108 protein-coding genes and 1 tRNA gene (2 of these 109 running past the window's edge) are annotated in these 114,234 nt (G+C 59.6%); 59 read left to right on the top strand and 50 right to left on the bottom strand.

The genetic code is table 11. From position 1 onward, the window contains the following. Positions 1-222, top strand: the final stretch of a protein-coding gene (gene olsB / locus BLW66_RS04775) for an L-ornithine N(alpha)-acyltransferase (RefSeq protein ID WP_089945500.1). The gene continues 570 nt to the left of window position 1, outside the view; the window shows 222 of its 792 coding nt (coding positions 571-792); its start codon lies off the left edge, out of view; it ends in the stop codon at positions 220-222. Next, on the top strand, positions 219-1,073 hold the full coding sequence (olsA, locus tag BLW66_RS04765) for a lyso-ornithine lipid O-acyltransferase (protein ID WP_089945498.1): 855 nt from the start codon (positions 219-221) through the stop codon (positions 1,071-1,073). The genes olsB and olsA overlap by 4 nt, the downstream gene beginning before the upstream one ends. On the opposite strand, the gene BLW66_RS04760 is transcribed toward olsA, so the two are convergent. Next, on the bottom strand, positions 1,033-1,674 hold the full coding sequence (locus BLW66_RS04760; protein WP_089945698.1) for a thiamine phosphate synthase: 642 nt from the start codon (positions 1,672-1,674) through the stop codon (positions 1,033-1,035). The genes olsA and BLW66_RS04760 overlap by 41 nt on opposite strands. Before the next feature lie 115 nt (positions 1,675-1,789). Here BLW66_RS04760 and BLW66_RS04755 point away from each other — a divergent pair, with 115 nt between their 5' ends. Genes BLW66_RS04755 through BLW66_RS04745 form a run of 3 tightly spaced genes read left to right on the top strand, consistent with a single transcriptional unit; the run spans position 1,790 to position 5,228 of the window. Then, complete coding sequence (locus tag BLW66_RS04755; RefSeq protein ID WP_089945496.1) at positions 1,790-2,563, top strand: RNA methyltransferase; 774 nt, start codon at positions 1,790-1,792, stop codon at positions 2,561-2,563. A 54-nt stretch (positions 2,564-2,617) separates the two neighbouring features. Next, complete coding sequence (gene ctaA, locus BLW66_RS04750; protein ID WP_089945494.1) at positions 2,618-3,754, top strand: heme A synthase; 1,137 nt, start codon at positions 2,618-2,620, stop codon at positions 3,752-3,754. 4 nt (positions 3,755-3,758) lie between these two features. Beyond that, on the top strand, positions 3,759-5,228 hold the full coding sequence (locus tag BLW66_RS04745; RefSeq protein WP_089945492.1) for a carboxypeptidase M32: 1,470 nt from the start codon (positions 3,759-3,761) through the stop codon (positions 5,226-5,228). 71 nt (positions 5,229-5,299) lie between these two features. On the opposite strand, the gene BLW66_RS04740 is transcribed toward BLW66_RS04745, so the two are convergent. The 6 genes from BLW66_RS04740 to miaA form a co-directional block, all read right to left on the bottom strand. Then, positions 5,300-7,384, bottom strand: coding sequence for a dipeptide ABC transporter ATP-binding protein (locus BLW66_RS04740; RefSeq protein WP_425283320.1), 2,085 nt, complete (start codon positions 7,382-7,384; stop codon positions 5,300-5,302). A gap of 4 nt (positions 7,385-7,388) precedes the next feature. Beyond that, a complete protein-coding gene (locus BLW66_RS04735) occupies positions 7,389-8,846 on the bottom strand; it encodes an ABC transporter permease (RefSeq protein WP_089945489.1) in 1,458 nt (485 codons plus the stop codon). Further along, the gene (locus tag BLW66_RS04730; RefSeq protein ID WP_089945487.1) at positions 8,846-9,895 is read right to left on the bottom strand and encodes an ABC transporter permease; all 1,050 of its coding nucleotides are present in this window, start codon (positions 9,893-9,895) and stop codon (positions 8,846-8,848) included. The genes BLW66_RS04735 and BLW66_RS04730 overlap by 1 nt, the downstream gene beginning before the upstream one ends. A gap of 134 nt (positions 9,896-10,029) precedes the next feature. Further along, positions 10,030-11,703 (bottom strand): ABC transporter substrate-binding protein, encoded by a 1,674-nt coding sequence (locus BLW66_RS04725; protein WP_089945485.1) that lies wholly within the window; start codon positions 11,701-11,703, stop codon positions 10,030-10,032. 280 nt (positions 11,704-11,983) lie between these two features. Beyond that, positions 11,984-12,766, bottom strand: a complete 783-nt coding sequence (locus BLW66_RS04720; RefSeq protein WP_089945482.1) for an AraC family transcriptional regulator — start codon at positions 12,764-12,766, stop codon at positions 11,984-11,986. Positions 12,767-12,871: 105 nt separating this feature from the next. Beyond that, a complete protein-coding gene (gene miaA / locus BLW66_RS04715) occupies positions 12,872-13,750 on the bottom strand; it encodes a tRNA (adenosine(37)-N6)-dimethylallyltransferase MiaA (RefSeq protein WP_089945480.1) in 879 nt (292 codons plus the stop codon). 134 nt (positions 13,751-13,884) lie between these two features. Here miaA and pyrH point away from each other — a divergent pair, with 134 nt between their 5' ends. The 4 genes from pyrH to BLW66_RS04695 all read left to right on the top strand — a co-directional run bounded on the left by pyrH (position 13,885) and on the right by BLW66_RS04695 (position 16,483). Then, on the top strand, positions 13,885-14,610 hold the full coding sequence (gene pyrH, locus BLW66_RS04710) for a UMP kinase (protein ID WP_089945478.1): 726 nt from the start codon (positions 13,885-13,887) through the stop codon (positions 14,608-14,610). Positions 14,611-14,874: 264 nt separating this feature from the next. Beyond that, positions 14,875-15,036 (top strand): hypothetical protein, encoded by a 162-nt coding sequence (locus tag BLW66_RS17850; protein ID WP_170833390.1) that lies wholly within the window; start codon positions 14,875-14,877, stop codon positions 15,034-15,036. Positions 15,037-15,169: 133 nt separating this feature from the next. Continuing rightward, the gene (locus BLW66_RS04705; protein ID WP_170833389.1) at positions 15,170-15,757 is read left to right on the top strand and encodes a Tox-REase-5 domain-containing protein; all 588 of its coding nucleotides are present in this window, start codon (positions 15,170-15,172) and stop codon (positions 15,755-15,757) included. A gap of 315 nt (positions 15,758-16,072) precedes the next feature. After that, positions 16,073-16,483 carry a hypothetical protein gene (locus BLW66_RS04695; protein ID WP_089945472.1) on the top strand — a complete coding sequence of 137 codons (411 nt, stop codon included), beginning with the start codon at positions 16,073-16,075 and terminating at the stop codon, positions 16,481-16,483. A 17-nt stretch (positions 16,484-16,500) separates the two neighbouring features. On the opposite strand, the gene BLW66_RS04690 is transcribed toward BLW66_RS04695, so the two are convergent. Continuing rightward, positions 16,501-17,565 (bottom strand): Hint domain-containing protein, encoded by a 1,065-nt coding sequence (locus tag BLW66_RS04690; RefSeq protein ID WP_089945470.1) that lies wholly within the window; start codon positions 17,563-17,565, stop codon positions 16,501-16,503. Positions 17,566-17,783: 218 nt separating this feature from the next. On the opposite strand from BLW66_RS04690, the gene frr reads away from it, so the two are divergent. The 12 genes from frr to lpxB all read left to right on the top strand — a co-directional run bounded on the left by frr (position 17,784) and on the right by lpxB (position 29,175). Further along, complete coding sequence (frr, locus tag BLW66_RS04685) at positions 17,784-18,347, top strand: ribosome recycling factor (protein WP_089945468.1); 564 nt, start codon at positions 17,784-17,786, stop codon at positions 18,345-18,347. Positions 18,348-18,432: 85 nt separating this feature from the next. Beyond that, positions 18,433-19,158 carry a polyprenyl diphosphate synthase gene (uppS, locus tag BLW66_RS04680; protein ID WP_089945466.1) on the top strand — a complete coding sequence of 242 codons (726 nt, stop codon included), beginning with the start codon at positions 18,433-18,435 and terminating at the stop codon, positions 19,156-19,158. 33 nt (positions 19,159-19,191) lie between these two features. Further along, positions 19,192-19,980: a phosphatidate cytidylyltransferase gene (locus BLW66_RS04675; protein ID WP_089945464.1), complete on the top strand. Its 789-nt coding sequence runs from the start codon at positions 19,192-19,194 to the stop codon at positions 19,978-19,980. Continuing rightward, positions 19,980-21,155: a 1-deoxy-D-xylulose-5-phosphate reductoisomerase gene (gene dxr, locus BLW66_RS04670; protein ID WP_089945462.1), complete on the top strand. Its 1,176-nt coding sequence runs from the start codon at positions 19,980-19,982 to the stop codon at positions 21,153-21,155. The genes BLW66_RS04675 and dxr overlap by 1 nt, the downstream gene beginning before the upstream one ends. Before the next feature lie 30 nt (positions 21,156-21,185). Beyond that, a complete protein-coding gene (rseP, locus tag BLW66_RS04665) occupies positions 21,186-22,520 on the top strand; it encodes an RIP metalloprotease RseP (protein ID WP_089945460.1) in 1,335 nt (444 codons plus the stop codon). Between the two features lie 66 nt (positions 22,521-22,586). Then, positions 22,587-22,712, top strand: a complete 126-nt coding sequence (locus BLW66_RS18175; protein ID WP_280140665.1) for a hypothetical protein — start codon at positions 22,587-22,589, stop codon at positions 22,710-22,712. Between the two features lie 139 nt (positions 22,713-22,851). Continuing rightward, a complete protein-coding gene (gene bamA / locus BLW66_RS04660) occupies positions 22,852-25,197 on the top strand; it encodes an outer membrane protein assembly factor BamA (RefSeq protein ID WP_089945457.1) in 2,346 nt (781 codons plus the stop codon). Between the two features lie 2 nt (positions 25,198-25,199). Beyond that, positions 25,200-25,832, top strand: coding sequence for an OmpH/Skp family outer membrane protein (locus BLW66_RS04655; protein ID WP_089945455.1), 633 nt, complete (start codon positions 25,200-25,202; stop codon positions 25,830-25,832). A 67-nt stretch (positions 25,833-25,899) separates the two neighbouring features. Next, positions 25,900-26,355 (top strand): 3-hydroxyacyl-ACP dehydratase FabZ, encoded by a 456-nt coding sequence (gene fabZ, locus BLW66_RS04650; protein ID WP_089945453.1) that lies wholly within the window; start codon positions 25,900-25,902, stop codon positions 26,353-26,355. Next, positions 26,352-27,137 carry an acyl-ACP--UDP-N-acetylglucosamine O-acyltransferase gene (gene lpxA / locus BLW66_RS04645; RefSeq protein ID WP_089945451.1) on the top strand — a complete coding sequence of 262 codons (786 nt, stop codon included), beginning with the start codon at positions 26,352-26,354 and terminating at the stop codon, positions 27,135-27,137. The genes fabZ and lpxA overlap by 4 nt, the downstream gene beginning before the upstream one ends. Beyond that, positions 27,137-28,000: an LpxI family protein gene (locus BLW66_RS04640; RefSeq protein ID WP_089945449.1), complete on the top strand. Its 864-nt coding sequence runs from the start codon at positions 27,137-27,139 to the stop codon at positions 27,998-28,000. Before lpxA ends, BLW66_RS04640 begins: the two co-directional genes overlap by 1 nt. Next, a complete protein-coding gene (lpxB, locus tag BLW66_RS04635; RefSeq protein WP_089945447.1) occupies positions 27,997-29,175 on the top strand; it encodes a lipid-A-disaccharide synthase in 1,179 nt (392 codons plus the stop codon). Before BLW66_RS04640 ends, lpxB begins: the two co-directional genes overlap by 4 nt. Here the strand turns inward: lpxB and BLW66_RS04630 are convergent. Then, entirely contained in the window at positions 29,172-29,642 is a 471-nt protein-coding gene (locus tag BLW66_RS04630; protein ID WP_089945445.1) for a YbaK/EbsC family protein, read from the bottom strand. The genes lpxB and BLW66_RS04630 overlap by 4 nt on opposite strands. Positions 29,643-29,720: 78 nt before the next feature. Between BLW66_RS04630 and BLW66_RS04625 the strand changes: the two genes are divergently transcribed. Next, positions 29,721-32,495, top strand: coding sequence for a bifunctional [glutamate--ammonia ligase]-adenylyl-L-tyrosine phosphorylase/[glutamate--ammonia-ligase] adenylyltransferase (locus tag BLW66_RS04625; protein WP_089945443.1), 2,775 nt, complete (start codon positions 29,721-29,723; stop codon positions 32,493-32,495). A gap of 54 nt (positions 32,496-32,549) precedes the next feature. Then, on the top strand, positions 32,550-32,828 hold the full coding sequence (locus tag BLW66_RS04620) for a hypothetical protein (protein ID WP_089945441.1): 279 nt from the start codon (positions 32,550-32,552) through the stop codon (positions 32,826-32,828). Between the two features lie 65 nt (positions 32,829-32,893). Here BLW66_RS04620 and BLW66_RS04615 read toward each other — a convergent pair whose 3' ends face one another. After that, positions 32,894-33,580 carry an invasion associated locus B family protein gene (locus BLW66_RS04615; RefSeq protein WP_089945440.1) on the bottom strand — a complete coding sequence of 229 codons (687 nt, stop codon included), beginning with the start codon at positions 33,578-33,580 and terminating at the stop codon, positions 32,894-32,896. A gap of 426 nt (positions 33,581-34,006) precedes the next feature. Between BLW66_RS04615 and BLW66_RS04610 the strand changes: the two genes are divergently transcribed. Next, positions 34,007-35,563 carry a helicase HerA-like domain-containing protein gene (locus BLW66_RS04610; RefSeq protein ID WP_089945438.1) on the top strand — a complete coding sequence of 519 codons (1,557 nt, stop codon included), beginning with the start codon at positions 34,007-34,009 and terminating at the stop codon, positions 35,561-35,563. On the opposite strand, the gene mazG is transcribed toward BLW66_RS04610, so the two are convergent. After that, positions 35,560-36,372: a nucleoside triphosphate pyrophosphohydrolase gene (gene mazG, locus BLW66_RS04605; RefSeq protein WP_089945696.1), complete on the bottom strand. Its 813-nt coding sequence runs from the start codon at positions 36,370-36,372 to the stop codon at positions 35,560-35,562. The two genes, BLW66_RS04610 and mazG, sit on opposite strands and share 4 nt — an antisense overlap. Before the next feature lie 58 nt (positions 36,373-36,430). Here mazG and BLW66_RS04600 point away from each other — a divergent pair, with 58 nt between their 5' ends. Further along, positions 36,431-37,591 carry a M20 aminoacylase family protein gene (locus tag BLW66_RS04600; RefSeq protein ID WP_089945436.1) on the top strand — a complete coding sequence of 387 codons (1,161 nt, stop codon included), beginning with the start codon at positions 36,431-36,433 and terminating at the stop codon, positions 37,589-37,591. On the opposite strand, the gene BLW66_RS04595 is transcribed toward BLW66_RS04600, so the two are convergent. Next, a complete protein-coding gene (locus tag BLW66_RS04595) occupies positions 37,588-38,091 on the bottom strand; it encodes a flavin reductase family protein (protein ID WP_089945694.1) in 504 nt (167 codons plus the stop codon). The genes BLW66_RS04600 and BLW66_RS04595 overlap by 4 nt on opposite strands. Positions 38,092-38,253: 162 nt before the next feature. Between BLW66_RS04595 and speB the strand changes: the two genes are divergently transcribed. The 7 genes from speB (at position 38,254) to BLW66_RS04560 (ending at position 43,651) form a co-directional block, all read left to right on the top strand. Further along, a complete protein-coding gene (gene speB, locus BLW66_RS04590; protein ID WP_089945434.1) occupies positions 38,254-39,195 on the top strand; it encodes an agmatinase in 942 nt (313 codons plus the stop codon). A gap of 118 nt (positions 39,196-39,313) precedes the next feature. Next, positions 39,314-40,126, top strand: a complete 813-nt coding sequence (locus BLW66_RS04585) for a glutamate racemase (protein ID WP_089945432.1) — start codon at positions 39,314-39,316, stop codon at positions 40,124-40,126. A 54-nt stretch (positions 40,127-40,180) separates the two neighbouring features. Continuing rightward, positions 40,181-41,209, top strand: coding sequence for an N-acetyl-gamma-glutamyl-phosphate reductase (gene argC, locus BLW66_RS04580; RefSeq protein ID WP_089945430.1), 1,029 nt, complete (start codon positions 40,181-40,183; stop codon positions 41,207-41,209). 12 nt (positions 41,210-41,221) lie between these two features. Beyond that, a complete protein-coding gene (gene ccmE, locus BLW66_RS04575) occupies positions 41,222-41,668 on the top strand; it encodes a cytochrome c maturation protein CcmE (protein WP_089945429.1) in 447 nt (148 codons plus the stop codon). A 58-nt stretch (positions 41,669-41,726) separates the two neighbouring features. Further along, positions 41,727-42,338 (top strand): holin-associated N-acetylmuramidase, encoded by a 612-nt coding sequence (locus BLW66_RS04570; RefSeq protein WP_089945427.1) that lies wholly within the window; start codon positions 41,727-41,729, stop codon positions 42,336-42,338. Beyond that, the gene (locus tag BLW66_RS04565; protein ID WP_089945425.1) at positions 42,329-42,793 is read left to right on the top strand and encodes a holin family protein; all 465 of its coding nucleotides are present in this window, start codon (positions 42,329-42,331) and stop codon (positions 42,791-42,793) included. The genes BLW66_RS04570 and BLW66_RS04565 overlap by 10 nt, the downstream gene beginning before the upstream one ends. Positions 42,794-42,874: 81 nt before the next feature. Further along, positions 42,875-43,651 (top strand): enoyl-CoA hydratase-related protein, encoded by a 777-nt coding sequence (locus BLW66_RS04560; RefSeq protein WP_089945423.1) that lies wholly within the window; start codon positions 42,875-42,877, stop codon positions 43,649-43,651. Positions 43,652-43,706: 55 nt separating this feature from the next. Here the strand turns inward: BLW66_RS04560 and BLW66_RS04555 are convergent, their stop codons facing one another. Together BLW66_RS04555 and gltX are read right to left on the bottom strand one after the other, a co-directional pair. Next, on the bottom strand, positions 43,707-44,996 hold the full coding sequence (locus BLW66_RS04555) for a citrate synthase (RefSeq protein WP_089945420.1): 1,290 nt from the start codon (positions 44,994-44,996) through the stop codon (positions 43,707-43,709). 113 nt (positions 44,997-45,109) lie between these two features. Further along, on the bottom strand, positions 45,110-46,516 hold the full coding sequence (gene gltX, locus BLW66_RS04550; protein ID WP_089945691.1) for a glutamate--tRNA ligase: 1,407 nt from the start codon (positions 46,514-46,516) through the stop codon (positions 45,110-45,112). A gap of 103 nt (positions 46,517-46,619) precedes the next feature. Between gltX and BLW66_RS04545 the strand changes: the two genes are divergently transcribed. Then, on the top strand, positions 46,620-48,734 hold the full coding sequence (locus tag BLW66_RS04545) for a ComEC/Rec2 family competence protein (protein ID WP_089945419.1): 2,115 nt from the start codon (positions 46,620-46,622) through the stop codon (positions 48,732-48,734). Here the strand turns inward: BLW66_RS04545 and lexA are convergent. From lexA to BLW66_RS04515, 6 genes are all read right to left on the bottom strand, one after another. Then, complete coding sequence (gene lexA, locus BLW66_RS04540; protein ID WP_089945417.1) at positions 48,728-49,414, bottom strand: transcriptional repressor LexA; 687 nt, start codon at positions 49,412-49,414, stop codon at positions 48,728-48,730. The two genes, BLW66_RS04545 and lexA, sit on opposite strands and share 7 nt — an antisense overlap. 83 nt (positions 49,415-49,497) lie before the next feature. Next, complete coding sequence (locus BLW66_RS04535) at positions 49,498-50,670, bottom strand: molybdopterin molybdotransferase MoeA (protein WP_089945415.1); 1,173 nt, start codon at positions 50,668-50,670, stop codon at positions 49,498-49,500. Further along, positions 50,667-51,149 carry a cyclic pyranopterin monophosphate synthase MoaC gene (moaC, locus tag BLW66_RS04530; RefSeq protein ID WP_089945412.1) on the bottom strand — a complete coding sequence of 161 codons (483 nt, stop codon included), beginning with the start codon at positions 51,147-51,149 and terminating at the stop codon, positions 50,667-50,669. The genes BLW66_RS04535 and moaC overlap by 4 nt, the downstream gene beginning before the upstream one ends. After that, the gene (gene trpC, locus BLW66_RS04525; RefSeq protein WP_089945410.1) at positions 51,150-51,965 is read right to left on the bottom strand and encodes an indole-3-glycerol phosphate synthase TrpC; all 816 of its coding nucleotides are present in this window, start codon (positions 51,963-51,965) and stop codon (positions 51,150-51,152) included. Continuing rightward, positions 51,962-52,981 carry an anthranilate phosphoribosyltransferase gene (trpD, locus tag BLW66_RS04520; RefSeq protein WP_089945408.1) on the bottom strand — a complete coding sequence of 340 codons (1,020 nt, stop codon included), beginning with the start codon at positions 52,979-52,981 and terminating at the stop codon, positions 51,962-51,964. The genes trpC and trpD overlap by 4 nt, the downstream gene beginning before the upstream one ends. Beyond that, complete coding sequence (locus BLW66_RS04515; RefSeq protein WP_089945407.1) at positions 52,981-53,571, bottom strand: anthranilate synthase component II; 591 nt, start codon at positions 53,569-53,571, stop codon at positions 52,981-52,983. The genes trpD and BLW66_RS04515 overlap by 1 nt, the downstream gene beginning before the upstream one ends. Positions 53,572-53,755: 184 nt before the next feature. On the opposite strand from BLW66_RS04515, the gene BLW66_RS04510 reads away from it, so the two are divergent. Then, the gene (locus BLW66_RS04510; protein WP_170833388.1) at positions 53,756-55,240 is read left to right on the top strand and encodes a divergent polysaccharide deacetylase family protein; all 1,485 of its coding nucleotides are present in this window, start codon (positions 53,756-53,758) and stop codon (positions 55,238-55,240) included. A gap of 21 nt (positions 55,241-55,261) precedes the next feature. Here the strand turns inward: BLW66_RS04510 and trpE are convergent, their stop codons facing one another. From trpE to fabI, 6 genes are all read right to left on the bottom strand, one after another. Continuing rightward, a complete protein-coding gene (gene trpE, locus BLW66_RS04505) occupies positions 55,262-56,773 on the bottom strand; it encodes an anthranilate synthase component I (protein ID WP_089945403.1) in 1,512 nt (503 codons plus the stop codon). Between the two features lie 4 nt (positions 56,774-56,777). Beyond that, the gene (locus tag BLW66_RS04500) at positions 56,778-58,634 is read right to left on the bottom strand and encodes a peptidylprolyl isomerase (protein ID WP_089945401.1); all 1,857 of its coding nucleotides are present in this window, start codon (positions 58,632-58,634) and stop codon (positions 56,778-56,780) included. A 67-nt stretch (positions 58,635-58,701) separates the two neighbouring features. After that, complete coding sequence (locus BLW66_RS04495) at positions 58,702-59,856, bottom strand: aminotransferase (RefSeq protein WP_244508546.1); 1,155 nt, start codon at positions 59,854-59,856, stop codon at positions 58,702-58,704. A 58-nt stretch (positions 59,857-59,914) separates the two neighbouring features. After that, positions 59,915-60,415, bottom strand: a complete 501-nt coding sequence (gene gpt, locus BLW66_RS04490; RefSeq protein WP_089945398.1) for a xanthine phosphoribosyltransferase — start codon at positions 60,413-60,415, stop codon at positions 59,915-59,917. An 11-nt stretch (positions 60,416-60,426) separates the two neighbouring features. After that, complete coding sequence (locus BLW66_RS04485; RefSeq protein WP_089945396.1) at positions 60,427-61,041, bottom strand: LysE family translocator; 615 nt, start codon at positions 61,039-61,041, stop codon at positions 60,427-60,429. A 7-nt stretch (positions 61,042-61,048) separates the two neighbouring features. Continuing rightward, entirely contained in the window at positions 61,049-61,852 is an 804-nt protein-coding gene (fabI, locus tag BLW66_RS04480; protein WP_089945394.1) for an enoyl-ACP reductase FabI, read from the bottom strand. Positions 61,853-62,075: 223 nt separating this feature from the next. Here fabI and pdxH point away from each other — a divergent pair, with 223 nt between their 5' ends. The 6 genes from pdxH (at position 62,076) to BLW66_RS04450 (ending at position 68,975) form a co-directional block, all read left to right on the top strand. Then, entirely contained in the window at positions 62,076-62,681 is a 606-nt protein-coding gene (pdxH, locus tag BLW66_RS04475) for a pyridoxamine 5'-phosphate oxidase (RefSeq protein ID WP_089945392.1), read from the top strand. Positions 62,682-62,841: 160 nt separating this feature from the next. Further along, on the top strand, positions 62,842-63,372 hold the full coding sequence (locus tag BLW66_RS04470; protein WP_089945688.1) for a cold-shock protein: 531 nt from the start codon (positions 62,842-62,844) through the stop codon (positions 63,370-63,372). After that, entirely contained in the window at positions 63,353-63,838 is a 486-nt protein-coding gene (locus BLW66_RS18170; protein ID WP_089945390.1) for a DUF192 domain-containing protein, read from the top strand. Before BLW66_RS04470 ends, BLW66_RS18170 begins: the two co-directional genes overlap by 20 nt. 46 nt (positions 63,839-63,884) lie before the next feature. Next, positions 63,885-63,961 (top strand) — tRNA-Pro (locus BLW66_RS04460). A gap of 641 nt (positions 63,962-64,602) precedes the next feature. Continuing rightward, positions 64,603-68,289, top strand: a complete 3,687-nt coding sequence (locus tag BLW66_RS04455; protein ID WP_089945389.1) for a vitamin B12-dependent ribonucleotide reductase — start codon at positions 64,603-64,605, stop codon at positions 68,287-68,289. A 446-nt stretch (positions 68,290-68,735) separates the two neighbouring features. Continuing rightward, entirely contained in the window at positions 68,736-68,975 is a 240-nt protein-coding gene (locus tag BLW66_RS04450; protein WP_089945386.1) for an EF-hand domain-containing protein, read from the top strand. A gap of 95 nt (positions 68,976-69,070) precedes the next feature. On the opposite strand, the gene ilvN is transcribed toward BLW66_RS04450, so the two are convergent. Genes ilvN through BLW66_RS04430 form a run of 4 tightly spaced genes read right to left on the bottom strand, consistent with a single transcriptional unit; the run spans position 69,071 to position 72,159 of the window. After that, the gene (ilvN, locus tag BLW66_RS04445; RefSeq protein WP_089945384.1) at positions 69,071-69,634 is read right to left on the bottom strand and encodes an acetolactate synthase small subunit; all 564 of its coding nucleotides are present in this window, start codon (positions 69,632-69,634) and stop codon (positions 69,071-69,073) included. Positions 69,635-69,654: 20 nt separating this feature from the next. Then, positions 69,655-70,002 (bottom strand): hypothetical protein, encoded by a 348-nt coding sequence (locus BLW66_RS04440; RefSeq protein ID WP_089945382.1) that lies wholly within the window; start codon positions 70,000-70,002, stop codon positions 69,655-69,657. Continuing rightward, entirely contained in the window at positions 70,002-70,394 is a 393-nt protein-coding gene (locus BLW66_RS04435) for a hypothetical protein (RefSeq protein ID WP_089945380.1), read from the bottom strand. The genes BLW66_RS04440 and BLW66_RS04435 overlap by 1 nt, the downstream gene beginning before the upstream one ends. Positions 70,395-70,398: 4 nt before the next feature. Beyond that, positions 70,399-72,159: an acetolactate synthase 3 large subunit gene (locus tag BLW66_RS04430; RefSeq protein ID WP_089945379.1), complete on the bottom strand. Its 1,761-nt coding sequence runs from the start codon at positions 72,157-72,159 to the stop codon at positions 70,399-70,401. 415 nt (positions 72,160-72,574) lie between these two features. Here BLW66_RS04430 and BLW66_RS04425 point away from each other — a divergent pair, with 415 nt between their 5' ends. Genes BLW66_RS04425 through BLW66_RS04415 form a run of 3 tightly spaced genes read left to right on the top strand, consistent with a single transcriptional unit; the run spans position 72,575 to position 73,866 of the window. Next, entirely contained in the window at positions 72,575-72,922 is a 348-nt protein-coding gene (locus BLW66_RS04425) for a Lin0512 family protein (RefSeq protein ID WP_089945377.1), read from the top strand. After that, a complete protein-coding gene (locus BLW66_RS04420) occupies positions 72,919-73,290 on the top strand; it encodes a Lin0512 family protein (RefSeq protein WP_089945376.1) in 372 nt (123 codons plus the stop codon). The genes BLW66_RS04425 and BLW66_RS04420 overlap by 4 nt, the downstream gene beginning before the upstream one ends. Positions 73,291-73,347: 57 nt before the next feature. After that, the gene (locus BLW66_RS04415) at positions 73,348-73,866 is read left to right on the top strand and encodes a redoxin domain-containing protein (protein ID WP_089945374.1); all 519 of its coding nucleotides are present in this window, start codon (positions 73,348-73,350) and stop codon (positions 73,864-73,866) included. 65 nt (positions 73,867-73,931) lie between these two features. On the opposite strand, the gene BLW66_RS04410 is transcribed toward BLW66_RS04415, so the two are convergent. From BLW66_RS04410 to BLW66_RS04395, 4 genes are all read right to left on the bottom strand, one after another. Further along, on the bottom strand, positions 73,932-75,320 hold the full coding sequence (locus BLW66_RS04410) for a PepSY-associated TM helix domain-containing protein (RefSeq protein ID WP_089945372.1): 1,389 nt from the start codon (positions 75,318-75,320) through the stop codon (positions 73,932-73,934). A 72-nt stretch (positions 75,321-75,392) separates the two neighbouring features. Then, positions 75,393-75,758 carry a hypothetical protein gene (locus tag BLW66_RS04405; RefSeq protein WP_089945370.1) on the bottom strand — a complete coding sequence of 122 codons (366 nt, stop codon included), beginning with the start codon at positions 75,756-75,758 and terminating at the stop codon, positions 75,393-75,395. A 47-nt stretch (positions 75,759-75,805) separates the two neighbouring features. Beyond that, positions 75,806-76,450: a response regulator transcription factor gene (locus tag BLW66_RS04400; RefSeq protein WP_089945367.1), complete on the bottom strand. Its 645-nt coding sequence runs from the start codon at positions 76,448-76,450 to the stop codon at positions 75,806-75,808. Further along, positions 76,447-77,892, bottom strand: a complete 1,446-nt coding sequence (locus BLW66_RS04395) for a cache domain-containing protein (protein WP_089945365.1) — start codon at positions 77,890-77,892, stop codon at positions 76,447-76,449. Before BLW66_RS04395 ends, BLW66_RS04400 begins: the two co-directional genes overlap by 4 nt. A gap of 230 nt (positions 77,893-78,122) precedes the next feature. Between BLW66_RS04395 and BLW66_RS04390 the strand changes: the two genes are divergently transcribed. The 4 genes from BLW66_RS04390 (at position 78,123) to BLW66_RS04375 (ending at position 83,558) form a co-directional block, all read left to right on the top strand. Further along, positions 78,123-79,208, top strand: a complete 1,086-nt coding sequence (locus tag BLW66_RS04390; protein WP_089945363.1) for a TRAP transporter substrate-binding protein — start codon at positions 78,123-78,125, stop codon at positions 79,206-79,208. Between the two features lie 129 nt (positions 79,209-79,337). Continuing rightward, positions 79,338-80,264 (top strand): TRAP transporter small permease subunit, encoded by a 927-nt coding sequence (locus tag BLW66_RS04385; RefSeq protein WP_089945362.1) that lies wholly within the window; start codon positions 79,338-79,340, stop codon positions 80,262-80,264. 12 nt (positions 80,265-80,276) lie between these two features. Then, the gene (locus BLW66_RS04380; RefSeq protein ID WP_089945361.1) at positions 80,277-82,631 is read left to right on the top strand and encodes a TRAP transporter large permease; all 2,355 of its coding nucleotides are present in this window, start codon (positions 80,277-80,279) and stop codon (positions 82,629-82,631) included. Positions 82,632-82,853: 222 nt separating this feature from the next. Next, positions 82,854-83,558 (top strand): Crp/Fnr family transcriptional regulator, encoded by a 705-nt coding sequence (locus tag BLW66_RS04375; RefSeq protein ID WP_139254523.1) that lies wholly within the window; start codon positions 82,854-82,856, stop codon positions 83,556-83,558. Here the strand turns inward: BLW66_RS04375 and BLW66_RS04370 are convergent. The 8 genes from BLW66_RS04370 to BLW66_RS04335 all read right to left on the bottom strand — a co-directional run bounded on the left by BLW66_RS04370 (position 83,547) and on the right by BLW66_RS04335 (position 89,407). Beyond that, positions 83,547-83,939 (bottom strand): VOC family protein, encoded by a 393-nt coding sequence (locus tag BLW66_RS04370; protein ID WP_089945357.1) that lies wholly within the window; start codon positions 83,937-83,939, stop codon positions 83,547-83,549. The genes BLW66_RS04375 and BLW66_RS04370 overlap by 12 nt on opposite strands. Further along, positions 83,936-84,763 (bottom strand): arginyltransferase, encoded by an 828-nt coding sequence (locus tag BLW66_RS04365; RefSeq protein WP_089945355.1) that lies wholly within the window; start codon positions 84,761-84,763, stop codon positions 83,936-83,938. The genes BLW66_RS04370 and BLW66_RS04365 overlap by 4 nt, the downstream gene beginning before the upstream one ends. A 119-nt stretch (positions 84,764-84,882) precedes the next feature. Next, positions 84,883-85,332: an RDD family protein gene (locus BLW66_RS04360; RefSeq protein WP_244508545.1), complete on the bottom strand. Its 450-nt coding sequence runs from the start codon at positions 85,330-85,332 to the stop codon at positions 84,883-84,885. Positions 85,333-85,417: 85 nt separating this feature from the next. Next, positions 85,418-85,831, bottom strand: a complete 414-nt coding sequence (locus tag BLW66_RS04355) for a DUF2852 domain-containing protein (protein WP_089945352.1) — start codon at positions 85,829-85,831, stop codon at positions 85,418-85,420. Positions 85,832-85,971: 140 nt separating this feature from the next. After that, complete coding sequence (locus BLW66_RS04350) at positions 85,972-87,153, bottom strand: ammonium transporter (protein WP_089945350.1); 1,182 nt, start codon at positions 87,151-87,153, stop codon at positions 85,972-85,974. Positions 87,154-87,311: 158 nt separating this feature from the next. After that, a complete protein-coding gene (locus BLW66_RS04345; RefSeq protein WP_089945348.1) occupies positions 87,312-87,782 on the bottom strand; it encodes a CinA family protein in 471 nt (156 codons plus the stop codon). Continuing rightward, complete coding sequence (locus BLW66_RS04340) at positions 87,775-88,263, bottom strand: phosphatidylglycerophosphatase A family protein (RefSeq protein ID WP_089945347.1); 489 nt, start codon at positions 88,261-88,263, stop codon at positions 87,775-87,777. The genes BLW66_RS04345 and BLW66_RS04340 overlap by 8 nt, the downstream gene beginning before the upstream one ends. 4 nt (positions 88,264-88,267) lie before the next feature. Continuing rightward, complete coding sequence (locus tag BLW66_RS04335) at positions 88,268-89,407, bottom strand: bifunctional 2-C-methyl-D-erythritol 4-phosphate cytidylyltransferase/2-C-methyl-D-erythritol 2,4-cyclodiphosphate synthase (RefSeq protein ID WP_089945345.1); 1,140 nt, start codon at positions 89,405-89,407, stop codon at positions 88,268-88,270. Between the two features lie 171 nt (positions 89,408-89,578). On the opposite strand from BLW66_RS04335, the gene dusB reads away from it, so the two are divergent. The 9 genes from dusB to hflX all read left to right on the top strand — a co-directional run bounded on the left by dusB (position 89,579) and on the right by hflX (position 101,543). After that, positions 89,579-90,556, top strand: coding sequence for a tRNA dihydrouridine synthase DusB (gene dusB, locus BLW66_RS04330; RefSeq protein WP_244508544.1), 978 nt, complete (start codon positions 89,579-89,581; stop codon positions 90,554-90,556). Beyond that, positions 90,553-91,629, top strand: coding sequence for a two-component system sensor histidine kinase NtrB (locus tag BLW66_RS04325; RefSeq protein ID WP_089945343.1), 1,077 nt, complete (start codon positions 90,553-90,555; stop codon positions 91,627-91,629). Before dusB ends, BLW66_RS04325 begins: the two co-directional genes overlap by 4 nt. A gap of 26 nt (positions 91,630-91,655) precedes the next feature. Next, the gene (locus tag BLW66_RS04320) at positions 91,656-93,026 is read left to right on the top strand and encodes a response regulator (protein ID WP_089945341.1); all 1,371 of its coding nucleotides are present in this window, start codon (positions 91,656-91,658) and stop codon (positions 93,024-93,026) included. An 86-nt stretch (positions 93,027-93,112) separates the two neighbouring features. Beyond that, a complete protein-coding gene (locus BLW66_RS04315; protein ID WP_089945339.1) occupies positions 93,113-95,371 on the top strand; it encodes a sensor histidine kinase NtrY-like in 2,259 nt (752 codons plus the stop codon). A gap of 24 nt (positions 95,372-95,395) precedes the next feature. Beyond that, positions 95,396-96,817 carry a nitrogen assimilation response regulator NtrX gene (gene ntrX / locus BLW66_RS04310; protein WP_089945337.1) on the top strand — a complete coding sequence of 474 codons (1,422 nt, stop codon included), beginning with the start codon at positions 95,396-95,398 and terminating at the stop codon, positions 96,815-96,817. A gap of 126 nt (positions 96,818-96,943) precedes the next feature. Further along, positions 96,944-98,320 (top strand): Trk system potassium transporter TrkA, encoded by a 1,377-nt coding sequence (gene trkA, locus BLW66_RS04305; RefSeq protein WP_089945335.1) that lies wholly within the window; start codon positions 96,944-96,946, stop codon positions 98,318-98,320. Positions 98,321-98,322: 2 nt separating this feature from the next. Next, entirely contained in the window at positions 98,323-99,870 is a 1,548-nt protein-coding gene (locus BLW66_RS04300; protein WP_089945333.1) for a TrkH family potassium uptake protein, read from the top strand. 163 nt (positions 99,871-100,033) lie between these two features. Then, positions 100,034-100,273: an RNA chaperone Hfq gene (hfq, locus tag BLW66_RS04295; RefSeq protein WP_021100213.1), complete on the top strand. Its 240-nt coding sequence runs from the start codon at positions 100,034-100,036 to the stop codon at positions 100,271-100,273. Next, on the top strand, positions 100,257-101,543 hold the full coding sequence (gene hflX, locus BLW66_RS04290) for a GTPase HflX (protein ID WP_244508543.1): 1,287 nt from the start codon (positions 100,257-100,259) through the stop codon (positions 101,541-101,543). The genes hfq and hflX overlap by 17 nt, the downstream gene beginning before the upstream one ends. Positions 101,544-101,569: 26 nt before the next feature. Here hflX and BLW66_RS04285 read toward each other — a convergent pair whose 3' ends face one another. After that, on the bottom strand, positions 101,570-104,038 hold the full coding sequence (locus BLW66_RS04285; RefSeq protein ID WP_089945329.1) for a penicillin acylase family protein: 2,469 nt from the start codon (positions 104,036-104,038) through the stop codon (positions 101,570-101,572). 103 nt (positions 104,039-104,141) lie between these two features. Between BLW66_RS04285 and BLW66_RS04280 the strand changes: the two genes are divergently transcribed. Further along, positions 104,142-105,017, top strand: a complete 876-nt coding sequence (locus BLW66_RS04280; RefSeq protein ID WP_089945327.1) for an NAD(P)-dependent oxidoreductase — start codon at positions 104,142-104,144, stop codon at positions 105,015-105,017. Between the two features lie 128 nt (positions 105,018-105,145). On the opposite strand, the gene BLW66_RS04275 is transcribed toward BLW66_RS04280, so the two are convergent. The 3 genes from BLW66_RS04275 to hemB form a co-directional block, all read right to left on the bottom strand. After that, positions 105,146-105,703: a lipid-binding SYLF domain-containing protein gene (locus BLW66_RS04275; RefSeq protein WP_089945326.1), complete on the bottom strand. Its 558-nt coding sequence runs from the start codon at positions 105,701-105,703 to the stop codon at positions 105,146-105,148. A gap of 119 nt (positions 105,704-105,822) precedes the next feature. Further along, a complete protein-coding gene (locus BLW66_RS04270; protein ID WP_089945324.1) occupies positions 105,823-106,218 on the bottom strand; it encodes a hypothetical protein in 396 nt (131 codons plus the stop codon). Next, positions 106,215-107,219 carry a porphobilinogen synthase gene (gene hemB / locus BLW66_RS04265; RefSeq protein ID WP_089945321.1) on the bottom strand — a complete coding sequence of 335 codons (1,005 nt, stop codon included), beginning with the start codon at positions 107,217-107,219 and terminating at the stop codon, positions 106,215-106,217. Before hemB ends, BLW66_RS04270 begins: the two co-directional genes overlap by 4 nt. 143 nt (positions 107,220-107,362) lie before the next feature. On the opposite strand from hemB, the gene BLW66_RS04260 reads away from it, so the two are divergent. After that, positions 107,363-107,899, top strand: a complete 537-nt coding sequence (locus BLW66_RS04260) for a component of SufBCD complex (RefSeq protein WP_244508542.1) — start codon at positions 107,363-107,365, stop codon at positions 107,897-107,899. Positions 107,900-107,930: 31 nt separating this feature from the next. Then, positions 107,931-111,374, top strand: a complete 3,444-nt coding sequence (gene mfd / locus BLW66_RS04255; RefSeq protein WP_089945320.1) for a transcription-repair coupling factor — start codon at positions 107,931-107,933, stop codon at positions 111,372-111,374. A 7-nt stretch (positions 111,375-111,381) separates the two neighbouring features. Here the strand turns inward: mfd and BLW66_RS04250 are convergent, their stop codons facing one another. The 4 genes in view from BLW66_RS04250 to BLW66_RS04235 are tightly spaced (each overlapping or abutting the next) and all read right to left on the bottom strand, a layout consistent with a single transcriptional unit that may run on beyond the window. Continuing rightward, entirely contained in the window at positions 111,382-112,569 is a 1,188-nt protein-coding gene (locus BLW66_RS04250) for a multidrug effflux MFS transporter (RefSeq protein ID WP_089945318.1), read from the bottom strand. Next, the gene (locus tag BLW66_RS04245) at positions 112,566-113,042 is read right to left on the bottom strand and encodes a metal-dependent hydrolase (RefSeq protein ID WP_089945317.1); all 477 of its coding nucleotides are present in this window, start codon (positions 113,040-113,042) and stop codon (positions 112,566-112,568) included. Before BLW66_RS04245 ends, BLW66_RS04250 begins: the two co-directional genes overlap by 4 nt. Then, the gene (locus BLW66_RS04240; RefSeq protein ID WP_089945315.1) at positions 113,039-113,683 is read right to left on the bottom strand and encodes a DsbA family oxidoreductase; all 645 of its coding nucleotides are present in this window, start codon (positions 113,681-113,683) and stop codon (positions 113,039-113,041) included. Before BLW66_RS04240 ends, BLW66_RS04245 begins: the two co-directional genes overlap by 4 nt. Beyond that, positions 113,676-114,234, bottom strand: the final stretch of a protein-coding gene (locus BLW66_RS04235) for a class I adenylate-forming enzyme family protein (RefSeq protein ID WP_089945682.1). 929 nt of this gene lie beyond the right edge of the window; only the last 559 of its 1,488 coding nucleotides appear in the window; the start codon falls outside the window, past its right edge; the stop codon is at positions 113,676-113,678. Before BLW66_RS04235 ends, BLW66_RS04240 begins: the two co-directional genes overlap by 8 nt.

The following is a 114,234-nucleotide window of genomic DNA, read 5'->3' as shown; positions in this document are numbered from 1 at the left end:
CCCGCCAGCGACGTTGATCGCGTTATGGCCATGAAAAACACGCCCGCCTTGATCAAAGCGTATCTGCGCCTTGGGGGGATGGTTGGGGACGGGGCGTTCATCGACACGGAGTTCAACACGATTGACGTGTGTTTAGTGATGGACACCGCGCGCATGTCGCAAAAGCACAAAGACATCTATTCGCGCGCCCGCAAGGGGCACACACTGCAGGGCACCGAATGAGCGCCACGTGGAACACCAAGGATGCGCCGCCGGAGATGAAGATGGGCCCGCTGGCGTGGCTGCGCGTGGTGTTACGCGGCCTGCCACTCGCGTTGCTTGTGTTCGGCGGCCTGCTGATCCTGCTTGCTGTCCGGTTGGTGGAGCGCCCGTTGCACGGCATAGACCGCCCGTGGACGCCCCATATCACGCGTTTTGTGTGCCGTGCGTCTTTCGTCATACTTGGGATCAAGTTCAGCGCCACAGGCACGCCGATGCGGCATCGTGGGGCAGTGGTCTCAAACCACTGTAGCTGGCTCGACATCTTTTCGTTGAACGCGCGCAAACGGGTCTACTTCGTGTCCAAATCGGAAGTGGCGAACTGGCCCGGCATCGGCTGGCTGGCCCGCGCCACAGGTACGGTGTTTATTGACCGCGATCCGAAACAGGCCCGCGCCCAAAAAGAGGTGTTCGAGGGGCGGTTGCTGGCTGGGCACAAGCTGTTGTTTTTTCCAGAAGGGACTAGCTCTGATGGAATTAGGCTTTTACCTTTTAAATCAACGCTTTTCGCTGCGTTCTTCACGCCAGAATTGCGCAACATCCTTTACGTGCAGCCCGTCACGCTGAGCTACGCCGCGCCAGACGGTGCTGATCCGCGATTTTACGGCTGGTGGGGCGACATGGATTTTGCGCCGCACTTGCTACAAACTTTAGCGGCCCCCCGCCAAGGTCAGATTACGGTGACCTACCATCATCCGCTAAAAGTATCAGAATTCGCAAGCCGCAAGGAATTAGCTGCGGCCTGCGAGAAGGTTATACGGTCCGGTCTGAAACTCAGCCCAGCGGCGCAAGCAATGCTTTCAAAGCAGCGCTAGGGTTATCGGTGCCCCAAATTTCCTCGCCGATGGCAAAGAAGTCGGTGTAGGGGGCCAGACGCTCAATGGCTTGTGGGTTTACCGCGCCTTCGGCGACAATGGGCAGCTCGATCATCTGTGACCACCATTCGAAGGCTTCTGTTTCGGCCACTTGGCCGTCACCCAACGTGGTCTCGCCCACAGGGCCTAAGGCCACATAATCCGCGCCGCCTTCACCAGCACTCATGCCGTCGTGGCGCGAGGGGCCGCAGAACGCGCCGATCACGGCGTCTGGGCCGATTTCTTTGCGCACATACCGCACGGAGCGCGCACCATCGAGCAGGTGAACCCCGTCTAGGCCCAGCTTTTCCACCAGAAGGAAATGGCTGTCGATGACCAGCGGAATGTCACGCGCATGCGCTTCTTCGCGGATCAAGTCGGCGGCGCGGGCGATTTTGTCCTCATCCTTGGTGGCAAGGCTTAGGCGCAGGCAGGCGACGTCCACGTCGTCCAGCACGCGGGCCAGTTGCGCGGGGTAAGTCGATAGCTCGAATTCGGGCGGTGTGATCAGGTATACCTGTGGGGTTTCTGGACCCTCTTGGGTGGTGTCGTTCTGGGCCATATCGGTCTCCCCGTTGTTTTGCCCGTCATAGCGGGGCGCGCGCGCGCTCACAAGGGTGTTGCGGGGCGGGTCATGCAGGCCTAAACCGTGCATCACCTTATAAGATAGAGGCACTATGTCCGGCACTGACCATCAATCCCAAGCCCCATGGGGCGGCGCACAACCCACAGTTGTTCTTATTGCCCCGCAAATGGGGGAGAACATCGGCTCTGCGGCGCGCGCCATGTGGAATTTCGAGTTGCAGCGCATGCGCCTTGTCTCCCCGCGCGACGGGTGGCCAAACCCCGCCGCTGTGGCCACGGCGTCCGGCGCGTCGCGGGTGCTGGATCATGTGCGGGTGTTCGACAGCACGGCGGACGCTTTGGGCGACATGGACTATGTGTTTGCGACCACCGCGCGGTCGCGCGACTTGACCAAGCCCGTGATGACGCCGGAGCGTGCGATGGAGCATGCCCGCGCGATGACCAAGGCTGGCAAACAGGTCGGCATCATGTTCGGCCCGGAACGTGCGGGCTTGGAAAACGTCGACATCGCGCAGGCCAACGCGCTGATCTCGGTGCCGGTGAATCCAGGCTTTGCATCGCTGAACCTTGCGCAATGCGTGTTGCTGGTGGCCTACGAATGGCGCCGCCAGTCGGGCGACGACGCGCCGGAAGTTGTGGAGATGGCAGGCACGGAATTCGCCACGCAGGTGGAGGTCGAGAAGCTGTTCGAGCATTTCGTGCAACGCTTGGACGCGGCGAAGTTTTTCTACCCCGATCACAAAGCGGATTCGATGCGCCTGAACCTGCGCAACATGCTGTCCCGTCTGCCGATGACGCAGGCGGACATCCAGACATTTCACGGCATGCTGCGACAGTTTGTACGGTGGAAAGAACGCGGCGATTGACTTGCCGGGCTGGGGCACGCGCCCTAGGTTGATGGCGAACAAATGAGGCACGACATGGCAGGCAAACGCAGCATTTTCGAAGAGGTCGATACGGCCGAGAAACCCATCGCCCAACCGGGTGCGATTGATCGCGCGGCCAGTCGTGGCAACAGACGCGGCGTGCGCGCATGGTTAATGGTATTGTTCGCTTTGGTTGTGGTGATGATCGTTGTCGGCGGGCTGACCCGCCTGACCGATAGCGGGTTGTCTATTACGGAATGGAAACCCGTGACCGGCGCGCTGCCGCCCATGTCAGAAGCCGCGTGGGAGGTAGAGCTGGAGAAGTACCGCACCATCCCCGAATACCAGTTGCAAAACAAAGGCATGAGCCTGTCTGAATTCAAAACCATCTATTGGTGGGAATGGGGGCATCGTCAGCTTGGCCGTGTGATCGGGCTTGTCTGGGCCGTCGGTTTCTTATGGTTTCTTATGCGCAAGCAAATCCCGACGGGCTGGACAGGCCGTCTGATCGCCGTAGGCGCGCTTGGCGGGCTGCAAGGTGCTATTGGCTGGTGGATGGTGTCGTCCGGCCTGACGGGAGAAATGCTCGACGTGGCGTCCTACCGGCTGGCAACGCACCTTGGCTTGGCCTTCGTTATCTTGGGCTTGATCGCGTGGTACGTCTTCACGCTGGGCCGCACGGAGGCGGAGCTTTTACAAGCGCGGCGCTTAGGCTCGCCGAAGTTGGCGACGCTGACCGGCTGGCTGATTGCGGTCGCGTATTTGCAGGTCGTGGTGGGGGCGCTCGTTGCGGGTATCGACGCGGGGCGCACCTATACGGACTGGCCGTTGATGGCGGGGGATTTCTTCCCGACATTGGCGTTTGAATACAGCCCCGCGTGGCGCAACTTCTTTGAAAGTGAGGCCTTGGTTCAATTCAATCACCGTATGCTGGGCTACGCACTGTTCCTGTTCGGGATGTTCGTGTGGTGGCGCGCGCGGGGCGCGGCAAGCCGCGCGGTAAAGCAGGCCTTTGATTGGGTAGCCGTGATGATGTTCGGGCAGATGGTTTTGGGAATCGGTACGGTTCTTTACGCGGCCCCGTGGCATCTGGCCATCGTTCACCAGCTGGGCGCGGTTGTGCTGGTTTGCCTGATCCTGCGCGCTCGTTTCACCAGCATTTATCCACCCGTTCAATCTGTAAGGAACTAAAGCGATGTCAGCATATGAAGATCTGATGGCCTTTGACCGCACAACACAAGCGCTGGCCTCGGTGGCGGGGCGCACGGGGTGGGATCAGGAAACTGTGATGCCCGAGGGCGCAGCCGAATTGCGCTCGGAGGAGATGGCGGCATTAGAGGCGGTGCTTCACGCGCGGCGCACTGATGGCCGCATCGGCGACTGGCTGGCCAAGGCCGAAGCGCCCGACGAAACAGGTGCTGCGATCCTGCGAGAGCTAAAACGCTCCTATACGCGCAACACCAAAGTGCCCGAAAAGCTGGCCACTGATATTGCCCGCCATACCTCTGCGGGGCAGGGCATTTGGGCTAAGGCGCGGGCCGAGGATGATTTCGCAAGCTTCGCGCCGGTATTGACCCGTATGATCGATCTTAAGCGTGAGGAGGCGGCTTGCTTGGCGGCGGGCGGCGATCTTTACGATGCGTTGCTTGACGATTACGAGCCGGGGATGGCTGGGGCTGAGCTGCAAGGTCTTTTTGACCGGATGCGCCCGCGTTTGGTGGACTTGCGCGCCCGAGTGTTGGCCGCAGAGGCGCCCGATGCTTTGGACCGCGAGTTTGACGAGGCGGGGCAGATGGCGCTGACCGCGAAACTGGCGCAAACCTTTGGCTACGACTTGACGCGCGGGCGTATCGACAAGGCGGTGCATCCGTTCTCCAGCGGGTCGGGCACCGACGTGCGGATCACCACCCGCACCAGCCCGCGTGACCCGTTCAACTGCTTTTACTCGACCATCCACGAGGTAGGTCATGCCTGCTACGAGCAGGGCGTGCGCGCAGAATATGCGCTGACGCCGCTGGGTGCGGGGGTGTCGATGGGCGTCCACGAGAGCCAGTCGCGTATTTACGAGAACCAGCTTGGGCGGTCCCGCGCGTTCACCGGATGGCTGTATGGGCAGATGCGTGACCAGTTCGGCGATTTCGGTGTCGCGGATGAGGACGTATTTTACAAAGTCGTGAACCGCGTCGGATCGGGCTTCATTCGGACAGAAGCGGACGAGGTGCATTACAACCTGCACGTGATGCTGCGGTTCGATCTGGAGCGCCAGTTGATATCCGGTGACTTGGAGGTCGCAGATCTGGAGGACGCTTGGAATGCACGCTTCGAGGCGGATTTCGGGGTCACGGTCGATAAGCCATCAAACGGTGTCTTGCAGGACGTGCATTGGTCGTTTGGTCTGTTCGGCTATTTCCCGACTTACGCGTTGGGCAACGTCTATGCTGGATGCTTATATCAATCCCTGCGCATGGCGGTGCCCGGGTTGGACACAGATCTGTCGCGCGGTGACACGTCGGCGGCGACGGGATGGCTGCGGGAGAACTTGCAGCAATATGGCGGGCTTCGTGCGCCCAAAGACACCATCGCACACGCCTGCGGGTTTGAACCGTCCGAAGGGCCGTTGCTGGCGTATCTTGATGACAAATTCGGCGCTCTTTACGGCGTCTGACGGACCCTCCGGGGGAGGTATTTTTGAAGAAATGATAGGGGGCGTCGCGCCATGAAGGGGGCGTGGCGTTTTTATTCGGCGGCCATTTTCATCACGGGTTCCATGCGGGCAAGGATGTCATCTGCGAGGTGGCATTTGATCTGGTGGCCATTCTCTAGGGTGCGGAGGGGCGGAACGTCCTTGTCGCACAGCCCGTCTGCGACCTGATTTTTCCAACCGCAGCGGGTTTGAAACGGACAGCCGGAGGGCGGGTTCATCGCGGAGGGGATATCGCCTTCCAACACGATGTGTTTTTTGTCGATTGATGTGTCCGCGATGGGAACGGCGGATAAGAGCGCCTCTGTATAGGGGTGGTAGGGCGGCTGGAAGACCTGATCGGTTGTCCCGAGTTCAACCACGTGACCAAGATACATTACCATAACGCGATCAGATAGATAGCGCACGATACTAAGGTCGTGCGAGATGAACAAAAGTGTGGTGTCATTCTCGCGCTGGATTTCCATCAGAAGATCCGTCACAGCGGCTTGCACGGAGACGTCCAACGCCGACACCGGTTCATCTGCGACGACGATTTTTGCGTCGCCGGCAAAGGCACGCGCGATGCCGACGCGCTGCTTTTGCCCGCCAGAGAGCTGGCGCGGCATGCGCTTTGCAAATTCGCGTGGCAGCTTTACCAGATCAAGCAGTTCCAACATGCGCGCGTTGCGCGCGGCCTCAGTATTGCCAATCCCGAAAATTTCCAGCGCGCGGATGATCTGGCGGCCCACGGTCATGGAAGGGTTGAGCGTATCGAACGGGTTTTGAAACACCATCTGCACATCCGAGATCGTTTTCAAATCGCGGTCTTCTATGGGGATGTGCTGGATGTTTTTGCCACGCAGAGATATCTCGCCCGCGGTAGCGGTCTCTAGCCCCATCAGGACCTTGGCAAAGGTCGATTTCCCACAGCCAGACTCGCCCACGATGGCCAAAGTTTCCGACTGGCGTGCCTCAAAACTTAGGGCTTCGTTGGCTTTCACCACCTTCTTGTTGGCCCCGCTGAAGAGAGCCGAGGCGGCGACTTCGTAGTACTTCTTGAGCGCGTTGATTTTGAGAACCACCTCACCGGGGGCTGGTTTTTCAGTTTGAGCGCCAATCTCGATCGGGGCGTTCCAGTCGATCTCCTCGATGCGCAGGCAGCGCGAGCCGTGGCGGTCGTTGCCTTTGATCTTTTGCATCCGGATGTCGCCTTGATCGCACAGGCCAGCCTGAAAGTAGTCGCAGCGGGGGCCGAAGTTGCACCCCTGAGGGCGCTCGTGTGGCAGGGGGAAGTTGCCGGGGATGGCTATCAATGGGCGGGCGTTCTTGTCCGCGCCGGGTAAGGGGATAGAGCGGAACAGGGCCTGCGTGTAGGGGTGCTGCATATCGTCGAAAACGTCCTCGATGGAGCCGGTCTCCACCGCCTCGCCGGAGTACATCACGCAGATGCGGTCGCAAGTTTCCAAAACCAACCCGAGGTTGTGCGAGATGAACAGCATCGACGTGCCGTATTTCTTGCCGAGGTCTTTCACCAGCTCCACCACCGCGGCCTCTACCGTGACGTCCAAGGCCGTGGTGGGTTCGTCCAAGATCAACAGAGACGGCTTGGACATCAAGGCCATGGCAATGACGATCCGCTGTTGTTGACCGCCGGACAGCTGATGCGGGAAGGCGTTCAAGATGCGTTCGGGGTCGGGGAGTTTCACATCCGTCACCACCTCTAAAGCGCGGGCGTAGGCCTCTTTTTGCGACGTGCCGAAGTGGATCATCGGCACTTCCATGAGCTGTTTACCGATGCGCATGGCAGGATTGAGGGAGGCCATGGGCTCTTGGTAGATCATGGCTATTTCCGATCCGCGAATGTCGCGCAATTCCTCCGCGCTCATCTGGCCTAGGTCACGGCCTTTGAATTTGATGGAGCCGCCGACGACCCGCCCGTTGACGCCCAGATCCTGCATCACCCCCAGGGCCACGGTGGATTTGCCGCAGCCGGATTCGCCCACGAGGCCCATCGCCTCGCCGGGTTGAATGGTGCACGAAAAATCCATGACCGCCGGGATCTCCCGAAGGCGCGTGAAGAAGGAGATGGACAGCTGGTCGATCTCTAGGATCGGGCCGGTGTATGTATCGTCTGACATGGGCTTAATCCTTCAGGCTTTCTTCGCGCAGACCATCTGCGAGCAGGTTCAGCCCTAAAACGAGACTCATCAAGGCGATGGCAGGGACGATTGCGGGGTGGGGGTAGATGCTAAGCAACCGGCGGCCTGCGTTGATCGTGGTGCCCCAGTCGGGGCTCTCGGATGACAGGCCAAGGCCGAAAAACCCGAGCGTCCCCAACAGGATCGTGGTGTAGCCGATGCGCAGGCAGAAATCGACGATCAACGGCCCGCGCGCATTGGGCAGAATTTCCCACAGCATGATGTACCACGGCCCCTCGCCACGGGTTTGGCCCGCGGCGACGTAGTCGCGGGTTTTGATGTCAAGGACCAAGCCGCGCACGATCCTGAACACGGTGGGGGAGTTCACGAAGACCACCGAGACGAACACGATCAAGACCCCGCCGTCTATTGAGATGAGGTCGAAGGGATCCGCATCCCACGCAAGCCCAAGGTAGATGTAGCCGCCAATGAGCACCGTTAGCCCGACGTAGAGGTTTCGTTTGGCTGGTTGAGTGAAATAACGCGAGTCGAAGAGCACCACGAGGAACACCAGCGGAAACAAGAACAGGATTGAGGCGAGGATCGTGGGCACGGTCCAGATGTATCCGGTGCCTGGTATCTGGATGCCTGCTGCGCGAATTTCCGGTGTCACCAACAAGAAGAACAGTAAAATGACCGGAAATGCCAAAACCAAATTGGCCATGAAGCTGATCACCGTGTCGAGTTTCCCGCCGAAGTATCCGGCTGGCAGGCCGAGTGTGATACCGACCATGAACGCGAAAAGCGTGGCCGCAGGCGCGATTACCAATACCACCTGAGAGCCTTTGACCATGCGCGAGAACACGTCGCGTGCGAGGTTGTCGCCGCCCAGCAGGTAGTGGGTGTAGTCGCCTTCTGCCGCGCCGCGCAGCGGGGTGCCGGGGAGCTTGTTCTTCATGCCGGAAACCTGACCGAGCGGATCATGGGTGATCACCATATCCATGGACACGAAGATGGCGGTGAAGACCCAAAACATCACGATGGCAAAGCCAACCATGCCGATGGGGCTGTCGAACAGCTTGCCGTAAAGACCCAGCTTGCGCTTGTAGGTAAGCGACAGGAAGAAGGTCACGGCGAGGGCGATCCAGACGGGGAGGAAGCGAACGCCCAGCTCCCCGATGATGCCTGCGGTGCCGTAGGGTGTCACGATGCCTGCCAAAAGGTACACCATCCCCAAGAGTGCCGTGATGGCCGATAATGGAAAGATGAAGTCCGCTAGAGCTTCGGAATGGGGTGCGGGGCCTTGCCGGTTCTGTGGGCCGGTGGTGAAAACGGCCTTCGTGTTCTCAACCGCGCTGAGCAGAAGGTAGCTGGCGACAGTCAGGATCAATCCCAACACAGCCAGCGTGAAGACGGGGTTCAAATAGGCGCCGAGCGCACCTGTCCAAGTGAGCGGCTCCATCATGAAATCCTAATGCGTGGGTTGAGGAACACGTAGCCGACGTCCGAAATCAGCTGCGTTACGAGAACGACGATCACCGCGACGACGGAGCCGCCGAGCAGAAGGTCGATATCGTTGTTCGAGGCGGCCTGAACGAGCATCCAGCCGAAGCCTTTGTAGTTGAACAAGGTTTCGGTGATGACAACGCCGGTCAGCAGGTACGGGAATTGCAGCATGATGACGGTAAACGGTGCGATCAGCGCGTTTCGCAGCGCGTGTTTCACCACGATGTTGCCAAAGCTGACGCCTTTGAGGCGGGCGGTGCGGATGTACTGCGCGGTCATGACCTCCGCCATGGACGCGCGGGTCATCCGTGCGATGTAACCCACGCCGTAGAGCGCGATCGTGGCGACAGGGAGGGTGATGTTGGCCCACGTAAAATCCTCCATCGCGGATGTCGCGGAGCCTTTGAACCACTTCAGACCGAAGGCGGAGGAGGTGAAGACCGCGATGAAGATCACACCGGATACATATTCCGGCGTGGCGGATGAGGCGATGGAGAAGGTGGAGAGCGTTCTGTCCATCCGGCTGCCCTCGCGCATGCCTGCCAGAACGCCGATAATCAGCGCGGCGGGGATCATCACCGCGAAGGCCAGCAGCGCCAGCCACCCTGTCAGCCCCAGTCGCTTGGCGATGATTGAACCTGCGTCATCCTTGAATACCGATGAATAGCCCCATTCGCCTTGCAAGACGCCACAATAGCGCGGCGCGGTCTCGGCGGTGTTGACGCCCTCGCGGATACATTTTCCGGTGGTCTTGCCGTCTTGATCGGTGAACACATGGTTCGGCAACACGCCAAGCCACCGCCCGTATTTGACGGGCAGGGGGGCCATGTAGCCCTCTCGGGTCAGGTAGCTGACGACAGCCTCATCCGACATGCGAAAGTTGCCTTGGGTTTTGGCAAGCTTTTCCAGATTTGGATACAGGTTCGTCATGAAAAACACGATGAACGTCAGGCACAGGGCCGTGAGCAGCATCACGCCTACACGCCGTAGGATGAACAGTCCCATACGATCGGGGTTCCTATATGTTGGCCGCGACGGGTGCGCCCTTTAGGGCGTCTGGAGCCAAAGTCGAGTTGGCCGCGCGGTTATAAAGAAAGAAAGGGCCGCACCCAGTGATGCGGCCCTGATCCTGCGTCAGCCTAGGCGGCGACGCCCCACTTATAGAGCTGCGGCAGATAGGCGATGTGCATATCCAGCCCCACAAAACCCGCTGCGTTGTGGCGGTAGAGGGAGCGCCAGTACGGCTGTAGCGTCACGCCCTCGTCGCGCATGATGGTCTGCAACTTCTCCATCACCACACGGCGCTTGTCGTTGTCGGCGATGGAATTTGCCTCCGCCAGTGCCGCGTCAAACTCTGCGTTAGAGAAAGCGGATTCGTTCCATGCCTCGCCGGAGCGATAGGCCAAGCCAAGTGTTTGCACGCCAAGCGGGCGGTGGTTCCAGTTGGTGGAGGAGAATCCGTATTTCGTCCAATCGTTCCAGAACGTCGTGCCCGGAATGATCGTGCGCTTGATGTTGAACCCTGCGTCGCGCAGCTGCGCGCCAACGGCGTCAGTGGTGTTCTTGCGCCAGTCATCGTCGATGGAGATCAACTCGAACTCGTAGTCGGCCATTCCAGCCTCGTCGAGCAGGGCTTTTGCGCCAGCCGGATCATGCTCCAGCCCCGGCACGTCCGCGTATTCGGGGTGCATCGGGCCGACGTGGGTGTTCTCACCGACTTGGCCTTGGCCTGCGTAGCCAAGTTCCAGACAGACCGCACGGTCGACCGCCATGGCGATTGCGCGGCGGACCCGAACATCTGCGTAGGGCTTCACGCCGTCAGCATCCTCTGCCTCTTGGTTGGGGCGGATCGCGATGGTCGCACCAGAGGCCACCTCGGTTTTCTCCCAGCCCAAGCCGTCCATGACATCAACGAATTCGCCGACGGTCTCGTAGAAGCAATCGACCTCTTCCGCGTCGGCGGCGGCGACCCAAGCGGCGGGATCGGTGCCGTAGTCAATATATTCGATACGGTCCAGATACGCGCCTTTGCCAGCGGCATAGCCCCACCAGTCGAACCCTTCGTTGCGCACGATGACGGCTTTCACGCCGACTTCCAGCATCTCGGGTTTATAGGGGCCTGTGCCAATCGGGTTGGCCACCATGTCTTCGGGCGTGCCTGTGGCGGAGCTGTGATACACAGCTGCCGGATAATCGGACATGCCAGCGATCAGCGTGATATCAGGTGCGGGCAGTGCCAGCTTGACGGTGTGGCTGTCCACGACGCTGATCGCGCCTTCGATTGCATTGTCGGTGTCAGGGTCGATCAGGATGGCGAAGCGGCCCGCCATAGAATTGCCCTCAACGCTTTTGTCGCACCAAGCCGTGACCATGCGTGCCACGTCATCTGCAGTAAAATCGTCGCCGTTATTCCATTTCACGCCCTTGCGGACGTTCAGTGTGTACTCGGTCGCGTCGTCGTTGATTTCCCACGACTCCAGCAGCATCGGCTCAAAGGAGCCATCGGAGTTGTATTCAACCATGTATTCCAGCCAACCGGCGGTGAAATAGGCCATCTGGGTCCAGTCAAACGTGCGTGGATCCTTCAGTGCGCGGACCTCCATCTGCATGCGCAGGGTGCCGCCCTGTTGGGCGTGTCCGGCGGCTTTGGCGGGTGTCGCGCCGATCATGCCATAAGCGGCAGTGGCGGTGACGCCCATCATTGTTGCACGTGTCAGAAACTCGCGGCGGTCCATCAGGCCTGCTTTGTGCTCTGCCGCGTACATGTCCACTGCGCGGTGAACTGGTCCGCCGTTGAAGGTTTGTTTTGTCATCTGTGTCTCCCTGAAGACTTCGCTTTGCACTGGCTACCTTCAACCGTGTCCCGTGTCGGTCAAGTCACCCTTGGTACGAGTTGAGGGAGCTCTTTCGGCCCTTCTCAACGCGCAGAATGCCATTGCGCACCAATCGATTGGCGACGTCAACGGCTTGAACCGTCAGGGTGACGCACAAAAACGACAATCGCAACGTCGAAAAACGACATCTTTGCTTTACGCTAGGTTATCTTTTATGCCGCCTCGGCCGATGCTGTTCCGCTGGATAACGCAAACTGGCTTATTTGGCTTTTCGGAAGGCCGACGGGTTTTTTCCGGTGTGCGCCTGAAACGCCCGCGTGAAATATGCGGGGCTGGAGAAGCCCAGCTTTTCCGCGATGTCTTGGACGGGGCGGTCCGTGTGCAAAAGCGCCTCACAAGCGGCTTGAATGACGCGTTCTTGCAGCAGCGCGGAGGCCGGTTTTCCCACCGCTGTCTGTGTCAGCCGCGTCAAATGGGTGGGGGTCACTTGCAGGTCGGCTGCGAATTCGCCCAGTGATTTGCCATCACGGTGCCCGATGCTGACCACATGGCTAAACTTGCGCAGCATCCGGTCAGACTTTCCCAGCTCACTTTGGGGTTGCTCTGCCAGCGCGCGGTCCAGCCAGACGCCCAGCATCATTGCATAGGCCATCACGGCGCGGCGCTGACCCGTGCGCAGCTCCCCCAATTCACGCGACAGCGCGTCGATGAGACCGGAAATCTCGCTTTGCGATTGAATGGTGGTGGCCTTCAGCAGTGCAGGGCGGCGGGGCAGGCCAGCGGTGTCGTCGCGGGGCAGGGAGACGACCATACCCTGCGGACTGGCGAACATCTCATAGCTGAACAGGGTGTTCGGCGGAATGAAGACAGCCGTGTTCGGCCCAATGCCGCGCATCCGGCAATCCACCATAACGCGGCCTTGGCCACGGGTGATCCAGAACAAAATCGGGTGGTCGAGTGATTGGGCTGCGTCGGTGCGCCAAGCCTCGGATCGCTGGTGGGTCGCAAGCGTTTCAACGTAGGGTAGAGTGTGGCGGGTCATGAAATGTCCTGCGATTACGGGTGTGCTGATGGGTAAGTGTAGACGAACAAATTAGTAATTGGCGCGGCTTGAAACTGTCAAATGCGCAATTGCGGCAATAATGTGTCAGTGCGTCAACGCATCGGCGGATACCTGCGTCCAGTCCTTCATACGGCCCTTGAACCACGTGCGTTGGCGCTTGGCATATTGGCGTGAAGCGATGATTGAGCGGGTCCGCGCCTCCCCAAGCGAAATTTCGCCGTTTAGATGCGCCATAAGCTCAGGTCCGCCGATTGCCTTGGCGGAGGGGCGCTGGATGTCCCAGTCGTCTTGCAACGCGCGGACCTCCTCAAGTGCGCCCTGCGCCAACATTTGGTCAAACCGCCGCGTGATGCGGTCGTCCAGCCACGGCACGGGGGCGTTCATCACGAAGGCGGCGCAGTCCTCGCGGCGCAGCGTTGGTGGCGGGGTCTCGGCCTGCCACGCCGTTATGGAGCGCCCCGTTGCGCGCAGAACTTCCCACGCGCGTTGTACCCGCGCGCGGTTCAGGACGTCGATGCGTGCGGTGGTCTCTGGATCCAGTGTGGCAAGCATGTCTTCGCGCGACAGTTTCTCGGCCTCCGCGCGCACAGCGTCAGGAATCATTGGGATATCGGCCAATCCTTGGGTCAGCGCCGTGAAGTTCAAACCGGTGCCGCCGACGATGATCGGGCGCGAAACCCTACCCAGCAGCGCCGTGACGTCGCGCAGCCAGTGTCCGGTCGAGTAAGCCTCGCGGTAGGGCACGTGCCCGTAGAGTGCGTGCGGTGCCATCGCCAGCTCCGACGCGTCAGGGCGCGCGGACAACAACTGCCAGCAGTCGAACACCTGCAACGCATCCGCGTTAATCACTGTGCCGCCCAAGGTGGTGGCGATGTGCAACGCCAAAGACGACTTGCCGGACGCCGTTGGGCCCGCGATCAGGACAGGCTGATCCGACCCTATGGTTTTGAGCAATGACTGCATAGCTTGGCGGGTTTCCAGTAATTAACCGATTAAAGCGGGTGGCCGTCGCTTGGCCGTTGAATCTTGCTGGGTTTTCCGACATTTTGCCACCACTTTGCAACTGCTCAAGCAGCACCCAGAAAAGGCCGCCCCAGATGACTGATGCCCCCAAAAGCACGTACAATCGCGTAATGTTGAAAATTTCGGGGGAGGCCCTGATGGGGGATCAGGGATTCGGGCTTCACCCGCCAACCGTGGAGCGGATCGCCCGTGAGGTGCAGCGGGTGCACGAAATGGGCGTCGAGATTTGCATGGTCATCGGCGGCGGTAACATCTTTCGCGGGTTGCAAGGCTCCGCCCAAGGGATGGAGCGCACGACCGCCGACTACATGGGTATGCTCGCCACGGTAATGAACGCTTTGGCGATGCAGGGTGCGCTGGAAAGCTTGGGCATCCACACGCGGGTGATCTCTGCGATCACCATGAACGAGGTCGCGGAGCCCTACATCCGCCGCCGCGCCGTGCGCCACCTTGAGAAAAAGCGCGTGTGCATTTTCGCGGCGGGCACAGGCAACCCGTATTTCACGACCGACACCGCGGCGACCCTGCGTGCCAACGAGATGTCATGCGAGGCCATCTTCAAAGGCACCAAGGTGGACGGCGTCTACGACAAAGACCCAGCCAAGTTCGACGACGCGGTGCGCTACGACAAAGTCAGCTTCGACGATGTGCTGCAAAAGCGCCTCGGCGTTATGGACGCGTCTGCCATCGCGCTGGCGCGTGACAACGACCTGCCGATCATCGTGTTCTCCTTGGACGAGCCGGGCGGTTTCAAGGGCATTCTCGCAGGCGAGGGGACGTATACACTCGTCGAGGATTGACAGTTGGATCGCACTCGCCAAGCATCGCGGTATTGAATTAAGAGATTTTCCGCGATGCTGACTTTGACTTCTGAGATGAAGCGCGCCTTTAACGAATAGGCGTACAAAAACCAAGACCATCAATTTGCCCTGCGTCTGAGAGCATGGCGGCCATCCCGTTTCAACGCGGTGGAAGACGCCGACCTGACGGAGACGGTCGGATACGCCCGCAGGAATGCGGTGTCCTTCGGATTGAAGTCTCCAACTTTGAGGGCGCGGTGGGTCATGATTCACAGCGGCCTTGCGCCGGACTTCTGGCGGAACGCGGCGATCTACGAGACCCTGACCGCGAAAACGGGTACGGCCGACATTCGGTTTGGCGACGTATGCGCATGTATCAAGCTGATGCTGACCGACGCGGATCGCGGTTCTGAGGTCTGGTGGTGAAATGGCGGGACTTGCAGCTGCACGATGTGTTTAAGTCCCGCTTCCCGGCGCGGTCCTAGAAATTTGTGTAGGTCCGCCGGCTCCCGACCTTCCGCCCCTAGAAATTCCCGATATCGGGCCAGACTTGCCGTCCGTGGATTTGCCAGATGTGGATGCGGGGCCGGATACTGGGGCGAATATCGAGGCTGATGTGCAAACAGATACAAAAGATGACGTTTGCACCGAAGGATGTCATGATTGTGGCGCCGCAAATACAGGGTCTTCAGAGCCCGTTTCCTACCAAAATGATCAGGACAGGCCGGTGCGTGGCACCGCGGAACGCGGGTATGCATATCAGCAATTCGTCTGCGGTCTCGGACATTTTCCTGACCAACGTCGCATCAACGAGTGGCAATTTGCGGCGTACAGTTGGGACGGGATCGAGCCGGGCCCCTGCGTAATGCTGGAGGCAAAATTCGGATATGATGAGTTTTTGGAAGATGATTGGGGTGGAGATCGTCCGAGAATGAAGGATTGGGCTATCAGAGCGGGAGTTAATACGTTTACTCGCTTCGTAACTCAGTCGAGTGAGCAAGTCGGCAGGCTTTTGCCTTTTCAGCCGGACGTTGGATTGAAGTGGGTATTTAGTCATCAATGGCCGATGATTTATGCGCTTTCATTGATGAATGATGCACGGGTTGTGGGCGTTGAGACAGAGTGGCGACCGATGGTGAGGGGTTAGTGTGCGGTTGAATTTTTTAATGTCTCCGAGCTCCGCGGGCTTTGATGAGGGTATGAAAGCGTTTCTTGAGCTATTACTTGAACTCAGTCGGCTGCGCCTGTTCTATGGAGGTTGGAAGTTCGCAGAGCAGACCATCGGAGATGATCGAAGCGGCTTTATTAAGCGAACGAAACAGCAAAACTTAGAAAAAGGCCCTTCTGCGCTCGACCGTACAGATCTGACGTTTTTTAGTGCAAGCGCGTACAATGAGCCCAGCTCGAGTTCCGACATCTTATGCGCCTTAACTCACCGTTGGGGTCGGTCGGACACTTGGTCATGAACTTGTTGTTGGAATTCCGTGGCCCCCATCCCACTTACGGAACGGATATTTCGCTTTTTCGAGAGACTATCGCCGCCGTTATTGCGTGGCAGCGCCCGCAGCATGTCTCGATGGCATGGCCGGTTTATAGGGATGAGCATCATCCGCTGGATAAGCAGCGCTCCGGTATCGGATGGTTGGGCTGGGTGCCGTTCGACCTCGCGCCGTCGCAAGTGCCGGAAGCAGCGGTTTGTGAGCCGATGGCGGGTGGGACGTTTTTAGCCTCGCAGCTAGATTTCTGGTTTGCGGCTGGGCCAAATAAGGACGCGGACGCAATCGCCCGTGCGCAAGCGCTCGACTTGCGGCTGAACGCGCTTGGCGTGTTGCCGACGACGGTGGAATTGCAGCGCGGTGATTGGGGGCGCTAGGTATTTCCAAGAGTGGGCTAAGGCGCGGCCACCTGCACTGGCACGTTGTTTTTCGCATGTCGCGCAAGCAAGGTGCGTTGCTGGCGCCCTCGCGGAGATGGTCTCGCGAGTATCTTGTTCGGGGTGTCAAACTCGGCGTTAAACAAATCGTCCAGCGCGCTCTGCGGGAGTGCTTTTAACGCCTGCGGACCTGGGTAGAAGGTTTCCGCAGGGGTGCCATTCGCGAAGATGATTTCATGGGCGTCACAGGCGAAGTGGTGATAGGTGACGGGCATAAAGCGCGCTCCGCGGTAGACGCCCGGCAGCGTTAACAGCGTCTTGGCGCTCACAAATACCTCGTCCTTGCCAAACATGCGCTTGGCTATGCGCGACCGCAACAAAACACGGTGTTGCGGCGAGAGGGCGATGGGGCGCGTGGGCACCGATGGGGCCAAAACACCCGCGTTAAAGATGATCGGGGCGTGCTTTCCCGCGTAGGGTAGCGTGCGGCTGTGGACCCATCTGATCGGCTGTAAGCCATGGTCCATCGTGTGGACCAGATCACCGGACCGCAGGTCCTCCACGGGAACTGATCCGGTCAATGTGGCGATTTCTACGCCCGTCGCAAAACAAACGACGGCGGTGTTGCTGAGGTTCTCCGATGTGTTGAACCCCGCGCCATTTGCATAGGATACGCTGTCGAGTGATATGGATTGGATGGAGAGGTTATCCAGTTGAGTTCCGCCCAATTCCTCACGGATGAACGTGTCGCCGTTGGCGGCCTGAATGACGACGAAATCCCCGACTATTGTGGAGCCGTCCCCCAACGTGATCGTGGCGGTGTAAAGCACACTACTGTCGACATATTGCGCCGTTGCGCCTGCGCCTGCATCGTAGGAAATGTAATCATTGCCTGGATTGTATTCATCGTCGTAAATCGCGCCGTCATGATCACCGTCGCTTTGTGTGACGGACGTCATGACCAAGTCAGAATATGTGCCAAGAATGGCGCTGGCGTTTTCAGTTAGGTAATCAGCCTCGTTGATGTCGGTTTCTACGAGATTGCCGACAAATATCATGTTGGCAGACGTAATGATTGCCATGATGGTGCCCCCGCTTCGCAAACAGGGGTGTTAGATGTGAAATTCGTTAAGCAATCTTGCGCTTAGCCATCCGTACTCTCCGCAATTTAATTGAAACGCATTGGTACATGGTGCAAATCAAACAGCGCTGCGGCAGCGGCTTTGCGCCACTAGCCACAGGCGCCAGCTTGCTTTAGACAAGCGCTCAACGATCAATATCAAGCAAGATGAGACCGCAAATGTCAGAAGACTTTATCCTCGACACCGACGATATTCAGCGCCGCATGGATGGCGCTATGGCCAGCTTGCGCACCGAGTTCGGCTCGCTGCGCACAGGGCGCGCATCTGGCTCGATGTTGGAGCCGGTGATGGTCGACGCCTATGGCTCTATGACGCCGATCAACCAGGTGGGGACGGTCAACGTGCCGGAACCACGCATGGTGACGATCAACGTCTGGGATAAGGGATTGGTCGGGAAGGTCGAAAAAGCCATTCGCGAGAGTGGCTTGGGGATCAATCCTCAACTAAACGGCACGATCATTATGCTGCCGATTCCTGAGCTGAACGAAGAACGTCGCCGTGAATTGACGAAGGTGGCTGGCTCCTACGCAGAGCACGCCCGTGTCTCGATCCGTAACATTCGCCGCGACGCCATGGACCAAATCAAAAAGGCCAAGGCCAACGGCATGGGCGAAGATGACCAGAAGCTCTGGGAGGCCGAGGTTCAAGATATGATCGACGCGCAGATCAAGCTGGTGGATCAGGCGTTGGAGAGCAAGCAAGAAGAGATCATGCAGGTCTAGGGGCATTTTCCCCCTAAACGCCGCCTGACACCGGTTAAGTTTGTCGATATCATTGGTAAAACCAAAAATATTTCGAGGTATTGATATGAGCGTTGAGGATATTAATCCGACCGGCCCAAAGCATGTTGCCATCATTATGGATGGCAACGGCCGCTGGGCCACGCAGCGCAATCGACCCCGATTGTTCGGTCACCAAGCCGGTGCCAAGCGCGTGCGTCAGGCAGTGGAAACTTGCCCTGAGCTTGGCGTTAAGTATCTGACAATGTTCGCGTTTTCGACGGAGAATTGGAAGCGCACGCAGTCCGAGGTTTCCGGCCTGATGGCGCTGTTCCGGCGCTACATCCAGCGCGAGGCAAACTACCTTCATCGGCTTGGCACCCGCGTGCGCTTCATCGGCGACCGTGAAAAGCTGGACAAGAAGCTGCAAGCGTTGATGGACTACCTTGAGAAGTTGACGGAAAATAACGACGTTACGCACCTTACAATTGCGCTGAACTACGGCGCGCGGGACGAGGTGACCCGCGCCACGCAGCGTTTGGCCGTCGAGATTGCGGAAAAGCGCCTATTGCCGGAACAAGTGAATTCGGAGGTGCTGGCGTCTTTCCTTGATACCTATGTGCTGCCGGACCCCGACTTGGTGATCCGCACCTCGGGGGAAGCGCGTATTTCGAACTTCCTACTGTGGCAATCCGCATATGCCGAGTATGAGTTTATCGACACCCATTGGCCTGATTTCACGCCAGAGGTGTTCACCAGCGTCGTTGCCCGTTATGGAAACCGTGACCGTCGCTTTGGCGCTGTGAAGGCCTGATAGGCTGATCGCCTGCGAACTATGGGAGGCGACATGAGCGCATCATCTGATAAATTCTCCGACCTTGCGGTGCGGATGTCCTCCGCGATTGTGATGATCGTGGTGGGCGTGGGCGCAATCTGGTCTGGGGGCTTTCTCTTCTCGGGCCTCGTCATCGCCGTGTGTGCCGCGCTGATCTGGGAACTGTTGCGCATGCTGGGCGCCGCGCAGCCGCTGGCATTGGGCCTTGCGGGCGTTGGCGCAGCCTCGCTCGTGGTTGCATGGGTGCTGCCGTCCAATCTGAGCTTGCTTTTGCTATTTGTTCCCGCCGCCGCGGGTGTGGCGGTCCACCCGCAGCACCGCGCGTTGCATGCCGCGTTCGTCGTGCTGATCATGGTGGCCTGCATGGCACTGCTGATGCTGCGCACGGAGGGCGTTGCGTGGATTTTGTGGCTAGTGGCGGTTGTGGTTGCGACGGATGTTCTGGGCTACTTCGCGGGCCGTATCATTGGCGGCCCAAAGTTTTGGCCGAAGGTCAGCCCGAAGAAAACATGGTCCGGCACGGCGGCAGGTTGGGTCGCAGCCGCTGTTGTCGGCGTGCTCTTCATAGGCGTTCAAGGGGCCGGCGTGGAAGTCGTTTTGTATTCGGTTCTGCTTTCTATGGCGTCGCAAGCGGGCGATGTGGCGGAAAGCGCGATGAAGCGCAGAATGGGCGTCAAAGACTCCTCCAACCTGATCCCCGGGCATGGCGGTTTCTTCGACCGTTTTGACGGGATGCTGGGCGCTGCGGTGATCTTGTTGCCGCTAATGTTGCTGGTGGGTTTCCCGCCGATCCTCAACTGATGCGCACGGTCACGATCTTTGGCGCAACGGGATCGATCGGGGAAAGCACCGTCGACCTGATCGCGCGTGCGCCGGAGCAGTACCGTGTTGTGGCACTCACCGGTGGGCGCAATGTGGCGCGCTTGGCGGAGCAGGCGATCCTGTTGAACGCCGAACTGGCTGTGACCGCGTTCGACGACTGTTTTGCCGATTTGAAGGCAGCCTTGGCGGGGACGGGGATTGAGGTCGCCGCAGGCGGCGCCGCCATCGTGGAGGCCGCCGACCGCCATGCTGATCTGTTTATGTCTGCCATCGTCGGCGCGGCAGGCCTGCCGCCGGGGCTGCGGGCGTTGCGCCATGGCACAACTTTGGCGTTGGCGAACAAGGAATCTCTGGTCACTGCTGGCCCGTATTTGCTGGCCGAAGCCGCGCGCTATGGCGCCACGATCCTGCCGGTCGACAGCGAGCATTCCGCCGTGTTTCAAGCCCTCGTGGGTGAAGATATGCAAACGGTGGAGCGGGTCATCATCACCGCGTCCGGCGGCGCGTTCCGTGATTGGCCGATGGAGAAGCTCGCGGGGGCCACGATTGAGCAGGCGTCGTCCCACCCGAATTGGGATATGGGGCAGCGGATTACCATCGACAGTGCCTCCATGTTCAACAAGGCGATGGAGTTGATTGAGACCAAAGAGTTTTTCGGGTTCCAGCCATCGCAGATTGAGACGGTCGTGCACCCCGAAAGCCTGATCCACGCTTTGGTTGGCTTTAACGATGGGGCGCTGATGGCGCATCTGGGGCCGCCGGATATGCGCCACGCGATTGGCTACGCGCTTCACTGGCCTGAACGTGGGCATGTGCCAGTGGAACGTCTGGATCTTGTGAAGATCGCCAGCCTGAATTTCCGCCCCGCCGACGAAGCGCGCTACCCTGCGTTGCGCATCGCGCGCGATGTGATGCAAACGGGCGGTCTTGCAGGCGCGGCGTTCAACGCCGCGAAAGAGGCCGCGTTGGACGCCTTCATCGCAGGCCAAATCGGCTTTTTGGATATGGCGCGGCTTGTTGACGAAGTGTTGAACCGTTTGCAGGGGCAAAATGGCCTCAGTTGCGACATACTTAGCCTTGATAAGGTGCTCGAAACAGATCATCTGGCACGCGAGATGACGCAAGAATTTGTACAAGTGACAGCGGCGCGTTAGACGCCGGACCAAGACGCGAAAGGGCGGTTTATGGATATTTTGGGAATGCTTCCCTCGTTTGGTGGCTTTATGGGTGCGGCAATCGCGTTCGTTGTGGCGCTGAGTGTGATCGTCGCTATTCACGAATACGGCCACTACATTGTCGGCCGTTGGTGCGGCATCCATGCGGAGGTTTTCTCGCTTGGGTTCGGGCCGGTTCTCTATTCACGCATGGACAAGCGCGGTACCCGTTGGCAGTTGGCGGCGTTGCCGTTTGGCGGTTACGTCAAGTTCTTGGGCGATTCCGACGCGGCATCCGGCAAAGACGGTGAGGCGATCACTGGCCTGTCGGAGACAGAGCGCAAGCGTACCATGCACGGCGCGGCCTTATGGCGGCGCGCGGCGACCGTTGCGGCGGGCCCCGTATTCAACTTTATTTTGTCGATCTTTGTGTTTGCCGGAATTTTCCTGTTTGCGGGCACCACCACGGACGACGCGGTGATCGGCAAGCTCAAACCACTTCCAGGGCCGGTTGAGTTGTTCCAAGAGGGCGACCGCATTGTGCGGATCGGCGACGCGGAGATCAACGATCTGGCGGAGTTCTACACGGTCGCACAATCATTGCCGTCTGCCGAAGTCGTGTCTTACGAAGTGGAGCGGAATGGCGAAACCGTCACCTTCGACAGCGTTTTCCCGTTCCCGCCCGTGATTGACCAGTTGCAGCCGAAATCTGCCGCGATGGATGGCGGCCTTGAGGTTGGCGACGTGATCCAATCGGTGAACGGTACGCCGGTCTTCGCTTTAAGCGAAGTCCAGAAAGCCGCGCAGTCCAGTAAGGACAACGCGCTAGAGTTACTGGTGTGGCGGAACGGCGAAGTGTTGGAGAAAACCCTCACCCCGCGCCAACGTGACCTGCCCACGGGAGACGGCTTCGAATCCCGTTGGTTGATCGGCTTTTCGGGCGGCGCATTCTTTGAGCCGCCGCGCGTAACGTTGGGGGCAGGGGACGCGATTTGGGGCGGCGCCGTGCAAACGTGGTTTATCGCAAAGTCCAGCCTGACCGGCATGTGGTACATGATCACAGGGGCCATCAGCTCGTGCAACATCCAAGGACCGATTGGCATCGCGCAGACATCCGGCGATATGGCATCACAAGGTGCGGCGGAATTCATCTGGTTCATCGCGGTCTTGTCGACGGCGGTTGGTTTGCTGAACCTTTTCCCTATTCCGGTGCTGGATGGGGGCCATCTTGTGTTCCACGCCTATGAGGCCGTTGCGGGGCGTCCGCCCTCTGACAAGGTGCTGAATGTGCTGATGACAGCGGGTTTGGTATTGTTGTTGTCATTGATGGTGTTTGCCCTGACGAATGACTTCTTTTGTACCTAAGTTTGCCCAATTTGCGTCACAATTGACGTGCACGAAGGGTCCAATCTTCTGTGAGGGATTGGACCCATGCAAACTATTCAAAGCGGCTATCAAGGCCTAAATCTTCTAATTCGTCTCAACTGGGACCGTCTGCTTTGGCCGTTGGCCATCGGCTGCGCGCTGATGACAGCAGGGCTGCTTGCCGGCCTCTGAGGCCTTTAAATACACGCAGTATCGCACGATTTAGGGCGCCCGTTATTCGGGCGCCTTTTTGGTTCATCGTTTTGACATATGTGCAGACTCAGGGTAGAGCTAGGACACAACATAGAGTGTCAGAGCGGGACCCAAACACATGAAGATCGCAAAAGCGACGCAGAACGCACGTCAATTCATTCAAATTCAGTGTGTTAGGGCAGCATTGTCTGGACTGGCCATAGCGGCGGTGACCAGTGCGGTTCCGCTCCAACCGGTTTTTGCACAGAGTTTTCCGATTTCGTCAGTCCAAATTGACGGCAATCAACGTATCGAAGATGCAACAATTCTTAGCTATTTGCGCCTTGAACGGGGCCAAACTGCAACAGGTGGTCAGCTGAACGACGCGACCCAGCGGCTGCAACGCTCCGGTCTGTTCGAGACTGTGGATGTTGTGCCAGTGGGCAACCGCCTTGTCGTGACCGTCAAAGAATTCCCGACGATCAACCGCGTGAACATCGAGGGCAACAAGCGTCTGAAAGACGCGGACCTGCTGCCTTTGCTCAACTCCAAATCACGCCGCGTTTACAGCCCAGCAACAGCAGAGGCCGACGCGGCATTGCTCGCCGAAGGCTACAGCCAAGCGGGCCGGATTGCAGCGACCGTGACACCGCGCATCATCCCGCGCTCCAACAACCGCGTAGATCTGGTGTTTGAAGTCGCCGAAGGCGACGTGGTCGAGGTGGAGCGCATCAGCTTCATCGGGAACCGCGCCTATTCCGACCGTCGCCTGCGTCGCGTGGTCGAATCCAAGCAAGCGGGCTTCCTGCGGTCGATCATCCAGTCCGATACCTTCGTGGGCGACCGGATCGCGTTTGACCGTCAACTTCTGCGCGACTTCTACCTGTCACGCGGCTATGTCGATTTTCAGGTTCTGTCCTCGACACCGGAACTTGCCCGCGAACGTGACGGCTATTTCGTCAGCTTCAAAGTGCGCGAAGGCCAGCAATTCCGTGTGGGCAAGGTCACGACCTACTCAGACCTGCCGGAAATTGACGCCGAAGAATACGACCGCGTCGCGCGCCTCAAAGACGGGGAGATTTACTCCCCCTCGAAGATCGAGAACACCATCACCCGCATGGAGCGTCTGGCGCTGACCAAGGGGCTGAACTTCATTCGGGTGGAACCTCGCATCACCCGCAACGACGCCGACGTCACGTTGGACGTTGAGTTCGCAATCATCCGTGGCCCACGCGTATTCGTGGAACGCATCGACATCGAAGGCAACGCCACAACCCTTGACCGTGTTGTGCGCCGTCAGTTCAAAACCGTTGAGGGCGACCCCTTCAACCCACGCGAAATTCGCGACGCCGCGGAGCGTATCCGTGCGTTAGGCTATTTCTCCACGGCAGATGTGAACACCCGTCAGGGCAGTGGCCCGGAGCAAGTCGTCGTCGATGTCGACGTTGAAGAGACGACAACCGGCTCCTTGGGCTTCGGGGTCAGCTACGGTGCCGACGCCGGCGCGTCGCTCAATGTCAGCTTCCGCGAACGTAACTTCTTGGGGCGTGGCCAGACACTGGCATTCTCGTTCGACACGGGGTCAGACAATCAGTCGACATCCCTGAGCTTCCTCGAGCCTGCCTTCTTGGGCCGCGATTTGGGCTTTGGCCTGAACGCCTATTACACCACAACGGACAGCCAGTTCGCAGCTTATGACACGCAATCGGTCGGGATCGAGCCGAGCATCGAGTTCCCAGTGTCGGAAAACGGTCGCTTGCGGTTGAACTATCGCTTGTCAAAAGACTCGATCAAGAACGTTGATCCGACGACATCTGTCATCATTCAGCGCGATGAATCCTCCGCGTGGACCTCCGCCTTGGGCTATCTGTACTCCTACGATACGCGCCGCACGGGTTTGAACCCGACCAGCGGTGTGTTGCTGCGCTTTGGCCAGCAGATTGCAGGTATCGGCGGCGGTGTTCAGTACATTCAAACCACCGGCCTTGTGTCTGCGGAAACCAAAGTTGCCCGCGAGGAAGTGACCCTGCGCGCGCAGTTCGAGTTTGGCGCGCAAACACGCCTGACGGGGAACAGCCGCATCACTGAGCGGTTCTTCCTCGGGTCCAGCAAGTTGCGCGGCTTTGATGGGGCAGGGGTCGGCCCACGTGACCTCGCGTCGGCAAACAAAGACGCGCTTGGTGGGAACTACTACGCAGTTGCGCGTCTGGAAGCGGACTTCCCGCTTGGGTTGCCGGAGGAATACGGCATTCGCGGCGGTGTTTTCTTCGACGTGGGCTCCCTCTGGGGCCTGGATGACACCAACAACGGAACGGGAACGGGTACGCCTGTCGATGACAGCTTCAAGCTGCGCTCCGTCGTTGGGGTGTCGGTACTTTGGGACACGCAGTTGGGGCCGCTTCGCTTCAACTTCTCCAAAGCGCTGGTTAAGGAAGACTTCGACAAAGAACGCTCCTTCGACCTAACCGTTTCTACGCAGTTCTGATCATGACGGCGACACGTGCAACAGGCGCGTTGGTGGCAGCTTTAACCGCCGCCACGCCTGTCTTGGCGCAATCCGTTCAACCAAGCCCAGTTCTGACACTGGATCAGGACCGCATGTATGCGGCTTCTGCCTTCGGGAAACGGGTACAGAGCGATTTAAGCCAGAAATCCAACGAGTTATCGCAAGAAAACCGCAAGATTGAGGCCGCGCTAGAAGAGGAAGAACGTCGCCTGACAGATGAGCGTGCGGGGATGGATCCAGCACGCTTTCAAGAGCTTGCGATTGACTTCGACGAGCGCGTCACAGGGATCCGCAGCGCCCAAGCTGCCAAAAGCGAGAACATCCAGAGGCAAGCCGACACAGAGCGTGCGCGCTTCTTCAACGCGGCCTATCCCATTCTATTGGAATTGGTGGAGGAAACCGGCGCGGTCGCAATCTTGAACAACGCGGCAGTGATTTTCTCGGTTCGCCAAATTGACATCACCGACGCAGCGATTGCACGAATAGACGCAGCGATCGGCGCTTCTCCGCTGCCGGATACCGGCCCTGTGCCAGTTCAACGCCCGTCAGTAAACACTGAAGAGACAGCGCCAGAGGGCGACGCCCCGACTGACGGCACCAGCCCAGACAACTGAAGCGGCAATCTTGTGCTGGCGGTAGTCAAATGCTACCCCGAAAAGCTAAAGGCCAGAGGATTACACCATGACACCCACCACCGCAGACATCGACCTGATCCAGCGGATTATTCCGCATCGCTACCCGTTCTTGCTGGTCGACAAAGTTGTGGACATCAAAGCGGGTGAAAGCGCGCGCGGAATCAAGAACGTGACCTTCAACGAGCCGCATTTCCAAGGCCACTTCCCTGGTGCACCCATCATGCCTGGCGTGACGATCATCGAGGCGATGGCGCAGACAGCTGCTGTGATGGTTGGCGTGACCATGGATATGGCCGACAAGGATTTGCTGGTGTATTTCATGGCAATCGACGGCTGCAAATTCCGCCGCAAAGTGGTGCCCGGCGATGTGCTGCATCTCGACGTCGAGGTGACGCGCGGCAAGGCAGGGGCGAAGGTCTGGAAGTTTAAAGGCGTCGCAACGGTAGAGGGCGAGATGGCCGCAGAAGCTGAATTCACCGCCATGATGGACCTACCCAAGTGAGCACAACAATCCACCCAACGGCCTTCGTCGAAGACGGCGCCCAGATCGCCGACGGTGTAACCATCGGCCCGTTCTGCACGGTTGGCGCGAAAGTGTCTCTCGCTGCGGGCGTGGAGCTGAAAAGCCACGTTGTGGTGACGGGGAAGACAACCATCGGCGAGGACACGGTGATTTTTCCCTTCGCCGTGATCGGTGAAATCCCTCAGGATCTGAAGTTTGACGGCGAGGAAACGCTGCTGGAAATCGGCGCGCGCAACCGGATCCGTGAAGGTGTGACGATGAACACCGGCACCACGGGCGGCGGCGGTTTGACGAAAGTCGGCGACGACTGCCTGTTCATGACCGGCGCGCATGTGGGCCACGACGCGATTGTGGGCAACGGCGTGATCATGGCCAACCAATCCGCTTTGGCTGGCCACTGCATCATTGAGGACAAGGTGATCATCGGCGGGTTGGCGGGTATCCACCAGTTCGTGCGGATCGGTCGTGGCGCGATCATCGGGGCCGTCACCATGGTTACCAATGATGTTATTCCATACGGCTTGGTCCAAGCACCGCGCGGTGAGTTGGACGGGTTGAACTATGTCGGGATGAAACGCGCAGGGGTACCGCGCCCTGATATCACCGCCATGCGGGCCGCTTATCAGATGCTGCGCCAAGGCGACGGCGCGTTTCAAGACCGCGCTCGCCGTCTGTCAGAGGAGACCGACAGCGATTATGTGCGCGAAGTGGTCGAGTTTATTCTGGGCGACAGCGGTCGGTCCTACCTGACGCCGCGCTGATGTTGGCGCTGGTCACGGGTGAGGGCGAGCTGCCGGAGCTGCTTATCAAACATTTGTCTGATACGCGGACGCCGTACCATCTTTGCCAGATGGAATGGCAGGAGATTGATGCGCGTATTGATCAGCCGGTTCACAGGTTCCGGATTGAAACGCTCGGCAGCTTTATCGCGTGGCTAAAAGACAAGGGCGTCGACCGTATCTGCTTCGCAGGCCGCGTTGATCGTCCGCCGCTTGACCCTTCTAAGATCGACGCGCTGACGATGCCGCTCGTCCCGCGCATGATGCAGGCGCTGCAACTGGGCGACGACGCAGCGTTGCGGTTGGTGCTGGGATTCTTTGAGGAAGCCGGAATTACCCCAATTGGGGCGCATGAGCTGCGTGCGGACGTGTTGCCGCCTGTGGGATTCCTTGGCAGCCACCGCCCCAGCAAAGAACACGAAGCCGACGCGGACCGCGGCGTGGAGATCATCGGCGCGATGGCGGCCGCGGATGTGGGTCAAGCTTGCATTGTTCACAAGCGCCAACCCTTGGCGATTGAGGCCCAGCCCGGCACAGATTTCATGATGCAAAGCCTGCTGCGCGAGCGCACGGGCCTGCCGTGGGCGAAAAACCCGCTCGGCATCGGCAAGGGGCCCCGTGCGCAGGGGCTTCCTGCGAAAGGTGGCGTGCTGATTAAAGCCGCCAAACCGGGCCAAGAACTGCGCATTGATATGCCAACCATCGGGCCAGATACGGTCGTGCGCGCGGTGCAAACCGGCCTTGACGGTATCGTCGTCGAGGCGGGGCGCGTCATCGTTTTGCAGGCCGACCTGTGCACGCAGCTGGCTGAGGACAATGGCTTGTTCCTTTGGGTGCGCGGGTGAAGGTCTACCTGATCGCGGGGGAGCCGTCCGGCGATAAGCTGGGTGGGGCCCTGATGGAAGGGCTAAGGACGCTGGACCCTGACATCGAATTCCAAGGCGTCGGTGGCCCTTTGATGGAAGCCCAAGGCATGACGTCGCTTTTCGCGATGGAAGAGCTGTCGGTGATGGGGATCGCGGAGGTATTGCCGAAATTGCGCGGGCTGTTTCGTCGTCGTGACGAGACGGTGGAGGACATCATCGGCTCCGGCGCGGATGTGGTTGTAACGATCGACAGCCCCGATTTTTGCCTGCGGGTGTTGCGCAAGCTGCGTGCGGTCTCTGCGGTGCCGACGGTTCACTACGTGGCACCCTCCGTCTGGGCGTGGCGCGCGAAACGGACCGACAAGATGATCGGCATTGTCGACCACGTTTTGGCGCTCTTACCGTTCGAGCCGCCGTACATGGAACGCGCGGGGCTGGCCTGCGACTTTGTTGGGCACCCCGTTGTGGCGGAGCCATTGGCCGAGCCGACAGACGCCTCCGCCTTTCGGCACGCGCATGGCCTTGGGGCCGCGCCTGTGGTGTTGGCCCTACCGGGATCGCGCAAGGGGGAGGTCAGTCGCCTGTCCGATGTGTTCGGCGAAAGCTTGCATAAACTCGCGGCGAAGCACCCCGACATGCGCGTGGTTATCCCAGCGGCGGCACCGGTCGCCGCCATCGTGCAGCAGCGTGTCGCCCAGTGGCCGGGGGATCCCGTCGTGCTGGACCCGCGCGGCATGTCGGTGGAGAGCGCCTTGGCGGATAAACGCGCGGCCTTTGCGGCGGCAGATGTGGCGCTGGCAGCGTCGGGTACGGTGTCTTTGGAACTGGCGGCGAACACCGTTCCGATGGTTATTGCCTACGATATGAACTGGCTGTCGCGCAAACTGATCAATGCCATGTTGAAGGTGGACACGGTGACGCTGGTTAACTTGGTGTCGGAGACCCGTACGGTGCCAGAATTCCTAGGCGACGCCTGCAAGCCGGACGACATCGCCCGCGCGCTTAACCTCGCGTTAAAGCCGGGGCCAGAGCGCGCGGCGCAAGCCGCTGCGGCGGAGATTGCCATGGAACGGTTAGGGCGCGGGGATGAGGCCCCCGGTGTGCGCGCCGCCAAAGTCGTGATGCGCGTCGCGACGCAACCCGGCCAGACCTAAGCAACGAAATCGCAGACCTCTGCATCTGTCAGGCGGAGCAAATCGTCTGGCGTCAGGGCGAACACGTGGTGCGGCGTGCCAGCGGCGGCCCAAATCGTATCGAACTCCCTAAGGCGCGGATCGACGAAGGCACGGATGGGGTTCAGGTGGCCCACGGGGGACACGCCCCCGATGGCGAAACCCGTCTGTGCACGGATCAGGGCGGCGTCGGCCTTGCCCAAAGGCTCCCCCGTGACGGCGCTTGCTTTGGCCGTATCGACCTGATTGCCACCCGCCGTCAGGAACAAAACGGCCTTTCCGCTGTCTTCGCCCTTGAAGATGATCGACTTGGCGATCTGGTCCACGGTGCATCCCACCTCTGCCGCGGCTTGCGCGGCAGTGCGGGTTTGCGCCCCTGTTTGGACGATCTCGACCTCAATGCCCGCGTCGGCTAGCGCGGCGCTCACGCGTTTTAAACTCTTGCTCATATCTCGCGAGTTTAGGGCAAGTGCCGTGCGGTGCAACCTTCGGTTGACGCGGCACGCGCAGGCTTTCATCGTGGGCACATGAGCTTTGACACCCAAATTACCCGCCAGCCGCTTGTGCATAACGAAGACCGCCGCGTTGAGGCGCACGGCCTGTTCGAAACGCTGCCCGCGCCTTTGGCGTCGCTGCTGGAAAACACCGCCAGCTGCAGCCCATATCTGGCAGGTCTCATGTCGCGGGAAGCCGACTGGATCGCCCAGCTGGCGACCATGAGTGCGGAGGAGTTATGCGCAGATGTCTGGAATGATATCGCCACGGGGCAGGGTGATTTGAAAGCCCTGTTCCGTCAGGCCAAACGACGTATCGCGCTGCTTGCAGCGGTCGCTGATGTCGGCGGCGTGTGGCCGCTTGCCACCGTTACCCGCGCGCTGACCGACCTTGCGGATAAGTGTTTGCAACGCGGTCTGGAGGATTTGACCGCAGCGCAAATCGCACGCGGAAAGCTGCCCGGTCAGACTGCGCAAGATGCCAAGGCCGGTGCGGGCATGTGCGTTCTGGCGATGGGGAAAATGGGCGCTTATGAGCTGAACTATTCCTCCGACATCGACATGATCTGCCTGTTTGATGAGACCCGTTTCGCGCCGGACGACTACTTGGTCGCCCGCCAGACATTCGTGAAAATCACGCGCAGTTTGATGAGCTTGATGTCCGACGTTACGGGCGATGGCTACGTGTTTCGCACCGACCTGCGGCTGCGCCCCGATGCGTCAGTGACGCCTGTGTGTATCGCGATGGAGACGGCGGAGCGGTATTACGAGAGCGTTGGCCGCACGTGGGAGCGCGCGGCATTTATCAAAGCGCGCCCCTGTGCTGGCGATCTGGTCGCGGGGGAGCAATTTTTGGAGCGGTTGAGCCCGTTCATCTGGCGCAAACATCTTGATTTTGCGGCGATTGAGGATGCGCATGACATGCGCCTGAAGATCCGTAACCACAAGGGGCTTGGCGGGCATATGCAGCTTGACGGGCACAACATGAAACTGGGCGCGGGCGGTATTCGCGAGATCGAATTTTTCACCCAAACACGCCAGCTGATTGCAGGCGGGCGGGATCAGAGCCTGCGGGTGCTTGGCACTTGTGATGGGCTGGACCGCCTCGTGGACGCGGGCTGGGTGCCCAAGGACGCGTCCGATAAGTTGCAAGCGGCCTATGTTGCCCACCGCGAGGTTGAACACCGCTTGCAGATGATTGGTGACGCGCAGACACACGAATTGCCCAAGGGTGACGAAGGGTTTCAGCGCCTCGCGCGGTTTATGGGTGAGGACGATGTTGCCAAATTCCGCGCGACACTGCTGGCCCGCTTGGAAGAAGTTGCCGATGTGACTGATAGCTTCTTCGAGCCGGACGAGGCGGAAGAGGTTGTCGAGACCGTCGGCTTGGCGTCGCCCGCGACATATTTGGAGCAATGGCGCGGCATCCCCGCACTCCGATCAGAGCGCGCGGTGTCGCTGTTTAAGCGGGTGTTCCCGACGATCTTGCGTCAGATGGGACAAGCCACGCATCCGGCGGAGGCGATGGATGTGTTCGAGAAATTCATCTCTGGGTTGCCCGCTGGGGTGCAGGTGTTTTCGCTGTTTGAGGCGAACACGCAGCTCACCAAGCTTATCGTCGATATCTGCGCCACGTCGCCCGCCTTGGCCACCTATCTGTCGCGCAATTCTGCGGTGCTGGATGCGGTCATCGGGGGTAGCTTTTTTGCGGAATGGCCATCGGCGGAGGAGCTGCGCGCGTTGCTTGTCGCGCAGATCGAAGACGTCGACGACTACGAGGGCCAGTTGGACGCGGCGCGGCGCTGGCAAAAAGAATGGCACTTCAGGATCGGGGTGCATCACCTGCAGGGGTTGTTGTCACCCGAAGATGCAAGCGCGCAATACGCCGATCTAGCGCGCGTGACGCTGGCGGCACTCCTGCCTGTGGTGGAGCGCGAGTTTGCGCGCAAACACGGTGCCGCGCCCGGACGTGGCGCGATGGTTCTGGGCATGGGCTCTGTGGGGGCCGGATCCTTGAACGCCCAGTCGGATTTAGACCTCATCGTCATCTACGACGCAGCCGGTGTGGAGGAAAGCACGGGGCCGCGTCCGCTCAACACACGCACGTATTTCGCCCGCTTCACGCAAGCCTTTGTGACCGCGCTGACGGCCCCAATGGCGCAAGGCCGCCTTTACGAGGTGGATTTGCGGTTGCGGCCGTCTGGGCAAGCGGGGCCGGTGGCAACGTCGCTTCAGGCGTTTCAGTCCTACCAGACGACGGACGCGTGGGTGTGGGAGCATCTGGCCCTGACGCGCTCGATGGCCATCGCGGGGGAGGCGTCTTTGCAAGCCGACGTGGAGGCCGTGCGTTGCGCCGTATTGGAAGGAAGCTTCGACGCGGAGCGCATCAAACGGGAAACCCAAGAGATGCGCGCGCGCTTGGCAAGTGCGGCGGGTCCGGTGGGCACGTGGAACGTGAAATCGGGCGCAGGCGGGCGACAGGACATCGAGTTGTTGAGCCAAGCGCTGTGCTTGATCAGCCAAGGCACGGCGCGCCAGATATCGGCGCAATTGCACGATGCCAAAGCGGCTGGATTGCTGGGCACCACGCAGCTCGCGAAGCTGCTGAATGCGCACCGTCTGTTCACCCATGTGCAAATGGCGGGGCGGCTTTTGTCGGACAAACCGCTGACGCCTGACGCGATGGGGGCGGGTGCTGTCGACATGCTGCTGCGCGATTGTGACTGCGAAACGGTAGAAGAATTGGCCGATAGGATCGCGGAATGTCGCAAACTTGCGGCCGAGGTCGTGGAACAGCTGCTGGCATAGCAGGTGATAGCTGATAAGGGGCGTTAACTGATCCCATCTGCCAAGGAGTTGGACATGGACGTGACCCTGATTGACCGCAAAGGTCTAATCCGCGAGGCCTACAAGATCGACGGAATTACCGTCGGTGAATGCCGCTCAATTTTTCTGGATTGGGCGTTGAACCTGCCCGACGGCGTAGAAAACCGTGCAGCGATTGAGCAGTTGTTAACCATCTATGGCGACACGCCGCATGATCATCCGATGACCGCCGTATTGCGGGCTGGTTTGGACGATGCGCAAACGGCGAAACGCCGCGGGGGCCGCAAAGCGCGCCTCGAAGGCAAAGGTCAGTAAAACGAAAAACGCCGCCGCTTCATTAAAAGCGACGGCGCACCCTCGGAGCGTGTGCTCTGATGGATTTATTCAGCAGCAGTCGCTGCAGCAACAGCCGCGAAACCGGCTGTGAACCCGCTCAAGGACATTGTAAGCTCTACCTTCTGGTCCGGCGCTTGGGCGGGAACAACGACGATCTTGGCTTCATTGCCGGCTTTGAACGACGCGACGTCGCCAGCGGTGAAACCAACCCGAGAGAAGCAGCCTATGGCGGTGCAGAAGGTGAACGGGTAAACTTTGGCTTTGCCACCATCAACGGACAGCAGCACGTTTTGGGTCAACAAAGTCTCCAGAGGCGTCACGATGGTCGCGCCAGCGGCCAGCTTGTCATCGGAAGGCAGGTTGAACATGTTGATTTCCGCAACAGAGTTGCCCTGCTGATCTTCCAAAAGCTGGTACAGCTGGCATGGGTCTTTGGTGCCTTCTGGCGCCTTGATGCAGCGCAGTTCCCAGTCGCCGTGGTCAGACACTTTGTAAGTGCTGCCCACTTCGACAACGTCGGAGCCTGTGCTCAGGCCGTCAGTGCGGTTGGCGTCGGTCTCAGCTGCGGCATCGGCGGCAGGAGCCTCGGCGGCTGGCGCGTCTGCAGCCGGAGCTTCGGCCGCAGGTGCTGGCTCTGCCGGTGTTTCGGTGGCGGTTTGCGCGATTGCACCGGTTGCTACGAACGCACCGAGTGCTGCGCCGATCATCAGGGTTTTGAAATACTCAGACATGGGATCCTGCTACTCAATTAAGATATTGCATGCGGTTTAGCATGGCCAAATGGCAGTGTCAGTCCGGAAAACGCAGATCGGTCAGGGGCGGGGCGATTATTGCCGATAAGGCAAAAACGAAAAAAGGGTCTGCATGCAGACCCTTTTCCCAAATTCTTCTCCCCGTCGAACTAGGCCGACTTATTAAGCGAAGACTAGGAGGAGTTTTTGAATGGGTCAACAAAAACCTGTGATGAATGTCACAACACCGATTGATGGGTGAAAAAATGGCCGTGCCAAATCATGACACGGCCCAGTCAACAGGGAGGAAGTCATCACTGCGCAATGAACACATGCGCACCAACATGACGATGATACTGGCACATAGATGTTAACAAGCTATTGTGGCGGGACAAAAAACGCGAACGAGCGACGTAAGGGTACATCATGGCAAACACGGATAGCATTTTTGTAGGCGGTGGCGGCGAAGGGTATAGCGACCCTCAGGAGCTATTGCTCAAATACGCGAACCGTCACGGGCTAATTGCTGGGGCGACAGGAACGGGTAAAACCGTCACTTTGCAGATTCTGGCGGAAAGCTTGTCGAACGCGGGCGTTCCGGTCTTCATGTCGGACGTCAAAGGCGACTTGTCCGGCTTGGCCGTCGCAGGCAGCGAGACCCATAAACTGCACAGCGCGTTCATGGAACGGGCGGGCAAGATCGGCTTCACTGATTTTAGCTACGATTCGTTCCCCGTTACCTTTTGGGACATGTACGGCGAAAGTGGGCATCCGGTGCGCACTACGGTCAGTGAGATGGGGCCGTTGCTGCTGTCGCGCTTGTTGGAGCTTTCCGAGGCGCAAGAGGGTATCCTGAACATCGCCTTCCGTGTGGCGGACGAGGAAGGCTTGCCGCTCCTAGACCTGAAAGACCTGCAATCCTTGCTTGTCTGGATTGGGCAAAACGCCAAGTCGCTGGCCTTGCGCTACGGTTTCGTGTCGTCGCAGTCGGTGGGCGCGATCCAGCGCCGCTTGTTGGTGCTGGAAAACCAAGGTGCCTCCGATTTCTTCGGGGAACCGGCCTTGGATCTGGAAGATATGTTCCACGTAGATGCGGACGGGCGCGGGCAGATCAACATTCTAGCCGCTGATAAACTGATGTCGGCCCCGAAACTTTACGCCACCTTCCTGCTGTGGATGCTGTCGGAACTGTTCGAAACCTTGCCAGAGGTCGGCGACCCCGAAAAACCGATCTTCGTGTTCTTCTTTGACGAGGCGCATTTGCTGTTCGACGGCGCGCCCAAGGCGCTGGTTGATAAGGTGGAGCAAGTGGCCCGTCTGATCCGGTCCAAAGGGGTCGGGGTCTATTTCATCACGCAAAAGCCTGCCGACGTGCCGGAAGACATTTTAGGCCAGCTTGGCAACCGCGTGCAGCACGCATTGCGCGCGTTCACCCGCAAGGACCAAAAGGATTTGCGGTCCGCCGCGGATACCTACCGCGAGAACCCGCGCTTCGACGTGGAGGACGCGATCAAGGAAGTCGGCGTGGGGGAGGCTGTGACGTCGTTCCTGATGAAAAAGGGCATCCCTGGCATGGTGGAGCGCACCTTGATCCGCCCGCCGTCTTCGCAACTGGGTCCGATCACCAGCAAAGAGCGCCGCGCGATTATCGCCGCGTCCCCCGTTGCGGGCAAATACGAGACCGCGATGGACCGCGAATCCGCCTTCGAGATGCTGGCGCAACGCGCGGAGGCCGCCGCCAAGGCCGCCGAGGAGGCCGAGGCCAAAGAGGAGGAAATGGAAGCCCGTGAACGCGAGTATCAGACCGGACGGCGGTATTCCGGCAGCCGCGTCAAACGCTCCACCTCCAAAACCACCACGCGCAAACGGCGCGGCGATAGCGCGGGGGAGGCGTTCGCCAAATCCATGATGCGCTCCATTGGGACGAAGGCAGGTACCGCGATTGTGCGCGGCATTATGGGCAGCTTGTTTAAGGCCCGTTAACCACGGCGGCTTTCGTCTTTGACCTCGTCCCACAGCGCGTCCATTTCTTGCAGATTGGACTGGGACGGGGTTTTTCCACGCGCGGCCAGTTTTGCCTCCACACCTTCGAACCGGCGGGTGAACTTGGCGTTTGCGGCCCTAAGTGCGGCTTCTGGGTCCAAACCAAGGTGGCGGCCTAGATTGGCCATCACGAAGAGCAGATCGCCGTATTCCTCCTCTACCTCCGCTTGGGTCAGCGTGTCGCGGGCCTCTACCAACTCGCGGGACTCCTCGACGATTTTGTCCAGCACCTCATCCGTGGTGGGCCAGTCGAAGCCCACGCGGGCGGCCCGTTTTTGCAGTTTTAGCGCGCGCAGCAAGGCAGGCAGGCCGACGGCCACACCGTCCAAAGTGCCGCCCTGAGCTTTGCCCGCACGCTCCGCTGCTTTGATCTGTTCCCAGTCTGCGACTTGCTGCTCTGCCGATTTATCACGGCTCTCATCGCCGAAAACATGCGGGTGGCGCGAAATCATCTTGTCGGAAATTGCGTTCGCAACCGACGCGAAGTCGAACAAGCCAGCCTCGGAGCCCATTTGCGTGTGGTAAACCGTTTGCAGGAGCAAATCGCCCAACTCGCCTTGCAGCTCCTCCATGTCGCCGCGCTCGATCGCGTCGGCGACCTCGTAGGCCTCCTCGATTGTGTAGGGCGCGATGGAGGCGAAGTCCTGCTCTATATCCCAAGGGCACCCCGTATCGGGGTCACGCAGACGGCGCATGATCTCGATCAGGCGGGGCATGGGTTGGCTGGCATCATAGACAAGATCGGGCATTGCAGTGTCTTCGCGTTTGGGGGATCGTTGCGCACAGATAACCAGAAGGAACGCCCCCATGCCACCCGTGAACCGCATCGCAGACTACGCCGAGGATATGAAAGCTTGGCGCCGTTGGATGCACCAACACCCCGAATTGCAATTTGACTGCCACGAGACAGCGGGCTTCGTGGTGGAGCGCTTGAAAGAGTTCGGCATCACCGAAATCCACGAGGGCATCGCGCAAAGCGGGGTCGTTGCGATCATTGAGGGGCAGGGCGCAGGGCCAACCATCGGGCTGCGCGCGGATATGGATGCCTTGCCCATGCAAGAGACCACTGGCTTGGAGTATGCCTCAAAGGTCGACGGCAAAATGCATGCCTGCGGTCATGACGGGCACACCACAATGCTTCTGGGGGCGGCGAAATACCTTGCGGAAACGCGCAACTTCAAGGGCCGCGTTGCGCTGATCTTCCAGCCTGCTGAAGAAGGCGGCGGCGGTGCTGGCGTGATGGTGGAGGAGGGCATTATGGAGCGGTTTGACATCGCTGACGTTTATGCGCTGCACAACAATCCAGGCGTGCCGTTCGGTGCGTTCGTGACGACGGCTGGCCCGATCATGGCGGCCGTTGATACGTTTCACGTCTATATTGACGGCGTTGGTGGCCACGGGGCCTATCCGCAGGACACCAAAGACCCGATTATGGCCACTTTGGGCATCTGCAATGCCATCCAGACCATCGTGTCACGCAACCACGCAACGATGGATGATCTGGTCGTATCGGTGACACAAATCCACACCGGGTCAGCCGACAACGTGATCCCCGATGACGCCTACATCAACGGCACCGTGCGGACCTTTGATCCCGACGTGCAAGACATGGTGGAGAAGCGTTTGACAGAGATCGTGGCAGGGCAAGCGGCCAGTTATGACGTCACAGCGCGCCTTGTGTATGAGCGCGGCTACCCTGCCACGGTGAACAACGACGCGAAAACGCAGTTTGCCGCCGATGTCGCCCGTGATGTCGCGGGGGATGCCGCTGTAAACAGCGAAGGCGGGCGCGAGATGGGGGCGGAGGATTTCTCCTACATGCTGGAAAAGCGCCCCGGTGCTTATCTGTTCCTAGGGCAGGGCGACGGCGCGGGGCTGCATAACCCCAATTACAACTTCAACGATGATGTCGCGCCGATTGGCGCGTCCTTCTTCGCGAGACTGGTCGAAACCGCCCAGCCGCTTTAGGCGAGCGATTGATAGGATCGGTTGCCGTAAAGCAGTGGTGCGCCCTCTAGGCGCGCCACTTGCACGACGGAGCCGATCATCACGTGGTGGGTTCCGATCCGCTCGTCCGACAGCAGCTTGCAATCAAAACGGGCCAAGGCCGTGGTCAGGCCTGGTGCGCCGCTGCGCATGGTCTCAAACGTGCCGGCGGCAAACTTGTCACCGCCCGGTGCGGCGCTGCGGCTGGCGAACACATTGGCAAGCTCCGTCTGGTTGTGCCCAAGCACGTTGATACAAAAGCAACGGTTGTTCAAAATGGCCGGCGCGGCGCTGGTGGCATGGTGCAAGCAAACCAGCATTGTCGGTGCATCACCGTCTGCCGATACCGACGTCATCGCGGACACGGTCGCACCTGCGGGGCCGTCGACACCGTCCGTCGTGACGATCGTGACAGAGGAGACAAGCTGGCTCATCGCGTCCAGAAATTCTTCGCGAAGCTGGGTTCGGTGTGGTGTGGTCATGGCGGCCTTCTTGTGTCGCGGTGCAAACGGCTGTTTGCCTGTGCAACAACATAGGCGCAAGTCTTGCATTGTCACGGTGCCACGGGCAGGTTGCGTTTTATACCGGCCCATGGCCCCAGAATTGCAGGGCCTCTCAACCAACCCCAAGCAGGAGCACGCGCAATGCCTAACCAACCAGTTTCCGGAAACGATCTTGCGCGCTTTGCGGGTCAGGGTGCTTTTATGCGCCTGCCGCAGGTGACCACAGCCAAAGATCTGGATGTGGCGTTTGTTGGTATTCCCATGGATCACGGGACCAGTTGGCGCTCCGGCACACGGTTTGGTCCCGCCCAAGTGCGCAACGAAAGTTCGATGATCCGGCCCTACGCAGTGCAAACGGGCGCTGCGCCTTTTGATGCGTTGCAATGCGCGGATGTGGGTGACGTGGCGATCAACACGTTCAACCTGGCGGAAAGTATTCGCATAATTACAGAGTATTACGACGACCTGCTCACCCACGACGTGATCCCGATGAGCATTGGCGGCGACCATACGATCACGTTGCCGATCCTGCGGGCCATCGCCAAGAAACACGGGCCGGTGGGCTTGGTACATGTCGACGCGCACGCGGACGTGAATGACGAGATGTTCGGGGAGCGCGAATGCCACGGTACCGTGTTCCGCCGGGCCTATGAGGAAGGCTTGTTGCGCCCGAATGACGTCTATCAAGTCGGGCTTCGCGGCACTGGCTACACCGCAGAGGATTTTGACGAGCCGCGCGAATGGGGTTTCAACCTGACTTTGGCGCAAGAGCTGTGGCACACATCCACCGCCCCGCTGGCGGCGCAAATCAAATCCAGCATGGGGGCGGGGCCGGTCTACATCAGCTATGATATCGACAGCCTTGACCCGTCCATAGCACCCGGCACCGGCACGCCGGAGATCGGCGGCTTAACCACCCCGCAAGCTTTGGAGCTGATCCGCGGGCTTCGCGGCTTGCCGATTGTGGGTTGTGACCTTGTGGAGGTTTCGCCGCCCTATGACACGTCCGGCAATACGGCGCTGACGGGGGCGAACATCATGTTCGAGATGCTGTCGATCCTGCCTGGGGTACCCTACCGTTAAAACGCGATTGGTCGCACAAGATCGCTTTGCGTCGGATGGCGCAACGCGCTATGGAACGGTGAATGTTGACCAGCTGCCCCGACAGGCGGGACGCAGCGGCAGGTAAGGAAGTGCCGGTATGGCCGTAGGTATCTTTGACAGCGGGTTGGGCGGCTTGACCGTCTATAAGCAAATAGCAGCGGATATGCCCGATTTGCCGGTGTGCTACTTCGCCGACAGCGCGAATACGCCCTACGGTGTGCGCACCGCCGACGATATCTACAACCTGACCTGCGCCGCGACGCAATCCTTGTTTGATGCGGGCTGTGACTTGGTGATCTTGGCCTGCAACACGGCGTCCGCTGCTGCGCTGCGCCGTATGCAGGAAACATGGGTTCCGACTGACAAGCGCGTGCTCGGCGTTTTCGTCCCGATGATCGAGGCGTTGACGGAGCGCAATTGGGGCGACAACTCCCCGCCGCGCCAAGTTGATGTGCGCGATGTTGCGCTGTTCGCCACCCCTGCGACCGTTGCGTCGCGGGCGTTTCAACGCGAGCTTGCGTTCCGCGCCATTGGCGTGGATGTGGAGGCGCAGCCGTGCGGGGGCTTGGTCGACGCGCTGGAAGCGGGCGATGAGATGCTGGCGGAAGCCTTGGTGCGCTCCCACGTGGATGCGTTGAAGCGGCGGATGCCGACCCCGCAAGCCGCCATATTAGGATGCACCCATTACCCCTTGATGCAAAAGACTTTTCAAGATGCATTGGGTGCCGATGTTAAGGTGTTTTCGCAAGCTGATTTGGTCTCTGCAAGCTTGCAAGATTACTTGAAGCGGCACCCCAACATGCTGGGCAATGGCACAGAAACACGGTTCCTGACCACTGGCACACCGACCCAAGTGACCGATCGCGCGACGCAGTTCCTGCGACGAAAGATCCAGTTTGAAGCGGCGTGATTGCCGCGCGACCATCTTTCTACTAAACACCTATTAAATCATATGGAGTCTCTCATGACCCACAAAATCGCCATTCTAGGTGCGTCCGGGTACACCGGCGCGGAACTTGTCCGGTTGATATCGACCCACCCGTCAATCACCATTGCTGCGCTTTCTGCGGACCGCAAAGCGGGCATGGAAATGGCCGAAGTTTTCCCGCATCTGCGCCACTTGGACCTGCCAACGCTGGTCACGATCGACGAAATTGATTTCACGGAGATCGACCTGTGTTTCTGCGCTTTGCCGCATAAAACCTCGCAAGAGGTGATTGCGAAATTGCCCATGACGATGAAGATCGTGGACCTGTCCGCCGACTTCCGTCTGCGCGACGCCGACGCTTATAAAAAGTGGTATGGCAACGATCACTCTGAGCTCGAAATCCAGAAAGAGGCAGTTTACGGCCTGACCGAGTTCTACCGCGAAGATATCGCCAACGCGCGCTTGGTCGCGGGAACGGGGTGCAATGCGGCAACGGGGCAATTTGCGCTGCGCCCGTTGATCGAGGCAGGCGTCATTGATCTGGACGACATCATCCTTGACCTGAAAGTTGGCGTGTCCGGTGCAGGGCGGTCCTTGAAGGAAAACCTCTTGCACGCGGAACTGTCGGAGGGTGCGAACGCCTACGCGATCGGTGGTACGCACCGGCATTTGGGGGAGTTCGATCAGGAGTTTTCGGCCATCGCCGGACGCCCTGTTAAGGTTCAGTTTACCCCGCATCTGGTTCCCATGAACCGCGGTATTCTGGCGACTTGCTACGTGAAGGGCAACGCTGCGGAAATCCACGCCACTTTGGCGGAGGCCTACAGCGGCGAGCCGTTCATCGAGGTGTTGCCGTTCGGGCAGGCAGGCTCGACCCATGACACGCGCGGCTCCAACTTCGTGCATATCGGCGTCACCGATGACCGCATTGAGGGGCGTGCCATCGTTATTGCGTCGCTGGATAACCTCACGAAAGGCTCATCAGGGCAGGCATTGCAGAACGCCAATCTGATGCTAGGTCTAGATGAAACCGAGGGTCTGATGATGGCCCCGCTCTTTCCGTAAAGGAACTTCGCCATGAAGGGTCTCAAGAAGCAACGCCGTATTCAGGTTATCGCCGTCGCGGTGGTTGCGTTGATCGTGTCGACGGCCTTGATTGGGTATGCCTTGCGGGACGGGATCAACTTTTTCCGCTCCCCGACGCAAGTGGCCGAAGCACCACCAAGCGAGACGGAGACGTTCCGTATCGGTGGGCTGGTCGAGGAAGGTAGCCTAAAGGTCAATGAGGCCGAAGAGATCACCTTTAATGTGACCGATGGCAACGCGGTTGTCTCGGTCGCATACAAGGGCATCTTGCCGGACTTGTTCGAGGAAGGCCAAGGCATGGTCGGCACCGGTCGCTACATTCAAGGTGTCTTTCAAGCCTCTGAAATTCTTGCGAAACACGACGAAACCTACATGCCGAAAGAGGTCATCGACGCGTTGAAAGAGCAAGGCGTTTACCAAGAGGCGGACGGTAGCTAAAGGCTGCGTTAACCCCCTTTGGATCATCTTCGGCCTCGCGTTTTAGCGGAGGCCCAAGATGCAAACTGTTCAAGAAATCGCCCAAGACATAGTGCGCCGCGAAGGCGGTTATGTGAATGATCCCGACGACCCCGGGGGGCCCACGAATTACGGCGTCACACTGCACACCTTGCGCCGGTTGGGGCTGGACGTGACGGGGGACGGCGAGGTGTCGATCGCCGACGTCAAAGCCTTGTCCGAGGCCCAAGCCGTCGACATTTTCATCACCCACTACCTGCGTGCGCCGCGCATCGACCAACTGCCGGAACTTTTGCAAGCCAGCGTGTTCGACATGCATGTCAACGCAGGGCGCAATGCCATCAAAATTCTGCAACGGCTGCTGAATTCCATGGGCTATGACGTCGCGGTTGATGGGCGTATCGGACCGCACACGATCAAATTCAGCTACGCCGCATGTCGCGACGCGCCCGACCATATGGCAGATGCATATGCCATTGCGCGGCGCGACTATTATTACGCACTGGCTGACCGTCGGCCCGCCTCCCGCAAATACGCGCGGCGCCGCGACGGGGGTAAGGGCGGCTGGATCAAACGAGCCGAAGACTTCATGTCGCGCCACTACCACCTGTCAGCGGCGGATCACCGCAAGCGGGTGTCCGCATGGGGTTGATATCAAGGGTTCTCGGGGCGGGCGTGAAAGACGCGGCGGATGCGGCGGTTGATGTCGCAGAAGTCTTTCGCCCGAACGCCACGCGCCAGATGGAGCTGGGTCATGAAGCGTTTTCGGCCGCTCTAACGCAACACGGCGCAGAGTTCCAATATGGCGGTGTTGGACGGTTCGATCGCCTGATGAACGGGTTGAACCGCTTGCCGCGCCCGATGCTGGCGCTTGGGACTTTAGGGCTGTTCATCTACGCGATGGTTGATCCCTACGGCTTTTCGGATCGTATGCGCGGGTTGGCCTATGTGCCCGAACCGCTGTGGTGGTTGCTTGGCGCCATCGTCAGCTTCTATTTCGGCGCGCGGGAGTTGCATTACAAACGTGCGCCATCCCGTGCGCTAAGGCGGCCAAAACCATCAAGCAATCCTGCGCTGGAGGCATGGCGGGCGCAGCGCGGCGGATAAATCGGCGCATGACGACGCGTTTCGCTTTTCTAAACGGATCAGTTCGCTATCGTGCGCTCAACATCTGATCTGGAGAGCCAAATGCAATATGAAACCCTGCGACTGACCGTTGCTGATAATGTGGCGGTCATCGAGTTTACCCGCGATGCCGTGATGAACGCTTTAAACACCCAAATGCGCGCGGAGATTTTGCACGCGGTGAAAGCGGCGGAGCATTCCGCGCGGGTGCTGGTGCTCACAGGCAAGGGGCGTGCGTTTTGCTCCGGTCAGGACTTGGGCGACAGGGCGACCGTTGCGGCGACTGACTTGGAGCGCACGTTGCGGGACGAATACGTGCCCATGTTGATGGCGATTTATAACTGTGCCATCCCCACGATATCGGCGGTGAACGGTCCGGCAGCGGGGGCAGGGGCCAACTTGGCCTTGGCAGCAGACGTGGTGATCGCCACGAGATCCGCCGTGTTCTTGCAGGCGTTCACGCGGATCGGCCTTATCCCCGATGCGGGCGGCAGCTACTTTCTGCCGCGCCAGATCGGGATGGCGAAGGCCATGGGCGCAGCCTTGTTCGCGGAGCCGTTGACGGCAGAGGAAGCCAGCGCATCCGGCATGATCTGGGAAGCCGTGGCGGATGAGGATTTTGCACAGCATTGGCGCGACCGCGCCGCCCATTTGGCGAACGGCCCGACAGAGGCCTACGCGCGGGTCAAAAAGATTATCCGCTCCAGCTTCGACAATGATCTGGAAAAGCAACTTCTGCTGGAAGCCAAGCTACAAGGTGAATGCGGCAAGACCCATGATTTCCGCGAGGGGGTGCTTGCGTTCCTCGACAAGCGGGCTGCGAATTTTGAGGGGCGCTAGACGCGCATTCCTTCGCACAAAAGAAAAAGGCCACCCGCGAAGGTGGCCTTTTTTATTAGCGCTTCTCGATGTCCACGTAATCGCGGGATGTCTCGCCCTTGTAGAGCTGACGCGGACGTCCGATTTTTAGGTTCGGATCGGAGATCTGCTCTTTCCACTGCGAAATCCAGCCGACGGTCCGCGCGAGCGCGAAGATCGGTGTGAACATAGATGTCGGGAAGCCCATCGCTTCCAAGATGATGCCCGAGTAGAAATCGACGTTCGGGAACAGCTTTTTCTCTGCGAAATATGGATCGGCCAAGGCCTGCTTTTCCAGCTCCATCGCGACTTGCAGCAGCGGGTTATCTTCGACGCCCAGCAGCTCCAGAACTTCGTCGGCGGACTGCTTCATCACAGTCGCACGCGGGTCGAAGTTTTTGTAGACGCGGTGGCCGAAGCCCATCAGGCGGTAGCTGTCGTTCTTGTCTTTCGCCCGCGCGATGAACTCCGGAATGCGGTCAACAGTGCCGATTTCCTTGAGCATCTCCAAGCACGCTTGGTTCGCACCGCCGTGCGCAGGACCCCACAGGCAAGCGATGCCAGCGGCGATACACGCGAACGGGTTCGCACCGGAGGAAGACGCGAGGCGCACGGTCGAAGTCGACGCGTTTTGCTCGTGGTCCGCATGCAAGGTGAAGATACGGTCCATTGCGCGTGCAAGGATCGGGTCCACTTCGTATTTCTCGGCGGGGACCGAGAAGCACATGTGCAAGAAGTTCGCCGCGTAATCCAAGTCGTTGCGCGGGTAAACGAACGGCTGGCCGATGGAGTATTTGAACGCCATGGCTGCAATGGTTGGCAGTTTGGCGATCAGGCGGATGGCGGCCACTTCGCGCTGCCATTCGTCGTTAATGTCGGTGCTGTCGTGGTAGAACGCGGACATGGCGCCCACAACGCCCACTAGGGTCGCCATCGGGTGTGCGTCACGGCGGAAGCCACGGAAGAAGTTGTGCATCTGCTCGTGAACCATGGTGTGGTTGGTCACGCGCGCTTCGAAGTCTTCCAGCTCTGTTGCGGACGGCAGTTCACCGTAGAGCAGCAGGTAGCAAACCTCTAGAAAATGGGACTTTTCAGCCAATTGGTCGATCGGGTAGCCGCGGTGCAGCAATTCGCCTTTTTCGCCATCGATAAACGTAATGGTGCTGTCGCACGCCGCCGTGGAGGTGAAGCCGGGGTCGTAGGTGAACACATCCCCTTGGGCGTAGAGTTTGGTGATGTCGAGCACATCGGGCCCCGCGGTCGGGGTGTGAATTGGGAGCTCGATTTCCTTGTCGCCAATTATCAGTCGTGCGAATTTATCAGACATGCAATCACCTTTCGTGTGTCCGGAGGTAACGCGGTCGCAACCCCCTGTTATACATGGCGTTTACCGCCACGCTGGTTTATTTTTTAGTATCCCGTCCGGCCAGCGGCGTGGGGTCATTCAGCAGCGACAGCTGCCAGCCTTTCAAGCGTCTCATCACGCCCAATGACCATCATCATGTCAAAGACGCTCGGGGATGTTGCGCGGCCCGAAAGCGCGACCCGAAGGGGGCCTGCAAGTTTCCCGAATTTGAGATCATGCGCCTCGGCGAACCCCATAATGGAGTGCTCCAGCGCCTCGCGTTCCCAGCTAACAGTTTGCAGCTGCGGCGTCAATTGCTTCAGTATACCACGGGATACCGGATCGAGTAACTTTTCCGCTTTTTCGTCGTGTGTAAACGGCGGCTCGTCTAGCACAAACGCGAACTTTTCGATTAAAGCGCCAACCGTTTTATCGGCCACATCAAGTGCTGCGAACGCATCGACGAAGGCCTTCGCCTTGTCGTCACTCAACGCAGGCTCACCAGTTGCAGCAAGGTAGCTTTGCACATCGTGCAGCATGGTATCGGCATCACTCATGCCGATCTGATGACGGTTAATGTTTTCCATTTTCTTAAAGTCGAGGCGGGCGGGCGCTTTTCCCATGCCGTCGAAGCCGAACCATTCCAATGCTTGCTCGGTGGTGAACACCTCATCATCGCCGTGGCTCCAGCCGAGACGCGCCAGATAGTTGCGCATGCCTGCGGGGGTGTAGCCCATCGCCGCGTATTCCATGACGCCAAGCGCGCCGTGACGTTTGGAGAGCTTCTTGCCGTCCGGCCCGTGGATCAGCGGGATATGCGCAAAGGTCGGGAGGTCCCAGCCCATGGCGTTGTAAATCATGGATTGGCGCGCGGTGTTGCCCAAGTGGTCATCGCCGCGAATAACATGGGTGACACCCATATCGTGATCGTCGACCACCACCGCCAGCATATAAACGGGGCTCCCGTCGGAGCGCAGCAACACCATATCGTCCAGCGTATCGGCCTGCCATGTGACGTCCCCTTGGACTTTGTCCTTGATCGTCACAGCACCGTTTTGCGGGGCTTTGATGCGGACGACAAATGGCAGGTCGGGGTGCTCTGCCTCGGGCACATCGCGCCAAGGGGAGCGGAAGAGGGTGGAGCGGCCTTCGGCCCGTGCGGCCTCGCGGAAGGCCTCGATCTCGTCTTGTGTCGCGAAGCATTTGTAGGCCGCGCCGCTGGCCAGCATCTCATGGGCGACTGCCGCGTGTCGGTCCGCGCTCTCAAACTGGCTAACCGCGTCGCCGTCCCAGTCCAAGCCCAGCCACGTCAGCCCGTCCAAAATCGCTTGCGTAGCTTCGGGGGTGGAGCGCGCGCGGTCCGTGTCTTCAATGCGCAGCAGGAACTTGCCGCCTTGGCTTCTGGCATAAAGCCAGTTGAAAAGCGCGGTGCGCGCGCCGCCAATATGCAGGTAACCGGTTGGGGAAGGGGCGAAGCGGGTGACGACGGGGGAGCTGGTCATAGCGCGATTAACCTTTTGGAAAACATGTTCGGGCAGGATCTGCCCCATGAGGTCAAGCCGTTCAGGCTGACCCGTTCGCGCTCAGGTTTAGGCAATCGCACCGATGGAGACAAGGGCAGCTCACGCACGTAAGCCATCCTTTCACGCGACGTTTTTCGCGGCTATCGCAGGGGGGCTCAGCGCGCAGAGCGGGCATTGGTTCCCGTGGACGCCCGTGTGTTTCGCAACGGGCCTGGGGCTCTATTTTTCCGTATTGTTTGAGCCTGAACCTGGGCATTTCGCGGCCCCTGCACTCGGGCTGCTTTTCTTATGGATGGTCAGCGGGGTTTTCGGTTGGTGGCGCTGGCGGGGGGTGCTTGTGGCGCTTTGGGCCATGACATTGATAATCGCGGGCGCCTCCGTCGCCAGCTACCGCACACATAGCGTTGCAGCCCCCGTCCTGTCCTACCGTTACTATGGCCCTGTGGAGGGGCGGATCATCGCCATCGACAAATCCGCGTCCGAAAAGCCGCGCCTGACGCTGGACCGCGTGGCGTTGGCCCGCGTCCCGCCAGCAGCGACGCCGCGCAAGGTGCGTGTGTCTTTGCACGGGCCGGATTTGGGGATCACCTTTGCGCCGGGGGACGTGGTGATGACGACAGGCCACCTTGGCCCACCCGCCGGACCGGTGGAGCCTGGCGGTTTCGACTTTCAGCGCCATTTGTGGTTTCAACAGTTGGGCGCTTTGGGCTACACGCGCACCCCCGTGCTGCGGGCGGCCCCCGCAGAAAGTTCGGGATGGCGCTTGCGCCTCTACACGTTTCGTTTGGCGCTCTCGTACGCCGTCAAGGCGCGGATGTCTGCCGCCGAAGGCCCGTTCGCCGCTGCGATCATCACGGGAGATCGGGCTGGTCTGGACCCGACACTGCTGGAAACTTTGCGGGCGTCGAACCTCGCACATTTGTTGGCTATCTCTGGCCTGCACATGGGATTGCTAACGGGGGCGGTGTTCGGGGTGGTCCGCTTGTTGCTCAGCATCAGTGGGCGGGTGTCTTTGCGCTATCCGATCCGAAAAATCGCGGCCCTTGCGGCCTTGACTGCCGCCGTGATCTACCTCGGCGTGTCAGGTGCGAACGTTGCGACACAGCGGGCGTTCATCATGGTGTCCGTGATGCTCTTGGCGATTTGTGTTGAGCGTCCGGCCCTCTCGCTACGGGCGGTGGCGATTGCGGCGCTATTGGTCTTGATCCTATCGCCGGAGGCCTTGGTCGGACCGGGCTTTCAGATGTCCTTTGCCGCAACCACGGCGCTTGTCGCTGTGTTTGCCATCGTGCGCGACCGCGCGATGTTCTTGAAGTTGCCCAAGTGGCTGTCGGGCCCTGCGGCGTTGCTGTTGTCGTCGTTTATCGCGGGGGCGGCGACGGCGCCTTATGGGGCGGCGCATTTCAACCAAGTCGCACAATACGGGTTGCTGGCGAACTTGATGTCAGTGCCGGTTATGGGGCTTGTGGTGATGCCGGGCGCATTGCTTGCGGCGTGCCTGACACCGCTGGGGCTGGAGGGCGCGGGCCTGTGGGTAATGGAGCAAGGTCTCGCGTGGATTTTGTGGGTCGCGTCGTTTGTGGCGGGGTTAGACGGCAGCACCCGCGCCATTGTCGCCCCCGGACCGTGGGTTTTGCCACTGGTCACGTTTGGCGGGTTAATCTTGTGTTTGTGGCAAGGGTGGGGGCGACTTCTAGGAACGCTGCCACTGCTTGTAGCGCTGCTGATGTGGCACGGCGCAGTGCGTCCGGTGGTGCTGATATCGGAAACGGGGCGATTGATCGGCGTCATGCAAGATGACGTGCGTGGGTTGAACAAGCCCAAAGGCGACGGGTTTTCCGCAAGAGTATGGCTGGAGAACGACGGGGATATATCGGATCAGGCCGACGCCGCTGCACGGTCAGGATTTTCACCCAACTCTGTTACGGTGTCTTTGGGTACAAAGCGCCTGCTGTTCAACGCGACCAACCCCGAAACCTACGACGTGTCAGAGATCTGCCCCGCAGCCGACATTGTGGTGTTACCACGGTTTGACGACACGTTGCCTGAGGGGTGCCAAGGTTGGGCGGTGCCTGACTTCCGTGAGGGCGGGGCGGTGGCAATCTACCGAACCGACGCCGGACTTAGATATGAAAACAGCCGGTCGCGACAAGGCAACCGGCTGTGGGTTAAGGCGTCTAAAAGCAGGCGTCAGTAGGAGCGGATCAACCCGACCAAGCGGCCCTGCACTTTGACTTTATCGTCCGGCAAAACGCGTGTTTCATAGGCGGAGTTTGCAGGCTCCAGCGCGATGGAGGAGCCGTGGCGGCGAAAGCGTTTCAAGGTTGCCTCTTGGTCCTCGACCAAGGCCACCACGATATCGCCGTTGTTGGCTGTGATCTGTTCGCGGATCACCACAACGTCGCCGTCGTTGATGCCAGCCTCGATCATCGAGTCGCCTTTTACCTCTAGCGCGTAGTGGTGCCCGCTGCCCGCCAACATGGATCCCGGCACCGCGACGTGGTGTGACACTTCGCTGATAGCTTCAATCGGGGTACCCGCCGCGATACGCCCCATCACGGGGAGTTCCAGCGCATGCACACCTTCCAGCGGCATGGCTTTCGGGTTGGCCGCAGGACGGTCGCCTTCGATCACGCGCGGCTTGAAGCCACCGCTTTCCATGGCGTCGGGCAGCTTCACGATTTCAAGCGCGCGCGCCTTGTGGGCCAAGCGCTGGATGAAGCCGCGTTCTTCCAAAGCCGTGATCAATCGGTGGATGCCTGACTTGGACCGCAAATCTAGCGCGTCCTTCATTTCGTCGAACGATGGTGGCACGCCATCACGTTGAATACGGCCATGAATGAATTTCAAAAGGTCCAGCTGTTTCTTTGTCAGCATCGGCGCAGATCTCCCTGATGGTCCCGCGTTATTCGCGTTACGTTCTCAGATGTTCTACTGCTGTTCTTCGTTTGTGTCAACGTTTACAGCGTGATGACCTCGACCATGTCTCCGACGTTGCGCGCGGGGTCGTTTGGCGGGCGTACGATCAATGCGTTCGCTTGGGACAGAACAGTAAGCAGCGCGCTGTCCTGCCGGTCAAAGGCGGCAACTGCACCGTTCGCACCCACCGCACGCATGTAGTGTTCGCGACCTGCGTTCGCAGGGAGCGGTTTGCTCAGGGGCATGGACGTGCGCCTGCGCGCAGACGCGGGCAGGCCAAGGAAACGGTCGAGAAGGGGGCGCACGAAGATTTCGCCGCACACCATGGACGACACCGGATTGCCGGGCAATCCGATCATCGCCATCTTGCCGATCCGACCTGCCATAAGCGGCTTACCCGGACGCATCGCGACCTTGTAGAACTGCCGTTCCAGCCCCAGCGTTTCGGCAACGTCCGCCACTATATCATGGTCACCCACGGATGCGCCGCCGATGGTGACCAACAGGTCTGCGCCCTCCGCCAGTGAAAGCGCCATTTTCAAGGATGTGGGCGTGTCCTTGGCGATGGGCAGCACCCGCGAGATAGCGCCTGCACGGCGAAACATAGCCGCGAGCCCCAGCGAGTTGGAGGCGATGATCTGGTCATCGCGCGGCACTTCGCCGGCCTGAACCAACTCGTCCCCCGTAGCGACGATCGCGACCACGGGCTGGCGGCGAACCGGTACCTGCGCGATATTCATCGACGCGAGCAGTGCCACATCCGATGGCCCGAGCCTGCGCGGCGCGGCTATGATATCGCCCACGGCAAAGTCACCGCCCGCTGGCCGGATGTGGAGCCCTTCGTCCAAATTGCCACGCAGGGTGATGGTGCTTCCTTGGCGCAGGACGTCTTCTTGAATGATGACCCGCGTGGCACCTTCGGGCAGGGGCGCGCCGGTAAAGATGCGCACGGCCTCGCCCACGCTAACAGCACCGGTGAAGCGGTGACCGGCTGCGGCCTCGCCGATCACTTTGAACCTGTCGCCTTCAGAAACGTCAGTGCTTGCCACCGCATAGCCGTCCATCGCGGAGGCCGAGAACGGCGGCTGATTGCGCGTGGCGGCCACATCACTGGCCAGAACGCGACCGTCTGCTTCCCCGAGGGGCACGAACTCCTGCTCCAACGGCGCGCCAAGCTCCAAGACCGCCGCGAGCGCCTCGGCGACGGTGATCATGGGCGCGGGGCCTCGAAGGTGCCGGATTTTCCGCCTTCTTTGCGGACCAGACGGATATCGCAAATTTCCATGGTCTTTTCGGCGGCCTTCACCATGTCATAGATCGTCAACGCGGCGGTGGAGACGGCGGTGAGCGCCTCCATCTCAACGCCGGTTTGGCCTGTGGTTTTTACCGTGGCCTCAATCCGAATGCCGGGCAGCGTGCTGTCGGGCGTCATCTCCACAGCGACCTTGGTGATCGGCAGCGGGTGACAAAGCGGGATCAGGTCGGCGCATTTCTTCGCGCCCATGATGCCAGCCAAACGGGCGACGCCCAGCACGTCGCCTTTCTTGGCGCGGCCCTCGGTGATCAACGCGAAGGTTTCTGGCAGCATCTTTACGCAACCTTCGGCCACCGCAACCCGCGAGGTGACGGCCTTGTCCGACACATCCACCATATGCGCATGGCCTTCGCCGTCGAAATGCGTCAGCTCCGCCATCTACATGCCGCCAGTTTGTGGTTTGTCGCTCAGGATGTGGCGGGTCGCTGAAGCCACATCGTCTTGGCGCATCAAGCTCTCGCCGATCAGGAAGCAACGCGCGCCGTAGCGGGCCAGATCGGACAGGTCGGACGGCTCGAATATGCCGCTTTCCGCAACGATCAGTTTGCCCTCCGGCACAAGGCGGGCCAACTCGCGGGTGGTGTCGAGCGTGACATCAAAGGTGTGCAGGTTGCGGTTGTTGATCCCCAAGAGCTGGCTTTGCAGGCGCAACGCCCGCTCCATTTCCTCGGCGTTATGCACTTCGACCAACACGTCCATGCCAAGCTGCATCGCGGTGCTTTCCAGTTCTTGCGCCAAGGCGTCGTCGACCGAGGCCATGATAATCAGGATGCAATCGGCCCCAAGGGCGCGGGCCTCATAGACTTGGTAGGTGTCGTAGAGGAAGTCTTTGCGCAGCACAGGTAGGTCACACGCCTCGCGTGCGGCGACAAGGAAGTCGTCCGATCCTTGGAAGGACGGCCCGTCGGTCAGCACGCTCAGGCAAGTTGCGCCGCCTTCGGCATAGGCCGTGGAAAGGGCGGGGACGTCGAAATCCTCACGGATCACGCCTTTAGACGGGCTGGCCTTCTTGATCTCCGCGATCAGGCCGTAGCCGCTGATCGCCGCCTCGGACAGCGCCGCTGCGAAGCCCCGCGGCTCTGGCGCGTTGGCGGCGTCTGATTGTACGTCTTCCAAGCTGCGCGCTTCCTTGCGGGCAGCGATTTCCTCAAGCTTGTAGGCCTTGATCTTCTCTAGAACGGTTGGGGTGCTCATTTGGCCTCCGAGGTCAGGTTGGCCAAGGCTGTCACCTTGGCTTTGGCGGTGCCACTGTCGATGCTGGTGCGGGCCATGTCCACACCTTCGCGCAGGTTAGCGGCTTTGTCTGCGACAACTAACGCAGCGGCGGCGTTTAGCAAGACGGCGTCGCGGAACGCGGATTTCTCGCCCTCCAGCAAGGCGCGGAACTCCACGGCGTTCTCGGCGGGGGTGCCACCGATGATGTCCTCGAAAGGATGCGGGGTCAGGCCCGCATCTTCAGGTGCGACCTCCATTTCATGGACAGCGCCGTTTTCCAGCACAGCAACCTTGGAGGGCGCGGAAATTGCCAGCTCGTCAGTGCCGTCGCCACCGTGGACCAGCCACGCTTTCTCTGAGCCAAGGGCCAGCAAAGTCTCCGCCATCGGGCGGATCAAATCTGGCGAGAACGCCCCCGTCAGTTGGCGCGTGACGCCAGCGGGGTTTGTCAGCGGGCCGAGAATGTTGAAGATTGTGCGCGTACCAAGCTCCGCACGCGTCGGCATGACGTGGGCAATAGCTGGGTGGTGCATCGGGGCCATCATGAAGCCGATGCCGATGTCTGCGATGGCACGCTCCACCACATCGGCGGCGACCATCACGTTGATGCCCATTTCCCCAAGCGCGTCGGCCGCGCCGGATTTGGAGGACAGGTTACGGTTGCCATGCTTGGCGACCACAACGCCAGCCCCCGCCACAACAAAGGCGGTAGCGGTCGAGATGTTTAATGTTTTCTTGCCATCACCGCCGGTGCCGACGATGTCCATCGCACCCGCCGGTGCTTTGACCGGATGGCATTTGGAGCGCATGACAGCGGCGGCGGCGGCGTATTCTTCCACGGTTTCGCCGCGCGTGCGCAGTGCCATCAGGAAGCCGCCAATCTGGCTGGGCGTTGCGCGCCCCTCAAAAAGCGCTTGGAAGGCCACTTCAGCCTCTTCGCGGCTTAGGGCGCGGTCTGCCGCGATGCCGATCAGCGGTTTTAGATCATCACTCATCAGCGGTCTCCGGTTTTGGCGGGCAACACGTCCAGAAAGTTTTTCAACATCTCATGGCCGTGTTGCGACGCGATGCTTTCGGGGTGGAACTGGACGCCGTGGATCGGCAACTCACGGTGCTTCAGCCCCATGATCGTGCCGTCTTCCAGCTCTGCCGTGACTTCCAGTTCGTCGGGCAGGGTCGCACGGTCCACAACCAAAGAATGGTAGCGCGTTGCCTCGAACGGGGAGGGCAGGCCTTTGAACACGCTTTGGCCCTTGTGGATATAGCGCCCCATCTTGCCGTGCACGATAGCGCTGTGGCGGATCACGTCGCCGCCGAAGGCTTCGCCGATGGTTTGGTGCCCAAGGCACACCCCGAAGAGCGGCGTCTTGGTTTCTGCGGCCGCCGCCGTCAGGGCCAAGCAGATACCGGCGTCTTTTGGCGTTTTCGGGCCGGGGCTGAGGACAATCCCGCGCGGGTTCAGCGCCATGGCCGCCTGAACGTCGATGGCGTCGTTGCGGACAACTTTCACATCGGCACCCAACTCGCCAAAGTAGTGCACCAGATTATAGGTGAAACTGTCGTAGTTATCGATCAATAGCAGCATCATCTTACCCTTTGCTCGGAAAGGGCTTTCCACCGCCATCCGTGTCGCGGTATAAATGCCCAGAGCTGCGTGCCGGGGTCAAGGCCGCTTATCTAGGCGCCCCGCAACAAACAGGGCGTAAACGCCTGAAATGTCACGTATGCTCTTGGGTGGCATGACTAATGTTCGGGCGAGGATCACGAGAATGGGTAAAGGTATTGGGGCAGGGATAGCATCCGGCGGTTTTGTTGGGGCTGTTGTTTTGACCATGTTGTCGCTTTATGCGCCACTTCCACAGGATCGGATCGACGCCGCGCCTAAGCTGGCGGTGCAAACTGCGACGCCGCAAGCCGTAGCACCGACTGACACTGACAGCACTGAGGCGCCGCAGGCGTCCAACGACGCGAAGATCACGGCGACTGATGACGCTGCGCCCGCACGGGCATCAGAACCGAGCGCAACAGTGCAACCAAGCGCGCCAGAGCCGAGCGCTGACGCGACGTTCAACGCGGATAGCCCGACAGCGGAGATTGCAAGCTCCGCCGCGCGGGCGGATGGTTTCGTACCGGACCCCGCGATTGTGCATCCCAAAGATGATGACATCGTCGTGGCGAGCGCCGATCCCGCGCCGCCCCCACTGACACAAGCAGATCGCCCCGCGCCTGCACCCACCGCAGATGCCGCGCCAAGCGTCCCCGCCAGCGCAGATAATGCGTCCCCGAAAGTGACGGCGTCGCAGCTGGAATCGCCGACCGTCATCGGGACGGAGCAGGTCGAAGTTGACACCACTGTCCCCGACGCCCCGTCATTGCCGACAATCACCGCGCCTGATCAGGGCAGCGGGAGCGTCGATATCGCCGCCGCAGATACGCCGATTACGCTGCCAAGCGTCGTTCTTGGGGCGGGGTCCGGTGTGATCACCAACCGCTTGCCAAGCTTGGGGGATGACAATGCGGTTGCGGCACCGGCGCCGGGCGTAACCGGCAGCAACGTTGACCCAGATGAAATGGGCGCATTGCGTGCTTATGGTCAAAGGGTCGAGGGGGCCGAGGGCAAGTCGCTCTTTGGTGTTGTGCTGATTGACAGCGGGGCGGCGGGCATCGCGCGCGCAGACCTGATGAAGTTGTCAGTTCCCGTCACCATCGCGATTGACCCTACGGCGCCAAACGCCACCCAGATTATGCAAGACTACCGCGACGCTGGCATGGAAGTCGTGGCTATCGCAAATGAACTTCCCACGGCGTCGTCGCCCAGCGATGTGGCCGTAGCGGTGGAGGCTTACTTCGACCTGTTGCCGCAGGCGGTGGGTATTATGGACCCGCTGGACGGGCGTATTCAGTCAAACCGCACGTTGCTCCAGCCTGTTCTGGGTGCCATCCGCAGCAGCGGGCATGGGTTGATCACTTATGACCGCGGGCTGAACACAGCCCAGCAGGCGGCGCGGCGCGAGGATATTCCCGCCGCCACGGTGTTCCGCGTGCTGGACGCCGATCTGGAAGAAGCCCCGAAGATTAAACGCTACCTTGACCGCGCGGCGTTCAACGCCAATCGCGACGGATCTGTGGTTGTCGTCGGGCGCAGCTACCCTGAGACGGTGAAGGCCATTGTGGAGTGGGTTCTGGAGAAGAAAGAATCCGGCATCGCCATGGTGCCAGTGTCCGCTGTGATGCTGGCGGATGAGGCCTCTTAAGGCCTCATCACTTAAGATTTCTTAGCTGTTAGAGCCGCGCAGGAACAATCCGGCCTCTTTGGCGGCCATGCGCAGCGCCTTCGATTTATTCACGGTTTCCTCAAACTCGGCTTCGGGATCGCTGTCAAAGACAACGCCGCCACCGGCTTGGACATAGAGCTTGCTGTCTTTCACCACACCCGTACGCAGGGCGATGCAGATATCCATGTCGCCATTGGCCGAAAAGTAGCCGCAGCCGCCGCCGTAGACGCCGCGCTTTTCCGGTTCCAACTCGTCGATGATTTCCATCGCCCGCACCTTGGGTGCGCCGGAGACAGTGCCCGCAGGGAGGCCCGACAGCAACGCAGATAGCGCGTCTTGGTCGTCGGCCAGCTCCCCCGTGACGTTGGAGACGATGTGCATGACGTGGCTGTAGCGCTCGATGATAAACTTTTCGGTCGGCTTCACGGTGCCGATTTTCGAGACCTTGCCGGTGTCATTACGGCCCAGATCAAGCAGCATCAGGTGTTCGGCCAATTCTTTCTTATCGCTTAACAAGTCCTCTTCAAGCGCGCGGTCCTCTTCAGGGGTCGCGCCACGCTTACGGGTGCCTGCGATCGGTCTGATCGTGACCTCGCGCCCGAAGACGCGGACCAGAATTTCAGGGCTGGCACCGACGATCTGGAAGTCCCCCATGTTGAAGTAGAACATGAAGGGGGACGGGTTTGTGCGGCGCAACGCACGGTAGAGCGAGAACGGTGGCAGCGGGAAATCCTGCGTCCAACGCTGCGACGGCACCACTTGGAAGATATCGCCCGCGCGGATGTAGTCCTTGGCCTTTTCCACGGCGTCCAGATAGCCTTCGTGGGTGAAGTTTGAGACGGGCGCCGTGTCCGGCACCTCTTCACCAAGGTCACGCGCATCGGTGGGCACGGCGCGGTCCAGATCGCGCACGGCGTCCATCACGCGCTCCGCCGCTTGGGCGTAGGCTGCGCGCGCTGTCAGGCCAGCGGTGGCCCACGCGGGGCTGACCACGATGACTTCGCCTTTGACGCCGTCAACGACTACCACGACGGACGGGCGCTGCATCACCGCGTCAGGCAATCCCAAAGGGTCGGGGTTCACATTCGGCAGATGCTCCACCAGCCGGATCATGTCGTAGCCCAAATAGCCGAACAGGCCGGCAGAGGCGGCGGGCAGGCCTTCGGGTAGATCAATCCGGCTCTCGGCCAGCACCTCGCGCAGCGCGGTCAGCGGGTCACTTTCACACGGCTCGAACGCGTCGGGGTCAAAACGGGCGGAGCGGTTAAGCTCACTCGTGTCGCCGTGGCACCGCCAGATCAAATCCGGCTTCATGCCGATGATCGAGTAGCGCCCGCGAACTTCGCCGCCCGTCACCGATTCCAGCACAAAGCTGTCTGGCTGCGCCGCGGTGAGCTTCAGCATCAAGGAAACGGGCGTGTCCAGATCAGCGGCGAGCCGCGTGTAGACCACCTGATTTTCGCCAGCATCGAAGCGCTTGGCGAAGTCGTCGTATTCGGGAAACAGCGCCATTTGGTTACCGCATGCTCGCGTTGACGGCGTTCACGGCCACCTGATCAAGGCTCAACCCGTGACGTGCTTGCACCGCTTGGCCATAGAGTTCAAAGACGTCGGCGGCCATTGCGGCGCTGCCTTGCTCTGACAGTTGGGAGAGGAAGTTTTGCGCCTCCTCGGCCTCCAGATCAGCGGCGGAGATGTCGATCAGCTTCACCAAGATCGCGCCTTCGTCGGCGGGGACGATGGCTGTCTCGTTGGCGGCCTCCATATCGAATACGGTGACCAGCAAAGCGACGGGCATGTTCTCTACGAATTCGGTGCGGCCACGGTCTGCCTCCGTGCGGGCGTCGAGGCCCAGATCTTCCATGGTCGCGCCTTCGGCCAGTTTGGTTTGAAACTCTTCACCCAGCTCTGTCAGGCGGCGCTTTGTCTCGGCGGCGTCCCATGCGGCGACAACCTCGGCGCGGATGTCATCCAATGGGGGCAGGGTTGGGGCTATGATTTCGTCCAGACGTGCCGCAAAGATACCACCGTCCGACAACTCACGCGCTTCGGGGAAGTCGCCTTCGTTCAAAAGCAACGCTTCCTCACGGAAGTTGTCGTAGCCTGCGATGCCGTCTTCAGCGCCGTCGAAGAAATCGATCTGCGCGAACTCCAGCTCTGTGTCGTTGCCCAACTCTTCCAGCGTCGCACCGCCTGCCAGCATATCGTCGATTTCGTCCAGACGGTCTTGCACCGCGCGGCGGGCTTGGTCTGCGGAGGCTTGCTCCACCAACTCGTCGCGAACGTCTTCAAAGGCAATCTGACGGGCTTCAAGCACCGCGTTGACGCGGTAAAGTGCAGGGCCAAGCGAGGTCTCAACCGGCGCGGTAATGCCTGGCTCTGTCAGGGCGAAAACGGCGTCCGCAATTGCGCTGTCCAGATCATCGCGAGCGACTTCGCCTTGGTCCACGTCTTCCAACGTCAGGCCACGCTCTGTCACCAGATCGTCGAATGTTGTCTCATCGGCGTCGATTGCGGCTTTAGCGGCATTCGCGGCTTCCGCGTCGACGAACCCCAAACGTTCAATCAAGCGGCGCTCCGGCTGGTTGAACTCTTCGGAGCGTTCGCTGTAGAGCGCGCGCAGCTCGTCCTCGTTTGGGGTGATGTCGCCAACCAGCATGTCAGGTGTCAGCCATGCGTAGCTGATCTTGCGGATTTCTGGTGTTTCAAACTGGCCTGCGTTTTCCTTGTGAAACGCCACCAGCTGTTCTTCGGTCGGTGTCGCGTTCGGCGTGGTTAATTGATCAGCGCCCAAATTCGCCCAGCGGAACGACCGACGTTGGCCAAGATAGCCGTAAAGTGTTTCAGCGTAGGACGGGTTTAGCGTCAGGCCGCCAGTGACCGATTGTTCCAGCAGTTGGCGCGCAGCGGTGCGGCGCAGGTCGGCCTCGAACGCGGCGGGGCGCAGGTTGCTGCCTTCCAGCGCGAATTCATAGGCGTCGCGGTCAAATGCACCGGACGGGCCTTGGAATGCGGGCACTTGTTGGAGCTGGCGGCGGACTTCTTCGTTGCCAACGGAAAGACCCATCACGCGGGCCTCTTCGGTCAGTGCGGAGGCGGCGGCGATGCGTTCGCGGACCCGTACGTCCAGACCTTCTTGCAAGGCGGTTTGCATGGAGACAGGTTGCTGGCGGCGGCGCGACTCGAAGTTGAGTTCCTGCTGCAAGCCGTTTTGGTATTCCTGCACGGTGATTGGCGTTTCGCCAACGCTGCCGATGGTGGTGATATTGCCGCCCAGACCGCCGGAGCCGAAGCCCGCCAACCCCGCAACCAACAGAAGCAAAATGCCCCACACCGCATAGCGCGATACGCTAGATTTGCCTGACTTGGCCATGTCTCACCTTCCTAGAAGAAAACCAGTTGGAACCTGTTAAACCGTTGCCCCCAAAGGGGCAAGCGGATCAGAGGGTTTCCATACGATCAAAAAGCTGTGCGATGCCAGCCGCATCAATATTCGCAAATGCGATCCGTATAGACCGCGCGCCGGACGCGTCGCCCTCGGGCACGAACATCGTGCCGGGCAAGCATAAAACACCGATGTCATGCACCATGCGTTGGGCCAAAGCATCCGACGGCTCGTCGAACGGGTGGGTCATATAGGCGAAATATGCGCCGTTGCCTTGCAACACCCAGCCCTTGGCGGCGAGCTTGGGGAAATTCTGGGTGATTGCCGCACGGCGCGCCAGTATCTCCGCGCGTTGCTCCGCCAGCCAGTCGCCAAGGTTTTGCAGCCCCCAGAGGGCCGCCCGTTGGCCCAACTGGTTGGGGCAAATGGTGACGGTGTCGAGAAACTTCTCCGCCTCGGCCATGCGCGCGACGGATGTCACCATCGCGCCCACGCGGTGGCCCGTCAGCCGATACGCCTTGGAGAAGGAGTAGAGCTGGACAAGGGTGTCGTCCCATCCATCGCGGGTAAACAAGTCATGCGGCGCGCCGCACCGGCTGTCGAAGTCGCGGTAGGTCTCGTCCAGCACCAGCGCGATGTCGCGCGATTTGCACAGGTCATAGAAGGCGCCGATCAACTCGGACGGGTATTCCACGCCGCCCGGATTGTTGGGCGATACCAGCGTGATAGCGCGGGTCTTTGATGTGATAAGCGCTGCTGCGGCTTCAACCGACGGGAGCAAGTCGGTACCTGTTTTTAGGGGCACCGCAGCGATACCGCTCATATCCAGCCACATCTTGTGGTTGAAATACCAAGGTGTTGGTAAAATCACCTCGTCGCCAGGTGCGCAAAGCGTGGACATGATCGCCGCGAAGGCCTGATTACAGCCCGAAGTGATAGCGACCTGATCCGCAGCGATTTCGCCGCCGTAAGCGGCGCACCACTGCGTGGCGACCTCCGCACGCAGGTCTGGAAGGCCCAGCACCGGCCCGTAAAGGTGGCTCGCGTCGTCCTCCAGCACAAATTGCGCCATTGCGGCGCGCAAGGGGGCAGGCGGCGGGTCGACAGGTGCGGCCTGCGAGACGTTGATTAACGGGCGGTCCGGCGCAAACTCCACGCCCTCGATCCAGCGCCGTGCCTCCATAACAGGCGGTTCGGAAGTCGCAGCCATATTCGGATTGAGACGCATAGTTTATCCTGCCCTGAGCAAAGGTGGTGTCTGCCGCGAGTTACTCGCCGCGGTAGGGCTTCACGTATTGCATGGCCATATCCCACGGGAAGAAAATCCACGTATCTTGGGAGACCTCTGTGATGAAGGTATCGACCTGCGAGCGCCCCTTAGGCTTGGCATAGACCGTTGCGAAATGCGCCTTGGGATAAAGGCTGCGCACGATCTCAAGGGTTTTGCCGCTGTCGACCAGATCGTCGATGATCAGGATGCCGGTGCCGTCGCCCATGAGCGTATCGTCGGGACGTTTCAGAACCGCCGCTTCGGACTGGGTCTGGTTGTCGTAGGACTTGACCGAGATCGTATCGACCGTGCGGATATCCAACTCGCGGGCCGCGATCATCGCGGGGGCCATGCCGCCACGGGTGATGGCAACGACCGCACGCCACGCACCGTCGTCAGGCCCGTGCCCGTCAAGCCGCCATGCCAAGGCCCTGCTGTCGCGGTGGATTTGATCCCAGCTGATGTGAAAGCCTTTTTCGTGTGGCAGGCGGTCGGTCATTTTAGGCTCCATTAAGTGGCGGCGATTTTTACGCCAAGAAGGGCAAGAAGGCCGCCGAAACAGCGGTCCAAGCGGGATTTAAGGCCAAGATAGGCTTTGCGGCTGCGATCAAAGGAAAACAGCCGTGCAACGATGGTATTCCATATGACCTCATTCGCGAAGACCACGGCGAGGATCGCGCCGTAAATCCACGCAGGCGCGGTTTGTGGCACGGTGCCTAGGAAGATCGCACTGAACAAGATGGCGGGCTTTGGATTGGCGAGTTGGGTGATCATGCCGAGGCGGAAGGCCGACAGATCGCTGCGGGGCAGGGTGACGGCCTCGGCGGCGTCGAGCGGCGTGTCCGCGCTACGCCACATCAGCCAGCCCATGCGCACCAGATAAAGCCCGCCCAAAATCTTGAGCGCCCAAAGCAGGGCGGGCGCGGCCTCGAACACCAAAGCCAGCCCGAACAACGCGGCAGCGGCCCAGATCACGGCGCTGACGCCAAGACCCAACGCCACAAATACCCCCGCGCGCATGCCCTGCAAGACGCCGACCCGCGCTGACATCAACACCGAAGGGCCGGGGCTGATGGCGGCGAACAGGTGCAGCAGCCAGATTGCAAGAAATGCGGACAGGGTCATCTAGGCATCACTTCTCGATGTCAGGCGCATCCACGGCCTTCATGCCAACGACATGGTAGCCCGCGTCCACGTGGTGGACTTCACCCGTCACTGCGGAGCTAAGGTCCGACAGAAGGTAGAGCGCGGATTTGCCCACTTCTTCTTGTGTCACGGTGCGGCGCAGCGGCGAGTTGTACTCGTTCCACTTCATAATGTAGCGGAAGTCGCCGATGCCGGATGCGGCCAGCGTTTTGATGGTGCCCGCCGAAATCGCGTTCACGCGGATGTCCTGCTTGCCCAGATCTTCGGCCATATACTTGACCGAGGCTTCCAGTGCGGCCTTGGCAACGCCCATGACGTTGTAGTGCGGCATGACTTTCTCTGCACCGTAGTAGGTGAGCGTCAGGAGCGAGCCGCCGTTGGTCATCATCTTCTCTGCGCGCTGCGCTACGGCTGTGAAGGAATAGACAGATATATCCATCGACATACGGAAGTTGTCGGGGCTGGTGTCTACATAGCGGCCGCGCAATTCGTTCTTGTCGGAGAACCCGATGGCGTGGACCACGAAGTCCAGCGTGCCCCAGTCTTCCTTCAAGGTTTCGAAAAGTGCGTCGATCGACGCGCCGTCACCAACGTCGCAAGGCAGCACATGCTTGGCCCCGATGCTGTCAGCCAAGGGTCGAACCCGTTTCAGCAATGCGTCGCCCTGATAGGAGAACGCAATCTCCGCACCTTGGTCCGCACAGGCTTTCGCAATTCCCCAAGCGATGGACTTGTCGTTTGCCACCCCCATAATCAGACCGCGTTTGCCTGCCATTAATCCATTTGACATCTTGTCCCCCAAGGCCACTTCTTGTTTTAATTAGCTCGGTTTATGCCAAAGCAATCGCTGCCACAAGTCACGCTGCACCAACGTATGAGATCACATTACGCCTGCCCATGATTGCCGAGACCTGTAATTTTTTTGCCAATTGGTAAAAAAAGCACGTGACGTAACTGTTGAGCCAAGAAAAACTGGGCAATAAGGGGGACGCAAAACGAGTGGGACAGTGCAGATGACAGACAGAGCAGGAATATTCGCGGGCGAAGACCCGTTTGAGATTTCCAGACAATGGTTGGCAGAGGCCGAGAAAACGGAACCGAATGATCCGAACGCCATCGCCTTGGCGACGGTCGACAGCGATGGCATGCCGAATGCGCGGATGGTTCTCTTGAAAGATATCGAGGACGACGCTTTCGTCTTCTATACTAACTACGAGAGTGCCAAGGCCCGCGAAATCGACAGCAGCCAGACGGCGGCCTTCGTCATGCACTGGAAGTCATTGCGTCGCCAGATTCGCGTGCGCGGCACAGTCACACGCGAAAACGGCCCAAAGGCGGACGAGTATTATCAATCCCGCTCGCTCAAAAGCCGCTTGGGCGCATGGGCATCTAAACAATCGCAGCCTTTGTCGTCACGCGGCGCGTTGATGGCGGAAGTCGCAAAAGTAACTGCATTGAAAGGCTTACAGCCTGATCGGCCGCCATTTTGGGGTGGTTTCAGAATTACGCCCGTAGAGATCGAGTTCTGGGCAGACGGTGCTGCGCGCCTTCATGACCGTTTTCGGTGGACACGCGCGGCCGAAAATGAGACTTGGGTTCTCACAAGGCTAAGCCCGTAACTTAGCCAAACGTAACGATAATTTACGTACACGTAAGCTTTGAGGGCAGGAAACCCTTACCTATCTTGAAACCTCACAATGTGAGATCGTGGAGACCAATAGTAGTTAGGGGTACTCCATGGGTAGTCTTGGAGGCGTTGATAAATTTGACGCAATATGGATGACGCAAAACAATGAAGTAGCCGACACGACACTGTTCGTGACTGGTCAAGTAAAATGGTTCGACGCGGTTAAGGGCTTCGGTTTTGTTGTCGCGGACGACGGCGGCCCCGACATCTTGCTCCATGCCAATGTTCTGCGGAACTTTGGCCAAGGCTCTGTTGCGGACGCGAGCAAAGTAGAGCTGCGGGTACAGGAAACCGAACGCGGGCTGCAAGCGATCGAAGTGCTGACAATTTCCCCACCAGTTTTGGATGGCGACGAGGAGGGCGCGGTCAAGATCACTGCGAACCTACAAGAGGTCGCCTTGATCCCTGCGCGGGTGAAATGGTTTGACAAGGGCAAGGGCTTCGGCTTTGCCAATTCCTATGGATCAAGCGAAGACATCTTTTTGCACATCGAAGTTCTTCACCGGTGCGGCCTTGCCGACCTTCTGGCGGGGGAGGCTGTTTGCCTGCGCGTCGTCGAAGGTGAGCGCGGCAAGATGGCTGCAGAAGTTCAGGCATGGGATTATGCCGTCAACCACAGCTAAGCGCTGTGCGATCGGGCTCTGCGCTGGTTTTCTAAGCGCGAGCGCCGGCCATGCCGACACCTGCACGCCAGACCGCGTCAGCGTCAAAGGTAACTTTGGATCTATAACCTTTCGGGTAGAGATCGCCGACGATGCGCGAGAGCGCGCGTTGGGCTTGATGAACCGCGAGAGCTTGGCAAAACTGTCCGGCATGTTGTTCGTCTACGACAAACCACAGCCATTGTCGTTCTGGATGCGAAACACGCTGATTCCCCTCGACATCATCTTCGTCGATCAGGCGGGCAAGATTGCCAAAATTCACGCCGATGCGATTCCATTGGACGAATCTCCGCTCTATGGCGGCCCCGAATTGACCCATGTTTTGGAAATTAATGGCGGTCTGGCCAAAGAATTTGGCATCTCAGAGGGCGATATTCTTAGACATTCGACGTTTAATCAAAATGAAGCGCATTGGCCCTGCGGTTAGGGCTTTTCAATCCCGATTACTGGCGTTAGGAAGCGCACAAGATAGTCGGGGCGTGGCGCAGCCTGGTAGCGCACCTGTTTTGGGTACAGGGGGTCGGAGGTTCGAATCCTCTCGCCCCGACCATCTTTAACCACCGCAACGCGGTGGCACCAAACCCTCCCATACCAAATGATAGACAAGTCCGAGAAACAAGCGCTTCACGCTCTTACGCGACGAATCTGTGGCGTTGGTCCGGTTGTGTGAAGGGTGGCATATTGGCCATAGGCGGCACTTTTCCTACATGTAGCCTGAATCGCCTAGATTTTACGCAAGATGTAGTTGTCGGCGAGTGGTGCGCTGTGGATAAGCCTGTGGATAGTTCACTTAACCCTACAGCTTGATGATGTAACCCGCCCGATTGCCTTGGTTTTTCCGTTTGGACCACCTGTGCACTAAATCCGTACACCAAGAAGTCGGGAATCGGGGCGCATCTGAGCGACATCCGGTCAACCAAATTTTGTACGGAATTTCGCTAAAAAATCCGTTGACCAAACCCGTCCAGATACGTCAGTTAGTACAAGCCGACGCATAAGCCACCACATATAGTGGCGCGCAGATACGGCACGATGGGGACTACTCACACAGCAGCGTTAATCGCGCGCACCCTTGCCACGGCAGGGGACGGATGAAGCTTTGTCGAAAACGAACATCACGACCCGCATGAGGCAGGTCACACAGATATTAGCACGCGCACTCATTGCGCCTGGGATTCGGGGAAAAGACGAATGAAGATCGACCGCAAGCTTACGAAAGCCGGACAAGACGCCTACGCGGCGCTGGAATTCACCACGACTATGTCCGAGATTCGCAACCCTGACGGGACGATCGTCTTCAAGCTCGACAACGTGGAAGTACCTGCCACGTGGAGCCAGGTCGCCTCCGACGTGATCGCGCAGAAATACTTCCGCAAAGCAGGCGTTCCTGCGGCGACCAAACGCGTGAAAGAGAAAGGCGTGCCAGAGTTCCTGTGGCGCTCCGTGCCCGATGAAGCCGCTTTGAACAAATTGCCCGAAGATCAGCGCTTTAGCGGTGAGACCTCGTCCAAGCAGGTGTTCGACCGCTTGGCCGGTGCGTGGTGTTACTGGGGCTGGAAAGGTGGCTACTTCACCACCGAGGCCGACGCGTCTGCATATTTCGACGAAATGCGCGTGATGTTGGCCAAACAGATGGCCGCGCCGAACTCCCCGCAGTGGTTCAACACCGGCCTGCACTGGGCCTACGGGATCGACGGTCCGGCCCAAGGCCACCACTACGTTGACTACAAAACCGGCGTTCTGACGAAATCCACCTCGTCCTACGAGCACCCGCAGCCACACGCCTGCTTTATCCAGTCGGTTTCCGATGATCTGGTGAACGACGGCGGCATCATGGACCTGTGGGTCCGCGAAGCCCGTCTGTTCAAATACGGCTCCGGCACGGGCACCAACTTCTCCTCGTTGCGTGCAGCCGGAGAGAGCCTGTCAGGCGGCGGCAAGTCCTCTGGGCTTATGGGGTTCCTGAAGATCGGTGACCGCGCTGCTGGTGCGATCAAATCGGGCGGCACAACACGCCGCGCGGCGAAGATGGTCATCGTTGATGCGGATCACCCTGATATCGAGGAATTCATCAACTGGAAGGTTCTTGAAGAGCAAAAAGTGGCGTCCATCGTTGCAGGCTCCAAGATGCACGAGCAGAAACTGAACGTGATCTTCCAAGCGATCAAGGGCTGGGACGGCAAGATCGAAGACGCCGTTGATCCAAAAACCAACGATCAGTTGAAAGAGGCGATCCGCGACGCCAAGAAAGTTGCGATCCCAGAAACCTACGTCAAACGCGTGCTGGATTACGCGCGCCAAGGCTACACATCCATCGAGTTCCCCGTCTACGACACGGATTGGGACTCGGAAGCCTACAACTCTGTCTCCGGCCAGAACTCCAATAACTCCATCCGCGTCACGGACGCCTTCCTGAAGGCCGTTGAGGCCGATGCGGATTGGGATCTGATCAACCGCAAAGACAACAAAGTCAGCAAAACCATCAAAGCCCGCGACCTGTGGGAGCAAGTGGGCCATGCGGCCTGGGCCTGCGCGGATCCGGGCATCCAGTACCACGACACCGTTAACGCGTGGCACACATGCCCCGAAGACGGCGAAATCCGCGGCTCCAACCCGTGCTCCGAATACATGTTCTTGGATGACACCGCCTGTAACCTCGCGTCGATGAACCTGCTGACCTACCAAAAAGGCCGCAAGTTCGATGCGGAGCTTTACATGCACGCCAGCCGTCTTTGGACACTGACACTGGAAATCTCCGTCACCATGGCGCAGTTCCCGTCCAAGGAAATCGCGCAACGTTCTTATGACTTCCGCACGTTGGGTCTGGGCTATGCGAACATCGGCGGCTTGCTGATGAACATGGGGTACGGCTACGACAGTAAAGAGGGCCGCGCGATGTGTGGCGCCCTGACGGCGCTGATGACGGGCGTGGCTTACGCAACCTCCGCCGAGATCGCCAAAGAGTTGGGCCCGTTCCCGGGCTACGCTAAAAACTCCAAGCATATGCTCAAGGTTATCCGTAATCACCGCAGTGCGGCGCACGGCAACGAGGAAGGCTACGAGAAGCTGGACATCAAGCCGCTGGCGCTGGACCACGCCAACTGTCCTGACCAAGACCTGATCGGCCTTGCGATGGCCGCATGGGACGAAGCACTGGAGCTGGGCGAGAAGCACGGCTACCGCAACGCGCAATCCACCGTGATTGCGCCGACCGGCACCATTGGTCTGGTCATGGACTGCGACACCACAGGGATCGAGCCTGACTTCGCGCTGGTGAAGTTCAAGAAGCTGGCCGGTGGCGGTTACTTCAAGATCATCAACCGTGGTGTGACAGGGGCGCTGGAAAACCTCGGCTACGCCAGCAATCAGATCGAAGAGATCGTGTCTTACGCAGTGGGTCACGGCACCATCGGCAACGCCCCTGGCATCAACCACACCTCGCTTGTTGGTCACGGGTTCGGCGAGGCCGAGTTGGCCAAGATCGAAGCCGCGCTGCCATCCGCGTTCGACATCCGCTTTGTGTTCAACCAGTGGACCTTGGGCGAAGAATTTTGCACAGGCACGTTGGGCATCCCAGCTGCCGAGCTGAACAACCCAAGCTTCGACATGCTGCGCCACCTTGGCTTCAGCAAAGAGCAGATCGAGGCCGCCAACGACCACGTATGCGGGACGATGACGCTGGAAAACGCGCCGCACCTGAAAGAAGAGCACTACAAAGTGTTCGACTGCGCCAACCCGTGCGGTAAGAAAGGCAAGCGTTTCTTGTCCGTCGACAGCCACATCTACATGATGGCAGCGGCGCAATCGTTCATCTCCGGCGCGATCTCCAAGACGATCAACATGCCGAACGACGCCAACATCGAGGACTGCCAGAAAGCGTATGAGCTGTCTTGGTCCTTGGGCATCAAGGCGAACGCGCTCTACCGTGACGGCTCCAAGCTGTCGCAACCTCTGGCCGCTGCACTGGTCGAGGATGACGACGAAGCCGCCGAGATTTTGGAAAGCGGCTCCAACGAGGAGAAGGCAGCAGTCTTGGCCGAGAAGGTGATCGAAAAGATCATCATCCGCGAGGTCGAGAAAGCCACCGCGCGCACCAAGATGCCGGAGCGCCGCAAGGGCTACACCCAAAAGGCCGTCGTTGGCGGGCACAAGGTGTACCTGCGCACGGGCGAGTACCAAGACGGGCAGCTGGGCGAAATCTTCATCGACATGCACAAAGAAGGTGCAGGCTTCCGCGCCATGATGAACAACTTCGCCATCGCGGTGTCCGTTGGTCTGCAATACGGCGTGCCGCTGGAGGAGTTCGTGGACGCCTTCACCTTCACCAAGTTCGAGCCAGCAGGCATGGTTCAGGGCAACGACAGCATCAAGAACGCCACGTCGATCCTTGACTACATCTTCCGCGAATTGGCCGTGTCCTATCTGGACCGCACCGATCTGGCCCACGTGAAGCCAACGGGCGCCACATTCGACGACCTTGGTCGCGGCGAGGAAGAGGGCCTGCAAAACATCGACAACCTGTCGGAGACAGCAGCGTCGAAATCTTTGGAAGTGCTCAAGCAGATCAGCTCCACCGGTTACCTGCGCAAGCGCGTGCCGCAAGAGCTGAAGGTTCTGCAAGGTGGCATGGCGGCGATGGGCGGCACCACATTGGGCGCGGTCAGTGATCCGGTCACCGCGTTGCAGACGCTGGTGCCAGAGACCTCCGCGTCGACCACAGCAATGGCAAGCGGCTCGCTGTCGCTGGACGCGCGCAGCAAGGCCAAAATGCAAGGCTACGAGGGCGAGGCCTGCGGCGAGTGCGGCAACTACACGTTGGTGCGCAACGGCACCTGCATGAAGTGCAACACCTGCGGCGGCACATCGGGCTGTAGCTAAACAAGATACCGGCGCTGCCCCTGCGGGGCGGCGCTCGGGTTCCGGGGCGGGTGCGCTCGCCCCTGACGCAGATCAGGCCGCAGGCAAAAAAACTAGAGCGGTATAATTACGAGCCTGATCAGTGAACCTCGGCCCCTTCTTTGGAAGGGGCCTTTTTCTTTGTCGGACGCCTCAAGCCGCATTTCACCCCAAATGTTCAACTTCCTGCCGAAACCGCGCATCGCGCTAGGAAGGTTCCCGCCGAAGCAGCGCGCGGTTCCTTTTTCGGCGATCTGACGCCTGCGAAAATGAACGCGAGCGGCAGGTAGCTGCCTGATTTAGGGGAATTAATCGAAGTGGCTGCCATCCCGACATCGTCCGGTGCATCACTCTTCTCGAGATCACCAACGCGGTGGCTCGGTCCTGATACGGGCCAAACCTTGAAACGACTAAATGGAGAGAGTTCTATGAAAACCGCTCTTATTGCACTGACAACAGCAACTGTAATGGGCACAGCAATGGCATCCGCCGCTGTCGCAGACTTGGACACAGACGGCGACGGCGTTGTGTCCTTCACAGAGATGCTGGCAGTGTACCCAACCCTGTCTGAAGAAGGCTTTGGCGCAGTCGACACCAATGGTGACGGCGTGGTCGACGAGGAAGAGCTGACCGCAGCAACAGAAGGCGGCCTGATCCCAGAGGCCTAATATAATTCCCCCACCATGCGCTGCCTGTGCGTGGTGGGGCGGACCTGCGCCCCCGCCTTGATCCGATCTGCCTCGGGTGGCGGGGGCGTGGGGTTTTATTCGTTGCCGCGCGATAGGGCGGCGATACCGGTGCGGGCTTGCTCAACCAAGCCGAGCGGGCGCATGAGTTCCGCGAAGGCATCAATCTTTTCCGAATGCCCCGTCATCTCAAAGATGAAGCTTTCAAGAGTGCTATCCACCACATTGGCACGGAAGATTTCAGCCAACCGCAAGGCCTCGATCCGGTCGTTGCCTGTGCCTTTGACCTTGAACAACGCCAATTCGCGCTCCACGCTGGCGCCTTCCTCTGTCAAATCATGCACGTCGTAGACAGGGACCATGCGCTCCAGCTGCGCCTTGATTTGCGTGATCACGGCGGGCGTGCCCGTGGTCACAACCGTGATGCGGGAGCGGTGACCTTCGTGGTCCACCTCCGCCACGGTCAGGCTTTCGATGTTGTAGCCGCGCCCCGAGAACAGCCCGATGACACGGGCCAGCACACCGGCTTCATTGGAGACGACGCAGGCCAGCGTGTGACGCTCGATATAATCCGCATTGGGGTCTTTGAGGTCATAGGCCGAGTGCTTGGATGAGCCTTTTTTGAGTTTCAGCGGGGGCATGGCGGTCTCTCTTTCTTCTTCTATCGTATGTCGATCACAGGGGTGCCGGACTTGGCCGGATACCCTGCGGATGTGAGCAATGTCAGTCGCAAGGGGTCTTGCGCTTGTTTGTCTAGGCAGATGCTTACGGGCTTTATCACCACCGGCGCACCTTCGATTTGGGTCTGGCCCGCGAAATGCAAAACCTGCGCGTCGCCATCTGAATTTGTGGCCGTCACGGTGTAGCTTTCGCCCAAAGGTTCCACACACACTTCGGCGGCTTGGGTGAAGCGCAACTCCTGCTGGTAGACGTCCTTATTCAAGTCGAAGTCCGGCACGATCGCCGGGGGCAGGGCGGCTGCGAAGAGGGAGGTGAGCCACTCGAGCATCAGTCGTCACGTTCCGTTTTGGCAAGTCGGCGCGCGATGCGATCTTTCATGTTGTCCCAAAACTGTCGCTGGGCCTCGCGGCGTCCGCCGACCTCTTGGAAATGGGACAGACGCTTTTCGCTTATCTCGCGACGCTCGGCGGCGTTGTGGCTAAACCCGACTTTTGACTTAGTGCGTTCCAGAACCCGTGCGTCTTCCTCCGTTGTTTCAAGATCATCCACGCTAACTTTGAGTTTTCGACGTATTCTGCGCGATTGCAGCGCCTTTAGCGCAGGAACCGCTTTGCGCGCGGATTTATCATTGTTCATTGCGTCGCGTTTGCGCCCGTTGGCATTGTCTCGCGCCTTTTTGAGGCGCGGATCACGGGCAGTTTTATCGGGGCCGGATGCCATTGGCTTACACCAGCACCGCGCCTGTCGCACCGATGGCGTCCTCACCGGTGTCGTCGCCCATCAGCATCTGGTTATGTGCGGCACCAGATGGGATCATCGGATAGCAGTTCTCGTGCTTCTCAACGCCGCAATCGAAGACCACGGGACCGTCAAACTCGATCATTTCCATGATCGCGTCGTCCAGATCACTTGGGTCGGTGCATTTGATGCCTTTAGCTCCAAAAGCTTGTGCCAGAACCACGAAGTCGGGCAGGGCCTCGGACCAAGAATGGCTGTAGCGGTTACCGTGCAGCAATTGCTGCCACTGGCGAACCATGCCCAAGCGCTCGTTGTTCAGGATGAACTGCTTGATCGGCAGGTTATACTGCCGCGCGGTGCCCATTTCCTGCATGTTCATCAGCCATGACGCCTCGCCCGCCACGTTGATGACCAACGCATCGGGATGCGCCACCTGAACCCCAACGGAGGCGGGCAGGCCGTAACCCATCGTGCCCAAGCCGCCGGAGGTCATCCAGTGGTTCGGATCCTCAAAGCCGAGATACTGCGCCGCCCACATCTGGTGCTGGCCCACTTCGGTCGTGATGAAGCGGTCCTTGCGATGTTTGGTCAACGCCTCAAGACGTTGCAAGGCGTATTGCGGTTTGATGATCGTGTCAGAGTTTTTGTATTCCAAGCAACGCTTTGTGCGCCACTCTTCAATCTGTTTTGTCCACTTGGCCAGACCTTCCTTGTTGGTCTTGCGGCCGCGCGACTTCCAGACCCGCAGCAGGTCTTCCAGCACATGAGCCACGTCGCCGATGATCGGCACGTCGACGTGGATGATCTTGTTGATGGAGGACGCGTCGATGTCGATGTGCGCCTTCTTCGAGCCGGGAGAGAACGCATCCACACGGCCCGTGATCCGGTCATCAAACCGCGCGCCAATGTTGATCATCAAATCACAGCCGTGCATCGCCATGTTGGCCTCATAAAGGCCGTGCATGCCCAGCATGCCCAACCACTGCGGGCTGGACGCGGGGTAGGCGCCAAGCCCCATAAGCGTAGATGTCACCGGAAAGCCGGTGTCTTTCGCCAACTCGCGCAGCAGCGCTGTTGCACTGTCGCCGGAGTTGATGACACCGCCGCCCGTATAAAGGATCGGGCGTTGCGCGGTTTCCATCATCTCCACCAGTTCGGTGATCCGCGTGATGTCGCCCTTCACCTTGGGCGCGTAATGCTGGGTACGCGCTTCTTTCTTGGGCGTGTAGGTGCCTTTCGCGAATTGCACGTCCTTCGGGATGTCGATCAGCACCGGACCCGGACGTCCGCTGGTGGCGACGTGGAAGGCTTGGTGGATGACGTCAGACAGCTCGTCCGTGTCTTTCACCAGCCAGTTGTGCTTGGAGCAGGGTCGGGTGATGCCAACGGTATCAGCCTCTTGAAACGCATCGTTACCGATCATGAAGGTCGGCACCTGTCCGGTCAGAACAATCATCGGGATGCTGTCCATCAAGGCGTCGGTCATGCCGGTCACGGCATTGGTTGCACCAGGGCCGGAGGTCACCAGCACAACGCCGGGCTTGCCGGTGGAGCGAGCATACCCCTCTGCCGCGTGGGTCGCGCCTTGCTCGTGGCGCACCAGAATGTGCTTGATCTTGGATTGCTGGAAAATTTCGTCATAGATCGGTAGCACGGCGCCACCGGGGTATCCGAATACTGTGTCCACGCCTTGATCAATCAAAGCCTGAACCACCATCTCCGCGCCGGTCATTTTCTTGTTCGCCATCGTGCTGTCCTTACTACTTTCGTCTTTTCATCTGCTCACAAAAAAGCCCCCGTTTTTTGACGGGGGCGCATGGTTCCAAATATGGAGTGTCGTTACCGACCCATGCACCGTTTGACTAGAATGACGACTACATCGGCCATGCCGGTGCTCCTTCGTGAGTGTCTGGGGACATTACCAGTCGATTCAGGGGGGTCAACAGTCAATCGTTTGTATTTTGTGTCCTGATATGCATTTTTCTTGTATTTTTGTTGCGCATAATGCCGATTTGGCGACAGGAAGCGAAAATAGAGGCCCTGAAATGGCTGGTTTTATGCTTCTACGGCCTTGGGTACAGGTCTGACGCGGCTATGAGGGGCTTGCGTTTTTCTCTTTGCCGTGGCCCACAAGTTCCAACAGAACAGTGAAAGAGGGCGACATGGCCAAAACACGCATGATCCACGAGTTCGGCATGGGAACATCCCTGCGCCGTCGCGACTATACGGAGGCTGCAGCCCGCGCCATCCGCGACGCGCTTTGGCACAACTCCGTCAGCATCGCAGAAGCGTTCGGCTTCGAGAAATCTGATATGATTATAGATGTGGAGATCGGTGCGCAGGACCCTGACGCGGTGGATACTGCCGGCTTGATGGGGATTTTTCCATACGGTCAGCCCTCAATCACGGTGAAGAAGGGCGGCTTGGACATCCCAAAGCCCGACGGCACAGGTGTGACGGTCGTGGTGAACGCGGCTGTGATGGTCAGCTTTGACATGGAGGCCGCGTGATGGAGCACCGCATTATTCTAGAGATGGGGACGGGCAACGACTTGTACGGGCTGGATTACACCAAAGCCGCAAAACGGGCCATTCAGGACGCGCTGCATCATTCATCTATCGTGATGTTCAAATCGCTGGGGATCGCGCACACCGACATGCGGGTGCAGGTTACCATTGGCGTGCAGAAGCCGGAGCTTCTGGACATCTCGGCGCTCACCGCCGAACTGCCACGCGGCAAGGCCGAAGTGACTGGGGTTGTTGGCGGCTTGGATGTGCATGACGCAGACAATGATCAGACCCATGTCATTGCCACTGCCGCGATCGAAGCCTTCGTGCCGATCGACGCCGCCAAGTGGAAACTGTCGGACCGCACTTGAGCCTCACTGGTATGCCAGTTAGGGTTTCGTTATACATCGCCAACGGAGAGTTATATTATGCCCACCCCCAAACCCGTCGCGGGACAGATCCTTGCGCCCATGTCATTCCCAAAGCACGGCGGTGGCGAGATCACCGTGGGCGGCCCCAAGGAAAATTGGACGTTGTTCATCGTCTACCGTGGCAAGCATTGTCCGCGCTGTAAGAAGTACCTGAACATCCTGAACGGGATGCGGGGTCAATGGGCCGACGCTGGCTTCGATATCGCAGTGGTTTCCGCTGACACCGCAGAAAAGGCCGCCGCCGATATGGGCGAATTCAGATGGGGTTTTGATCTGGGCTACGGGCTGACAGAGACGCAGATGGAGACGCTTGGCCTCTATGTCACTGAGCCGCTGTCGGGTGCCGAAACAGACCGCCGCTTTGCGGAACCGGGTACATTTGTGATCCGGCCGGACGGGTCCATGTTGCTTATTGCGATCTCCAACGGTCCGTCCGCACGGCCCGAGTTGTCGGAGCTTCTGGACGGTATGATCTTCACCAAAGAAAATGACCGTCCCCCCCGCGGTACGGTTTAGGGGACGGTCACACTCGTTAACATACTATCTCGCGCACCGCCCAACCTCGGGCGGTGCGATTATTTCTAGGTCAGCGCACGGCGCAGCCTTGGCAGGCGTTGCAGGATCACCACGTCAAGCGTGAGCACCGCCAACAGCACCAAACCTGCCATCGGGAACGCCATGGAGACGAACAGCCCGACTAGCACGGCCCCTTGCCACAAAGGCAGCTCTTTAGGCATGGGCGGCGCGGAAATCCGACCTGCCTTGGTGGGACGGCGTTTCCACCACATCACGACAGCACTGACGCAGAGGAAAATCACCGACAGGCAGACCAGCGTGTTGGCCAGAACGCTCCACAGGCCCAGCGTGCCCGTATGTAGCGCAACGCCGACGGCCATGGCTTTGCCGCCCCACGTGTAGTCTTCGTATTTCACATCGGCCAGAATTTTACCGCTGTGCTGATCGACGTGGACCGTGCGGTCCGACATCGGGTCGGTGCTGTCGGTGTTCATAGAGTCACGGCTCAAAGTCCAGACGCCCGTGTCGCCATTCGGAACGTTCAACTGATAACGCGCATCGAAACCGATCTGGCGGGCGAGGGCGTCGATACTGTCAATCGTCACCATCTCACCCATCACGCCATCGGTCCCTGCGTCACTACCGGACGCGGGCATTGGGGTTTGCTCCAAGGCCCAAGGCACTTCACGGCGCGCGTGGTTCATGCTGGCGTGGATGTCATCTGACAAAGGAACGCTATCCCACTTCTCGGCGGGGAACTGGCTCCACGCTTGCACGAACTTGCCGCCCCAAATACCTGCCCAAGACAAGCCGCTGATCAAGAAGAGCACGAGGAACATAGACACCCAAATACCAACAACGCCGTGCAAGGACTTCCACATGGACCGCCCGTTGCCAAATCTGGGGATCAGCGCGCTGCGCCAGCCGGTGGTCCGGGGCCACCACATGTAAAGCCCTGTTGCAATCAGCACGAGTGTCAGGGACGCGGCGGCCTCCAAAATGCGGTCGCCGGTGACCCCCAACATTAGATCACTGTGGATACCGTCGAAGAAGTCATACCAGCCAGTGCGGCGCGGGAATACCTCGACTACGGTGGCGGTGTAGGGATCGACCGCGACCATCGTGGCCTCCCCATCGTGGTCTACCCTGAACAGCGCGGCAACGTCATCGGTGCGTGGGGCCACGTATTGCTTCAACGCCCCGTTCGGGATGGCAGCGACGGCTGCGGCGGCCTGCGCAGAGACGGCAGTGACGGTATCTTGCGCCATCACGGCTGTGCGTTCTCCGTCGCGGCCATCTACCCAAGCGATCCACAGCATGGACATGCCGGTGACCGCGAGGATTGTCAGAAACGGAATGACGAATAGGCCCGCATAGAAGTGCCAGCGCCATGCGGCGAAGTAGAGTTTATTAGCGCCGCCCTCGGGCTGCGCATCGGTGGTAAGGTCTGTCATGAGTTGGCTCCAAGCCATTATGCCTGCCACAAATGTTGCGCAGGGCGTTGATCTATACGTGTGAGGAAAAGATCAAACGGCGGGTGGAGCGCGGCTTAGGCTGGACGGATCAAGCGGGCGGGCGTTGTGCAACCGCTTCGCGACGAATTCTAACGTTGTGGTTCGTGTTGTGACGGCTTTCGGCGCGCCGTGATCCATTGAGGGCAAGATGACCGAGCCGATCAGGTGGCAGGTCTCGCATTTGGCAAGGTTGATCGTGCCGGAGCTGTCCGCACCGCTACACAGGTCCGTCAAGCTGCCACCGTTGTCCACGTAGGTCTGCAATTCCGGCGACAGCGTCGTGGGGATAGACGTATGCGCAAACCCAACAGCCGCAAACGCCACAAGAAGGGCAAATGTGGTGAGTAATCTACCGAAAAGGGCCAGTTGGAATCGCATGGCGATACCCTTAGGTCAAATATTTCGCGTGCGCTAGAACCGCTGTTCTAAAATTCCACGCCGGTCCCTTGCAGCACCCCGTGCTCCATCGCGTAGCGCGTGAGGCCAGCGGTGGAGCTGATGCCGAGCTTGCGTTTCACGTTCTTGCGGTGGGTCTCGACGGTGTGGACGGAGATGTCGAGTTCCGCCGCGACTTCCTTGTTGGATTTGCCCTGCGCCAGTTGCAGCAAGATCGTTTGCTCACGGGCCGTCAGCGACTCGCGGCCATCACCAGTTGTGGGCGCCAGCGATGCGGTGGCCCCGCGGCACAAGAAGGTATCGCCGCGCATCACGGTCTGGATGGCGTCGTGGATGGTTTCGGTCGGCACGTCTTTCAGCAGATAGCCGCGCGCACCGTGGGCCATCGCGGTGGAGACGTATTCCTGCGCGTCGTGCATCGACAGGATAAGGATGCGTGTGTCGGGGTTTTGCTCCAACAGGATTTCTGTCGCTGACAGTCCCCCCAGCTGGGGCATGTTAAGGTCCATCAGGATCACGTCAGGGCTAAGCTCTTTCACGCGATCCACAATCTCCTGACCGTTGCTCAGCGTCGCCACCACGTCGATGTCGTCGTAGCTTTCCAGAATGGCACTTATCCCATCCGCAACCATTGGGTGATCGTCGACGATTACAACTTTGATGGCGGTGGTCATGCGGATTTCCTTGGGTTGATGGGCGCAGATTTGCCAGTCGTGACGGGGGAGAGCAAGTGCGTCAACGGCACTGAGGCCTCAATGAGTGTGCCTGTCTCGCCGGAGATGACTCGCAGCGTGCCTTTGAGTTGGGCGATGCGTTCTTGCATGTTGCGCAGGCCCAGCCCGCCAACGCCCTTGCGGGGGGCCTCGCCAATAATGCCAGTGCCGTTGTCCTCGACGCGCATCGTGGCCCCGTTGCGGTGGCCGAAAATCTCAATGGAGACATGGCTGGCCTTGGCGTGACGCTCCACATTGGTAAGCGCCTCTTGCGCGATACGGTAGAGCGCAATCTTCGCGTCCTTATCCAGCAAGTTCCGAAAGACCACGGTTTTGAATTCCGTCTCAATGCCAGTTCTGCGGGAGAACTCGTCGATCAGCGACTTTAGCGCAGGTCCAAGGCCCAAGTCATCCAGCACGCCCGGACGCAGGTCGGAGGATATGCGCCGGACTTCGTGGATGGCCTCGGTCAGCCCGTCGATGCCCTTGTCGAGGCTTTCTGACGCGCGTGGCTCACCGCCCATGACGCGCTTGCGCGCCAATTCCAGCGTGTAGCGCACACCGATGAGGATTTGGCTGATGCTGTCGTGCAATTCACGGGCGACGCGGCCGCGCTCCTCCTCTTGGGTGTCGATAATGCGCTCCGTAAGGGCGCGAAGTTTGGCATCGGCCAAGCGGCGCTCGTGAAGGTTCAGCAGCAGCCCCGCCACAAACACAGCGAACAGTGCCAGAATAGTGATGAGGACGATATAGATGAAGGTCTTCTGGATGCGGGCTTGGGTTTCGGCCTCTGCGGCGGCGACGGTGCTTAGCACGTCGTCGATAAAAATCCCCGTGCCAAGCGCCCACTTCCAGTCCTGTAAACCAATAACGTAGACCACCATGCGCGCGGTTTCATCGGTGGAGGGTTTGGCCCAGTCGTAGGCGTGGTAGCCGCCGCCGGAACGCGCCGTCTCAATAATGGTATCCACTACCGAGACGCCGTTCACGTCGCTTAGCCCGCTCCAGTTCTTGCCGATCAGGAAGGTCTGGCGGGGGGAGACGAGGTTATTGCCGTCGTAATCGTAGACAAAGAAAAAACCGTCCTGCCCGTAGATCATCGCACTCAGGGTTTGGGTGACCAGTAGCTTGGACGCGTCATCATCGGGCGCCGCGTTGCCGTAGGTGGAGCCGATGGCAGTGCGTGCTAGCGAAAGGTAGTTCTTCAGCTCAGCGCGCTTGGCCTCGATCAACTGGGACTCCAACTCGCGGATTTCACGTTCAGCCAGCTGGCGTGACTGCGCGGTGACGACAACCGCAATCGCAGCGACGGCCAGCACAAGGGGTAGCGCGGTCAGCAAGAACACCTTCTGGCGGTAGGTCAGCCGAAGACGGGACCGAAAACTGTTCCAGCGATTGCGCATGAGCAAGCCGCTCCTCCTTCGGGCGGCGCGGTTAGGATGCGTCACGTCTTATGGGGCGTCAATGCGCTGGCTTACCTGTGGCAATGACATTTGTGAAAAATTTTTCACCGTCTACCCAGCAACGGGTATTTAGCTTCCCGATAACCATGCGTAAGGTCGCGACACTTGAAACGATCTGTCGAGTCACAGGTAGACCTGCGACTTGAAGAAACCTTTGGGAGGAGACACCTATGGATCGTCGTTCTTTTTTGAAAACATCCGCACTTGGCGGTACCGCAGCAGCAGCCACAACGGCGCTTGCAGCACCAGCCTATGCGCAGGGCAAACGTACCCTGACTATGGTTACTACGTGGGGCCGTGGCCTTGCTGGCGTTTTTGACGCAGCACAACACGCCGCCGACAGCATCACAGCGATGTCTGACGGCAACCTGACAGTTGACGTTAAAGCCGCAGGGGAACTGGTTGGCGCGTTCGAAGTCTTCGACGCTGTAACATCCGGCCAAGCTGACATGTACCACGGCGCAGACTACTACTTCGTAGGTCAGCACCCAGGTTACGCCTTCTTCACATCCGTGCCGTTCGGCATGACCGCGCAAGAGCTGTCCAACTGGTACTACCACGGCAACGGCGCAGCGCTGCACGATGAGCTGGGCGAAATCTTCGGCCTGAAATCCTTCCTCGGTGGTAACACGGGCGCGCAGTCCGGTGGCTGGTTCCGTAAGGAAATCAACGGTCCAGAAGACTTCAACGGCCTGAAATTCCGTATGCCAGGTCTGGGCGGTAAAGCCTTGGGTAAACTGGGCGCATCCGTGCAAAACCTGCCAGGTTCCGAAGTGTACCAAGCGCTGGCCTCCGGCGCGATTGACGGCACAGAATGGATCGGCCCATGGGCTGACGAGAAAGCCGGTTTCCAAGAGATCACCAAGACATACTACACAGCCGGTTTCCACGAGCCAGGTGCTGGTCTGTCGATCGCTACAAACCGCGAAGTCTTCGAGTCGCTGTCGCCAGCACACCAGAAGATCATCGAGATCGCTTCCGCAGAGTCCCACCAGTGGAACCTCGCACAGTTCCTCAACAACAACGGTGCTGCATTGCTGCGCCTGCAGTCCGCTGGCGTGAAAACGCTGGAATTCCCGGACAGCGTTTGGGACGCATTCGGCAAGGCTTCCGACGAAGTCCACTCTGAAAACATGGGCGACGATCTCTACAAGAAGATCCACGACGACTACCAAGCGTCGATGAAGGCATCTTCCGCATGGATCCAGAAATCCGAAAGCGCGTACCGTGGTCAGCGCGACCGCGTGAACGGCTAAGATCAGCTAGGCCCGCTAGGGCGCTGATTTAAGACAGTTTTCGGCCTTTCCCAATTAGGGAGGGGCCGGAGCATCCATCTAAACCGCCATGGGGAGTGTGGCGGAGTTCGAGACATCGGGGGGCACAATATGCTAGACGCAATCGTCTGGTTCTTCACCAATATCGCTATGTCATTCTACAACCTTGCCTATGCGATCACGCATCCGGGCCAGTGGTTGTCTTGGGTGCCCTACATCAATCAATCCCTGCCCACGACAGAGCACAAGCAAGCCCTGATGCGCTTTATCTACTACGGCGCGTCGGCTGAGTTCTTCTTTGTGGTGTTCACCAGTTTCCTTGTCCTCTTGGCCATAGGGTTCTGGCGCAACAGTTTCATGTGGGCCTGCGTGCGCGCGTTTGAGGGCTTCGCCAATCTGGTTGGCCGTGTCGCCGCATGGGCGGGTCTGATCATGGTCCTGCAGCAAATCGTTATCATCTTCATGCAGCGTATTTTCGCGCGGGCGGAAATTTCCGTGGGGTTCGGGATGAGCTTCACTAAGGACGTGAGCTGGTGGGCGGAGGAGCTGAAGCTCTACAACGCGCTCGTCGTGGCGCTTTGCGTGACCTACACCTTCGTTCAAGGCGGCCATGTGCGCGTTGACCTCGTGTACTCCGCCGTCAGCTACCGCACCAAGAAGACCATCGACATGGTGGGCAGCATCATCTTCATGATGCCGGTCGCGGTCCTGACATGGCTTTACGGCTGGTTCTTCATGTGGCGCCATCTCGTGGTGCCGAACCCGTCCGCATCGGACGCGCTGGACAAGCTGATGCTGAAGTCCCGCGCGCTGCGCTGGAACATCGAGACGATCGGCTTTTCGCCCAACGGGTTCAATGCCTACTTCCTGTTCAAAATCCTGCTGTGCACATTCACCGCCATGGTGTTCCTGCACGCGATCTCCTTCTTCATGCGCTCCTATCTGGAACGCAAAGAGGGGCCAGAGAGCGAAGGCAAATACCTTGATAAAGACCAACTGGGCGACGAAGACGCCGAGCTGGTTGCAAACATACACTAAGGGGCAGAACCAATGCTTTTCGGATTAGATGGCGTCGAAATCGGCCTGATCATCGTTTTTCTCTGCCTGTTTGGCGGAATTCTGTCTGGCTTCCCTGTGGCGTTCGCCATCGGCGGGGCTGGGGTTATCTCTTTCGCGATCATCGCCGCGCTCGACACGGGCGGTTTGTTGATCCACCAAGCCATCGATACGGGGTCCGCTGAATACGCGGCGCTGATTGCCGAGGGCTTCAAGGCGGAAACCATATCGTCGTTCAGATATCCTGACCTGCCGCGACTGGCCGAACCTGTGTTTGCGCAAGGCTGGGAAGTTGCGCTGAACCGCAACGTGTCCTTCATCGTGAACCGTATCAACGAGCGGGTTTTGGCTGGGGCCTCCATTGAGACTCTCTTGGCCGTACTGATGTTCGTGTTGATGGGCATCACGCTAGAGCGCTCCAAAATTGCCAACGATCTGCTGACAACCATGGCACGGGTATTTGGTCCGTTGCCGGGCGGTCTGGCAGTGTCGGTGGTGATCGTGGGCGCGTTTCTTGCGGCGTCGACGGGCATTGTTGGCGCGACGGTGGTGACGATGGGGCTGCTGTCCCTGCCGACCATGTTGCGCAATGGCTATTCGCCCGAGCTGGCCACCGGCGTCATCGCCGCGTCGGGCACCTTGGGGCAGATCATCCCGCCATCTATTGTGATCGTGCTTTTGGGCACCTTAGCGGGTGACTTGTACTCCGCCGCGCAAGAGGCACGGGCGCAGGAAGTCGGCTGTTCGGACGCGCTCACCTATCTGGGGGAGCCTGCGGTTGTGTCCGTGGGTACGTTGTTCCAAGCGGCTTTGCTGCCGGGCATCATGCTGGCGCTGCTCTACGCGCTATACGCGTTCGGCTATGCGATCTTTAACCCAACGAAGGCCCCAGCGGTCCAACTGGGGGAGCCAACTGGCGAACCTATCCGCCGGTCCGAAGCACTGACATGGTTCTTGTTCGCGCCGGTTGGCCTGATCACCGCATTGATCTTAATGATGCAGGTGAACATTGTCGGCCCGCAAGGTTACCACGTCGACAGCTTCTCTGACGCAGGGGAGACCGCATCGCTGCGCACGAACGTGTCGGAGCAGTGCTCCATCGCGATGATCGACTTGCACGGCCAAGAGGCGTGGGACACCGCGCTGGCAGAGCAAGCCGTGATTGACGACGCGGGCGGGGTCGAACGCTCTGTCAAGTTGAGCGAAGAAGAGCGCGCGGCGGCTGTGGACGCAAAGATCGCCAATGCGGCGCCAATCGGGACGGGCACAGCCGTCGGCTTGCTTATGATCACCCTGATGATCGTTATCGCACGTGGCGTGGCACTCTCGGCCAATCCGGTGCCGTTGATCGTGGGGATCGGTGGCGTTTTGCTGGCCATGCTGATCGATACGGTTCTGGTATCGCCTGTTACATCGCCCGGAACGACGTTCTTGCTGATGTTGGTGCCGCTTGGTCTGATGCTCTACGGCGCGAAATATGCGGCGGGCATCTTGGGCCAAAATGATCTGATCCGCGTGGTCTTCCCACCGTTGGTCCTGATCGTGGCCGTGCTTGGCTCCATCCTCGGCGGCATCACCAACCCGACGCCCGCTGCGGCACTCGGGGCGGGCGGGGCGATCATGCTCGCGGCGTACCGCAAGTTGCAGGACGAAGGCCGGTCCGGCCGGATTGTGATCCTGACTACCTTTGCGATCATCATTATGATCCTTGTCGGCGTGAACTTTGACCTGCGCGTCAACATCGAGCAGGTGAGCTTCGAGAACACGCTCGCCTTCATCGTGGCGCAGGCGGCCTATCTGTTTGCGATGTTTGGATTGCTGTTCGGTTGCTATGTGCTGTGGAACTACGGCGTTCTAAGCCCCGTTGTGCGCGAGACGGCCAAGGTGACCTCAATGGTGTTCACCATCCTGATCGGGTCGCAACTGCTGAACCTCGTGGTGATTTCCTTCGGCGGGGAGCACTACATCCAGCAGTTCCTGAAATCGTTCGATAGCGAGCTGCAGGTCTTCATCATCGTGATGTTGGTGTTGTTCGTCTTGGGCTTCGTGTTGGACTTCCTAGAGATCATCTACATCGTCATCCCGATCGTGGGGCCAGTGATCTACGGCGGCACGATGGATCCGAAGTGGGTGACGATCATGATTGCGGTGAACCTGCAAACGTCGTTCCTGACACCGCCCTTCGGCTTCGCGCTGTTCTATCTGCGCGGCGTTGCCCCGAAGGAGGTCACAACGGGCCACATCTACCGCGGCATCATTCCGTTCGTTCTGATCCAGGTTGGTGCGCTCGGCCTACTGGCGCTGTTCCCGTCGGTGGTCACGATTTTGCCAAATCTGATCGGTAACTAAAACAACCGCCCGCCGCACATCACTTGCGGCGGGCGATGCAGCTCTTTTTCCTTATGTATCTCAAATAATTACCCCCCTTGTGTCAGCTATCCGACACCGGAGAATTTCAAGCAGCCTATAATCGCTCCTAGTTTGGTAACGAGTACTACTTTTTCCTACTTCGTGGTGAGTGACTTGGACATATGTTGGTCTTCAACACCCCTTAGCAGGAGGTCAAATCTATTGAGAAACTCAGCCCGGTTTTCAGAAGCGCTCGACGCGAAGTTCCTGAGGGACATTCCGCTAGAGGACAAAGAAGCGTTCCTTGATGCATGCAGTTTGCGCACCTTCAAGGCAGGGTCCGTCGTGTTGCATCAGGGCGAGAATACCGACGCTATGGCAGTGATCGTCGATGGTCGGGTGGAGGTCAGCTATGTCAGCGAGATCGGGCACCGCACGATCATCTACCACGCCTTCAGCGGAAACGTGCTTGGCGCGGTTGAAACCTTGTCGGAACGCCCATGCGCAGGCACATGCACCGCACTGATGGAGACATCCGTATTGATGTGTAAGCGCAAAGACTTGCTGGCGAGGATGGCGTCGCCAACCATGCTTCGCAATTTCGCGGCGGACTTGCACGACGTTCTGACGCATGACAACCGGTTCAAATCCATCGACCAGTTCTTTTCAGCCGAGCAGAAAATCTGCGTCTATCTGGAAAAACTGTCGGACGGTAACTCCATCGTATTTGTGAATAGTCAAAGCTATCTCGCCGATGTCGTGGGGTGCTCTCGTCAAACGGTAAACAAGGAGCTAGGGCGCCTACGTGATCAGGGCATCATAGAGACCAGCAAGAACAAGATCAAAATCCTGAACTACCGCGAACTATCCCTCAGGGTGGCGGAGCTCGGGACGCCTGACCGCGTGGCGGTAAACTTAGGAATATAGCTGGAGCAGATCCCACCTGTTGCCCCAAGGGTCGCGCCAAACCGCGACTTTACCGTAGGGCTCCACGCGTGGTGCTTCCTCAAATGTGACACCAGCGGCCAGCATCTGTGCGTGGTCCGCGTCAAAATCATCCGTGTTCAAGAAGAACCCGACCCGCCCACCTGTCTGCGCGCCAATGGCAGCGACCTGCGCGTCGCCGGATGCTTGCGCCAGCAGGATACGCGTTTCGCAATCTGGGGACGGGGCGATCAAAACCCAACGCTTGCCAGCGCCCATATCGGTGTCTTCAATCAGGTGAAAGCCAAGGCGAGAGACGTAGAAGTCCAAGCCTTCGTCATAGGTGGGCACCAGAATGGAGAACGCGGAGATCCGTCGGCTCATTCCTTTGGCGCCCGCGTGTCAGGCAAGGAGATACGTGCGACTTGCTCCGCAATGGGATCAACGGACAACGGATGGGTGTCGGCGTCGTAATCCTCGGTCGGGCTCAAGTTTTGCCAGTTGCCGCCGCGAAAAATCTCCAGCCCACTAAAGCCCGCTTTGTATCCCATCTTGGGGGAGCCAGGCACCCAATAGCCCAGATAGACATAGGGGAGGCCGGATTCCTGCGCGATGCGCACGTGGTCCAGAATGATATAGCTGCCGAGCGAGTTGCGCGCCCAATCGGGATCATAGAACGAGTAGACCATCGACAACCCGTCATCGAGCACATCGGTCAAGCAGGTGGCGATCAACTGCGGGCGATCGCCGGAGCGGTCCCAATACTCAATCACGCGGCTTTTCACCGGTGTTTCTTCGATCATCGCCGCGAATTCGAAAATGTCCATGTCGGCCATGCCACCATCCGCATGACGCGAATCCAGATAACGGCGGAACAACTCGTATTGCTCCTCCGTCGCCCAAGGGGAGGTGGCTTCACGCTCCAGCACAGCATTGCGGCGCAGGCACTTGCGTTGGCTGCGGGTCGGCTCGAAATCCGCAACGCGGATGCGCGCGGACATACAAGCGGAACAATCGGCGCAGGACGGGCGGTAGAGCACGTTCTGCGAGCGGCGAAAGCCCTGTTTACTCAGGGTATCATTCAGGGTGTTGGCATGCTCGCCTTGTAGCGCCGTGAACAGCTTGCGTTCGCGGCGGTTATCCAGATACGGGCAGGCCTGTGGGGCCGTGACGTAGAACTGGGGGGCGATAGGTAGGGTATGACGCATGGAACCTCTATGCAGCGCAACTGGTCGTGAACCTAACAACGCCCCAAGCGAGTCACAAATGCTTTTTCCGTAAGCGCGCAGGCTTTTGTAGAACCCGCGCTATTTAGATACGGTTAAGCCTAGTGCCGCCCCGGAGAGTTAATCGCGACGACGCCCGTGAACATGTCGTGTAACCCTTGGCCGCGCTCCGACATCAGCATCAGGAAGACGGAGGCCACTTGCGGGATAAAGAACGCGCTGGCGATCATGAAGCCAATGGTGTGCAAGGCCGCAGTGGAGCCATCAAGGCGCTGCCCCTGATGCGTGCGCAACTCTATGTTGAACAAGCGCATACCCGGCGTGGCGGAGAAGGCGTTGATTGTGCCGATGCGGTAGATCAGGGACACAACCAAGAACACCAACGGAAACACAAACCAAAGCAAAAACAACGGGATGCTGGCCACAATTGCGGCGACAACGCCGATCAGAATTGTATCGACAACCCACGCCAGTAGGCGTTTTACGCCAACGCCCTCGTAGAAGGCAGGTTGGGTGGTCGGGTCGGGCAGGGCGTCATAAGTGTCATTCATAGTGAAAGACATGGGGGGCGGTCTCCGCAATTAAAAGGGGGGGACCGCGCCAAACCGATTGCTTGGCGCGGGTGTGTCGTTTTGCTTAAGCGTTGTCGTCGGACTTGGCGGCCTCGGCGCGCTCATCCATGAAGCTGTCGAACTCGGATTTGTCCTTGGCTTCGCGCAGGCGTTCCAAGAAGCTTTCAAAGGCGTGCTGCTCATCTTCCAGCCGCTTCAGCATGTCGGCCTTATAGGCGTCGAAAGCCGAGTTGCCGGATGTTTTGAACCCGTGCGATGCGTGGCGGGTCATGGCGCGGTTGCGGCAGGAAGAATTAAACATGCGTTTGCTCCAGATCATATATGCAAGAAGGGCCAATCCGACGGGCCACACGAAGATAGACCCGAGCACCATTGCGGCAATCCAAGCGCCCTTACCGCGCTCGTCCAACCAAGCTTCTGCTCGGGAAAACCAGCCCATACGAGGCATTGTGTGGGTGGCTGTAGGGGTGGGGGTCATCTGTCGCTCCTTTATGTGAATGTTATTTACATTTACATATTTGGGAACGCTCCGCTGCTATTCAAGTGAAATGAGGTGAAAAACGTAAAAAAGGGCGCGGTTTCCCGCGCCCTTTACTGAATTTATTGGTTTTTTCTAGCCTAGGAGGTCAGCTCGTACGCGCGCTCACCGTGCGAAGACAGGTCCAGACCGGTGATCTCTTCCTCTTCTGTCACGCGGATTGGCACGATCGCTTTGACCAAAACAACCAGCCCGATGGTCACAACCGTTGTCCAGATACCCACAACCGCCAAGCCGCCCAGTTGCGCCGTCCAGCTTGCATGCCCAAACACGGCCAGCATGATGATCCCGAAGATACCGCCAACACCGTGAACGGCGAACACGTCCAGCGTATCGTCTATTTTGACGAAGTTTTTGACGACACCGCACAGCTCTTGGCACATGACACCTGCTACCGCGCCAATAAACATTGCCTCAATCGGACCTACGGAACCGGACGCGGGGGTGATAGACGCAAGCCCCGCGATGGTACCCGTGACCATGCCCACAAGTGACGCCTTACCGTAGCGGATGCGCTCCCACGCGGCCCAAGTGATAGACGCCATGGCCGCGGAAATATGCGTAACGGTGATCGCCATAGCCGCGCCGCCATCAGCGGCCAGTTGGGAGCCGCCGTTAAAGCCGAACCAGCCAACCCAAAGCATCGCGGCCCCGATCATCACCATGCCTGGATTGTGGGGCGGGGTGGTGGCCTTGCGGCGCGGCCCCAAGAAGACGGCCAAGATCAGGGCGGCGATACCTGCCGTTTGGTGGACGACGATACCGCCGGCAAAATCATTCACGCCGTCGCTAAACAGGGACCAGTCCTCGCCCGCCAGCAAACCGCCGCCCCAAATCCAGTGAGCAACCGGCGCATAGCAAATCAGCATCCACAGAGAGGAGAACACCATGACGAAAGCAAAACCGATGCGTTCCACGTAGGCCCCGACGATCAAGGCGGGTGTGATAATCGCGAAGGTCATCTGAAACGCGAAGAACAGGATTTCAGGAATAGTGCCTGACACGCTATCGGCTGTGACACCGTTCAGGAACGCCTTATCCAGCCCGCCCCAATAGGCGTTGCCGTCGCCAAAGGCGATGGAGTAGCCCGCAACCAACCAAAGAATGCTCATGACACATGCTATCGCGAAGCATTGCATGAAGACGCTGAGCACGTTGCGTGCCCGTACCAGCCCGCCGTAGAACAGCGCCAAGCCCGGCAAGGTCATGAATAGCACCAAGGCCGTTGCGACAAGTATCCAAGCGGTATCCGCTCCGTTCATGGGTTCATCCTCTCGTGTTTATCCCTGAGAAGGCAGAAACCGAGATGCGAGCGCGATATAAAGAGGCAAGTGGATTGCCCGCCGCCTAATTGGCGGGCTATTTTGTGAGTGACTGGTTTTTAGGCGATAATCTCTGAATTTGCCCGAAAAGGCGTCACTTAGGGAAGGCAGGCCTTTAACAGCAAATCCAAGGCATGATTGACCGTTGCCTGACGCACGCCTTGACGACCAAGCGCACCGAACTGCATGGTCTCGGTCAAAACGCCTTGCGCGGTCGCCAGTCCGAAGCAGACCATGCCCTCCGGCTTCACGGCGGAGCCACCTGGCCCCGCGATCCCTGTGACAGACACGGCCACATCAACACCTGCGGCGGCGAGCGCACCCATCACCATTTCCCGCGCGACCTGTTCGGACACCGCGCCATAGGCCTCAAGGGACGCAGATGTGACGCCCACCATATCCTGCTTGGCTTGGTTGGAGTATGTCACGTACCCACGGTCAACGACATCGGATGAGCCTGCTACGTCCGTCAGCGCGCCTGCGATCAAACCACCCGTACAGCTTTCGGCGGTGGCAATGCGCCAGCCCCGCGCGCGCGCGGCCCGTAAGACCTGCGCCGCCTCATCCATGGGACACCCACGCGCCAAGGATCACAACAAGCGCCGCCAAAACACCCGCAATCACATCGTCGAGCATCACGCCCAGCGATCCTTCCTTGCGGTCGGCCCAGCCCACAGGGCCGGGCTTGGTGATGTCAAACAGCCGGAACGTGATGAATGCCGTCAATACACCGGGCCACAGGGTCCAGAAGGACGCGCCAGTGTGGCTAAGGCCCACGGCGACGGGCAGGAGCGCTATCCACTGGCCAACAACCTCGTCGATCACGATCTCAGACGGGTCGTGATCCGCCTTGCCTTTAGTTTCCAGCGCGGTGACGTACCAACCCAAGACGAACATGATGCCCGTCAGGACCGCCAGCGCCAGTGCGCCGCGCCACTCTATGATGCCCCACGCGGCAAGAACCGCCGCAGCGGAGCCCCATGTGCCGGGGGCCGGGCGCAACAGCCCGACATAGAAAAAGGTGGCCCAGAATTTCGAGACAGAGAACATGTGGCTACCCTTTGATAAGCGTGGCTGTGGCCATGCAGGCAATGCCTTCACGCCGTCCGGTGAATCCTAATTGCTCCGATGTGGTGGCTTTAACGCTAACGCGGTCGAGAGAAATCTGCAGCAACTCCGATACCTTACGGCGCATCGTTAAGGCGTGCGGTCCGATCTTCGGCTCCTCACAGATCAGCGTGCAGTCCACGTTGGAGATGCTGAATCCCATGTCGCGCGCTAAATCCCGCGCGTGTTCTAGAAAGACATGGCTGGCCATACCCTTCCACTGTGGATCACTGGGCGGGAAGTGTTGCCCGATGTCGCCTTGCGCCAACGCGCCGTAGATGGCGTCCGTGATGGTATGCAAGCCGACGTCCGCGTCGGAATGGCCTTGCAAGCCGCGGTTATGAGGCACCTCAATACCGCAAAGCACCACGTGATCCCCCGCGCCAAAGCGGTGCACATCGAAGCCGTTTCCAACGCGTATATCCATTGTGGTCTCCAAATAGGTCTCAGCCCGTGCGAAATCTTCGGGCGTGGTTATTTTCAGGTTCCGCTCCGCGCCGTCTACTATGGCGACGGTCAGGCCAGCGGCGCGGGCAATCTCAACGTCGTCGGCAGCACCGCCTTGGTGCGCACGGTGCGCGGCCAGTATCTGCGTACGGTGAAACCCTTGCGGGGTCTGCGCACGGTAGAGCCCGTCGCGGTCTTGCGTGCCCGACACCGCACCCTGCGCACCGCGCCACAGCGCGTCTGTCACGGCCAGTGCGGGGGCGGCGCCGTCGGCGGTTTCAAGTGCCGCAACGACCGCATCAATCAAGGAATGCTCCACCAATGGGCGTGCGCCGTCATGGATCAGCACCAGATCAAACGCAGCATCCACGGCCTGCAGTCCGCTCAAGACGGACGCATCGCGGCTGTCGCCGCCAGATACGCAGTGAACACCTTCGGGCAGCATATCTTGCGGCGTGCCTTCCGGCACCACCAACACGATTTGCCCGACAGTCGGGTGCGACGCGAAGGCGGCACAGGTCCAATCGATGACGCGGCGGCCACACAAGGGCTGCCATTGCTTGGCGATGTCGCCGCCAGCGCGGACGCCACGGCCCGCAGCAACGATAACCACGGCGACTGAGGAACGGTTTGCAATCATGGGATTTGTCTAAGATGTGCGCGCGCAGAGAACAATGCCCCCATGTCATGCGCCTAATTTTTAGGCACCCGCCATGAATGCAGCGCGATCCGGCAGTTTTGCTGTCCCGTTTCATTGCGACTCAATGGATAGCGGCGTAGTAAAATAGGCAAATGCACAAGGATTAATCGTTTGACCATTCTTCTGGCGGATCACATCATTGACCCACCCGTCCTGCTCGCGCCACTGGCGGGAATAACCGACCTCCCGTTTCGCAAGCTGGTTTCAAGCTTCGGCGCGGGGCTGGTGGTGTCTGAGATGGTGGCCAGTCAGGAGATGGTGCAGGCCAAACCCGGTGTCCGCGAAAAGGCAGAGCTTGGCATGCAGTTCGCCAACACCTCCGTCCAGCTCGCAGGGCGGGAGGCACACTGGATGGCCGAATCCGCGCGGGTGGTGGCGGCAAATGGTGCGCGGGTAATCGACATCAACATGGGCTGCCCCGCCAAGAAAGTAACCAACGGCTATTCCGGCTCGGCGTTGCTCAAGGATTTGGACCACGCGCTGACCCTGATCGAGGCGGTGGTGGGCGCTGTGGATGTGCCCGTGACGCTGAAAACCCGCCTTGGGTGGGATGACGCGCTGTTGAACGCGCCGACATTGGCCATGCGCGCGCAGGACGCGGGCATCCAGATGATCACCATCCACGGGCGCACCCGCTGCCAATTCTACAAAGGCCGCGCGGATTGGGCCGCCATTCGGGCCGTTAAGGATGCAGTTAACATTCCCGTCGTTGCGAACGGTGACATCGTTGATGCGCAAAGCGCGCAGACCGCACGCCAAGCCTCCGGCGCGGATGGCGTCATGATCGGGCGCGGTGCGCAGGGCAAACCGTGGATACTGGCCGAAGTCGCCCATGCCCTACACGGCACAGCGGCCCCAGCCATTCCACAGGGCGCGGCGCTCGTTGATATGGTGATAGCCCACTACGAGGACATGCTGTCGTTCTACGGCAGCGAGCTTGGCGCGCGCGTCTCTCGCAAACATCTGGGCTGGTACATGGATGGGGCAGGGACGCCCACCAGCCTGCGGCGTGATGTGCTGACCGCCAAAGATCCAAATACCGTCCTGTCCCTACTTCCCGCCGCCCTACAAGAAAGCGCCGCCGCATGACCGCCAGCTTCTTTGATACCCTTTGGACATCCCTGCCGGTGCCGTGCTTCGTGATCGACGGGCAAAGCAAGATCGCAGAGATTAACCCCGCCGGGGAAAGCTTTATGAATGCCTCCGCCAAGTCGCTGCGCGGTGCGCCGGTGTGGGACAAGCTTCACGTAAATGCGCCGCTGGACGAGGCCGTGACCCGCGTGCGCCGCGACAGCTCCGCGCTGTTCGTGAACACGGTGGATGTGGGCTCCGGCGAAAAGCCTCCGGTCCAGTGCAATGTGCAGCTGACCACCATCGTGGACCGCCCAGGCTACATCCTCATCCTGCTGGAGCCGCGCGAGATCGCCCATAAAATGGGCCGTGACATGCAGTCAAAGACGGCCGCCAAATCCGCGATTGGGATGGCGGAAATGCTGGCCCATGAGATCAAGAACCCGCTTGCAGGGATCACGGGCGCCGCACAACTGCTCAGCATGGGACTGTCCGGCGACGACATAGAGCTCACCGACCTGATCGTTGCGGAATCGCGCCGCGTGGTGAAGCTGCTGGATCAGGTGGAGCAGTTCGGCAACCTGCGCCCGCCACTGCGCAAAGCGGTTAACATCCACGACATATTGGACCGCGCGCAGAAAAGCGCCGCCGTGGGCTTTGCCGCCCACATGAAGATCAAGGAGAACTTCGACCCCTCGCTGCCCGCAACTTACGCCGACGCCGACCAACTGCTTCAGGTGTTCCAGAACCTGCTCAAGAACGCGGCTGAGGCGGCGGATAAATCCGGCGGCACGATCGAGCTGCGCACGTTCTACGAGATGTCCTTGCGGGTTGAACGTCCCGACGGCAGCCGCGCCGCCGTGCCGCTACAGGTCGAGATCATTGACGACGGCCCCGGCTTGCCAAGTGACCTTGTGGGGGAAGTGTTCGAGCCATTCGTATCCGGCCGCGAGAACGGCACGGGGCTGGGGCTGGCGCTCGTTTCCAAAATCATATCCGAACATGACGGCTGGGTGTCGGTCACCTCAGCCCCCGGGCGCACGGTGTTCCGCATATCGCTGCCCGTCGCACCAAAGGACGCAGACCAATGACCCTACCGAGAAAGAGAGCGTAAACAATGGACGGCACCGTACTTGTCGCAGATGACGACCGCACTATCCGCACCGTTCTGACCCAAGCCCTGACACGGGCCGGTTGTCGGGTTCACGCCACGTCTTCGCTGACAACGCTGATGCGTTGGGTTGGCGAAGGCAAAGGCGATCTGGTGATCTCTGACGTGATTATGCCGGACGGCAACGGCCTTGAGATGTTGCCAGCCATCCGTGAACAGCGCCCTGCGCTTCCGGTAATTATCATTTCTGCCCAGAACACAATCATGACGGCTATTCAGGCCACAGAGGCCGACGCCTACGACTACCTGCCAAAGCCGTTTGACCTACCGGACCTGATGAAACGCGCTGCCCGCGCGTTGGAGCGCAAGCGCGTCACCGCCAAACCCAGCCCCCCCGACACGCCAAGCGGGGAGGGCGGCGACCTGCCGCTCGTCGGGCGCACCCCTGCGATGCAGGAGCTTTACCGCCTTGTGGCACGGGTGATGAACACCGACCTGTCCGTGATGATTACCGGCGAGAGTGGCACCGGAAAAAGCCTGATTGCGCGCGCGATTCACGACTTTTCCGACCGCCGGAACCTGCCGTTCGTCACCGCAACCCCAAGTGATCTGTCCGCCATGGAAGGCCCCGCGACGATCCTGAGCCGCGCACGGGGGGGCTCCATCTTGTTCGACGAGGTCTCCGATCTGGACGATGACGCCCAAGCGCGTATCGTGCGCATGCTCGACAGCTTGACCGACGACGCCCCGCGTATATTGGCGACGTCGCAGCAGGATCTCATGGCCAAGATGGAGGCCGGTAATTTCCGCCAAGACCTGTATTACCGGCTGTGCGGCGTGACGGTAAACGTGCCGTCCTTGCGCGAACGGGTGGAGGACATCCCACTTCTGACGGAACATTTCTTGCGCAAGTCAGAGCGCGACGGCGCGCCGACGCGCCAGTTCTCCAAGGAAGCGCTGGAGATGATCCGCGCTTACAGTTGGCCCGGCAATGTGCGGCAGTTGGAAAATTCCGTGCGCCGTCTGATCGTGACCGCCGCGCAGGACGATATCGGACGCGCAGAGGTAGAAATGGTGCTGGGCAATCAGCCCGAGATTGAACCCCTGATGGGGGGTGGTGACGCGGATAAACTGTCTGCCTCCGTTGCGTTGCATTTACGCCGATATTTCGATTTGCACGGCGGCGTACTGCCGCCGCCGGGCCTATATCAGCGAATTTTGCGCGAAGTTGAGACACCGTTGATCGAAATCGCCTTAGACGCGACAGGCGGAAATCAGGCTAAATGTGCTGATTTACTTGGTATAAACCGCAATACCTTGAGAAAAAAGGTAACGGACCTCGATATTCGCGTGACACGCCGCCGCAAGTTGATGTAAAACCGCAACAGTCACCGTGACGATTGGGCCGCATGGACGGGTCAACGATCACATCAACAAGACGTGGCAAGGCGGTAAGAAAGCAGATGAAAACCCAAAGCGGGACCCAGAGTCGCACTGCGGCTTGGGACAGGCTGAATCGGTTGCGGAAACTACGCAGGGTGCAGAATGTTGCCACCTTCGCCGTTGTTGCGCTTGGTCCGGTGTTGGCAGTTCTAACCTACTTGGGCCTTGGCCCGTTTGAGCTTGACCCCACATCGAATGGTATTCGCCTGATCCTTCTGGCCGATTTGGTCTACGTGTTGGTTGTCGCCACGCTGGTGGCGCAAAAAGTCTTCAAGATCGTCGCACAACGCCGCGCGAATTCTGCCGGATCGCAGTTGCACCTACGCCTTACAGGGGTCTTTGCGCTGGTCGCGCTGATCCCCACGGTTTTGGTGGCCGTGTTCGCAGTTGTGACGCTTAATTTCGGGCTGGAGGGTTGGTTTTCAGATCGTGTGCGCAACGTGGTTGGCACGTCACTCTCCGCCGCGCAGGCGTATGAAAAAGAACAGCACGACAATCTAGGCGAAGACGCACTTAGGCTGGCTGGCTACATGAACATCGCCAAGCAAGCCACTAATTTCATTTCCGATTCCGACCTGCGACAGGTTCTAACTCAGGCGCAAGAGCAGGTGCAGCGCGGTCTTAAGGAAGCCTTCATTGTGGATGGTGCGGGCAATTTGAAGGCGCGCGGCAACCGCTCCTACCGCTTTGACTTCGAGCCGGTGCCGGATATCGCGTTCCGCGCGGCGCAGAACAACGAACCCGTCGTGATCGAGGACTGGCCGAACAACGAGTTCCGCTCGCTGTTGCGCCTCACGGCCTATCCAGACCGCTACCTTTACATCAGCCGTACGGTTGATGGCGAAATCCTGAGCCTGCTAGACCAAACGCAAGAAACCGTGCGTTTGTACCAACAGCTCGAGAACGATCGCGGGCGTTTGTTGTTCGAATTCGGGCTGATTTATCTGGGCTTCGCGATGATCCTGATCCTTGCCGCCATTTGGCTGGGGCTGTGGTTTGCGGAGCGTTTGGCGCGCCCCGTGGGGCAGCTTGCCAGCGCCGCGCAACGCGTCGGGGCAGGGGACTTGGACGTGCAGGTCATCGAGGGCAAAAGCGAGGACGAGATCGCGCTTTTGGGACGCTTGTTTAACCAGATGACGCGAGAGCTTAAAATCCAGCGCGAAACCTTGCTGAGCAACACCGAGCAGATTGAACGTCGTCGCCGTCTGTTCGATTCCGTGCTGTCCTCGGTCACCGCTGGCGTCATTGGCTTGGACGCGGACAACACCATCACCTTCATGAACCGCTCCGCGTTGCGTTTGTTGGACATCAGCGAAGACACGGATATTTCGCATTCCTTAACAGAGTTGGTCCCAGAGTTCGGTGCCCTGCCTGCGATGCTGTCCGAAACCGGTGCCGAGACCGCGCAAGAAGAGGTGAAAATCACCCGTCGCGGCCAGTTGGAAAGCCTATTGGTCCGCATCGCCACGCGAACTTCTGCCTACGGCGATCTGGAAGGCTACGTGCTGGCGTTTGACGACGTGTCTGAGCTGGTGAGCGCGCAGAAAATGGCCGCATGGGGCGATGTCGCCCGCCGGATTGCGCATGAGATCAAGAACCCGCTCACCCCGATCCAGCTGTCCGCTGAACGCTTAAAGCGCAAGTTTTCCCCGCTCGCAGGGGATGAGTTGGAAAGTCTGGAGCAGTACACGGATGTCATCATTCGCCAGACCAATGATCTGCGCCGCATCGTCGATGAGTTCTCTAAATTCGCACGTATGCCGGAACCCGAGTTGCGAGAGATTGATCTAATGAAACTGATCCGCGACGCGGTCGTTCTGCAACAATCCGGCCAGCCTGAGGTGGAGATTTCGCTGACCAGCGACGAAGACGCGATCCTTGCGGATCTGGATCAGACGATGATCGGGCAAGCGATGACAAACCTTATCAAAAACGCAGGAGAAGCCATTGAATCCCTGCAAGAAAAAGGCACATACCACGGCCACCAACCGCAGATAAAACTGGCGGTCAGCACCACAGATAAAGACGTCACAGTCACGATTTCGGACAACGGCATCGGCCTTCCGGAAGACCGCACGCGGCTGTTTGAGCCTTACGTGACGACGCGCGCGAAGGGGACTGGCCTTGGCCTCCCCATCGTCAAAAAGATCATCGAAGAACATGGCGGCAGCCTCGTGCTGCGCGACGCCGATGCCTTCGACAACACTGGCCATCAGGGCGCTAAGGCAGTCATAAAACTGCCACGCCTGTCGGCTGCCAAACGCAGGAAAGTGGCTTAGAGAGCCGCTATAAGGAGCAGAAATATGGGCGATATTCTGATCGTAGACGACGAACGCGACATTCGAGAATTGATCTCGGATATCTTGAAGGACGAGGGGTTCACCACACGGCTTGCGGGGACATCCGACGCCTGCATGGCAGAAATCAACGCGGAGCCGCCGGCGCTGATGATCCTCGACATCTGGCTGAAAGACAGCGCGATGGACGGCATTGATATCCTCAAGCAGGTCAAGCGCGACAATCCGGATGTGCCGGTTGTGATTATCTCGGGCCACGGCAACATCGAGATCGCCGTCGCCGCGATCAAGCAAGGCGCTTACGACTTTATCGAAAAGCCGTTCAACATTGATCAGTTGATGGTGGTTATCACCCGCGCCATGGAGACGTCCCGCCTGCGTCGTGAGAACATCAAGCTAAAGCGCGGTGACGCTGTGGCGTCCGAGACAATTGGCGAAAGCTCCGCCTTTAAGGCCCTGCAAGCGCAGCTCGACAAGGTCACCGGTTCCAACGGTCGGGTTATGTTGACGGGCGGCGCGGGGTCCGGCAAGGACGTGGCGGCGCATTATATCCACGCCCATTCGAACCGCTCCCACGCGCCGTTCATCACCATCAACTGTGCCACAGTGGAGCCGGAACGCATGGAAGAACTGCTGTTCGGGCGCGAAAGCAAGGAACGCGGCGTGGAGCCGGGCCTGCTGGAGCAAGCCCACGGCGGCATCGTGTTCTTCGACGAAGTGGCCGACATGCCCCTTGGCACCCAATCTAAAATCCTGCGGGTTCTGGTGGAGCAGCAATTTCAACGGGTTGGCGGCAAGGACAATGTGCGCGTTGACCTGAGGGTGATTTCCTCTACCAACCGCAACCTTGATGAAGCCATCGCTGCGGGCACCTTCCGCGAGGAGCTGTATCACCGCTTGAACGTCGTCCCGATTGCGGTGCCCAGCTTGGAGGACCGCCGCGAGGATATCCCGACGCTGGCGTCCTATTTCATTGAGACCTTTCATACCACGCAGGGCTTGCCGCTGCGCAAACTGGCCGACGACGCGGTGACTTTGCTGCAAACCATGCATTGGCCTGGCAACATCCGTCAGCTGAAAAACGTGATTGAACGGGTGCTGATCCTTGGTCCTGACAAGGGCGACATCGAGGCGAAAGAGCTGCCGCAATCCGACGGCGCGGTAGAGAGCGAAAGCGGCGTGACCATTGGCGGCAACCTTGCCACGCTGCCACTGCGTGAAGCCCGCGAGTTGTTTGAGCGCGAATACTTGATGACGCAGATCAACCGCTTTGGCGGCAATATCTCGCGAACAGCCGCCTTCGTCGGGATGGAGCGTAGCGCGCTTCACCGTAAGCTGAAGTCCTTGGGCGTGGTAACGTCCAACAAGGCGGGCGCCCGTGTGGCGCAGGTGCAAGACGGTGACCTGGCCGAGACGGGCACCGAGTAAGCCGTTTACAGTATGTTAAAAGGCCGCGCGGCGACGCGCGGTCTTTTGGTGTGCAACGTGCTATCCAATTGACCCACGCGCGCCCATCTGCCATGGCTTAACACTCCAAGAACCGGGGATAATCCGATGAAAGTAATCATCTGCGGGGCAGGGCAAGTTGGCTGGCAAATCGCCCGCCATCTGTCGAGCGAGAAAAACGACGTGACCGTCGTGGACAACAACCCAGAACTCGTCGCCCGCGCGACCGAAACACTCGACGTGCAAGGCATCACAGGCTTCGCAAGCTACCCCGACGTGCTGGACCGCGCGGGTGCGCGCGACGCTGATATGATCATCGCGGCGACCTATTCGGACGAGGTGAACATGGTCACCTGTCAGGTTGCGCACTCCGCGTTCTCCGTGCCGCGCAAGATCGCGCGGCTGCGGTCCCAAAGCTACCTGACGGCGATCTACTCGGACCTTTACCGCCGCGACCACATGCCCATCGACGTGGTGATCAGCCCAGAGAAGGAAGTCGCGGAAGCCGCGCTTCAACGGTTGGCGGACCCTGCGGCATTTGACACAGAAAACTTCCTGTCAGGTCAGGCACAGCTTTTGGGCATCCAGCTAGAAGACGACTGCCCCGTTTTGAACACGCCCCTACGCCAGTTGACGGAGCTGTTTTCGACCCTGCGCGCGGTGGTCGTCGGAGTGCGTCGCGACGGGAACCTGTTTGCTCCTGATCCGGGTGATCAGCTGTTTAGCGGGGACCAGATTTACCTCTGCACCCACCGCGAAGACGTCCCCCGCGCCATGGAAATTTTCGGCAAAACCCAGTCCAAGCAGGAACGCGTTGTCATCATCGGCGGCGGCAACGTGGGGCTAGCCGTGGCCCAAGCCTTGGAAGCGCGTACTGAGCGCGTTCGCGCCAAGGTGATCGAGAAGAACCGCACCATCGCGGAGCGGGCCGCGAACGTGTTGGAGCGCACGATTGTGCTACACGGCGACGGGCTGAGTGCTGACCTGTTGAATGAGGCCAACATCAAACGCGCCGACGCGGTGCTATGTGTGACCGACGACGACAAAACCAACCTCTTGGCCGCCGTGCGCGCCAAGGCAGAAGGTTGCCCAATGGCGATTGCCTTGGTCAATGACCCGACGTTGGTGCCGCTGCTTGGCCCCCTTGACGTGGACGCCTACATCAACCCGCGCGCGACAACCGTGTCGTCGATCCTACGCCATATCCGCCATGGCCGCGTGCGCCAGATCTATTCCATCGGGGACGCGGAGGCGGAGGTTATCGAGGCGCAAGTGCTGTCCACCTCTCCCATAGCAGGGCAACCCATCCGCGACATCAACTTTCCTGAGGGCGTGCTGGTTGGCGCGATCCAGAAGGGCAAGAAAGTGGTGCGCCCAGAGGGCGGCACGCGGGTGGAGGAAGGCGACACCATCGTCATCTTCGCACTCACCGCCGACGTTCCGGAAGTCGAACGCCTGTTGCAGGTGTCGGTCGACTTTTTCTAGCGATGGGACGCGGGGTCACAGTCACGACGCTTCCGGTGCTGCTCAGGTTGCCGCTTTTGGTGCAGCTTATGGCGACGGGTTCCGTGGCAATGCTGCTCCCTGCTATTCACGCCTTCGCGTTGAACCAGCACCGCGTGGCACAGCCGTTCTTTTACGGGGCGGTGTTGTTCTCCGTTCTGGCAGCACTGGTTGCTCTGGCCACGTTTCGCCAACCGATCCGCAATGTGGCCCGCAGCCAACTGCTGACTCTGGTGGCGGCCTATTTGGTGTTGCCGGTGATGTTGGCCGTGCCCTTGCACGAAGCCCGCCCGTCCATGTCGTTCTTCAACGCCTACTTCGAGATGGTGTCGAGCATCACCACCACGGGCGCGTCGATCTTTGACACCCCGCGACTGGTGCCCGATCCGATCCATTTGTGGCGCGGGTTGGTGGGCTGGTTCGGCGGGCTTTTGGTCATTGTGTCCGCCGTCGCGGTCTTGGCCCCGATGACGCTGGGCGGATTCGAGGTGTTGCGCCCCACAGCATCAACAGGCGGGTTGCCGGGCTCCGGCGCACAACTGGCCCGCGCGACAGAGCCGAACCAACGCGTCGCCCGCTATACCTCCAAGATCGTGCCGATCTATGTCTCGCTCACGCTCATCATCTGGCTTTTGCAGATCATCACCGGCGCCGGAAGCTTCAACGGGTTGATGATCGCGATGGCAACGATGTCGACCAGCGGGATTTTGCCGCTGCGCACAATGGTCGATATGGGCATATCAGTCCCTGGCGAGGTGATTGTTTTCGCGTTCCTCTTTATCGCCGTGACCCGACAGGTGGTGTGGTTGCCGTTTGACAAACACTACTTCGCAACCCTGCGCCTTGACCCTGAGATGCGCGTGGCGCTGTGCTTTTTGTTGGCCGTGCCGTTGGCGTTGTGGCTGCGCCATTTCATCGGGGCGATCGAAATCAATGAAGAAAGCGACGCCTTAGCGGCGGTGCGTGCGCTCTGGGGGGCGTTGTTTACGGTTTTGTCATTTTTGACCACCACGGGCTTTGTCTCCAGCGATTGGGAAACCGCGCGCGACTGGTCCGCGCTGCCAACACCCGGCCTTGTGCTGGCGGGCATGGCGATCATGGGCGGTGGCGTCGCCACGACGGCAGGGGGCGTGAAACTGTTGCGCTTCTACGCGCTTTACAAACACGGCGTCCGAGAGATGGAGCGGCTGGTGCATCCGTCCTCTATCGGCAGTGGCGGGCGTTTGGGGCGTGGGATGCGCCGCGAGGGCGCTTTTATTGCATGGATTTTCTTCATGCTGTTCGCCTTGTCGATTTCCGGTGTGGTTGTGACCTTGGCGCTGTCGGGCCTGCGGTTCGACGAATCTGTGGTGCTGGCACTGGCCGCATTATCGACCACCGGCCCCTTGGTTCACGTGGCACTGGACGGCGGCTTGGCTTACGCAAATCTGACCGTGGAGGCCAAGGCGGTGTTGATCGGCGCGATGGTCTTGGGGCGCATGGAAACTCTTGCAATCATCGCGCTGTTTAATCCGGACTTCTGGCGGCGATAAACGGTCAGCGGCGGCAGTGTGTTTGCGCCGTATCGTCGCAATAAAACCTCAATTTCTGGGCTGGACGTCAAATAATTCCCAAGACATACTGACATTTCATCACGGACAGGTGTCAGTTCGGCTGGCACTCGCAAACCACGCGCAAGAAAAAAGGCAATAAAAAATGGCCGCTGATAAGCAAAACCTACAAGATGCATTCCTGAATAACGTCCGGAAGACCAAAATTCCGGTGACAATCTTCCTGATCAACGGCGTCAAGCTGCAAGGCGTGATCACTTGGTTCGACAACTTCTGCGTGCTCTTGCGCCGCGATGGTCAATCCCAGCTGGTCTATAAGCATGCCATTTCGACCATCATGCCGTCCCAACCGATCAACCTTTACGACGGTGAAGAGAATTCTTGAAACTGAGGAAGCCGGCCTTACCCGTGCTTGGGTAATCCATCCCGACATTAAAGACGTGAAGGCGCGCAGGCTCGCGAGCTATGCGCTTGCCGAAGCCGTGTCCCTTGCAGACGCCTTGCCCGGACTAGAGGTCGCGGGCTCTGAAGTTGTGCCTTTGCCGAAAGTCAAAGCAGGGACGCTGTTCGGCACGGGCAAGATCGCGGAGTTGAAAACCCGGTTTCACGACGCCGAGGTAGAGTTGGTCCTGATCGACGGTCCAGTGTCGCCCGTACAGCAGCGCAATCTGGAGAAGGAATGGGGCGTCAAAATTCTTGACCGCACCGGCCTGATTTTGGAAATCTTTTCGGACCGCGCGGCGACCCGCGAGGGCGTGCTTCAGGTTGAACTGGCAGCGCTTAGCTATCAGCGCACCCGACTGGTGCGCGCTTGGACGCACTTGGAGCGACAGCGCGGCGGCTTGGGCTTTGTTGGTGGTCCGGGCGAAACCCAGATCGAGGCCGATAGGCGCGCCATTGACGACGCCATCGTGCGCATCCGTCGCCAGCTAGAAAAGACGGTCAAAACCCGCGAGTTGCACCGCGCTGCACGCGCAAAGATACCTTATCCGGTGGTGGCCTTGGTGGGCTATACGAACGCCGGAAAATCCACATTGTTCAACCGACTGACCGGCGCTGATGTGCTGGTCAAAGACATGCTCTTCGCCACGCTTGACCCGACTATGCGCTCCGTCGAGTTGCCGGACGGGTTGGAAGTCATCATGTCGGACACGGTTGGATTCATCTCCGACCTGCCGACCCAGCTTGTGGCCGCGTTCCGCGCGACACTGGAAGAAGTGCTGAGTGCGGATTTGATCCTGCACGTGCGCGACATTTCGCATTCGGAGTCAGAAGGCCAAGCCCGCGACGTGCGCCAGATCATGGCCGACCTTGGGGTCGACAAAGACGTGCCCGTTTTGGAAGTCTGGAACAAATGCGACCAGCTTGACGAGGATATGTTGCTGTCAGCATCCAACAAGGCCGACCGCAACGACGCCTTGTTCCTGACCTCTGCCGTGACCGGCGCAGGTGTGGATGATTTGCTGGATGCTGTCTCAACGCTATTGCGGGCAGGGTCGGTGACCGAGGTTCTGGACCTCGGCTACGCAGACGGCAAAGCGCGTGCGTGGCTGTTCGGGCAAGAGGTTGTCGACAGCGAAGAGCAAACAGAGACCGGATTCAAGATCACCGTCACGTGGAATGCTACGCAGAAAGGCCAGTTCGAGAAGCTGTAAAGCAGCTCGAACGGGTCTAGCTCAATCTACTCAGAGGCAGGCGTCAACGTGATTGTACCCACGGATCCCGCGCGTGCGAGTTCAGGGTCCAGCGACATCGGTATATATTCGCCGCGCCGCCACAAAACACCCAGATCATCGTAGTGCCGCGACAGCGGGTGACCGGATTGGCCAGTCGCCATCACGAACAAAGAGCTGTCGGGATCGGCGAAGTCATAGACCCCACGGTAGCCCGCCGCATGGACGTTCTGGAACGGCTCCGGCCCGCTGCCCGACGTGCGGCCACGCATCAGCGTGTTGTCGCCCCCCGACGTCGATTGCCGGATGTTCACCACTGCGGACAGCAACGGAATTTTGCCAAGCACCTGATGATCATGTGTCGCCTCATGCGCATCGCCCCAACGCCAGCTTTCAATGGCGGGGCCATATTTCTCGCTGAGCCAAACCAGCGCGTCATCCAGCGCCAAGCGGGAGATATCTGTGCAGGTCTCTACCGGCGCGGACTGCAAGATATCGCACCACACGCCCGCACCATCGGCATCGCGGAACACGCGCTCTAGAAACAGCGGCTCCACATGGGTGAACTCGCTCTCCAACGGCCCCAGCTCATCGCGGATCAAGCGCGACTGCAACGCGCGCAGCCATGCGGCGTAGATCAGCGGCTCTGGCAGATGCTCCGACATTTCACCGTTCCACTGGGCCATGATCTCTAGGGCCTGTTGGCGCAGACGCTCCGGCGTGCCTTCTGGCGCGGCTTCGCCCGTGAACCACAGATCGGCCGCGATGAGCGGGAGCATGGCGCGTGCCGTGAAAGACACCGTATCAAGCTGTGCTTCGACAAAGCTATCGCGGGTGTGGACCTGACGGTTCAGCATCAGCCGCCGCCAGCGCTGCACACGCTGCGTGTCGCCATAGGTGTAGCTGACATGGTCGGGGAAGGGGCGCTCTATCACCTTGTTATTGGTGTTGCCCAGAATGCCGCCAGCGGGGCGGGTGAATTCGGGGTTGGATGCATAGGGCATCACCCCAAGCCAGCGGTTTTGCGCCAGCCAGCCTTGCGACGGGATGCGCCCGCGCGATTGATGCGCGGGGTGGCGGCGCGGTACGTGGCCAATGGTCTTCAGCGCGATACCGTCCTGATCCACAATTGTCAGGTTTTGCGCAGGGGCCACATAGTCGACGGCGGCGGCGATCACCTCCTCGGTGGTGCTGGCGCGCATAAGTTTGAGCGCCGCCTGAATGGAGGTGTCCTTATCCGTCAGCATCGTCCAGCTCAGCGCCGCCTCATGCCCCAAGGGCGTGATCGTGCCAAGGTTGTAATGCGTCTCCGGCAGGATCGGGCCATTCTCGGTCCAGCGCATGTTAATCGTTTGCGACGGGGCATCTTTGATTTCGATGATCGACTGTGCCGTGCGGAAGGGTTTGTAGCCGTCCGGCGTCAGATACTCGTTGGCGTTCTCTGGGTTCAGCTTCTCGATAAAGAGGTCTTGGTCATCGACATAGGCGGTCGTAAGCCCCCAACCCACCTTGTCGGAGCGGCCCGTCAGCACCACAGGCATGCCCGGAATAGTGCCGCCGATAACACCGCCGGATGACAGGTCCAGCCGTGCCAGATACCAGATCGACGGGGCAGACAGCCCCAGATGCGGATCGTTGGCCAGCAATGTACCGCCCGCGGCGGAGCGTTCTGGTGCGGCGGCGAACGCGTTGGACGCGCCAGCAAGCTCGCGCTCTGGGAAGGGGGAGAGCGGGTCCTTCGGCCCACTGGTGTTCGCGGCGTAACGCGGCAGGCCTAGGCCTTGCATCATCGCCGCATAGTCTAGCGCGGCTATGCCTTGCCCCGGGGTATCCGGTAGCAAATCGCGCACCCGCTCCGGCTGCAACAACAACGACGCCCGCGCGCGCACGACCTCTTCCTCCAGATGGCCAGAGAGTTGCAGCGCCATGATCTTGATCACGGCAATGCTGTCTGCGGGTTGCCACGGGGCGATCTTGGGCGAGAACACGAAGAACTCGGGCGCGCCACGTCCTAACGCATCCTCGTTCACAATCCTTAGCCACGCGTTAACGCCTGCGGAGTAAGCCTCCAGCGCGGATTTTGTCTCTGCGTCCTGCGCCGAGACCGAACGTTGCGCCAGCCCGTAGAGATCAAGCCTGCGGATCAGCTTATCGACGTTGAGCGTGCGCTCCCCGAAAATTTCACTCAATCGTCCCTGAGCGGTGCGCCGCAGCATGACCATCTGCCACAGACGGTCTTGCGCGTGAGCGAAGCCGAGCCCGTAATAGACGTCCTCATCCGCATCGGCGAAAATATGCGGGACTCCGGAATTGGTGCGTATAATCTCCACCGGTCCGGTGATTGCGGGCACTGTGTAGTCCGCCTCGTAATCCACCAAGGACCGCGATGCGAGGTAGTAAACTGCGGTTACCGCCAGTGCTGCAAGCAACGACAGCAGCATGAAAAGCCGCAGCAACCATTTGAAAATCAGACCCATTGACCCGCCATGCTTATGCGCCTCGCTATTGACGCCTCAGCCCCCGTCGTTACATCGGTTAGCAGTCATAATCAAACAGTTGAAAGAGGGAGGCCCGCATCACATGGCCAAAGTTAGTTTTTTAGGATTGGGCGTTATGGGATACCCGATGGCGGGGCATCTTGTGAAAGCGGGCCACGAGGTCACCGTTTACAATCGCACCACCGAGAAGGCGCAAAAATGGGCGTCCGAGCATGGCGGTCATTTTGCGAAAACCCCGCGTGAGGCGGCGGATGGCGCGGATTTCGTGATGGCCTGCGTGGGCAATGACGACGATCTGCGGTCGGTATGCTTGGGTGACGACGGGGCTTTCGCGGGCATGTCAGCGGGGACCATTTTTGTGGATCACACAACCGTGTCCGCGAAAGTCACCCGTGAACTCTATGCGGCGGCCGACGCGCTGCAAATCAGCTTTGTAGATGCGCCGGTATCCGGCGGCCAAGCAGGGGCGGAAAACGGCCAATTGGGGGTTATGTGTGGCGGCGATCAAGGAGCCTATGACCGCGCCGCGCCAATCATCGACAGCTATGCGAAAGCATGCAAACGCCTTGGCGAGAACGGTGCGGGGCAGTTGACCAAGATGGTCAACCAGATCTGCATCGCCGGCTTGGTACAAGGTCTGTCCGAAGCGCTGCACTTCGCCGAGAAGGCGGGGCTGGACGGCAAGGCAGTGGTTGAGGTGATTTCCCAAGGGGCCGCAGGTTCGTGGCAGATGTCGAACCGCTACGAAACAATGGTAGACGACGTGTTTGACCACGGTTTTGCAGTGGACTGGATGCGCAAGGATCTGGGGATATGTCTGGATACCGCCGACGAGAACGGCGCGTCGCTGCCTGTCACCGCATTGGTCGACCAGTTCTATAAGGACGTCCAAAAACTTGGCGGCGGGCGTTGGGATACGTCCTCGCTTATCAAGCGTCTGCGGGCTTTGGACGGATAAGGGGAGTTAGGTAAGGTATTGCGCTGCGGCTTTGCCGCATCGCTATACGCGGGGACGCTGCCCCCGCACCCCCGAGGTATTTCGGAAGCAATGATGGGGGCAGGGCACCGCGTGTCAGTTAGGTCTGTTTAGGGGATGATGCGGTTGTATTTATTGCCTTCAACCTGCGCGCCCGCGATCAGGCCGGATTGACCGAAGACCACCGCGATAACCGGTGTCAGCGCGGTGGTTGTGTCCACGCCAAGGTTGCCCGCGTCATTGGCCACGGCAAAGCGTGCATCGGCGCCAAGCGTCCAGCCTGGAGAACGGCGGAAGTCGGAGAGGGCTTGTTCTGTCATGAAGAACAGCGCGTGCGAATACTGTTGCGCCCCGATCTGGAAGCCGAAGCTGGCGGCGGTGGTTGAATAATAGTCCACGGTGACGTCGTTCACCCGCAACGCGCCGCGCCCGTATGAGCCGCCAACGCCGAAGCCCGCTTCCGAGACGAGCGGCATCATTAAAATACCAACAGCCTTGTTGGACAGGTCGGTGGTGCCGCCGACGTTGCTATACATGAAGTCGAATGCGCTATCCACGCGGGCGTCGATTTTTGCACCGCCTTGGGAATTTACGCCGTTGCCGCAGGCCGCCAACAGGGTCGCGCTGCCGGAGGTCGCAAGAAAGTTGCGCCGGGAAAGAATGCTCATGGAATCCGCCTATTTTTATTGTACTGCCGTTGACCTCTGAAAATTGGGCCTTGTGGATAAATTACGCCATGCCTTGCGCGATGTCACGCGATTTACACCGCGAATTGGCAAGTGTCCGCCTATTGTGATCCGTCTCTATCTGCGTAAATCTGCAAAATCGCGCTGTAGGCGTCCGGCGGGCCAGTGGTGAACACACCAGCCTCACCCGCCTCCAGCGCCGCGCGCCAAGAGCGGTAGCCGTCTTCAAAGCCGTCCGGCACGCTCGCCTCGTCCATCACCAACTCGCCCGCGCCGCTGGCGTTGAACGCGCTTTGCGCGATGGGGGCGTGGGCGACATCCGGCCAGTCAAGTTTGCGCGCGTCCTCGCTGGGCATGATGGAGACAGACAACACCGCGCTGTTAGACGGGTCGGCCCCAAGATCGGCGGCGGCATCAATGCGCCCGATCGTGACGATCAGCTGCGGGTGGTTTTCGGTTTCCGGAAAGGTCCAAACTTGGCCCACTGCATAGGTCATGCGTTTAGCAGTCTGGCAACGCGCGGAGCGAAATAGGTCAGGATTCCGTCACAGCCTGCGCGCTTAAAGGCCATCAGGCTTTCCATCATCACCTGCTCCTCATTGATCCAGCCGTTGGCGCCCGCACCCGTGATCATCGCGTATTCACCGCTGACTTGATACGCGTAGGTCGGCGCGCCGAACTGGTCCTTCACGCGGCGACATATATCAAGGTAGGGCAAGCCAGGCTTGACCATGACCATATCCGCGCCCTCCGACAGGTCGCGCGCAACAAGGCGCAATGCCTCCTCGGCGTTGGCTGGGTTCATCTGATAGGTCTTCTTGTCGCCGACAAGCGCCCCTGAGGCGCCCACCGCATCGCGAAACGGCCCGTAGAACGCGGAGGCGTATTTAGCGGAGTAGCTAAGGATCGCCACGTCTTGAAAGCCGTCGGCCTCCAGCGCGTGGCGCATGGCGCCGATGCGGCCGTCCATCATATCGGAGGGTCCGATAATGTCAGCACCCGCTGCGGCCTGCGCCAGCGTCATCTTCACCAAGGCGTCGACGGTTTCATCGTTTACGATAACGCCGTCGCGCACGATGCCGTCGTGACCATTCGCGTTATAGGGGTCCAGCGCGACATCGGTCATGATCGCCAGCTCTGGCACGGCGGATTTGATCGCGGCGGTGACGCGGTTCGACAGGTTGTCGGGCGACCACGCCAAGGCGCAATCCTCTGTGCGGGCGGACGCCTGGGTGTAGGGGAAAATGCAAACTGCCGGAATGCCCAAATCGCGGGCTTCCTTGGCGGCGACGACCGCGCGGTCAAGGGTCAGACGCGACACGCCTGGCATGGACGGGATCGGATGCGCGTCGTTCTCACCTTCCATGACGAAGATCGGCCAGATCAGATCGTTCACACTCAGCACATTTTCAGCCACCAAGCCGCGCAGGGCGGCTGTGCGCCGCAAGCGGCGCAGGCGGGTGGCGGGGAAGGGCGCGGTGATCGGCGTGAGAGGCATTCGCTGGCGGCTTTCATGAGATAATGTTTTGTCAGTGGTTGCATGATTGGGGGACCGCCTCAAGCCCCTCGCAGGAAAACGCGCGGCGCGGCCTTTCCATCACCACATTACCCGACTAGTGTGCGCGCGCAGGATCCCCACCAATGAGGCGCAACCGCGTGGACATTTACTCAACCGTCTTCGAGCTAATCGACATGCGCTCTTTCTCAAACTTGTGGTTCTGGATCACGCTGGCATACGTGTGGTCGGCGGCGTCGCATTACGTCATCGGGGTTCCTTATGATGTGGTTGCCCGCGCGGTGAAATACGGCGGCCAAGTGGAGCAGGATTTGAAGGACTTGGTGCGCGTCAACGCCAGCCGCTTTGTCTATATTGCTGATATGTCCGGCCTGTGGCTGGTGGGCTTTGGCTTTTTCGCGCTGACCGCTGTGGCGTTGATGGGCTTCGTTTACGGGGTGGAGTTCTGTCAGGCGATATTTTTGATGTTCTCGCCGATGGCATTGGTTTTCGGGTTGTCCGTGCGTTGCGCGCGGCGCATCGACCACACCTCCCTAAGTGATATTCGCAAAAAGCTGCGCCGCCAACGGTTGGCGGTTCAGGTGATCGGCATGTTGGCGATTGTTGTCACGGCGATGTGGGGAATGTTCCACAACCTTTCCGTGGGCGTGCTGGGCGGTTGACACGGCCGCCCCAAAACTTAGGTCATCGGGCATGAATATGATTACAATTTCCGGCGCCCCCGAGGGCTTTGACGCGAAACTGCTTCTCAAGGAACTGGCGAAGGGGCCGGTCATCCATGTGGCGCGTGACGACAAGCGCATGGCCGCGATGCGCACCGCGCTCGCATTCTTCGCGCCAGAGGTGCCTGTTCTGGATTTCCCCGCATGGGACTGCTTGCCTTATGATCGTGTGTCGCCCAACGCCGATGTCGCCGCCGCACGGATGGCGACGCTGGCGGGACTGGCAGGCGGCGTTCCGGGGCCGTTCATCTTGCTGACAACCTTGGCCGCCGCGACGCAATACGTGCCCGCCCGCGAAGTGCTGGCCGGGGCGTCCTTCGTGGCGGAGGTTGATCGGCAGATCAACGAGAAGTCTTTGCGCGAATATCTTGTGCGCATGGGTTTTTCCCAAAGCCCGACAGTTATGGAGCCAGGCGATTATGCGATCCGTGGCGGCATTATCGACATTTACCCCCCTGGGGAGTTGGGACCGGTGCGCCTTGATCTGTTCGGTGATGTGCTGGACGGCGCTCGGCGCTTTGACGCAGCGACGCAGCGCACCACAGAAACGCTGAACCGGATAGAATTGGCCCCCGTGTCAGAGGTTATTCTGGACGAGGCCGCGATTGCGCGTTTCCGCCAGAATTACCGTATCGAATTTGGCGCGGCTGGCACAGATGACCCGCTTTATGAGGCGGTGTCAGCGGGGCGCAAGCACCAAGGTGTGGAGCACTGGCTGCCGTTCTTTCACGAGAAGCTCGAGACCATCTTCGACTATTTGCCGGATGCCGTTGTCGCGCTGGATGACCAAACCGAAGCCGCGCGACTGGCCCGCTGGGACAGTATTGCCGACCAATACGACAACCGTGCGGAGGCTTTGAAGTCCAAGGCGCGCATGGACAGTGTTTATAAACCTGTCCCGCCGCATCTGCTCTATCTTGACGATGCCGCCTTTAGGGGTGCCGTCGCGGGGCACCGCGTGCTGCAACTTGCGGCTTTACCGCAATCGACGGGGCCTGGTGTTATTGATGCAGGAGGGCGTATCGGGCGGAACTTCGCGCCAGAACGTCAAGCCGAAGACCGGAACATTTTCAGCGCATTAGCGGACCATGTTAATCAGCTGAAAGCAGGTCGGGCTGTAATCGTCGCAAGCTTCTCCGACGGCGCGCGGGAACGTCTTCACGGTCTGTTAGAAGATCAAGACATCCACGACGCCAAGCTGGTCTCCACCTATAAGGATGTCGGGGAAAAGGGCGTCTACCTGACGGTCTGGGGCTTGGATCAAGGGTTTACCGCTGCTGGGCTGGCCGTTGTGTCAGAGCAGGACGTGCTGGGGGATCGGCTGATCCGGCGCTCCAAACGACCCAAGCGGGCGGAAAACTTTCTGACCGAAGCCCAAGGCCTGTCACTGGGCGAGCTGATCGTGCATGTGGACCACGGCATCGGGCGCTACGTTGGCTTGGAAACGGTGACCGCTGCGGGGGCACCACACGAATGCATTCTGCTGGAATACGCGGGCGGTGACCGGCTCTATCTTCCTGTCGAGAATGTCGAACTGCTAAGCCGATATGGGCATGAAGAGGGGCTGCTCGACAAGCTGGGCGGTGGCGCGTGGCAGGCCAAGAAAGCCCGCCTGAAACAGCGCATCCGTGATATGGCAGACCGCCTGATCCGCATCGCCGCAGAGCGCGAGTTGCGCCGCGCCCCCATCGTGGAGCCGCCGCAAGACATGTGGGAAGCATTCTGCGCACGTTTTCCTTACGAGGAAACCGAGGACCAGTTAACCACCATCGAGGCGGTGATGGACGACTTGGCCAAGGGCCGCCCGATGGACCGGCTGGTCTGCGGCGACGTCGGCTTCGGGAAAACCGAAGTTGCGATGCGCGCGGCATTCATCGCGGCGACGGGCGGCATGCAAGTGGCCGTGGTTGCGCCCACTACGTTGCTGTCCCGTCAGCACACCCAAAGCTTCAAGGAGCGCTTTCGCGGCTTCCCAGTCAACGTGCGGCAGCTGTCGCGCTTTGTTGGAGCGAAAGAGGCCGCCGAAACCCGCAAGGGATTGGCGGATGGCACCGTGGATATTGTGGTCGGCACGCATGCCGTGCTGTCAAAACAGGTGAATATCAAGAACCTCGGCCTGCTAATTATTGATGAAGAACAACACTTTGGCGTGCAACATAAAGAGCGTCTAAAGCAACTTCGCTCCGACATTCACGTGCTCACACTGTCAGCCACCCCAATCCCGCGCACCTTGCAGCTATCCCTGTCAGGCGTGCGCGAATTGTCGATCATCGGCACGCCGCCCGTCGACCGTTTGGCCATCCGCACCTACGTGTCGGAATTCGACACCGTCACCATCCGCGAGGCGTTGCTGCGCGAGCATTACCGTGGGGGGCAAAGCTTTTATGTGGTGCCACGCGTGTCAGACCTGCCGGACGTTGAGGCGTGGCTGAAGGAGCATGTGCCGGAGGTGTCCTATCTTGTCGCCAGTGGTCAGATGCCACCGGGCGAGTTGGACAGCAGGATGAACGCTTTCTACGACGGCAAGTATGACGTGTTGTTGGCCACGACGATTGTGGAATCCGGCATCGACATCCCGACAGCCAACACGATGATTATACACCGTGCGGATATGTTCGGGCTAAGTCAGCTTTACCAAATTCGCGGACGGGTCGGGCGCTCGAAGACCCGCGCCTATGCGTATCTGACCACCAAGCCGCGCCAGAAACTGACACCCACAGCCGAGAAGCGGTTGCGGGTTCTGGGCTCCATCGACAGCCTTGGCGCGGGCTTTAACATCGCCAGCCAAGACCTTGATATCAGGGGCGCAGGCAACGTTTTGGGCGAGGAGCAGTCTGGCAACATGCGCGAGGTCGGCTATGAGCTTTACCAGTCCATGCTGGAGGAGGCCGTCGCCAAAATCCGCTCTGGCCAGTTGGAAGGTCTGACCGAGACGGACGACCAATGGGCGCCGACCATCAACCTTGGCGTTCCGGTGCTTATCCCGGAAGACTACGTGCCAGACCTTGACGTACGCCTTGGGCTTTACCGTCGTTTGTCGGGGCTGACGACCAAGGTGGAGTTGGAAGGCTTCGCCGCCGAGTTGATCGACCGCTTCGGCAAGCTGCCGCGCGAGGTGAACACGCTGATGTTGGTCGTGCGGATCAAGGCCATGTGCAAGCGCGCTGGCATTGCCAAGCTCAACGCAGGAGAGCGTGGCGCGACCATAGAGTTCCACAACAACAAATTTGCCAAGCCCGAAGGTCTAGTGGCTTATCTGCAAGAGCCAAGCAACAAGGCCAAGCTGAAGGACAACAAGGTTGTCGTCGTCCGCGACTGGGCGAATGAGGCCGACAAGATCAAAGGCGCCTTCGCCATCGCCCGTGACCTTGCGGAGCAAGCGGGTACGTTCAAGCGAGCGAAGAAAGCCAAGTAAGGCGCGGCTACCTGAGGCCGCGCTTTACCATCGTGAAGGAAAGAATTGACAACGCCGCCGTAGCGCTTGCTAAGGGCAGGGGCGTGCCATTGAACGCCAAGCCGATGGGCGCCGCAATCACAACACCAAGCACTGTGGATGTGGCCCCTATGATAGACGCCGCCAAGCCAGCGATGTGACCCGTAGGCTCCATCGCGAGTGCGTTCAGGTTGCCAATCACCAAGCCCGCCATGAAGAACAGTGACGTGGTCCACACCAGATAGAGGGCGAACGGAACGCCCCCTGTGAGGCCGGAAAACAGGACCGCGAGCGAGAAAACAATCTGCAAACCAAACCCTGCGGAGATCATCCTTTGCATACCAACCCGGACCACCAACCGCGCGTTCAGAATGGACGCAGTGCCAGATACCAAGGCGATGATCGCGAACCAGAACGGAAACTCGTCGCCGCGTCCGTATGTGACCTCGAATATCTGCTGGGTAGAGCTAAGGCAGCCGAACAACATCCCGAATGCCAGCGCTTGCACAGTGGTGGAGAGCGTAAAGATACGGTAGGAAAAACACTCCCGCGTCGCGGCAACCAATGCCTGTGGCACGAAAGGGCGACGGTCCTTTGGCGGCAGGGTTTCAGGTTGGCGCAGCATTAACCAGCCGATGGCCAAGATCGCAAACAGCACGAAGCTGTAGAAAACCGCGCGCCAGCCAAAACCCGCAATAACATAGCTGCCAAGCAGGGGGGCCACGGCGGGAACCAGTGTGAAGATCATCATCGCGTAAGACATGATCGACGCCATCGTGCGCCCCTCATACTGGTCGCGCACAATGGCGAGTGTCACAATGCGCGGGCCAGCAACCCCCAAACCCTGCACCAACCGACTGGCGAGCATGGTCTCCAACGACTGCGCCTGACCCGCCATAAGCGCGCCGATGACGAACAAGATCGCCCCCGCAAAGATCACGGGCTTACGGCCAAACGTGTCCGACAGTGGGCCTGTGACCAAGGTCCCGATGCCCATACCCAGCACAAAACTGGTCAGCACCAGCTGCGCACGGTTGGGCGCCTCCGGCGTTAAGGCCTGCGCGATTTCGGGCAAGGCAGGCAACATGGAGTCGATGCTGAAAGCGACCAATGCGAAATTGAACGCCACCAGAATGATGAATTCGGGCTGCGACAGACGGCGTGTAGGTGCGTTCACGGGGTGGCCTTTGCGAATAGGTAGATGGCAAGCGCCCAGATAATCAACTCAAACGAAAACGTCCAATGCAGGATGAAGGACCAAATGAAATGGCTTTGGGTCGCGGGGACTTGCACGAATTCAAACAGGTGATCACTGAACGGCCACGCCCACGCGATGGAACCCGCAATACTGTCGAGAATGAGGTGCACGAAGATCGCCACGAAAAACACCCGCGCAGGCGGTAACCATTTCGGGGCCCACATGCGCAGCGACAGAAGAGCCGCCAAGGCGACAGGTGCCCAAAAGCCGGGGATGTGAACCCAGTAGTGGTGATGGTGTATGGCGCGGTCATCAACCAGATAGAACCAGATCAGGTCAAAATCCGGCAGCACCGACCCGAGCAGCGCCGCCAGCATCAACCAACGGTTGACGCCGTAGCGCTGCGCTGTGCGGCCCAGCACATAGCCCGCTGGCAGATGTGCGGTGATCATGACTGGGCAGCAAGCTGCTCGTTCACATCTTTGATCACGCTGGCCCACAAGTCGGGCTGCTGTGCGCCCGGCAGCACGTGCTGGCTGGCCACGATATGTGTTGGCACGCCTGTTACGCCGCGTTCGCGGGCGTTGGCATCGCGGGCACGGATGTCGTCCACGTCTTGATCCGTGGCCATAAGGCGCGCAACCATGTTGCGGTCCATCTCTGCGGCCTCAGCGATGTCGAGCAGCGCGTCGGTGTTGCCAATATCGCGGCCTTCTTTGAAGTAGGCCTTGAACAGCTTGGAGACCACGGCCGTCTGCCGCCCCTCCAGTCCGGCCCAATGGATCAGGCGGTGCGCGTTGATGGTGTTCGGCGTGCGCTGGATCGCGCCAAAGTCAATGTCGAGGCCTGCGGCCTCTGCGGCTTCGGCGATCTGGCCATAGACACGCACCGCACCTTCTTTGCCACCAAACTTATGCTCAAGATACTCGCGACGATCCATACCGCCCTCTGGCATCGTCGGATTCAACTGGAACGGGTGCCATTCGATGGTGAACGGATGATCTGGGTTCGCCTCCAGCGCACGGTCCAAGTGGGCCTTGCCGATGTAGCACCACGGGCAAATGACGTCGGAGATAATGTCGAGCTTAATCATGGGGATCCTCAAATGCGTATCGCAGCAAGCGACGGTTCAGCTTGCCGTTTGTACCTTTTGGCAATGTCGCGCGGTGGATGTAAAGGCGTGGTTGCTTGTACCGCGCGAGCAGCGCCTGTGCATGAGCGCGCAACGCCTCGTCCTGAAGGGGGCCATCCGCAGAGTAGAACAGCGCGATGACCTCGGTGTCGGCTTTGACTTCAACCGTTACAGCCGCGCAACCCGTCATGGCGGCATACCCCGCAAAGGCGGCCTCTACCTCTAACGGCGACACGCGGTAACCGCCCGCGTTCATCATATCGTCGCTGCGCCCCAAATAGGTGATATCGCCGTCCGCGCCCATGCTGACGGTGTCGGCGGTCACGAACCACGCGCCCTCGGTCACTAGGTCCGCATCCAATGTGCCGAGCATCAAGCCCGGATCATCACGGTGAATGGCCAGCAAGCCGGGGGTATCTACTGGCACGGGCGCGCCGTCTTGAACCACTGCGATGCGGCGCCCGACCTGCGGACGGCCCGATGTTCCTTTGCGGGCAGGACGTGTGGGGCTG

Source organism: Litoreibacter albidus, from assembly GCF_900107015.1.
Taxonomy (GTDB): Bacteria; Pseudomonadota; Alphaproteobacteria; order Rhodobacterales; family Rhodobacteraceae; genus Litoreibacter; species Litoreibacter albidus.
This window is presented reverse-complemented; position numbering and strand designations above follow the sequence as displayed.

Excerpts from the sequence above, each read along its gene's own strand:
- olsA (WP_089945498.1), top strand. The coding sequence starts at position 219 with ATGAGCGCCACGTGGAACACCAAGGATGCGCCGCCGGAGATGAAGATG.
- BLW66_RS04760 (WP_089945698.1), bottom strand. The coding sequence starts at position 1,674 with ATGGCCCAGAACGACACCACCCAAGAGGGTCCAGAAACCCCACAGGTA.
- BLW66_RS04755 (WP_089945496.1), top strand. The coding sequence starts at position 1,790 with ATGTCCGGCACTGACCATCAATCCCAAGCCCCATGGGGCGGCGCACAA.
- ctaA (WP_089945494.1), top strand. The coding sequence starts at position 2,618 with ATGGCAGGCAAACGCAGCATTTTCGAAGAGGTCGATACGGCCGAGAAA.
- BLW66_RS04745 (WP_089945492.1), top strand. The coding sequence starts at position 3,759 with ATGTCAGCATATGAAGATCTGATGGCCTTTGACCGCACAACACAAGCG.
- BLW66_RS04740 (WP_425283320.1), bottom strand. The coding sequence starts at position 7,384 with ATGTCAGACGATACATACACCGGCCCGATCCTAGAGATCGACCAGCTG.
- BLW66_RS04735 (WP_089945489.1), bottom strand. The coding sequence starts at position 8,846 with ATGGAGCCGCTCACTTGGACAGGTGCGCTCGGCGCCTATTTGAACCCC.
- BLW66_RS04730 (WP_089945487.1), bottom strand. The coding sequence starts at position 9,895 with ATGGGACTGTTCATCCTACGGCGTGTAGGCGTGATGCTGCTCACGGCC.
- BLW66_RS04725 (WP_089945485.1), bottom strand. The coding sequence starts at position 11,703 with ATGACAAAACAAACCTTCAACGGCGGACCAGTTCACCGCGCAGTGGAC.
- BLW66_RS04720 (WP_089945482.1), bottom strand. The coding sequence starts at position 12,766 with ATGACCCGCCACACTCTACCCTACGTTGAAACGCTTGCGACCCACCAG.
- miaA (WP_089945480.1), bottom strand. The coding sequence starts at position 13,750 with ATGCAGTCATTGCTCAAAACCATAGGGTCGGATCAGCCTGTCCTGATC.
- pyrH (WP_089945478.1), top strand. The coding sequence starts at position 13,885 with ATGACTGATGCCCCCAAAAGCACGTACAATCGCGTAATGTTGAAAATT.
- BLW66_RS17850 (WP_170833390.1), top strand. The coding sequence starts at position 14,875 with ATGATTCACAGCGGCCTTGCGCCGGACTTCTGGCGGAACGCGGCGATC.
- BLW66_RS04695 (WP_089945472.1), top strand. The coding sequence starts at position 16,073 with ATGAACTTGTTGTTGGAATTCCGTGGCCCCCATCCCACTTACGGAACG.
- BLW66_RS04690 (WP_089945470.1), bottom strand. The coding sequence starts at position 17,565 with ATGGCAATCATTACGTCTGCCAACATGATATTTGTCGGCAATCTCGTA.
- frr (WP_089945468.1), top strand. The coding sequence starts at position 17,784 with ATGTCAGAAGACTTTATCCTCGACACCGACGATATTCAGCGCCGCATG.
- uppS (WP_089945466.1), top strand. The coding sequence starts at position 18,433 with ATGAGCGTTGAGGATATTAATCCGACCGGCCCAAAGCATGTTGCCATC.
- BLW66_RS04675 (WP_089945464.1), top strand. The coding sequence starts at position 19,192 with ATGAGCGCATCATCTGATAAATTCTCCGACCTTGCGGTGCGGATGTCC.
- dxr (WP_089945462.1), top strand. The coding sequence starts at position 19,980 with ATGCGCACGGTCACGATCTTTGGCGCAACGGGATCGATCGGGGAAAGC.
- rseP (WP_089945460.1), top strand. The coding sequence starts at position 21,186 with ATGGATATTTTGGGAATGCTTCCCTCGTTTGGTGGCTTTATGGGTGCG.
- BLW66_RS18175 (WP_280140665.1), top strand. The coding sequence starts at position 22,587 with ATGCAAACTATTCAAAGCGGCTATCAAGGCCTAAATCTTCTAATTCGT.
- bamA (WP_089945457.1), top strand. The coding sequence starts at position 22,852 with ATGAAGATCGCAAAAGCGACGCAGAACGCACGTCAATTCATTCAAATT.
- BLW66_RS04655 (WP_089945455.1), top strand. The coding sequence starts at position 25,200 with ATGACGGCGACACGTGCAACAGGCGCGTTGGTGGCAGCTTTAACCGCC.
- fabZ (WP_089945453.1), top strand. The coding sequence starts at position 25,900 with ATGACACCCACCACCGCAGACATCGACCTGATCCAGCGGATTATTCCG.
- BLW66_RS04640 (WP_089945449.1), top strand. The coding sequence starts at position 27,137 with ATGTTGGCGCTGGTCACGGGTGAGGGCGAGCTGCCGGAGCTGCTTATC.
- BLW66_RS04630 (WP_089945445.1), bottom strand. The coding sequence starts at position 29,642 with ATGAGCAAGAGTTTAAAACGCGTGAGCGCCGCGCTAGCCGACGCGGGC.
- BLW66_RS04625 (WP_089945443.1), top strand. The coding sequence starts at position 29,721 with ATGAGCTTTGACACCCAAATTACCCGCCAGCCGCTTGTGCATAACGAA.
- BLW66_RS04620 (WP_089945441.1), top strand. The coding sequence starts at position 32,550 with ATGGACGTGACCCTGATTGACCGCAAAGGTCTAATCCGCGAGGCCTAC.
- BLW66_RS04615 (WP_089945440.1), bottom strand. The coding sequence starts at position 33,580 with ATGTCTGAGTATTTCAAAACCCTGATGATCGGCGCAGCACTCGGTGCG.
- BLW66_RS04610 (WP_089945438.1), top strand. The coding sequence starts at position 34,007 with ATGGCAAACACGGATAGCATTTTTGTAGGCGGTGGCGGCGAAGGGTAT.
- mazG (WP_089945696.1), bottom strand. The coding sequence starts at position 36,372 with ATGCCCGATCTTGTCTATGATGCCAGCCAACCCATGCCCCGCCTGATC.
- BLW66_RS04600 (WP_089945436.1), top strand. The coding sequence starts at position 36,431 with ATGCCACCCGTGAACCGCATCGCAGACTACGCCGAGGATATGAAAGCT.
- BLW66_RS04595 (WP_089945694.1), bottom strand. The coding sequence starts at position 38,091 with ATGACCACACCACACCGAACCCAGCTTCGCGAAGAATTTCTGGACGCG.
- speB (WP_089945434.1), top strand. The coding sequence starts at position 38,254 with ATGCCTAACCAACCAGTTTCCGGAAACGATCTTGCGCGCTTTGCGGGT.
- BLW66_RS04585 (WP_089945432.1), top strand. The coding sequence starts at position 39,314 with ATGGCCGTAGGTATCTTTGACAGCGGGTTGGGCGGCTTGACCGTCTAT.
- argC (WP_089945430.1), top strand. The coding sequence starts at position 40,181 with ATGACCCACAAAATCGCCATTCTAGGTGCGTCCGGGTACACCGGCGCG.
- ccmE (WP_089945429.1), top strand. The coding sequence starts at position 41,222 with ATGAAGGGTCTCAAGAAGCAACGCCGTATTCAGGTTATCGCCGTCGCG.
- BLW66_RS04570 (WP_089945427.1), top strand. The coding sequence starts at position 41,727 with ATGCAAACTGTTCAAGAAATCGCCCAAGACATAGTGCGCCGCGAAGGC.
- BLW66_RS04565 (WP_089945425.1), top strand. The coding sequence starts at position 42,329 with ATGGGGTTGATATCAAGGGTTCTCGGGGCGGGCGTGAAAGACGCGGCG.
- BLW66_RS04560 (WP_089945423.1), top strand. The coding sequence starts at position 42,875 with ATGCAATATGAAACCCTGCGACTGACCGTTGCTGATAATGTGGCGGTC.
- BLW66_RS04555 (WP_089945420.1), bottom strand. The coding sequence starts at position 44,996 with ATGTCTGATAAATTCGCACGACTGATAATTGGCGACAAGGAAATCGAG.
- gltX (WP_089945691.1), bottom strand. The coding sequence starts at position 46,516 with ATGACCAGCTCCCCCGTCGTCACCCGCTTCGCCCCTTCCCCAACCGGT.
- BLW66_RS04545 (WP_089945419.1), top strand. The coding sequence starts at position 46,620 with ATGGAGACAAGGGCAGCTCACGCACGTAAGCCATCCTTTCACGCGACG.
- lexA (WP_089945417.1), bottom strand. The coding sequence starts at position 49,414 with ATGCTGACAAAGAAACAGCTGGACCTTTTGAAATTCATTCATGGCCGT.
- BLW66_RS04535 (WP_089945415.1), bottom strand. The coding sequence starts at position 50,670 with ATGATCACCGTCGCCGAGGCGCTCGCGGCGGTCTTGGAGCTTGGCGCG.
- moaC (WP_089945412.1), bottom strand. The coding sequence starts at position 51,149 with ATGGCGGAGCTGACGCATTTCGACGGCGAAGGCCATGCGCATATGGTG.
- trpC (WP_089945410.1), bottom strand. The coding sequence starts at position 51,965 with ATGAGCACCCCAACCGTTCTAGAGAAGATCAAGGCCTACAAGCTTGAG.
- trpD (WP_089945408.1), bottom strand. The coding sequence starts at position 52,981 with ATGAGTGATGATCTAAAACCGCTGATCGGCATCGCGGCAGACCGCGCC.
- BLW66_RS04515 (WP_089945407.1), bottom strand. The coding sequence starts at position 53,571 with ATGCTGCTATTGATCGATAACTACGACAGTTTCACCTATAATCTGGTG.
- BLW66_RS04510 (WP_170833388.1), top strand. The coding sequence starts at position 53,756 with ATGGGTAAAGGTATTGGGGCAGGGATAGCATCCGGCGGTTTTGTTGGG.
- trpE (WP_089945403.1), bottom strand. The coding sequence starts at position 56,773 with ATGGCGCTGTTTCCCGAATACGACGACTTCGCCAAGCGCTTCGATGCT.
- BLW66_RS04500 (WP_089945401.1), bottom strand. The coding sequence starts at position 58,634 with ATGGCCAAGTCAGGCAAATCTAGCGTATCGCGCTATGCGGTGTGGGGC.
- BLW66_RS04495 (WP_244508546.1), bottom strand. The coding sequence starts at position 59,856 with ATGGCTGCGACTTCCGAACCGCCTGTTATGGAGGCACGGCGCTGGATC.
- gpt (WP_089945398.1), bottom strand. The coding sequence starts at position 60,415 with ATGACCGACCGCCTGCCACACGAAAAAGGCTTTCACATCAGCTGGGAT.
- BLW66_RS04485 (WP_089945396.1), bottom strand. The coding sequence starts at position 61,041 with ATGACCCTGTCCGCATTTCTTGCAATCTGGCTGCTGCACCTGTTCGCC.
- fabI (WP_089945394.1), bottom strand. The coding sequence starts at position 61,852 with ATGTCAAATGGATTAATGGCAGGCAAACGCGGTCTGATTATGGGGGTG.
- pdxH (WP_089945392.1), top strand. The coding sequence starts at position 62,076 with ATGACAGACAGAGCAGGAATATTCGCGGGCGAAGACCCGTTTGAGATT.
- BLW66_RS04470 (WP_089945688.1), top strand. The coding sequence starts at position 62,842 with ATGACGCAAAACAATGAAGTAGCCGACACGACACTGTTCGTGACTGGT.
- BLW66_RS18170 (WP_089945390.1), top strand. The coding sequence starts at position 63,353 with ATGCCGTCAACCACAGCTAAGCGCTGTGCGATCGGGCTCTGCGCTGGT.
- BLW66_RS04455 (WP_089945389.1), top strand. The coding sequence starts at position 64,603 with ATGAAGATCGACCGCAAGCTTACGAAAGCCGGACAAGACGCCTACGCG.
- BLW66_RS04450 (WP_089945386.1), top strand. The coding sequence starts at position 68,736 with ATGAAAACCGCTCTTATTGCACTGACAACAGCAACTGTAATGGGCACA.
- ilvN (WP_089945384.1), bottom strand. The coding sequence starts at position 69,634 with ATGCCCCCGCTGAAACTCAAAAAAGGCTCATCCAAGCACTCGGCCTAT.
- BLW66_RS04440 (WP_089945382.1), bottom strand. The coding sequence starts at position 70,002 with ATGCTCGAGTGGCTCACCTCCCTCTTCGCAGCCGCCCTGCCCCCGGCG.
- BLW66_RS04435 (WP_089945380.1), bottom strand. The coding sequence starts at position 70,394 with ATGGCATCCGGCCCCGATAAAACTGCCCGTGATCCGCGCCTCAAAAAG.
- BLW66_RS04430 (WP_089945379.1), bottom strand. The coding sequence starts at position 72,159 with ATGGCGAACAAGAAAATGACCGGCGCGGAGATGGTGGTTCAGGCTTTG.
- BLW66_RS04425 (WP_089945377.1), top strand. The coding sequence starts at position 72,575 with ATGGCCAAAACACGCATGATCCACGAGTTCGGCATGGGAACATCCCTG.
- BLW66_RS04415 (WP_089945374.1), top strand. The coding sequence starts at position 73,348 with ATGCCCACCCCCAAACCCGTCGCGGGACAGATCCTTGCGCCCATGTCA.
- BLW66_RS04410 (WP_089945372.1), bottom strand. The coding sequence starts at position 75,320 with ATGACAGACCTTACCACCGATGCGCAGCCCGAGGGCGGCGCTAATAAA.
- BLW66_RS04405 (WP_089945370.1), bottom strand. The coding sequence starts at position 75,758 with ATGCGATTCCAACTGGCCCTTTTCGGTAGATTACTCACCACATTTGCC.
- BLW66_RS04400 (WP_089945367.1), bottom strand. The coding sequence starts at position 76,450 with ATGACCACCGCCATCAAAGTTGTAATCGTCGACGATCACCCAATGGTT.
- BLW66_RS04395 (WP_089945365.1), bottom strand. The coding sequence starts at position 77,892 with ATGCGCAATCGCTGGAACAGTTTTCGGTCCCGTCTTCGGCTGACCTAC.
- BLW66_RS04390 (WP_089945363.1), top strand. The coding sequence starts at position 78,123 with ATGGATCGTCGTTCTTTTTTGAAAACATCCGCACTTGGCGGTACCGCA.
- BLW66_RS04385 (WP_089945362.1), top strand. The coding sequence starts at position 79,338 with ATGCTAGACGCAATCGTCTGGTTCTTCACCAATATCGCTATGTCATTC.
- BLW66_RS04380 (WP_089945361.1), top strand. The coding sequence starts at position 80,277 with ATGCTTTTCGGATTAGATGGCGTCGAAATCGGCCTGATCATCGTTTTT.
- BLW66_RS04370 (WP_089945357.1), bottom strand. The coding sequence starts at position 83,939 with ATGAGCCGACGGATCTCCGCGTTCTCCATTCTGGTGCCCACCTATGAC.
- BLW66_RS04365 (WP_089945355.1), bottom strand. The coding sequence starts at position 84,763 with ATGCGTCATACCCTACCTATCGCCCCCCAGTTCTACGTCACGGCCCCA.
- BLW66_RS04360 (WP_244508545.1), bottom strand. The coding sequence starts at position 85,332 with ATGAATGACACTTATGACGCCCTGCCCGACCCGACCACCCAACCTGCC.
- BLW66_RS04355 (WP_089945352.1), bottom strand. The coding sequence starts at position 85,831 with ATGACCCCCACCCCTACAGCCACCCACACAATGCCTCGTATGGGCTGG.
- BLW66_RS04350 (WP_089945350.1), bottom strand. The coding sequence starts at position 87,153 with ATGAACGGAGCGGATACCGCTTGGATACTTGTCGCAACGGCCTTGGTG.
- BLW66_RS04345 (WP_089945348.1), bottom strand. The coding sequence starts at position 87,782 with ATGGATGAGGCGGCGCAGGTCTTACGGGCCGCGCGCGCGCGGGGCTGG.
- BLW66_RS04340 (WP_089945347.1), bottom strand. The coding sequence starts at position 88,263 with ATGTTCTCTGTCTCGAAATTCTGGGCCACCTTTTTCTATGTCGGGCTG.
- BLW66_RS04335 (WP_089945345.1), bottom strand. The coding sequence starts at position 89,407 with ATGATTGCAAACCGTTCCTCAGTCGCCGTGGTTATCGTTGCTGCGGGC.
- BLW66_RS04325 (WP_089945343.1), top strand. The coding sequence starts at position 90,553 with ATGACCGCCAGCTTCTTTGATACCCTTTGGACATCCCTGCCGGTGCCG.
- BLW66_RS04320 (WP_089945341.1), top strand. The coding sequence starts at position 91,656 with ATGGACGGCACCGTACTTGTCGCAGATGACGACCGCACTATCCGCACC.
- BLW66_RS04315 (WP_089945339.1), top strand. The coding sequence starts at position 93,113 with ATGAAAACCCAAAGCGGGACCCAGAGTCGCACTGCGGCTTGGGACAGG.
- ntrX (WP_089945337.1), top strand. The coding sequence starts at position 95,396 with ATGGGCGATATTCTGATCGTAGACGACGAACGCGACATTCGAGAATTG.
- trkA (WP_089945335.1), top strand. The coding sequence starts at position 96,944 with ATGAAAGTAATCATCTGCGGGGCAGGGCAAGTTGGCTGGCAAATCGCC.
- BLW66_RS04300 (WP_089945333.1), top strand. The coding sequence starts at position 98,323 with ATGGGACGCGGGGTCACAGTCACGACGCTTCCGGTGCTGCTCAGGTTG.
- hfq (WP_021100213.1), top strand. The coding sequence starts at position 100,034 with ATGGCCGCTGATAAGCAAAACCTACAAGATGCATTCCTGAATAACGTC.
- BLW66_RS04285 (WP_089945329.1), bottom strand. The coding sequence starts at position 104,038 with ATGGGTCTGATTTTCAAATGGTTGCTGCGGCTTTTCATGCTGCTGTCG.
- BLW66_RS04280 (WP_089945327.1), top strand. The coding sequence starts at position 104,142 with ATGGCCAAAGTTAGTTTTTTAGGATTGGGCGTTATGGGATACCCGATG.
- BLW66_RS04275 (WP_089945326.1), bottom strand. The coding sequence starts at position 105,703 with ATGAGCATTCTTTCCCGGCGCAACTTTCTTGCGACCTCCGGCAGCGCG.
- BLW66_RS04270 (WP_089945324.1), bottom strand. The coding sequence starts at position 106,218 with ATGACCTATGCAGTGGGCCAAGTTTGGACCTTTCCGGAAACCGAAAAC.
- hemB (WP_089945321.1), bottom strand. The coding sequence starts at position 107,219 with ATGCCTCTCACGCCGATCACCGCGCCCTTCCCCGCCACCCGCCTGCGC.
- BLW66_RS04260 (WP_244508542.1), top strand. The coding sequence starts at position 107,363 with ATGAGGCGCAACCGCGTGGACATTTACTCAACCGTCTTCGAGCTAATC.
- mfd (WP_089945320.1), top strand. The coding sequence starts at position 107,931 with ATGAATATGATTACAATTTCCGGCGCCCCCGAGGGCTTTGACGCGAAA.
- BLW66_RS04245 (WP_089945317.1), bottom strand. The coding sequence starts at position 113,042 with ATGATCACCGCACATCTGCCAGCGGGCTATGTGCTGGGCCGCACAGCG.
- BLW66_RS04240 (WP_089945315.1), bottom strand. The coding sequence starts at position 113,683 with ATGATTAAGCTCGACATTATCTCCGACGTCATTTGCCCGTGGTGCTAC.